The sequence below is a fragment of the Halococcus sediminicola genome, from assembly GCF_000755245.1.
GTDB lineage: Archaea > Halobacteriota > Halobacteria > Halobacteriales > Halococcaceae > Halococcus > Halococcus sediminicola.
In genome coordinates this window covers 215126-324658 of sequence record NZ_BBMP01000026.1, presented here as the reverse complement: position 1 = coordinate 324658, position 109533 = coordinate 215126, and the positions used below count along the sequence as shown (strand labels likewise).

Annotated in this window: 116 protein-coding genes, 1 tRNA gene and 1 pseudogene (2 of these 118 only partly in view); 48 read left to right on the top strand and 70 right to left on the bottom strand. The window is 65.8% G+C overall.

The features are described from left to right. Window positions 1-470, top strand: the 3' portion of a protein-coding gene (locus tag ACP97_RS18120; protein WP_049999237.1) for an NAD(P)/FAD-dependent oxidoreductase. The gene continues 790 nt to the left of window position 1, outside the view; only the last 470 of its 1260 coding nucleotides appear in the window; the start codon falls outside the window, past its left edge; the stop codon is at window positions 468-470. Between the two features lie 7 nt (window positions 471-477). Here ACP97_RS18120 and ACP97_RS18115 read toward each other — a convergent pair whose 3' ends face one another. Then, window positions 478-1137, bottom strand: coding sequence for a helix-turn-helix domain-containing protein (locus tag ACP97_RS18115; RefSeq protein ID WP_049999236.1), 660 nt, complete (start codon window positions 1135-1137; stop codon window positions 478-480). Window positions 1138-1233: 96 nt separating this feature from the next. On the opposite strand from ACP97_RS18115, the gene ACP97_RS18110 reads away from it, so the two are divergent. Further along, window positions 1234-1656 carry a hypothetical protein gene (locus tag ACP97_RS18110; RefSeq protein WP_049999235.1) on the top strand — a complete coding sequence of 141 codons (423 nt, stop codon included), beginning with the start codon at window positions 1234-1236 and terminating at the stop codon, window positions 1654-1656. 30 nt (window positions 1657-1686) lie between these two features. Beyond that, entirely contained in the window at window positions 1687-2457 is a 771-nt protein-coding gene (locus ACP97_RS18105; protein WP_049999234.1) for a DUF7839 domain-containing protein, read from the top strand. Here ACP97_RS18105 and ACP97_RS18100 read toward each other — a convergent pair. Further along, window positions 2454-3047: a J domain-containing protein gene (locus ACP97_RS18100; protein ID WP_237561236.1), complete on the bottom strand. Its 594-nt coding sequence runs from the start codon at window positions 3045-3047 to the stop codon at window positions 2454-2456. The two genes, ACP97_RS18105 and ACP97_RS18100, sit on opposite strands and share 4 nt — an antisense overlap. 102 nt (window positions 3048-3149) lie before the next feature. Here ACP97_RS18100 and ACP97_RS18095 point away from each other — a divergent pair, with 102 nt between their 5' ends. Next, complete coding sequence (locus tag ACP97_RS18095; RefSeq protein ID WP_049999233.1) at window positions 3150-3983, top strand: phosphatase PAP2 family protein; 834 nt, start codon at window positions 3150-3152, stop codon at window positions 3981-3983. A gap of 45 nt (window positions 3984-4028) precedes the next feature. Here ACP97_RS18095 and ACP97_RS18090 read toward each other — a convergent pair whose 3' ends face one another. The 6 genes from ACP97_RS18090 to ACP97_RS18065 all read right to left on the bottom strand — a co-directional run bounded on the left by ACP97_RS18090 (window position 4029) and on the right by ACP97_RS18065 (window position 10563). Beyond that, window positions 4029-4289 (bottom strand): lipoyl domain-containing protein, encoded by a 261-nt coding sequence (locus tag ACP97_RS18090; protein WP_049999232.1) that lies wholly within the window; start codon window positions 4287-4289, stop codon window positions 4029-4031. Next, window positions 4286-5344: an alpha-ketoacid dehydrogenase subunit beta gene (locus ACP97_RS18085; protein ID WP_049999231.1), complete on the bottom strand. Its 1059-nt coding sequence runs from the start codon at window positions 5342-5344 to the stop codon at window positions 4286-4288. Before ACP97_RS18085 ends, ACP97_RS18090 begins: the two co-directional genes overlap by 4 nt. After that, window positions 5344-6357: a thiamine pyrophosphate-dependent dehydrogenase E1 component subunit alpha gene (locus ACP97_RS18080; RefSeq protein ID WP_049999230.1), complete on the bottom strand. Its 1014-nt coding sequence runs from the start codon at window positions 6355-6357 to the stop codon at window positions 5344-5346. Before ACP97_RS18080 ends, ACP97_RS18085 begins: the two co-directional genes overlap by 1 nt. 247 nt (window positions 6358-6604) lie before the next feature. After that, entirely contained in the window at window positions 6605-8539 is a 1935-nt protein-coding gene (gene gatE / locus ACP97_RS18075; RefSeq protein ID WP_049999229.1) for a Glu-tRNA(Gln) amidotransferase subunit GatE, read from the bottom strand. Window positions 8540-8596: 57 nt separating this feature from the next. Then, window positions 8597-10096, bottom strand: a complete 1500-nt coding sequence (locus ACP97_RS18070; RefSeq protein ID WP_049999228.1) for a PH domain-containing protein — start codon at window positions 10094-10096, stop codon at window positions 8597-8599. Further along, complete coding sequence (locus ACP97_RS18065) at window positions 10093-10563, bottom strand: PH domain-containing protein (protein WP_049999227.1); 471 nt, start codon at window positions 10561-10563, stop codon at window positions 10093-10095. The genes ACP97_RS18070 and ACP97_RS18065 overlap by 4 nt, the downstream gene beginning before the upstream one ends. Before the next feature lie 128 nt (window positions 10564-10691). Between ACP97_RS18065 and ACP97_RS18060 the strand changes: the two genes are divergently transcribed. Continuing rightward, the gene (locus ACP97_RS18060) at window positions 10692-11324 is read left to right on the top strand and encodes a nitroreductase family protein (RefSeq protein WP_049999226.1); all 633 of its coding nucleotides are present in this window, start codon (window positions 10692-10694) and stop codon (window positions 11322-11324) included. A gap of 1 nt (window position 11325) precedes the next feature. Here the strand turns inward: ACP97_RS18060 and ACP97_RS18055 are convergent, their stop codons facing one another. From ACP97_RS18055 to ACP97_RS18040, 4 genes are all read right to left on the bottom strand, one after another. Continuing rightward, a complete protein-coding gene (locus ACP97_RS18055; protein ID WP_049999225.1) occupies window positions 11326-12735 on the bottom strand; it encodes a class II fumarate hydratase in 1410 nt (469 codons plus the stop codon). Between the two features lie 57 nt (window positions 12736-12792). Then, the gene (locus tag ACP97_RS18050; RefSeq protein WP_049999224.1) at window positions 12793-13041 is read right to left on the bottom strand and encodes a BolA family protein; all 249 of its coding nucleotides are present in this window, start codon (window positions 13039-13041) and stop codon (window positions 12793-12795) included. A gap of 31 nt (window positions 13042-13072) precedes the next feature. Next, window positions 13073-14050: a flap endonuclease-1 gene (gene fen / locus ACP97_RS18045; protein ID WP_049999223.1), complete on the bottom strand. Its 978-nt coding sequence runs from the start codon at window positions 14048-14050 to the stop codon at window positions 13073-13075. A 76-nt stretch (window positions 14051-14126) separates the two neighbouring features. Next, window positions 14127-14681, bottom strand: coding sequence for a GNAT family N-acetyltransferase (locus tag ACP97_RS18040; RefSeq protein ID WP_049999222.1), 555 nt, complete (start codon window positions 14679-14681; stop codon window positions 14127-14129). Window positions 14682-14754: 73 nt separating this feature from the next. On the opposite strand from ACP97_RS18040, the gene ACP97_RS18035 reads away from it, so the two are divergent. The 5 genes from ACP97_RS18035 (at window position 14755) to ACP97_RS18015 (ending at window position 18814) form a co-directional block, all read left to right on the top strand. Further along, window positions 14755-15327: a class I SAM-dependent methyltransferase gene (locus tag ACP97_RS18035; RefSeq protein WP_049999221.1), complete on the top strand. Its 573-nt coding sequence runs from the start codon at window positions 14755-14757 to the stop codon at window positions 15325-15327. Window positions 15328-15366: 39 nt separating this feature from the next. Then, window positions 15367-15786 carry a DUF3054 domain-containing protein gene (locus ACP97_RS18030; RefSeq protein ID WP_049999220.1) on the top strand — a complete coding sequence of 140 codons (420 nt, stop codon included), beginning with the start codon at window positions 15367-15369 and terminating at the stop codon, window positions 15784-15786. A gap of 229 nt (window positions 15787-16015) precedes the next feature. Further along, window positions 16016-16231 carry a hypothetical protein gene (locus ACP97_RS18025; RefSeq protein WP_049999219.1) on the top strand — a complete coding sequence of 72 codons (216 nt, stop codon included), beginning with the start codon at window positions 16016-16018 and terminating at the stop codon, window positions 16229-16231. A 69-nt stretch (window positions 16232-16300) separates the two neighbouring features. Further along, window positions 16301-17311, top strand: coding sequence for an ornithine cyclodeaminase family protein (locus tag ACP97_RS18020; RefSeq protein ID WP_049999218.1), 1011 nt, complete (start codon window positions 16301-16303; stop codon window positions 17309-17311). Between the two features lie 54 nt (window positions 17312-17365). After that, window positions 17366-18814, top strand: coding sequence for an amidase (locus ACP97_RS18015; RefSeq protein WP_049999217.1), 1449 nt, complete (start codon window positions 17366-17368; stop codon window positions 18812-18814). 14 nt (window positions 18815-18828) lie between these two features. Here the strand turns inward: ACP97_RS18015 and ACP97_RS18010 are convergent, their stop codons facing one another. Further along, entirely contained in the window at window positions 18829-19851 is a 1023-nt protein-coding gene (locus tag ACP97_RS18010; RefSeq protein WP_049999216.1) for a presenilin family intramembrane aspartyl protease PSH, read from the bottom strand. A gap of 93 nt (window positions 19852-19944) precedes the next feature. On the opposite strand from ACP97_RS18010, the gene ACP97_RS18005 reads away from it, so the two are divergent. Continuing rightward, on the top strand, window positions 19945-20811 hold the full coding sequence (locus ACP97_RS18005) for a YihY/virulence factor BrkB family protein (protein WP_049999215.1): 867 nt from the start codon (window positions 19945-19947) through the stop codon (window positions 20809-20811). A 7-nt stretch (window positions 20812-20818) separates the two neighbouring features. Here ACP97_RS18005 and ACP97_RS18000 read toward each other — a convergent pair whose 3' ends face one another. The 3 genes from ACP97_RS18000 to ACP97_RS17990 are packed head-to-tail and all read right to left on the bottom strand — an operon-like array spanning window position 20819 to window position 22599. Further along, window positions 20819-21040 (bottom strand): H/ACA ribonucleoprotein complex subunit GAR1, encoded by a 222-nt coding sequence (locus ACP97_RS18000; RefSeq protein WP_049999214.1) that lies wholly within the window; start codon window positions 21038-21040, stop codon window positions 20819-20821. Further along, window positions 21037-21315 (bottom strand): signal recognition particle subunit SRP19, encoded by a 279-nt coding sequence (srp19, locus tag ACP97_RS17995; protein ID WP_049999213.1) that lies wholly within the window; start codon window positions 21313-21315, stop codon window positions 21037-21039. The genes ACP97_RS18000 and srp19 overlap by 4 nt, the downstream gene beginning before the upstream one ends. A gap of 45 nt (window positions 21316-21360) precedes the next feature. Further along, a complete protein-coding gene (locus ACP97_RS17990) occupies window positions 21361-22599 on the bottom strand; it encodes a PGF-CTERM-anchored ABC transporter substrate-binding protein (protein WP_237561234.1) in 1239 nt (412 codons plus the stop codon). Window positions 22600-22656: 57 nt separating this feature from the next. Here ACP97_RS17990 and btuC point away from each other — a divergent pair, with 57 nt between their 5' ends. Further along, window positions 22657-23715: a vitamin B12 ABC transporter permease BtuC gene (btuC, locus tag ACP97_RS17985; RefSeq protein ID WP_049999212.1), complete on the top strand. Its 1059-nt coding sequence runs from the start codon at window positions 22657-22659 to the stop codon at window positions 23713-23715. After that, the gene (locus ACP97_RS17980; RefSeq protein WP_049999211.1) at window positions 23712-24917 is read left to right on the top strand and encodes a heme ABC transporter ATP-binding protein; all 1206 of its coding nucleotides are present in this window, start codon (window positions 23712-23714) and stop codon (window positions 24915-24917) included. The genes btuC and ACP97_RS17980 overlap by 4 nt, the downstream gene beginning before the upstream one ends. Window position 24918: 1 nt before the next feature. Here the strand turns inward: ACP97_RS17980 and ACP97_RS17975 are convergent, their stop codons facing one another. Then, a complete protein-coding gene (locus ACP97_RS17975) occupies window positions 24919-25161 on the bottom strand; it encodes a hypothetical protein (protein WP_049999210.1) in 243 nt (80 codons plus the stop codon). A 1-nt stretch (window position 25162) separates the two neighbouring features. Continuing rightward, window positions 25163-25702, bottom strand: a complete 540-nt coding sequence (locus ACP97_RS17970; RefSeq protein WP_049999209.1) for a PH domain-containing protein — start codon at window positions 25700-25702, stop codon at window positions 25163-25165. 132 nt (window positions 25703-25834) lie between these two features. Here ACP97_RS17970 and ACP97_RS17965 point away from each other — a divergent pair, with 132 nt between their 5' ends. Continuing rightward, the gene (locus ACP97_RS17965) at window positions 25835-26629 is read left to right on the top strand and encodes a polyprenol monophosphomannose synthase (protein ID WP_049999208.1); all 795 of its coding nucleotides are present in this window, start codon (window positions 25835-25837) and stop codon (window positions 26627-26629) included. A 105-nt stretch (window positions 26630-26734) separates the two neighbouring features. After that, window positions 26735-26917 carry a hypothetical protein gene (locus tag ACP97_RS17960; RefSeq protein ID WP_049999207.1) on the top strand — a complete coding sequence of 61 codons (183 nt, stop codon included), beginning with the start codon at window positions 26735-26737 and terminating at the stop codon, window positions 26915-26917. 305 nt (window positions 26918-27222) lie between these two features. On the opposite strand, the gene ACP97_RS17955 is transcribed toward ACP97_RS17960, so the two are convergent. Next, window positions 27223-28572: a sulfatase gene (locus ACP97_RS17955; RefSeq protein WP_049999206.1), complete on the bottom strand. Its 1350-nt coding sequence runs from the start codon at window positions 28570-28572 to the stop codon at window positions 27223-27225. A gap of 131 nt (window positions 28573-28703) precedes the next feature. On the opposite strand from ACP97_RS17955, the gene ACP97_RS17950 reads away from it, so the two are divergent. Beyond that, complete coding sequence (locus ACP97_RS17950) at window positions 28704-28898, top strand: multidrug transporter (RefSeq protein ID WP_049999205.1); 195 nt, start codon at window positions 28704-28706, stop codon at window positions 28896-28898. A gap of 86 nt (window positions 28899-28984) precedes the next feature. Here the strand turns inward: ACP97_RS17950 and ACP97_RS17945 are convergent, their stop codons facing one another. Together ACP97_RS17945 and ACP97_RS19415 are read right to left on the bottom strand one after the other, a co-directional pair. Beyond that, window positions 28985-30484, bottom strand: coding sequence for an MATE family efflux transporter (locus ACP97_RS17945; RefSeq protein WP_049999204.1), 1500 nt, complete (start codon window positions 30482-30484; stop codon window positions 28985-28987). Then, entirely contained in the window at window positions 30481-30705 is a 225-nt protein-coding gene (locus tag ACP97_RS19415; protein ID WP_079977708.1) for a hypothetical protein, read from the bottom strand. The genes ACP97_RS17945 and ACP97_RS19415 overlap by 4 nt, the downstream gene beginning before the upstream one ends. Before the next feature lie 336 nt (window positions 30706-31041). Between ACP97_RS19415 and ACP97_RS17940 the strand changes: the two genes are divergently transcribed. Genes ACP97_RS17940 through ACP97_RS17920 form a run of 5 tightly spaced genes read left to right on the top strand, consistent with a single transcriptional unit; the run spans window position 31042 to window position 38083 of the window. Then, window positions 31042-32088: a glycosyltransferase family 4 protein gene (locus ACP97_RS17940; protein ID WP_049999203.1), complete on the top strand. Its 1047-nt coding sequence runs from the start codon at window positions 31042-31044 to the stop codon at window positions 32086-32088. Further along, window positions 32085-32573, top strand: a complete 489-nt coding sequence (locus ACP97_RS17935; protein ID WP_049999202.1) for a GtrA family protein — start codon at window positions 32085-32087, stop codon at window positions 32571-32573. Before ACP97_RS17940 ends, ACP97_RS17935 begins: the two co-directional genes overlap by 4 nt. Next, on the top strand, window positions 32566-34599 hold the full coding sequence (locus tag ACP97_RS17930; protein WP_049999201.1) for a DUF2079 domain-containing protein: 2034 nt from the start codon (window positions 32566-32568) through the stop codon (window positions 34597-34599). Before ACP97_RS17935 ends, ACP97_RS17930 begins: the two co-directional genes overlap by 8 nt. Continuing rightward, window positions 34596-36659, top strand: coding sequence for a DUF2079 domain-containing protein (locus ACP97_RS17925; RefSeq protein WP_079977707.1), 2064 nt, complete (start codon window positions 34596-34598; stop codon window positions 36657-36659). Before ACP97_RS17930 ends, ACP97_RS17925 begins: the two co-directional genes overlap by 4 nt. A gap of 5 nt (window positions 36660-36664) precedes the next feature. Further along, complete coding sequence (locus ACP97_RS17920; RefSeq protein WP_049999200.1) at window positions 36665-38083, top strand: HPP family protein; 1419 nt, start codon at window positions 36665-36667, stop codon at window positions 38081-38083. Window positions 38084-38110: 27 nt separating this feature from the next. Here the strand turns inward: ACP97_RS17920 and ACP97_RS20105 are convergent, their stop codons facing one another. From ACP97_RS20105 to ACP97_RS17910, 3 genes are all read right to left on the bottom strand, one after another. Continuing rightward, the gene (locus ACP97_RS20105) at window positions 38111-38365 is read right to left on the bottom strand and encodes a hypothetical protein (RefSeq protein ID WP_161782643.1); all 255 of its coding nucleotides are present in this window, start codon (window positions 38363-38365) and stop codon (window positions 38111-38113) included. Between the two features lie 196 nt (window positions 38366-38561). Further along, complete coding sequence (locus ACP97_RS17915; protein ID WP_237561233.1) at window positions 38562-38828, bottom strand: hypothetical protein; 267 nt, start codon at window positions 38826-38828, stop codon at window positions 38562-38564. Window positions 38829-38980: 152 nt separating this feature from the next. Further along, complete coding sequence (locus ACP97_RS17910; protein WP_049999198.1) at window positions 38981-39691, bottom strand: twin-arginine translocation signal domain-containing protein; 711 nt, start codon at window positions 39689-39691, stop codon at window positions 38981-38983. A gap of 748 nt (window positions 39692-40439) precedes the next feature. On the opposite strand from ACP97_RS17910, the gene ACP97_RS17900 reads away from it, so the two are divergent. Next, window positions 40440-40766 carry a hypothetical protein gene (locus tag ACP97_RS17900; RefSeq protein ID WP_049999196.1) on the top strand — a complete coding sequence of 109 codons (327 nt, stop codon included), beginning with the start codon at window positions 40440-40442 and terminating at the stop codon, window positions 40764-40766. After that, entirely contained in the window at window positions 40763-40987 is a 225-nt protein-coding gene (locus tag ACP97_RS17895; protein WP_049999195.1) for a hypothetical protein, read from the top strand. The genes ACP97_RS17900 and ACP97_RS17895 overlap by 4 nt, the downstream gene beginning before the upstream one ends. A gap of 308 nt (window positions 40988-41295) precedes the next feature. Here the strand turns inward: ACP97_RS17895 and ACP97_RS20940 are convergent, their stop codons facing one another. The 5 genes and pseudogenes from ACP97_RS20940 to ACP97_RS17875 all read right to left on the bottom strand — a co-directional run bounded on the left by ACP97_RS20940 (window position 41296) and on the right by ACP97_RS17875 (window position 43659). Then, a complete protein-coding gene (locus ACP97_RS20940) occupies window positions 41296-41466 on the bottom strand; it encodes a hypothetical protein (RefSeq protein ID WP_237561238.1) in 171 nt (56 codons plus the stop codon). Between the two features lie 187 nt (window positions 41467-41653). Next, a pseudogene (locus tag ACP97_RS20935) lies at window positions 41654-42028 on the bottom strand (tyrosine-type recombinase/integrase); the annotation flags it as partial. A 28-nt stretch (window positions 42029-42056) separates the two neighbouring features. Beyond that, a complete protein-coding gene (locus ACP97_RS20930) occupies window positions 42057-42491 on the bottom strand; it encodes a hypothetical protein (protein WP_049999193.1) in 435 nt (144 codons plus the stop codon). Between the two features lie 42 nt (window positions 42492-42533). Continuing rightward, window positions 42534-42608 (bottom strand) — tRNA-Thr (locus ACP97_RS17880). Between the two features lie 73 nt (window positions 42609-42681). Continuing rightward, on the bottom strand, window positions 42682-43659 hold the full coding sequence (locus ACP97_RS17875) for a class I SAM-dependent methyltransferase (protein ID WP_049999192.1): 978 nt from the start codon (window positions 43657-43659) through the stop codon (window positions 42682-42684). A gap of 95 nt (window positions 43660-43754) precedes the next feature. Here ACP97_RS17875 and dph5 point away from each other — a divergent pair, with 95 nt between their 5' ends. Next, on the top strand, window positions 43755-44510 hold the full coding sequence (dph5, locus tag ACP97_RS17870; RefSeq protein ID WP_049999191.1) for a diphthine synthase: 756 nt from the start codon (window positions 43755-43757) through the stop codon (window positions 44508-44510). A 35-nt stretch (window positions 44511-44545) separates the two neighbouring features. Here the strand turns inward: dph5 and artA are convergent, their stop codons facing one another. The 4 genes from artA to ACP97_RS17850 form a co-directional block, all read right to left on the bottom strand. Next, the gene (gene artA / locus ACP97_RS17865; protein ID WP_049999190.1) at window positions 44546-45526 is read right to left on the bottom strand and encodes an archaeosortase A; all 981 of its coding nucleotides are present in this window, start codon (window positions 45524-45526) and stop codon (window positions 44546-44548) included. 45 nt (window positions 45527-45571) lie between these two features. Further along, window positions 45572-47323 carry a DUF7282 domain-containing protein gene (locus ACP97_RS17860; protein WP_237561232.1) on the bottom strand — a complete coding sequence of 584 codons (1752 nt, stop codon included), beginning with the start codon at window positions 47321-47323 and terminating at the stop codon, window positions 45572-45574. Window positions 47324-47515: 192 nt separating this feature from the next. Next, on the bottom strand, window positions 47516-48145 hold the full coding sequence (locus ACP97_RS17855; RefSeq protein WP_049999188.1) for a fibrillarin-like rRNA/tRNA 2'-O-methyltransferase: 630 nt from the start codon (window positions 48143-48145) through the stop codon (window positions 47516-47518). Continuing rightward, a complete protein-coding gene (locus ACP97_RS17850; protein WP_049999187.1) occupies window positions 48132-48968 on the bottom strand; it encodes an NOP5/NOP56 family protein in 837 nt (278 codons plus the stop codon). Before ACP97_RS17850 ends, ACP97_RS17855 begins: the two co-directional genes overlap by 14 nt. Before the next feature lie 239 nt (window positions 48969-49207). On the opposite strand from ACP97_RS17850, the gene ACP97_RS17845 reads away from it, so the two are divergent. Next, entirely contained in the window at window positions 49208-50347 is a 1140-nt protein-coding gene (locus ACP97_RS17845) for a ferritin-like domain-containing protein (RefSeq protein ID WP_049999186.1), read from the top strand. Window positions 50348-50527: 180 nt separating this feature from the next. On the opposite strand, the gene ACP97_RS17840 is transcribed toward ACP97_RS17845, so the two are convergent. The 9 genes from ACP97_RS17840 to ACP97_RS17800 all read right to left on the bottom strand — a co-directional run bounded on the left by ACP97_RS17840 (window position 50528) and on the right by ACP97_RS17800 (window position 59047). Beyond that, window positions 50528-51616: a Gfo/Idh/MocA family protein gene (locus tag ACP97_RS17840; RefSeq protein ID WP_049999185.1), complete on the bottom strand. Its 1089-nt coding sequence runs from the start codon at window positions 51614-51616 to the stop codon at window positions 50528-50530. A 51-nt stretch (window positions 51617-51667) separates the two neighbouring features. After that, window positions 51668-51871: a hypothetical protein gene (locus ACP97_RS17835; RefSeq protein WP_049999184.1), complete on the bottom strand. Its 204-nt coding sequence runs from the start codon at window positions 51869-51871 to the stop codon at window positions 51668-51670. Window position 51872: 1 nt separating this feature from the next. Then, complete coding sequence (locus tag ACP97_RS17830; RefSeq protein ID WP_049999183.1) at window positions 51873-53054, bottom strand: ABC transporter ATP-binding protein; 1182 nt, start codon at window positions 53052-53054, stop codon at window positions 51873-51875. 4 nt (window positions 53055-53058) lie between these two features. Next, complete coding sequence (locus ACP97_RS17825; protein ID WP_049999182.1) at window positions 53059-53988, bottom strand: carbohydrate ABC transporter permease; 930 nt, start codon at window positions 53986-53988, stop codon at window positions 53059-53061. 1 nt (window position 53989) lies between these two features. Continuing rightward, window positions 53990-54976 carry a carbohydrate ABC transporter permease gene (locus ACP97_RS17820; RefSeq protein WP_049999181.1) on the bottom strand — a complete coding sequence of 329 codons (987 nt, stop codon included), beginning with the start codon at window positions 54974-54976 and terminating at the stop codon, window positions 53990-53992. Then, window positions 54977-56416, bottom strand: a complete 1440-nt coding sequence (locus tag ACP97_RS17815; protein WP_049999267.1) for an extracellular solute-binding protein — start codon at window positions 56414-56416, stop codon at window positions 54977-54979. It lies immediately after the preceding gene. 88 nt (window positions 56417-56504) lie between these two features. Continuing rightward, a complete protein-coding gene (locus ACP97_RS17810; protein ID WP_049999180.1) occupies window positions 56505-56963 on the bottom strand; it encodes a universal stress protein in 459 nt (152 codons plus the stop codon). Between the two features lie 30 nt (window positions 56964-56993). Further along, entirely contained in the window at window positions 56994-58040 is a 1047-nt protein-coding gene (locus tag ACP97_RS17805) for a dipeptide epimerase (RefSeq protein ID WP_049999179.1), read from the bottom strand. Next, a complete protein-coding gene (locus ACP97_RS17800) occupies window positions 58037-59047 on the bottom strand; it encodes a DUF1611 domain-containing protein (protein ID WP_049999178.1) in 1011 nt (336 codons plus the stop codon). The genes ACP97_RS17805 and ACP97_RS17800 overlap by 4 nt, the downstream gene beginning before the upstream one ends. A 98-nt stretch (window positions 59048-59145) precedes the next feature. Between ACP97_RS17800 and ACP97_RS17795 the strand changes: the two genes are divergently transcribed. Then, window positions 59146-59694 (top strand): metal-dependent hydrolase, encoded by a 549-nt coding sequence (locus tag ACP97_RS17795; protein WP_049999177.1) that lies wholly within the window; start codon window positions 59146-59148, stop codon window positions 59692-59694. A 4-nt stretch (window positions 59695-59698) separates the two neighbouring features. On the opposite strand, the gene ACP97_RS17790 is transcribed toward ACP97_RS17795, so the two are convergent. Then, on the bottom strand, window positions 59699-60298 hold the full coding sequence (locus ACP97_RS17790; RefSeq protein WP_049999176.1) for a DUF7282 domain-containing protein: 600 nt from the start codon (window positions 60296-60298) through the stop codon (window positions 59699-59701). A gap of 105 nt (window positions 60299-60403) precedes the next feature. Between ACP97_RS17790 and ACP97_RS17785 the strand changes: the two genes are divergently transcribed. Next, entirely contained in the window at window positions 60404-61498 is a 1095-nt protein-coding gene (locus ACP97_RS17785) for a CNNM domain-containing protein (protein WP_049999175.1), read from the top strand. Between the two features lie 3 nt (window positions 61499-61501). On the opposite strand, the gene ACP97_RS17780 is transcribed toward ACP97_RS17785, so the two are convergent. After that, a complete protein-coding gene (locus ACP97_RS17780; protein WP_049999174.1) occupies window positions 61502-61975 on the bottom strand; it encodes a YbaK/EbsC family protein in 474 nt (157 codons plus the stop codon). Window positions 61976-62012: 37 nt separating this feature from the next. Next, window positions 62013-62186, bottom strand: coding sequence for a DUF7331 family protein (locus tag ACP97_RS20590; RefSeq protein ID WP_202593659.1), 174 nt, complete (start codon window positions 62184-62186; stop codon window positions 62013-62015). 151 nt (window positions 62187-62337) lie between these two features. Between ACP97_RS20590 and ACP97_RS17775 the strand changes: the two genes are divergently transcribed. Both ACP97_RS17775 and ACP97_RS17770 read left to right on the top strand, forming a co-directional pair. Beyond that, window positions 62338-62943 carry a DUF7547 family protein gene (locus ACP97_RS17775; protein ID WP_049999173.1) on the top strand — a complete coding sequence of 202 codons (606 nt, stop codon included), beginning with the start codon at window positions 62338-62340 and terminating at the stop codon, window positions 62941-62943. Between the two features lie 55 nt (window positions 62944-62998). Next, complete coding sequence (locus ACP97_RS17770; RefSeq protein ID WP_049999172.1) at window positions 62999-63502, top strand: HTH domain-containing protein; 504 nt, start codon at window positions 62999-63001, stop codon at window positions 63500-63502. Here the strand turns inward: ACP97_RS17770 and ACP97_RS17765 are convergent. From ACP97_RS17765 to ACP97_RS17745, 5 genes are read right to left on the bottom strand one after another with little or no spacing between them, the layout of a single operon-like run. Beyond that, window positions 63499-63891 (bottom strand): Zn-ribbon domain-containing OB-fold protein, encoded by a 393-nt coding sequence (locus ACP97_RS17765; RefSeq protein ID WP_049999171.1) that lies wholly within the window; start codon window positions 63889-63891, stop codon window positions 63499-63501. The genes ACP97_RS17770 and ACP97_RS17765 overlap by 4 nt on opposite strands. Then, window positions 63888-65045, bottom strand: a complete 1158-nt coding sequence (locus ACP97_RS17760) for a thiolase family protein (protein ID WP_049999170.1) — start codon at window positions 65043-65045, stop codon at window positions 63888-63890. Before ACP97_RS17760 ends, ACP97_RS17765 begins: the two co-directional genes overlap by 4 nt. A 40-nt stretch (window positions 65046-65085) precedes the next feature. Then, on the bottom strand, window positions 65086-65394 hold the full coding sequence (locus ACP97_RS17755; protein WP_049999169.1) for a hypothetical protein: 309 nt from the start codon (window positions 65392-65394) through the stop codon (window positions 65086-65088). After that, a complete protein-coding gene (locus tag ACP97_RS17750; protein ID WP_049999168.1) occupies window positions 65394-66980 on the bottom strand; it encodes an acyl-CoA carboxylase subunit beta in 1587 nt (528 codons plus the stop codon). The genes ACP97_RS17755 and ACP97_RS17750 overlap by 1 nt, the downstream gene beginning before the upstream one ends. Before the next feature lies 1 nt (window position 66981). Beyond that, window positions 66982-67725: a beta-ketoacyl-ACP reductase gene (locus ACP97_RS17745; RefSeq protein ID WP_049999167.1), complete on the bottom strand. Its 744-nt coding sequence runs from the start codon at window positions 67723-67725 to the stop codon at window positions 66982-66984. 168 nt (window positions 67726-67893) lie between these two features. Here ACP97_RS17745 and ACP97_RS17740 point away from each other — a divergent pair, with 168 nt between their 5' ends. The 6 genes from ACP97_RS17740 (at window position 67894) to ACP97_RS17715 (ending at window position 75757) form a co-directional block, all read left to right on the top strand. Then, the gene (locus ACP97_RS17740) at window positions 67894-69060 is read left to right on the top strand and encodes an alpha-1 4-glucan-protein synthase (protein ID WP_049999166.1); all 1167 of its coding nucleotides are present in this window, start codon (window positions 67894-67896) and stop codon (window positions 69058-69060) included. A gap of 69 nt (window positions 69061-69129) precedes the next feature. Beyond that, window positions 69130-69639: a cupredoxin domain-containing protein gene (locus tag ACP97_RS17735; RefSeq protein ID WP_049999165.1), complete on the top strand. Its 510-nt coding sequence runs from the start codon at window positions 69130-69132 to the stop codon at window positions 69637-69639. Window positions 69640-69690: 51 nt separating this feature from the next. Beyond that, window positions 69691-70965, top strand: a complete 1275-nt coding sequence (locus ACP97_RS17730) for an extracellular solute-binding protein (RefSeq protein WP_049999164.1) — start codon at window positions 69691-69693, stop codon at window positions 70963-70965. 1 nt (window position 70966) lies between these two features. Beyond that, the gene (locus ACP97_RS17725; protein WP_049999163.1) at window positions 70967-72568 is read left to right on the top strand and encodes an ABC transporter permease; all 1602 of its coding nucleotides are present in this window, start codon (window positions 70967-70969) and stop codon (window positions 72566-72568) included. Then, a complete protein-coding gene (locus ACP97_RS17720) occupies window positions 72558-73727 on the top strand; it encodes an ABC transporter ATP-binding protein (protein ID WP_154020065.1) in 1170 nt (389 codons plus the stop codon). Before ACP97_RS17725 ends, ACP97_RS17720 begins: the two co-directional genes overlap by 11 nt. After that, complete coding sequence (locus tag ACP97_RS17715) at window positions 73727-75757, top strand: DUF7846 domain-containing protein (protein WP_049999266.1); 2031 nt, start codon at window positions 73727-73729, stop codon at window positions 75755-75757. The genes ACP97_RS17720 and ACP97_RS17715 overlap by 1 nt, the downstream gene beginning before the upstream one ends. On the opposite strand, the gene ACP97_RS17710 is transcribed toward ACP97_RS17715, so the two are convergent. The 3 genes from ACP97_RS17710 to ACP97_RS17700 form a co-directional block, all read right to left on the bottom strand. Continuing rightward, window positions 75758-76450 carry a dolichyl-phosphate hexose transferase gene (locus ACP97_RS17710; protein WP_049999161.1) on the bottom strand — a complete coding sequence of 231 codons (693 nt, stop codon included), beginning with the start codon at window positions 76448-76450 and terminating at the stop codon, window positions 75758-75760. 48 nt (window positions 76451-76498) lie between these two features. After that, on the bottom strand, window positions 76499-77572 hold the full coding sequence (locus ACP97_RS17705; RefSeq protein WP_049999160.1) for a hypothetical protein: 1074 nt from the start codon (window positions 77570-77572) through the stop codon (window positions 76499-76501). 63 nt (window positions 77573-77635) lie between these two features. Beyond that, window positions 77636-77917: a helix-turn-helix domain-containing protein gene (locus tag ACP97_RS17700; protein WP_049999159.1), complete on the bottom strand. Its 282-nt coding sequence runs from the start codon at window positions 77915-77917 to the stop codon at window positions 77636-77638. 179 nt (window positions 77918-78096) lie between these two features. Here ACP97_RS17700 and ACP97_RS17695 point away from each other — a divergent pair, with 179 nt between their 5' ends. Both ACP97_RS17695 and ACP97_RS17690 read left to right on the top strand, forming a co-directional pair. Next, window positions 78097-79209: a DUF1616 domain-containing protein gene (locus ACP97_RS17695; RefSeq protein WP_049999158.1), complete on the top strand. Its 1113-nt coding sequence runs from the start codon at window positions 78097-78099 to the stop codon at window positions 79207-79209. Further along, window positions 79166-79807 (top strand): metal-dependent hydrolase, encoded by a 642-nt coding sequence (locus tag ACP97_RS17690; protein ID WP_237561231.1) that lies wholly within the window; start codon window positions 79166-79168, stop codon window positions 79805-79807. Before ACP97_RS17695 ends, ACP97_RS17690 begins: the two co-directional genes overlap by 44 nt. Before the next feature lie 38 nt (window positions 79808-79845). Here ACP97_RS17690 and ACP97_RS17685 read toward each other — a convergent pair whose 3' ends face one another. Beyond that, window positions 79846-80850, bottom strand: a complete 1005-nt coding sequence (locus tag ACP97_RS17685; RefSeq protein WP_049999157.1) for a GNAT family N-acetyltransferase — start codon at window positions 80848-80850, stop codon at window positions 79846-79848. Continuing rightward, entirely contained in the window at window positions 80847-82487 is a 1641-nt protein-coding gene (locus tag ACP97_RS17680; protein WP_049999156.1) for an alkaline phosphatase family protein, read from the bottom strand. The genes ACP97_RS17685 and ACP97_RS17680 overlap by 4 nt, the downstream gene beginning before the upstream one ends. A 197-nt stretch (window positions 82488-82684) precedes the next feature. Between ACP97_RS17680 and ACP97_RS17675 the strand changes: the two genes are divergently transcribed. From ACP97_RS17675 to ACP97_RS17640, 8 genes are all read left to right on the top strand, one after another. Beyond that, window positions 82685-84256, top strand: coding sequence for an oligosaccharide flippase family protein (locus ACP97_RS17675; protein ID WP_049999155.1), 1572 nt, complete (start codon window positions 82685-82687; stop codon window positions 84254-84256). 344 nt (window positions 84257-84600) lie between these two features. After that, complete coding sequence (locus tag ACP97_RS17670) at window positions 84601-85191, top strand: acyltransferase (RefSeq protein ID WP_049999154.1); 591 nt, start codon at window positions 84601-84603, stop codon at window positions 85189-85191. After that, the gene (locus ACP97_RS17665) at window positions 85188-86270 is read left to right on the top strand and encodes a DegT/DnrJ/EryC1/StrS family aminotransferase (RefSeq protein WP_049999153.1); all 1083 of its coding nucleotides are present in this window, start codon (window positions 85188-85190) and stop codon (window positions 86268-86270) included. Before ACP97_RS17670 ends, ACP97_RS17665 begins: the two co-directional genes overlap by 4 nt. Further along, a complete protein-coding gene (locus ACP97_RS17660) occupies window positions 86267-87241 on the top strand; it encodes a Gfo/Idh/MocA family protein (protein WP_049999152.1) in 975 nt (324 codons plus the stop codon). Before ACP97_RS17665 ends, ACP97_RS17660 begins: the two co-directional genes overlap by 4 nt. Next, window positions 87238-88593 (top strand): nucleotide sugar dehydrogenase, encoded by a 1356-nt coding sequence (locus ACP97_RS17655; RefSeq protein ID WP_049999151.1) that lies wholly within the window; start codon window positions 87238-87240, stop codon window positions 88591-88593. Before ACP97_RS17660 ends, ACP97_RS17655 begins: the two co-directional genes overlap by 4 nt. Beyond that, on the top strand, window positions 88586-89629 hold the full coding sequence (locus ACP97_RS17650) for a glycosyltransferase family 2 protein (RefSeq protein WP_049999150.1): 1044 nt from the start codon (window positions 88586-88588) through the stop codon (window positions 89627-89629). The genes ACP97_RS17655 and ACP97_RS17650 overlap by 8 nt, the downstream gene beginning before the upstream one ends. Then, window positions 89626-90690: a non-hydrolyzing UDP-N-acetylglucosamine 2-epimerase gene (wecB, locus tag ACP97_RS17645; RefSeq protein WP_049999149.1), complete on the top strand. Its 1065-nt coding sequence runs from the start codon at window positions 89626-89628 to the stop codon at window positions 90688-90690. Before ACP97_RS17650 ends, wecB begins: the two co-directional genes overlap by 4 nt. Beyond that, window positions 90683-91573 (top strand): polysaccharide deacetylase family protein, encoded by an 891-nt coding sequence (locus tag ACP97_RS17640; protein ID WP_049999148.1) that lies wholly within the window; start codon window positions 90683-90685, stop codon window positions 91571-91573. Before wecB ends, ACP97_RS17640 begins: the two co-directional genes overlap by 8 nt. Window positions 91574-91592: 19 nt before the next feature. Here ACP97_RS17640 and ACP97_RS17635 read toward each other — a convergent pair whose 3' ends face one another. From ACP97_RS17635 to ACP97_RS17625, 3 genes are read right to left on the bottom strand one after another with little or no spacing between them, the layout of a single operon-like run. Continuing rightward, window positions 91593-93125 carry an aldehyde dehydrogenase family protein gene (locus ACP97_RS17635; protein ID WP_049999147.1) on the bottom strand — a complete coding sequence of 511 codons (1533 nt, stop codon included), beginning with the start codon at window positions 93123-93125 and terminating at the stop codon, window positions 91593-91595. 57 nt (window positions 93126-93182) lie between these two features. Further along, window positions 93183-94751, bottom strand: coding sequence for a succinic semialdehyde dehydrogenase (locus tag ACP97_RS17630; protein WP_049999146.1), 1569 nt, complete (start codon window positions 94749-94751; stop codon window positions 93183-93185). 55 nt (window positions 94752-94806) lie between these two features. Then, the gene (locus ACP97_RS17625; protein ID WP_049999145.1) at window positions 94807-95604 is read right to left on the bottom strand and encodes an RIO1 family regulatory kinase/ATPase domain-containing protein; all 798 of its coding nucleotides are present in this window, start codon (window positions 95602-95604) and stop codon (window positions 94807-94809) included. Window positions 95605-95687: 83 nt separating this feature from the next. Between ACP97_RS17625 and ACP97_RS17620 the strand changes: the two genes are divergently transcribed. Then, window positions 95688-96827: an acyl-CoA dehydrogenase family protein gene (locus ACP97_RS17620; protein WP_049999144.1), complete on the top strand. Its 1140-nt coding sequence runs from the start codon at window positions 95688-95690 to the stop codon at window positions 96825-96827. A gap of 1 nt (window position 96828) precedes the next feature. On the opposite strand, the gene ACP97_RS17615 is transcribed toward ACP97_RS17620, so the two are convergent. From ACP97_RS17615 to ACP97_RS17605, 3 genes are all read right to left on the bottom strand, one after another. Then, window positions 96829-97350 (bottom strand): GNAT family N-acetyltransferase, encoded by a 522-nt coding sequence (locus ACP97_RS17615; RefSeq protein WP_049999143.1) that lies wholly within the window; start codon window positions 97348-97350, stop codon window positions 96829-96831. Between the two features lie 296 nt (window positions 97351-97646). Beyond that, complete coding sequence (locus ACP97_RS17610; RefSeq protein ID WP_049999142.1) at window positions 97647-98510, bottom strand: 2-oxoacid:ferredoxin oxidoreductase subunit beta; 864 nt, start codon at window positions 98508-98510, stop codon at window positions 97647-97649. Beyond that, a complete protein-coding gene (locus tag ACP97_RS17605) occupies window positions 98507-100273 on the bottom strand; it encodes a 2-oxoacid:acceptor oxidoreductase subunit alpha (protein WP_049999141.1) in 1767 nt (588 codons plus the stop codon). The genes ACP97_RS17610 and ACP97_RS17605 overlap by 4 nt, the downstream gene beginning before the upstream one ends. A gap of 87 nt (window positions 100274-100360) precedes the next feature. Between ACP97_RS17605 and ACP97_RS17600 the strand changes: the two genes are divergently transcribed. Further along, window positions 100361-101002 carry an FAD-dependent oxidoreductase gene (locus tag ACP97_RS17600; RefSeq protein ID WP_049999140.1) on the top strand — a complete coding sequence of 214 codons (642 nt, stop codon included), beginning with the start codon at window positions 100361-100363 and terminating at the stop codon, window positions 101000-101002. A 249-nt stretch (window positions 101003-101251) separates the two neighbouring features. Here the strand turns inward: ACP97_RS17600 and ACP97_RS17595 are convergent, their stop codons facing one another. Both ACP97_RS17595 and ACP97_RS17590 read right to left on the bottom strand, forming a co-directional pair. Then, a complete protein-coding gene (locus ACP97_RS17595; protein WP_079977703.1) occupies window positions 101252-102187 on the bottom strand; it encodes an alpha/beta hydrolase in 936 nt (311 codons plus the stop codon). After that, window positions 102184-102792, bottom strand: coding sequence for a DUF6517 family protein (locus ACP97_RS17590; RefSeq protein WP_049999139.1), 609 nt, complete (start codon window positions 102790-102792; stop codon window positions 102184-102186). The genes ACP97_RS17595 and ACP97_RS17590 overlap by 4 nt, the downstream gene beginning before the upstream one ends. A gap of 248 nt (window positions 102793-103040) precedes the next feature. Here ACP97_RS17590 and ACP97_RS17585 point away from each other — a divergent pair, with 248 nt between their 5' ends. Then, window positions 103041-104369, top strand: a complete 1329-nt coding sequence (locus tag ACP97_RS17585) for a cytochrome P450 (RefSeq protein WP_079977701.1) — start codon at window positions 103041-103043, stop codon at window positions 104367-104369. A gap of 22 nt (window positions 104370-104391) precedes the next feature. Here ACP97_RS17585 and ACP97_RS17580 read toward each other — a convergent pair whose 3' ends face one another. From ACP97_RS17580 to ACP97_RS17550, 7 genes are all read right to left on the bottom strand, one after another. Next, window positions 104392-105447: a methionine synthase gene (locus tag ACP97_RS17580; protein ID WP_049999138.1), complete on the bottom strand. Its 1056-nt coding sequence runs from the start codon at window positions 105445-105447 to the stop codon at window positions 104392-104394. After that, complete coding sequence (locus ACP97_RS17575; protein ID WP_049999137.1) at window positions 105444-106448, bottom strand: 5-methyltetrahydropteroyltriglutamate--homocysteine methyltransferase; 1005 nt, start codon at window positions 106446-106448, stop codon at window positions 105444-105446. Before ACP97_RS17575 ends, ACP97_RS17580 begins: the two co-directional genes overlap by 4 nt. Window positions 106449-106508: 60 nt before the next feature. After that, window positions 106509-107078, bottom strand: coding sequence for a HemK2/MTQ2 family protein methyltransferase (locus ACP97_RS17570; RefSeq protein WP_049999136.1), 570 nt, complete (start codon window positions 107076-107078; stop codon window positions 106509-106511). Between the two features lies 1 nt (window position 107079). Further along, the gene (locus ACP97_RS17565; protein ID WP_049999135.1) at window positions 107080-108207 is read right to left on the bottom strand and encodes a mechanosensitive ion channel family protein; all 1128 of its coding nucleotides are present in this window, start codon (window positions 108205-108207) and stop codon (window positions 107080-107082) included. 102 nt (window positions 108208-108309) lie between these two features. After that, window positions 108310-108471: a hypothetical protein gene (locus ACP97_RS20585; protein ID WP_202593658.1), complete on the bottom strand. Its 162-nt coding sequence runs from the start codon at window positions 108469-108471 to the stop codon at window positions 108310-108312. Between the two features lie 115 nt (window positions 108472-108586). Next, window positions 108587-109429 (bottom strand): 16S ribosomal RNA methyltransferase A, encoded by an 843-nt coding sequence (locus ACP97_RS17555; RefSeq protein ID WP_049999134.1) that lies wholly within the window; start codon window positions 109427-109429, stop codon window positions 108587-108589. A 78-nt stretch (window positions 109430-109507) separates the two neighbouring features. Further along, window positions 109508-109533 carry the final stretch of a DUF655 domain-containing protein gene (locus tag ACP97_RS17550; RefSeq protein ID WP_049999133.1) on the bottom strand. Its footprint extends 547 nt past the window's final position, so only the last 26 of its 573 coding nucleotides appear in the window; its start codon lies beyond the right edge, outside the window; its stop codon occupies window positions 109508-109510.

Sequence of the window (109533 nt, the reverse complement as noted above, 5' to 3'; positions counted from 1 at the left end):
CGATTCCGACCGACGCACGCGGCTGCGTGACACAGTACTTCTCCCTGCCGACCCACCAGCAACTCGATACCGAGAGGAAACTCATTTTGAATGCCGGCGGCACCGAGCCGAACCACGTCGCGCCGCTCTCGACGGTGGCCCCCGAGTACGCCCCTGCAGGCCGCGAACTGCTCAGCGCGACCTTCCTCGGCGAACAGGAGCGAAGCGACGAGGCGTTGGCCGAGCGCGTGCGCGAGGCGCTCGCGGCGTGGTATCCCGAGCGGCGCTTCGCCGACTGCGCGCTCCTCGCCACCGACCGCATCGACTTCGCCCAGTTCGCCCAGCCGCCGGGATTCTATCACGACCTCCCGACGACTGACGCGCCCGACGGTGAGGTCTATCTCGCAGGCGACTACACGAACTGGTCGTCGATCCACGGCGCGATGGAGAGCGGTCGCGCGGCCGCCCGCGCGGTGCTCGGCTCGCGGTAGTCGGAAATCAGCGGCCCATCCGACCGACGATGAGCGCGTTCTCGATGAGCGTCTTGTGGCCACGGTGGAGTCGTTCCGAGAGCGCCTGGTGGGTGATGCCGAGGTCGGCGGCCAGGTCGTCGAGCGTCGACTGCTGTGGGATGTCGAAGTAGCCAGCCTCGACGGCCGCGACGAGCGTCTCGTGCTGGAGTTCGGTCAGCCCGTAGCGGTCGCGGTTCTCGCCGCCGAGTTCGTAGATGCGCTCGACGGTCATCGAGAGGTTTTCTTCCCGACAGAAATCGTAGGTCGCCGACAGCGAATCGCGGTCGGGAAAGAGGATGCGCAGCTGCCACTGCTCGTCGCGGCCGTCGGCGTTCAGCACCGTACCCTCCTGGTCGAGCAGGACGTGGAGGACGATGCGGATATCCTCGACCCACTCCATCCGGTAGAGCCACTCGTCATCGAAGGCCGCGAGTTCGGTGAAGTTTTCGACGCTCGGGTCGGCCGACAGCGCCTCGTCGAGGCTCTCGCGGTCGGTCTCGCCGGTCGCCCAGACGAACGGCATGACGCGCTCGGTCTCGTGGGCGACGACGCGCTCGATTTCGAATTTCACGTGGGGAAACTCATCGAGCGTGGCAGCCAGCGCGAACTCGGGGGCCGGAATCGACAACTCCGCGACGGTGCTCATGGATGGACTATCCGGCGGGCCAGCATAAACTTCGCCGATGATCGTGTGGTCCGAGCCGACCGGACGGTTTTTGCGATTAGCGCGTGCGGACACCGCATGGAGCCATCGAAGCGACTCGCGCGCAACCTCGTCGCCGAGTCGAAGGCGTATGGCTACACGCTCACTATCTGGGGTGGTGGCGCGATCCTCGTCGCTCACTACGGGACGCCCGACATCGTGCGGGTCGCGGCTTACGTCGGCGGCGCGCTCGTCGCCATGACGCTGCTCGCGGCCGTCGCCTTCGGCGGGTTGCTCGCCGAACAGCACCAACCCGAGGGCGAGCGCCCGCCCGTCGCCTCGATGGTCCACATCGCCGCCACCGGCGGCAGCCTCCTCGCGAGCTATCTCGTCTCCGTCGGTGGGCAGGGTCGCCTGCCGCCCGCCCTCGTGTTCTCGCTGGTCGGCTTCCTCGGGACGGCGCTGTACAACACGCTGCTCGTCTTCGAGGACAGCCTCGGGCGCGTCGTCGGGTCACGGTAGGACTTTCATGGCGGCCGTCCGAGTACCCCCATGACCGACGTGCTCGACGACAAGCGCGACGCGACCCGCTTTCGCATCCTCACCGAGATCGCCGAGCGCCAGCCGGCGGTGAGTCAGGGCGAGATCGCCGACAGCGTCGGCGTCACGGCACAGGCCGTCAGCGAGTACATCCGCGACCTCAGTAGTGATGGCTTCGTCGCGAAGGAGGGTCGTTCGCGCTATCGCGTCACCGAGGAGGGCGTCGACTGGCTGCTGCGCTCGGCGGCCGACCTCCGACGGTTCGTCGACCACGTGACCGATGACGTGCTCGGTAGTGTCGGCGAGGACGCCGCCATCGCCACCGCCGAAATCGCCGAGGGCGAACAGGTGTCGCTCTCGCTCGCCGACGGACTGCTCCACGCGACGCCCGGGGATAGGGGACCGGCGACGGGCGTGGCGACGGGGGCGGCCGCTGCTCACGAGGCCGTCGGCGTCACGGGCTTCGAGGGCGTCATCGACCTCGACCCCGGTATCGTTACCGTCCAGCAGGTCCCGCCCGTGCGCTCGGGCGAGATGAGTTCGCCAGAGGCGCTCGCGGCGGCCTGTGAAGGAGCCGACCTCGTGGCGGCGGTGGGCGTCGAGGCGGTCGTGGCGCTGCGCGAGGTCGATATCGATCCCGTGAGGTTCGCGGCGGGAGCGGTCGCGGCCGACGCGGCCGGTCGCGGGTTGGACTGTGTGGTAGTCGTCACGAGCGACCGCGTGGGTGAAGTGACCGACGCGCTGCGCGACGGGGGCGTCGCCTACGAGGTCTCGACCGTCTAGCCGGCGTGCTCTCTTGCCGTGGTGTAGGCCTCGCGTACGCGCTGGAACTCCTCGTGGTCGCCGCCGTGGTCGGGGTGGACCCGTTTGATCTTCTCGCGGTAGGCGGCGGTGACCTCGCGCGCGCTCGCGCCAGAGGGGAGACCGAGCACGGCGAAGGCAGCGGTCGCAGGGTCGATCTCGCCGTCCTCCACGTCGAGATCCGGCGTCTCGAAGGGCAACCGCGAGCCGAGATGGACGCCGGGCAGTTCATGTTCGACCAGTACTGGGTGGGTCGGCGAGCGCCGGAGACGGTAGTACGCCCGCGCGTCGAACGTGATGGCGACGTCCCGTTCGGGAAGGTAGAACGCGACCGACTGGCCCTCGATGGAGTGGTTCTCGACGAACGACTCGCCGATGGTGTCGAGGTATTTCTGGATTTCCCGGTGGCGTTTCGCGTCGCTGCTTCGCTCGCCGGTCTCGCCGTCGGTGCCGGTGGGGACCGTCGGGTACAGCCGCGCGGCGAGGGCGAACACGCCGGTGATGAGCAGAAGCGAGCCGGCTCCGAGCACCATTCCGACCAGCCACACGGGCAACGACACCACCTCGGGCACGCGCCGTGCTAGCCGACGGTGGCTAATAAATCGTCCGTCGGTGGCGACGGGGATGGGGCGAAAATCACAACGGCTTTGTGCGGTCTCCGTCCATCCCCGTCGATGCTCGCGGTCTCGACGACGACGGCGTACACGCTGTCGGTCGCGCTCGCCTCATTCTTCGTGATGGGCGTCGGCGCGGTCGTCTTCTTGCCGCGGCTCGACCCCGTGGGCTTCCTCAAAGAGTTTCTCCGCACGGACTGGAAGTACCTCGGCGTCGCGTGGCTCGTCACTAACGGTGTGAACACCGTCGCCCACCGTTTTCACGCCGAGCAAACCTTCACGTGGCTCGTCTACGAGTTCGAGGGTCCCGTCGTCGCGGCCTTTCAATCCGTTGCGAACGAGCCGCTCACGCTCCTGTTTACCGCCGCGTATCTCGTGGGTTTTCCGACCATCGTACTGTTCACCTACTTCAAACTCAAGGCCCACGACGAGCGCGAGGCGCGGCGCTACGCGCTCGCATACGTCGTCCTCGTGCTCCTCGCCGTCCCCTTCTTCGTCTTCGTCCCGGTCGGAATTCCCGCGCTCTACCCGGCGGTGGCGGTCCAGCCGCTCATCTTCGACGTGAGTCCGGTCATTCGAGCCGGGATGCTCGCCACCGACACGATGGTGAAGGCCTTTCCGAGCCTCCACACTGGACTGTCGGTGCTCGCCGCGCTCTACGCCCGGAAGGCCGGTGTGAGGTACGCCGCCACCGCGGGCGCGCTCGCCGCACTCATCGTGTTTTCGACGTTCTATCTCGGGATTCACTGGCTCACCGACGCCGCCTTCGCCGTCGTACTCGTGGGTATCGCCTACTGGGTCTCCCGGAACGTCGCCCCCGAGCGCGTGCTTCCGGTGCCCGCTTTCGGCGGGTTGCGCCCGGCGTTTCTCGGTCCCGACAGGGAGAGCGAGTGACAAAGTCGAAGGAATCGAGAGCGGGGGCTACCGATTTCATCCTTCCTATCGGGGGATGATTCGAGCTAGCACGTCTCCGCGGCGAAATTCGGCCTGTTCGGCGACGAGTATCGCGGCCACCTCGCCCGTCGCCGGGGCGGGGACGTCGATACTCACCTTCTCGATTTGGATCTCGGCGATGGGGTCGCCCGCCGTCACCGCTGTCCCCTCACGGACGAACCAGTTCGCAACGATCGCCTCGTCGACGTCCTCGGAATCGGCGGGCCAGACCGTCTCGGAATCGATCGCCACGCTCTCGTCGCTCATTCGTCGGCGGTGCCTGCGAGATCACGAACCGCCTCCACGATGTCCTCGGTTCCCGGATTGACCTCCTGTTCGAGCGGCCGGGCGTACGGAATCGGCGCGTCCGGCATCGTCACGCGCCCCACCGCCGAGAGGTCATCGAGCGCACCCTCCGTGGCTCTGGCGATGATTTCGCCCGAGACACCGAACGAGTGGTAATCCTCGTCGACGACGAGCAACCGGCCGGTCTTGCGAACCGATTCGAGGACCGTCTCGGTGTCGAGCGGCACCAGCGTCCGTAGGTCGATCACCTCGGTATCGACCGCCCCGTCGAGTTCGTCGGCGGCTTCGAGCGCCCGGTGGACGTGGAGACCGAGCGTCACCACGGTCACGTCGTCGCCCTCGCGCTTGACGTCCGCCTCGCCGAACTCGATGGTGTAGTCGTCTTCGGGGACGGGGGTCTTCGGTCCCGCCGGCGCGGGCATCCAGCCGATGCCCATCAGGCGCTTGTGAAACATGTAGACCACCGGATCGTCGTCGCGAATCGCCGTGTGCATCAGCCCCTTGGCGTCGTAAGCCGTCGAAGGAACCACCACCTTCATTCCGGGGAGGTGGGCGAACGTCCCATAGAGGGTCTGTGAGTGCTGAGCGGCGTCGTTGTACGCGCCGCCGACGGCCGTCATGAGCACCATCGGGACGTTCACCGAACCCCCACTCATGTAGGTGTTCTTCGCCATCTGGTTGTAGATCTGGTCCATGCCGACGCCGAAGAAATCGACGAACATCAGTTCCGCAATCGGGCGCATGCCCGCCTGTGCGGCCCCGACGGCGGCTCCGATGAACCCCGTCTCGCTGATCGGCACGTCCATGATCTTCTCCCTGCCGAACTCATCGAGCAGGCCCTCGGTGCTGTCGAAAATTCCACCGTAGTCGGCGACGTCCTCACCCAGTACGAATACGTCGTCGTCCGTGCGCATCTCCGCCGCGATGGCGTCGACCATCGCCCGGCTCATCGTCAGTTCGCGCCCCGTGGTCGATTCGGCTCCGTCGGTCTGTTCGGTTTCGTCGGCTTCGGCCATCAGTCGTCACCTCCCACTGGTTCAGCGGGTTCCGAAGTGGGCGTCCACCCCGCCGGCGGGTTCGAAAAGACGTCCTCGTAGGCCTCCTCCGGGTCGGGTTCTGGCTGGTCTTTCGCCCACTCGATGGCTCCCTCGACCCGTTCGTGGCTCCGGTCGCGGATGTCGTCGATGGTACTCTCGTCCACGCCTTCGTTCCGCAACGTGGTCTCCATCCGTTCGATGGAGTCGCGCTGTTTCGCGCGCTCGGTGTCCGCATCGGGGCGGTAGCCCTCGGCGTCGCCCATGAAATGACCCATCCGGCGATGGACCTGCACTTCGAGCAGCGTCGGCCCGTTGCCATCGCGTGCGCGACCGACCGCCTCGCCCGCAGCGTCGTAAATCGCAACTGCATCGTCGTGGTCGACGCGAATGCCGGGCATGTCGAACCCGTCGGCACGCTGTGCGCCGTTTTTCACGTCGGTGACGCGCTCTTTGGGCATGCTGATGGCCCAGTCGTTGTCCTCGATGACGAACACCACTGGCAAATCGTGGACGGCCGCGAGGTTGAGCGATTCGAGGAACCCACCCTGACTGATGGCCCCCTCGCCGAGATAGGCGACGGCGACGCTGTCCTCGCCGCGCTTTTTCGCTGCCAGCGCCGCCCCGACCGCCGGCGGACAGCCCTCGGCGATGATGCCGCTGCCCGCGAAGTTCACGTCCGGGTCGAACAGGTGCATGTGGCCGCCCTTGCCCTTACAGAGACCCGTTCGCCGGCCGAAGATTTCGGCGGTCATCCGCTCCAGATCGACGCCCTTGGCGATGGCAACGTGATGTGGCCGGTGCGGCGCGGTCACGGTGTCGTCGTCGCGGAGGTGAGCGCAGACGCCGGCGGCCGCGGCCTCCTGGCCGGCGGCGAGATGCAACTCGCCCGGAATCGGCCCGGCCGAGATGTCGAACGCCGGCTGCTTGCCCTCCAGATACTCCTCCTGAAGGCGCTCCTCGTACCGGCGAGCAGTCACCATCCAACCGTACATTTCCTGCAATTCGGTATCACTTGGCATGTGTTGCTCGTGTGTCTATGGCACGATGTCCACATAAGGGTGAGGGTGTCAACGAAGCCATACGGCACGTTTCATTCGAAGAACGGTGCGTCCGGTCGGGGTCCGCCCACCGTTCGCCGGATACGACAGATCGTGAGATTCTCTCGGTTCGATGGATCGAGAAGGTCCGCACGGGAACAAGCACATCGTTTTGCGTCCGACTGGCCGATTTCGGCGGCCGTCAAGCCCGTTTTTGGATCTCCTCGCGCAGCAGTTCGCTCACCTCGTCACCCTCCGCGCGACCGCCGAGCGCGCCCATGCACTCGCCCATCAGCCCCGAGAACGCGCCCATGCCCTGCTGCTCGACCTGCTGTTCGTTTCGCTCGACCACTTCGACGACGGCCTCGCGCACCTCGTCGTCGCCAGCACTCCCGAGTCCCTCGCGTTCGGCGGCTTCCGCCGGCGAGAGTTCCGGGTTCTCGGCGACCGCCGCGAGTAGGTCAGGAAGCCCCTCGCTCGTCACCTCGCCCTCCCGATAGAGGTCGAAGATGGCGAGAAAGCGCTCGTCGTCAACGTCTTGGATCGGGACGCCGTCGCGTCGGAGTTCGGTCGCGGTGCTTTCCACTGTGCCCGCCGCGAGCGTGGGGTCGACGCCGCGTTCAACGGCCGTCTCGAACAGGCCCATCCGCCGGCCATAGGCGACCTGTTCGGCGAGTCCGGCATCGAGTCCGAGTTCGGACTGGTAGCGCTCGACTCGTTCGGTGAGGAGTTCCGGCGTCTCGATACCCTCGAAGTCGAGTTCGACGGGTGGAACGTCGGTCTCGGGATACATCCGTGCCGCGCCCGGGAGCGGTCTGAGATACCGGGTGGTGCCGTCGTCGTTCGCCCCGCGGGTTTCCTCGGGCACGCCGTCGATGGCCGTCCGCGCACGGTCGGCGACCGCCTCGATGGCTGCCTGCGCAGCCTCGGGGTCGGCGGCGACCATCGCCACCGCATCGCGCTCTTCTCGCGGGCTTCGCCCGCTCGAACTGTCCGAGGCGCTTCGCGCCTCGCTGTCGGCGTCGACCGCCTCGCGCAGCGCCGCGACCTCGTCCTCGGTAACGCCGTAGGCCGGCAGCTCGTCGGTGTGGAAGATGCCACCGACGCCGTGGCGTTTCGCGTGGTCGGCGAACTCGGTGCCCAAACGGCGGTCGGGCTGGAGTTCGCGGCCCACAAGCCCGTCGAACCCTTCCAGCCGGACGGCCATCGCCACTCCATCCCCGGAAAGCGCGCCGCCGACGAGACCGCTGTCGGTGTCTTCGAACACCGCCGAAACGTCCGCCGGTTCGCTCACACCCGCATTCCTGCCCGCGAGTTCCTCGCGAATGTCGAGCAGTGCGGCCTGCCTGCCGACCTCGTTTCGCACGATGTCGTCGATATCGTCCAAACTCTGGACGCCCTTGAGTTCGACGCGCGCGCCCTCGGCGATGGAGACGTTCACGTCCTGGCGGATGGTGCCGAGGCCGCGCTTGACTTTTCCCGTCGAGCGCAACAGCATGCCGATGCGCTCGGCGGCCTCCTTGGCCTGTGCCGGCGAACGAATGTCGGGCTTGGTGCCGATTTCGACCAGCGGGATGCCCAGCCTATCGAGCGCGTAGCGCACTCCCGCATCGGTCTCGGCGACGCGCCCGGCGCTCTCCTCTTCGAGTTCCATGTCCTCGATACCGACCGTGCCCTCCGAGGTGCTGATTGCGCCGTCACCCGCGACGCGTGCCGAGCGCTGAAAGCCTGAAGTATTCGAGCCATCGACGACAATTTTACGCATGACGTGCGCCTCGTCAACGGGCGTCATGTCGAGCAGGCCGGCGATTTCGAGGATAGTATGAATAGCCTCGTCGTCGATGCGATGCGGTGGTTCCTCGTCGGCCTCCACGAGACAGGTGGAATCGAAGGCCAGATACTCGAACTCACGCTCGACACTCGCCTCTTCGAGCGCCGCGACGTCGATTTCGCCGAGTTCGCTCTTCGTGGGGTGGAGATACCGCCGGAAGCGATGGGTGGATTCCTCCGGTTCGCGCCGGTCGGTCGGACAGCCACAGAACAGTTTCGACCGGGTGTCGAGTTGCTGGTGAATCTCCAGCCCGGCGACCAGCCCCAACGCCTCGTAGTCGTGGTCCGTGTCGTGCTCGGCACTCATTGTGTGGCCGTGCGGCGTGGAGCGACAAAAGTCCGTCCAGTCGTCGCTCGTCGGAGGTTACTCGTCGCTGGCGTCTGCTCGCACGCTGGTCGATTCGCCCGCGCCACGGCGCACGGCGAGATTTTCGCCGAGCCGCCGTCGCACCGTCTCGCGGAGGTCGGTCGCCTCGCTCGCGTCGAAATCGACCGCGCGTGCGCCCCGATCGGTCACCGACAGCGAGCCGGCGGTGTCGATGGCCACCGTGGCGAGGTCGCGCCAGCGCTGGAACGGCGTCGCGGTTTGGATCACCGTCTGGACGCGATAGGCGGGCACGACGGCGGTGGATCGCCGCCAGAATCCGTTGCGCGTCAGGACGTGTTCGGCTCCCGCCGCGTAGCCACGATTGCGCCACTTGTAGTGGGCGGCGAACGGCACGAACAGGAGTCCGGCGAGCGGAAGATACCAGAATCGGAGTAACGGTATCCCGATGGTGGCGTTCGCGGCGAACAGCATAGCCCCGATGAACGCGATAGCGAGCGCGTAGCGGACGGCGTAGCGCCGGCGCGCTCTGCGGGGCGGGCGCGAAAACTCCGGCTCGCCGAAGTCGAACCCGTCGAGCGAGCGCGCGAACGCGAGCACACGCCCGCGCTCGGCCAGCGGAATCGCGGCCTCCGAACCGCCAGACGGTCCCTCGCCGGGCGTGTAGCCGGCGGTCTCGACGGCGAGCGAGCCGTAGCCGAGCCGGCGCATCAGGACGTTCTCCCGGATGTCTATCTGTTGGACCTTGTCGAGCGGAATCGAGCCGTCGTAGCGCGAGAGCAGGCCCCGTTCGTAGCGGAGTTCGTCCCCGGAGCGAGTCAGCCGGAAGTCGTAGTAGCGCGCGGCGGTCACGGCGGCGGTGGCGGCCCACGAGACGAGCGCGAGCGCCGCGCCCTGCGGCCCGACGCTGACCGCACCGCTCTCGGCGAGCAGGTCGGGAATCGAGATGCCGAGGGTGGGAACGGCGAAGAAAAGCACCGGCAGGAGTGCACGGAGGTCCGGCGCGACCAGCCCCAGAATCACGAGATTTCGTGGCGTGAGTTCGAACAGAAGTTCGGCCTGTTCGTCGCGTTCGCCGGTGGCCGGTTCGTCCGTTTCACCGCGTTTGCGCCGCTGGATGCCCCGCTGCAGGCGCTTTGCCTCCTCGTAGCTCACGTAGCGGAGGCTGGCCTCGGTCTCGCCGCCGCCGGCGGTCTCGATACCAACGGCCGCGATGGCGAGTGCGCGCTGGATGATACCCCGTGAAATGTCGACGTTCTGAATCCGTCTGATGGGGATCTCGCGCTCGCGCCGCGAGAACACACCCGAGCCGATGTCGAGCGTGTCCGTCGTGAGGTCGTACGCGAAGCGGCGGTAGTAGAGCGTCTCGTAGCCCACACCCACGAGAAAGCCACCGACGGTCGCCGCGACGAGCACGGGGAAAAAGCCCGGTATCGAGACCAGCGAGGAAGCGATGGAGACGACGAAGAAGCCGAACGAACCGATCTGCACGCCCCGAGGCAGCGCCCGAAGGGCAAGCGAGAGGGGATGGAGCTTCACACCGCGTCCTCCGGGTCGCCCGGTTCGCTCTCGATGGCGAGTCGGCGAAGGTCCTGTCGGATGGCGTCGGCACGCTCGGGCGTCAGGCCGGGAATCGTCACGTCAGCGCCGCGCGAGCCGGCGGTGTAGACCACGACGCTCGACAGTCCGACGAGGCGCTCGATCGGCCCGCGCTGGGTGTCGACGTGTTGGACTCGTACAAATGGGACGACGGAGGTCACGCGGGTGAGGACGCCGCGTTCGAGCACGACGGCGTCGTCTTCGAGGGCGAAGCGCCAGACGCGATAGCGCGCGAGTTCGTAGCCCGCGCCGAGAGCGGCGAGGACGACGAATACTACTGGGGCGACCCAGAGACCGATTTCGAGCACGAAGCGGTCGGCCGCGCCCGCGAGCGCGCCGGCGACGAGCGCGGCGACGAGTGCACTCACGAGCCAGACGAGTCTGACCCGCCCATCGAGCCGTTCCATGCGTCGAACACCGACCGCACCCCACATAAACCGCCGGCCTCCGCGCCGGCACCTCGACTCCGTCCCTCAAGTTACGGATCGACATCGGTGGGTTTGTCCGTCCGAGACGGCTACACTCGGCCGATACAATGGACCGAACGAGCGACCCCACCACCGCCGGCGATGGCTCGACGAGCGACGGTCTCCGGACCGAAGTCGACGAACACCGCGACCCGAACCACGACATCGATCCGCTGTTCGTCAACCGCTGGTCGCCACGGACGATGACCGGCGCACAACTGGACGAAGACGAACTGCTCTCGCTGTTCGAGGCCGCCCGCTGGGCGCCATCCTCCTACAACAATCAACACTGGCGGTTCGTCTACGCCACGCCCGACCACGACCAGTGGGACGATTTCGAAGACCTGCTCGCCGAGGGCAATCGCGAGTGGGCGAGCGACGCCGCGGCGCTCGTGGTCGTGCTCTCGAAGACGACCTTCGACCACAACGACGAGCCTGCACCGACCCACTCGTTCGACACCGGCGCGGCCTTCGAAAACCTCGCACTCGAAGGGGCGCGCCGCGGACTCGTCGTTCACGGCATGCAGGGATTCGACTACGACGGTGCGCGCGAACTGTTCGCCCTCACCGACGAGTACGACGTCGAGGCGATGGCGGCCATCGGGGTTCACGATGAGGACGACGCACCCGACGACGAACAGCCGAATCAGCGAAAGGAACTGAACAAAATCGTCTTCGCCGGCGAGTTCACGCCGAACTGAGCTACTCCTCGCGGCCCGGAATCCCGCGTTCGGTCATCGCGCGCGCGTCGAGGACATCGTCGGCTTCGCCCTCGTCGAGATAGCCCTCCTCGACGACGATCTCGCGGACCGTCTTGTCCTGCTTCAGGGCGTCCTTGGCGATCGTGCTCGCATCGTCGTAGCCGATGTGAGCGTTCAAGGCGGTGGCGAGCGCCATGCTCCGTTCGACCTGGTCCTCGCAGCGCTCGCGGTTGGCTTCGAGGTTGTCGACGAACTTCTCGGCGAACGCCTCGCTCGCGTTCGTGAGCAGCTCGATCGATTGGAGCGTGTTGTGGGCGATGACCGGCTTGTAAAGATTGAGATCGATCTGGCCGTTCTCCGCGCCGGTCGCGACGGCGGCGTCATTGCCGACGACCTGGACGTGGACTTGATTCACGGCCTCGGCGACGACGGGGTTGATCTTGCCCGGCATGATCGACGACCCCGGCTGGTTTTCGGGTTGGTCGATCTCGCCGATGCCGTTTCTGGGGCCCGACGCGAGCAATCGGAGGTCGTTGGCGATCTTGTGCATCGACCCTGACACCGTACGGAGCGCGCCGTGGGCCTCGGCCATCGCGTCGTGGGCGGCCTGGGCCTCGAAGTGGTCGGTCGCCTCCTCGAATGGTAATCCAGTTTCGCTGGAGATGTACTCGGCGGCGAGTTCGGGGAACTCCGGATGGGTGTTCAATCCCGTGCCCACCGCCGTGCCACCGAGGGCGAGTTCCGAGAGGTTGCGAGTGGTTCGACTCACCCGCGAAATGCCCTTGTCGATCTGGGTGCGGTAGCCGCCGAACTCCTGGCCGAGTCGCACGGGCGTCGCGTCCTGGAGATGGGTCCGACCCGTCTTCACCACCGTGTCGAACTCGGCTTCCTTCTCGCCCAGCGCCGCCCGCAGGGTTTCGAGCGCGGGCACGAGGTCGCGCTGGATCGCTTCGAGCGTGGCGACGTGCATCGCGGTCGGAATCACGTCGTTCGAGGACTGGCCGAAGTTCACGTCGTCGTTCGGGTGGACAGTATCGGAACCGACCTCGCCACCCCGAATCTCGCTCGCGCGGTTGGCGATGACCTCGTTGGCGTTCATGTTCGTCGAGGTGCCCGACCCGGTTTGAAAGACGTCGACGGGGAACTGGTCGTCGTGTTCGCCGTTGATGACCTCCTCTGCGGCGTCGATGATGGCGTCGGCGGTCGCCTCCTCGATGAGGTCGAGGTCGCGGTTGGCTCGTGCGGCGGCCTTCTTGACGGTGCCGAGCGCGCGGATGAACCGCCGGTCGAAGGTGATCCCCGAGATGGGGAAGTTCTCGACGGCGCGCTGGGTCTGTGCGCCCCAGTAAGCCTCCGCCGGGACCTCCATCTCGCCGAGACTATCGGATTCGGTTCGGTAATCGTCGCTCATGCACGCCCGGTTCGGGTGGGGGTGGATAAAACCCACGGGAACCGGCGGCGTTCTCGCTTACTCTCGGGTGGTGTATTCGTCGGGCGTATACGTTTTGAGTTCGAGCGCGTGGATGTCCGTCGTCATGTGCTCGCCGAGGGCGTCGTACACCAGTTGGTGCTGGTTCACGATGGTCTCGTCCTCGAAGGCCGGGGCGACGACCACGGCGGCGAGATGGTCGTCGTCCTCGCCGCGCGGCTGGGTGACGGTCGCCTCCGCGTCCTCGATGCCGGATTCGATGAGTCGTTCGACGTCTGCGGTGTCCATACTCGATGGGGACGGGCCGGCGGTAAAACCCTCACGTCCAGCGGTCGAGACCCGACTGCACGGTCGCGTCCTCGATGCGCTCGAACCCGCGCTCGACCTCGCCTTCGGGAATCTCCCACTCATCGGTGACGTACGCGCGGGCGGCGTCGAGATCCGGCTCGATCTCGGGATCGAAATCGGCGTCGGTGACGTCCGGGTTCAAAAACAGCTCGCGGACGAGGTCGGCGTTCTCGATGTAGGCGTCCTCGGCTTCGAGCGCCGCCCAGAGGTCGCCGTGCTCGCCGATCGATTTGACCGCCGTCTTCGGCCCGATGCCCGACACGCCGTCGTTGAAGTCCGTCCCGCAGAGGATGCCCACGTCGACGAGTTGCTCCCACGTGAGACCGTGTTCGTCGAGGGTCGCCTCGAAATCCATGCACTCGGGGTCGCCCTTGCTCGTGAGGTCCCGAAGCGTGTGCGGTGCGCCGAACAACAGGGTATCGTAGTCCTCGCTGCCGGCGTAGTCCACAGTATTGGAGCGGGCCATGTGGGCGGCCTGCGCCTCGCCCTCGGCGGGCGCTTCCACCACCGGGACGTCGAGGAGGTCGAGCAGTTCGCGCGTCGTCTCGTGAATCGTGCCGGTCAGGCGCTGGGTGCGCGATTCGAGCCGAGCAGCCTCGATGGCGTCGCCCGCCGCCCGTGCCTCGGCGGCCCGTTCCTCTGCTTTCTCCTTCTGTTCGCGCCGGCGCTCGACCTCGTCGGTCTTCAGGTCGGTGACGCCGCCGTCGAAGACCATTATGGGTACGATATCGTGTTCGAAGAACTTCGGCAGGCCCTGCACGACGCCGATGAGGTTGGCGACCTCCTTACCCGCGGCGGTCGTATAGACTGCATCGCTGGTCCACTTGACTGTGGTCGTGAGATACCGATAGAGCCAGTTGTGCGCGTCGATGGCCACCGTCGCGCCGGCGAGTTCGGAAAACTCGATCGGCTCGATGGCCGCGAGCTGGCGGAGGTCTGCGTTTCCCATTGCTCTCCGTAAGCGGGAATGGCGCTTGAATCCCCCGACTACGCATGGTTGGTCGTCCTCGATCAAGAATAAACGATCATTCCGGCGCAGCGAGCACCGATGGCGGGTCGACGTCGCTTCGCATCTCCAAGAACTCGTTCTCGCCGTCGGTGAGATCGCGCTCGCGATAGATGTCGAGACCCGCCTGATAGGCCGCCCGTGAGCGCTCGTCGGGGCGTTCGAGGACGAGTTCGGCGAGACCGGTCTCTCGGCCCGTGTAGCCGAATCCAGCCTTGTAGAGGGCTTCGTAGGCGAAGGGATTGTTGACGGCGATGCGGAGGCGTTCGTAGCCACGGGCGAGCGCTTTTTCGGACGTGAACATCGCGAGGCGCGGACCGAGAGCCTCGCCGCGGCGGTCGGCGCGCACGGTGATGTAGCGAAACCAGAGGGTATCGGGGTCGGTGCGGTCCGCGTTGAACGCCAGCGCCGCGACGATCTCGTCGTCCCACTCGCCGTCGGTCGCTTCACGCGGGTCGCGGACGACGGCCTTGCCGGTCGAGGACATTACGAACTTCCCGGCGTAGGCGAAGTCGTGATAGTCGAGGCGCAGAGTCGGCTCGTCAGCCGGCCAGCCATCGAGCGCGTACTCCATACCACTCGTCGACGGCGAATCGGCATAGGCGCTGCGCCGGACGATTTAAATCCTGCCCGCCACGAGAGCGCTCATGCACGCGCCGGGGGACGTCGCGCTCTTCGAGCGGTTCGCGCGCTACTACGAGCGGTTCTCGCCCGCGACCAACGAGCGCGCGCTCCGGGCGGGACTCGCCCTCGCCGACCGCGATATCGAACGGGTTCTCGACGTCGGCGGCGGCACGGGACGCGCGGCGCGGGTTCTCGACAGTCCCGAACGGGTGGTCATCGACGCCGCGGCGGGGATGCTTGCCGAGGCACGACGGGTCGGACTCGACTGTGTTCGCGGCGACGGTGCGGCGCTGCCGGTCGCCGACGATAGCGTGGACGCGGTCGTCGTCGTCGATGCGCTCCATCACGTCGCCGACCAAGCGGGGGCGCTCGCCGAGGCCGAGCGGGTCCTTCGCCCGGGCGGCGTGTTCGTCTGCCGGGAGTTCGACCGTGCGACCGTGCGCGGGCAGGCGCTGGCCGCCGGCGAGCATCTCGTGGGGTTCGATTCAGAGTTTTTCACCCCAGAGGAACTCGCCGGAGCGGTCGAGCGCACCGGATTAGATGCGGCGATTCCGGCCCGCGGCTTTGGCTTCACCGTCGCGGGCGTCAAGCGCTGAAACGATTCGTACATACCGCTCGCGTACCGATGGGAGGCCATGAGTGCCGTCGCTTCGCTCCGGACGCACGTCGACGCCTCGCCGCGGACGCTCGCCGTCGCCCTCGGTGACGTGGCGCTGATAGTCCTCTTCGTCGCCCTCGGCGAACTCCAGCACGGCTACGATCTCCTCGCCCAACCGGGGCGGGTCGTCGGCACCGCACTCCCGTTTCTCATCGGCTGGGCGGTCGCGTCCGTGCCCGCCGGCGTGTACGCACCGGAGATCTATCGGTCGCTCCGAAACGCCGTCACCCGGACCGCGCTCGCGTGGGTCGGCGCGGTGCTCGTCGGACAGGCGCTGCGCGCCACTGCCATCTTTCACGGTGACTTCGCGGTGACGTTCATGCTCGTCTCGCTCGGCGTCGGTCTCGCCCTGCTCGTGCCGTGGCGCGCGGCCGTCGGCTATCTCGGGCGCGCCTGAGAGGCGCTCGAACGGGACGTGCGCTCCCAACGGTCGTGCGTTCCGACGCGATCGCTGTCCGATATCGTGACCGTTCTATCGGTATTTTTGGGTGTAGAGCGTCCGTAGGCGTAGTTGCCCATCCATAACTTATAGATAAGCATTCAGTGAATAGTCGCGTCGATATCCCTCGCCCACACCCCACCTATGGGAAACACTTATCAGTAGCACTCCCATACAATGGTGTATAATGGCTCACTACTACGATCTCGTGCTCGGTCTCATCCCGCTCGCCCTGGGCGGCATCACCACCGTTCTCGCCGTGCTCGGCGTCTCGCTTACTCTCGCCGTCCCGTTCGCGGCCGCGGTCGCGGTCGCGCTCATCGGTCACGGCATGTTCGTCAGGTCGCCCGGCGCGACGCCCGCGCCGTGTCCCGAACCCCAGAAATTCAACTCCGCCGACTGATTGCCTCACTCCCGTTTCTCTTCTCCCGCGAGCCACCAGTCATAAGCGCTCGCCCCACCTTCTTCGAGTATGGCCGATGCCACCGACGGAACGCTGTTTCTGACGAGTGCGGAGTGTGCCGGACTCGCAACCCCCGAAGAGTACATCGAGGCGGTCCGTGAGGGCTATCGCCAGCGCGGGCAGGGCGCACCCGCGGCCCCGCGAACGAAGCTCACGAACGAGAACCCTCCAGGAATGCTCACGGGCTACAGCGCCATCCTCCCCGAGACGGGCGCGATGGGCGGGTACACGTATGCAGCGGGTTTCGGTGCCGAAGACGCCCACTTCATACTCCCGCTGTTCGATTCGCAGTCCGGACGGCCGCTCGCGCTGCTCGACGGCGCGAGCCTGAACCCCTTCAAGACGGGTGCGACGGGTGCGGTCGGCGTCGATGCACTCGCACGCGAGGACGCGGCGACGCTCGCAGTCATCGGCAGCGGCGCGCAGGCACGGGGCCAGCTTCGGGCTGCGGCGACGGTGCGGGAGTTCGAGACCGTCAGCATCTACTCGCCGACCGCCGAGCACCGCGAGAGCTTCGCCGCGTCGATGAACAAGACCCTCGATGCGGGCGTCGCGGCCGTCGCTTCGAGCGCCGCCGCCGTCGAGGGTGCGGACGTGGTCATCACCGCCACGAATAGCTCCGAACCAGTCTTCGACGGCGAGGTGCTCGAAGACGGTACCCACGTGACCGCGATGGGCCAGTACCATCCCGAAAAGCACGAACTCGACGCGAGAACCATCGAGCGCGCGACGTACGTCCCCGACCTGCGCGAGCGCGTCATGGACGACGCCGGCTCGTTCATCAACGCCGTCGAGGAGGGTGTCGTGAGCGAAGACGACATCCACGGCGAACTCGGGAATGTCGTTGCGGGCGAGGTAGCGGGCCGCGAATCGGACGACGAAATCACGGTCTTCGACTCGGGAGGAACCGGCATCGAGACCGTCGCCGCCGCCCACATGCTCTACGAGAAGGCGCGCAAGCAGAATTTGGGGACCGAAATCGAGTTCGCGCCCGCGAGCGAGGCGCTCACCGGGGAGTGAACACCCGTCGATTCGCGGGGAAAGAGCCAACACACCCGCACGAGAGGAATCGATATGGCCGAGATTCCGTTCGCGTCGGCGGCAAGGCTCGCAGGGGAGATTCGAGATGGGGAACGGTCGCCGGTCACCGTCGTGGATGCCTATCTGGAGCGCATCGCCGCGCGCAACGACCTGACGAACGCCTACGTTACGGTCATCGAAAAGGACGCACGCGAGCGCGCACGGGAGATCGAAGCGGCGATAGACCGTGGCGAGGATCCCGGCCCGCTCGCGGGCGTACCGGTCGCGCTCAAGGATCTGTTCGGGTTCAAGGCTGGCGTCCCGGCGACGATGGGATCGGCGGCCGTCGGCGAGTTCATTCCCGAAGAAAGTGCGGTCGCCACTGAACGGCTCGAAGCGGCCGGCGCGATCGTCCTCGGAACGACCAACGCTCCTGAGTTCGGGCACAAACTCGTCACCGAGAACCCGCTGCATGGACGGACGGGGACACCGTTCGACCCCGAGCGAACCTCAGGGGGTTCGTCGGGCGGGAGCGCGGCGGCGGTCGCCGACGGGCTGGCGGCGTTCGCACAGGGCTCCGATACTGGCGGTTCGATTCGGATTCCGGCCGCCTGCTGTGGCGTCTACGGCATCAAACCATCCTTCGGGCGGGTACCGAACGCCCTTCGTCCGGATGCGTTCGGCATGGCGACACCGTTTTCGAGCACCGGCCCGCTCGCGCGCACGGTCGAGGACGCCGCGCTCGCGCTCGACGTCTTTTCCGGTCCGCACCCGAGCGACCCGCACAGCCTGCCCGCATCCGACACCAGCTACCGCGCGGCCACGGAGCGGTCGACCGACGAACTGAGTGTGGCGTACAGCCCCGACCTCGGGCTGTTCGACGTCGCCGAGCGCGTCCGCGATGTGCTCGACGACGCGACCGAGGACCTCGTGGGTGTCGTTGAAACTGTCGAACAGACTGATCCACCCTACGAGGGTTCCCTATCGGATCTCCGATATGCGTTCACCCAACAAACTACTGTCCTGTTCGCCGCGCTAGTCGACGGTCTCGAAGCCGACGGGAAAATCGACGAGGGCGATCGCGAGAAACTCATGTCCTCGACGGCGACCTTGGTCTCTATCGGCGAGGACTCCGATGCGCTCGGCTACAAACGGGCCGACCGTCCACGAACCGCCTTCTACGACGCCGTCGAGTCGGTTTTCGCCGATCACGACCTGCTCGTGAGCGCGACCGCCGCAGTCCCGCCGTTCGCGCACGGTCGGGATGGGCCCGCAGAGATCGACGGCGAATCGGTCGCCAATCCAGTAGTGGATTGGTGTCTCACGTGGCCGTTCAATCTCACCGGCCATCCGGTCGCGTCGATACCCGCAGGATTCGTCGATGGGCTGCCAGTCGGACTCCAGATCGTCGGTCGCCGACACGCCGAGGAGACGGTGCTCGCCGCGAGCGCGGCGCTCGAACGCGTCCGTCCGTGGCAGGACGCCTACCCGCCGGGCGAGTAGGCTGAGGAGCCGATTCAAAGATACGGCCCGAGTCCGAGCGCGTTCACCAACGAAATCCCCGAGGCGAGCGCGCCGAGGAGATAGCCACCGATTGCGCCACCATTGAGCAGTGGAAGACCGGCGTGGGCGCGACCCTTCATGACGAGCCACAGGAGGACAACGAGACCGCAGACGGTGCCGATCATCGCCGTGAGCGCCGGCAACGAGAGCGCGAATCCCTGAACGAGGGAGTCAGCGGGTGCGAAGACGGCGGCGCTCGCGACCAACACGGCCGGCATCACCGCGTCACCCAGTCCGACGAAGAAGACGTCCCGCTCGGCGGCGTCGGGTCGGTCGGTGCTCGTCTCGCCGTTGTCCCCCGCTCCACTACCGCCGTCGGCTTCGACCGGTTCGTCGGCCTCGCTTCCCTCGGTCGCCGGCGTATCGTCGAGAAACGAGTAGGAGAGGGTGAGCGGAATCACCAGCACCACGGGCAATTTGAGATCCATCACGCCGTCGGCGAGCGTGAGCATGTGCTCGGTGCCGTAGACGGAGATGGCGTCGTAGATGGCGAGCACGGCGAGGAGGACGATTGCGGGGAGGAGACCGAAACTGATGCCGAAAATCCCGGCCGCGCCAGCGCCCATGACGACGCCGGCGGCGTCGATGACGTACCACTCGGGATAGACCAGTAGGGCGAGCGCGAGCAGCGCGGCCGGGCCGACCGCCAGTGGGTTGAAAGCGACGCCACCGACGGTGATGAGAACGGGAGGCGCGAGCACCGAAAAGACGTACAGCGAGATGAGTCCACTCGAGAGGATGACGAACCCGCGGAGGAGCCACTCGACGCCGAACTTGATGACCGCAAGCATCCCCGCGGTCGCCACGAGGATCGCGCCCACGTAGGCGATGCTGTTGGCCGGGTTCGAGGGATTCTCGACGGCGCGATAGCCGGCGCTCTCGAAGGGACCGGCGAGCGCGACCGCGCCGAGTTGGACCAGAAGAAAGACGACGACCGTGGCCGCGCCGGCCGCGCCCACCCGCGTGCGCTGGTGCATGCGTCCTCAATTTGGGGCGCGGCCTTCGGGGTTTCGTTGTCGACGAAGGCGAAGAGTTAGGCGTTCGCGTCCCCTCGTTCGGGAAACCCCTCTATGAGTTTCCGCTCGTCGCGACCGGTCGCCATCCTCCGGGCGATGGTCGCCGAAACGACCGAAAACCACCTCACCTTCATGGCGGGCAGCCTCGCCTTCTACGCCTTCCTCTCGCTGATCCCACTCTTTATCCTCGCGTTCATCACCGCCTCGGTCGTCGGCGGCGAGGCGTTCGCCCAGCAGGTCACGAGCCTGCTCGAATCGGTACTCACCGACAGCGCGCGCGAGGTGCTCGCCGACGTGCTCACCGACCCGTCCGGCCAGACGGGAGCCTCGGCGCTCGGGCTGCTCACCCTGCTCTGGAGTGCGCTCAAGCTCTTTCGCGGCCTCGACATCGCTTTCGACGCGGTCTACGGCGTGCGTGAAGCCAAATCGTTGCCCAAACAGCTCCGGGACGCAGTCATCGTCCTCGCGGCAGTTGGTCTCGCGGTCGGCGCGATCGTGCTCACCGGCGGCGTGCTCGCACTCGTCCCGCTCTTTCCATCCGTTGAGCGCTTCAGCGCGCCCCTACTGGTCGTCGGTCTCTTCGTGGCCTTCCTCCCTCTGTATTACTTCGTGCCCGACGTCGACCTCTCGCTGCTCGAAGTCGTTCCCGGTACTGTGCTCGCCGCACTCGGCTGGACGGTCACGGAGTTCGTCTTCCAGTTCTACGTCGCCTACGCCGGCCAGTACGCCGCCTACGGCGTCGTCGGCGGGGTCCTGCTCGTGCTCATCTGGCTGTACTACAGCTGTTCGGTCCTCCTCTTCGGCGCGGTCGTCAACGTCGTCCTCGCCGGGCGCTCGGGCCATCTCGACCCCGACGGCGAACCGCTCGAGTCCCCGAACCTACTCGATTCTTCGGGCGACTCCGGGCGCTGGCGCTGGTGAGAACGAATCAGTCGCTGTACAGGCGTGCGCCGAGCAGCGCCGCCGGGCCGTTCGTGGTGTCGACGGCGAGAAACGGCCGCTCGACGGGACCGAACACGTCGACCACCTGCCCCGCGGTCGAGAGGTCCTGTTCGAGCAGTCGCGTCCCGATGGTGGGATGGCTCTCGTCGGGCGTGCGCACGATGGCCATCCCCTGTGCGACGCCGACGACCTCGCCGGCGCGTTTCATTCCCGGATCGCGCTGACGTAGGCCGCGATGGCCTGGAGGAGGTCGGATTTGCCGTCGTCGTCGGCGTCCTTGACGAGCACCCGACCCCGTGGGGAATACTCGCGCGGATACGTCTTCTCGCGTTCGATGGCGACATCGTAGCCGACCTGTCCGGCCGCGCGCGCGATCTCGTCGACGGTCGGCTCCGGGACGGCGACGGTGCGGGGCACGCGCCGGCCCTCGTTGCGGCTCAACTCGGCGTCGAGGTAGGCCGGCCAGATGACGTTCTCGACCATATCTCGAGTTCGCCGCCCGGCGGATAAACCGCTTGCTACACGCCCCTACGTCCGCCGGGCGAGCAGCGCCGCGCCGAGGAGTGCAACGACCGCCGCCCAGACCCCGAAGCCGGGACCGCTACCCGAACTCGTCTCGGTTCCGCCCGTCGCGGTGCCAGTCGTCTCGCCGGTTGCCCCGCTGCCGGCGTTATCGACGGTGTTCTCGTCGCGTTCGGTTTCGTCGGCAGTGGGTTCGTCAGCGGGCGTCCCACCGTCGGTTGCGACTGCGGTACCGGTTTCGGCGCTCGTGGCGCTCGCGTTGCTACTGTTGTCCTCCACAACTTGTTCAATGGTGGTCGTGTTGCTCAGATTCGCCCGCTGCATCGCTTCGGGATGGAGATTGCGGGCGATTTCGGTCATCGGAATCACGACTCTGGGTGCGGGCTGGCTGAGCAGCGTCGTGTTGAGCGCGATAACCTGATCCTCCCGCAGTGCCGTCGTGCTCGCGTACGGTTCGCCCGCGGGGACGAGCGAGGCGTCGGAGGCGATGATCCAGTCGGGGTCCTGCGCGGCGACGGTCTCGTTGCTGATTCGCTCGTAGCCCTCGATGCCGACGTCCGCCGCGAGATTCTCGCCGCCCGCGGCCTCGATGATCTCGTGAATGAACGTGCCATTACCGGCGACGAAGCCGCCACCCTGTGCGTAGAGCACACTGGGGCGCTCCTCGCCCTCGATGGCCTGTTCGATGGCGTTCACACGTGTCTTGGTCGCTTCGACCGTCTCGCGCGCGCCCTCACACGCGCCGACGAGTTTACCCGTCTGATTGGTCTTCTCGTAGATACCCGACAGCGAATTGCCGAACTCGAATTTATATACTGTGAGTCCCGCATCGCGCAGCGCTGCGACCGACTCGTTTGGGATGACGCTCGGTGCGAGCACGAGGTCGGGTTCGAGACCCACGACCTCCTCGGTGGCCACGGAGAACTCGTCGGCCTGATAGATGTCCGTCCGCTCGGTCGACCCGTTCAGGTACGCCGTGGTGGGATTGACCGGTATCCCGACGACCTTCTCCTTCGCACCGATGTCCCACAGCGTCTGTGCGGTGCTCGCCCCGAGCGCGACCACCTTCTGTGGTTCGTCCTCAACGGTCACTTCGGTTCCCGTGGCGTCGGTCGCCGTCACCGGGAACGAACAGTCCGCGGTCTGTGCGGGCTGGGAACCCATCTCGGCCGTCGCCGCAGCCGGCCCGACGCCGGCGACCACGACCAGCAGTACCATCGCCGCGCTCGCAGCCTTCGTGAACATACCGGCCGTGCGACCCTATGCAATAAATATTTATCTAACCCAATCGCAGTTGGTGTCATGGACAGCGAGGCGTCCACAGTTACGAGAACGGACGCCCCCAGAACCACCGGCTCGCGCACGCTCGCGTGGTCGGCCGGCCTGTCGCTCGCGCTCGTCGTGACGGTCCTCGGGAGCGCGACGCTTGGGCCGGTCGGCATCCGATACGAGGTCGTGGCGCGGGTGATTCTCGATGCCCTGCCCTCGCTTTCGTTCACGGTTCCCGCGACCGCACGTACCATCGTCATGGAGATCCGCCTGCCGCGCATCGCGCTCGCGGCGGTCGTCGGCTTTGCCCTCGGCGCTTCTGGGACGGTGATGCAGGGATTTTTCCGCAATCCGATGGCTGACCCCTCCATCATCGGCGTCTCGACGGGGGCGGCCACGGGCGCGGTCGCGTGGATCGTCCTTCCGATTACCGTGCCGTTCGCGCTCGGTCTCCAGGGCGCGGCCTTCGCCGGCGCGCTCGTCGCGGCCTTCGGGGTGTATCTCATCGCCACCGAGAGTGGGAAGACGCCAGTCGCAACCCTCCTTCTTGCAGGTGTCGCGATCCAGACGTTTCTGGGGGCCGTCATCTCCTATCTGCTCGTCAACGCCGGCGAGAGCCTCAAACGGGTGACGTTCTGGCTGATGGGCCACCTCCACAACGCGAGTTGGGGCGACGTCGTCACGACGCTGCCGGTCGCGCTGGTCGTGTTCGCCGTGCTCGCCGCCTACGCGCGCGACCTCAACGTCCTACTACTGGGTGAGAACGAGGCTCACTCGCTCGGCATCGAGGTCGAGCACAGCAAGCGCATCCTGTTGGCCCTCTCGAGTGTGCTGACCGCCGCCGCCGTCGCCGTCTCGGGCGTCATCGGCTTCGTCGGACTCGTCGTCCCCCACGTGATGCGCCTGCTCGTCGGTCCCGATCATCGTATCCTGCTCCCGACGAGCGCGCTCGCGGGCGGCGTCTTCCTCGTCGCCGCCGACACGCTCGCCCGGTCGGGACCCGCCGAACTCCCCGTGGGAATCGTGACGGCGGCGGTCGGCGCGCCCTTCTTCCTCTACCTGCTTCGCCGCCGGGAGGTGCACGCGCTGTGATCTCTATACAAGACCTCTCCGTGAACTTCGGCGGCGTGCAGGCGCTCGACGACGTGACTCTCGACGTCGAGCGGAGCGAACTCGTCGGGCTGGTCGGGCCGAACGGTGCGGGCAAGAGCACGCTCTTGGGCACCATCAACGGCGTTCTCGAACCGACCGCGGGCCACGTCACGGTCGGTGGCGACGATACGACCACCCTTTCAGCGCGCGCCCTCGCCCGCCGGGTGGCGACGGTCCCACAGGAGACGAGCCTCTCGTTTGCCTTCCCCGTCCGCGAGGTGGTGGCGATGGGCCGGACCCCCTACCGCTCGCGCTTCGAGCGCGTTTCGGAGATCGACCGCGACCACACCGAGCGCGCGATGGAACGCACCGACGTCGCGCGCTTCGCCGACCGGACCATCGACGAGGTCAGCGGCGGCGAGCGCCAGCGCGTCGTGGTGGCGCGGGCACTCTGTCAGAATCCCGACGCCCTCCTGCTCGACGAACCGACCGCCAGCCTCGACATCGACCATCAGGTACGGATTCTCTCGCTCGTTCGGGAGTTCGTCGCCGAGGGGCGGGCGGCGCTCTGTGCGATTCACGACCTCTCGCTGGCCGCGCGCTTCTGTGACCGACTCGCGCTCGTCGCCGACGGCGAACTCCTCGCAGCCGGCACGCCCGAATCGGTGCTCGCCGAAGAGCGCGTCAAGCGCGCCTTCGGGACGGAAGCGGTGGTGACGACCCATCCCGTCACCGCCACCCCCGACGTCACGGTCACGAGCAGTCCCCCGGAGCGCGACGCGCGCGTTCACGTGCTCGGCACCGGTCGTACCGCCGCCCACGCCATCGTGGTGCTCGCCGAAGCCGGGTTTTCGGTCTCGGCGGGCGTCCTGCCGGACGGTGATGCAGCACTCGACACCGCCCGCGCACATGGCGTCGAGACCGTTTCGACAGCGCCGTTCGCGCCGGTCGACGCCGCTACTCGCCGAGAAGTCGCCGAATCGGTACGGGCGGCCGACTGCACCGTGCTCGCCGGCACGGACGAGACGAATCGCGCGCTCGCCGAGAGCGCCACCCGGTTGGTCGTCGTCGAAGCGGTCGCCGACGAGTTCGGTCCGGATTTCGAGCGCACGCGCGTCGTCAGCGCCGATGGGTTGATCACGGGCGTCGAAGCGCGACTCGACGGCGAGCCGCGACGACTGGAGACGCCGGCCGACGACTGATTCACCCAAACCGGTCGTAGAGCGCGTCCGCGAGCGCGGTGGCGACGAGGAGGGGAACGAGCGCCGAGAGCAACGCGAGGAGCGCGAGCGTCAGTTCCCGACCGGAGACCCCATCGAGGAGCAGTCCCGAAAGCGTCGCAAGCGGCTCGCGGAACTGGACGAACAGCCCGAGAAAGACGACGCCGATGACGAACAGTCGTGTCGTGGTCCGTGGATGCAGACCGGGCCATCGCTCGTCCGGCATGCTACACCGTCAGCTGCTCGTCGGCCGAACGGTGCGGTCGGTCGGTACGTGCGGCCTCGCCGAGTCTGGTCGTCACGAGCGCGTTCACACGTTTCGGGTCGGGCACGTCGCGCAGCGAGAGGTTCACCCCGCCGGTGCCGGCGGTGTAGACGTCGATGTCGCCGTACGAGAGGGAGCGCTCGACGAGTGACTGTTCGAAGGCGGTGTTCTGGACGCGGTCGAAGCGGACCTGTGTGACGGTCCGCGAGAGGAGTCCCCGCTTTTCGTAGACTGTCTTCGTCGTGAACACGTAGCGCGTGCTCCAGCGTGAGAGATACGCCCACACGGCGACGAGCGCACCCACAGGGACGAGCGCGAGCGCGGCCCACGCCGGAACCAGCGGCAGGGAGACGTCGCGGTAGAGCCAGACGCCGAGGAAGCTCAGCACGAACCCGAGCGCGATCGTCGGTATCGCCGGATAGAGACTCGGCGTGCCGGCCCAGAGCACGCGCTCGTCGCCCGTCAGGTGGACCCACTCGCTCGATTCGGCGGCCGATGCCATCCCCTGAGTCGAGGGCGGGCACGGACTTACGGGTTGTGACCTCGTCGCCCGGCCGGGCACCTGACGAGTCGCGGACAACACTCGCCGGAAGTGCTAACGGTTTTTAGCCCCCGGCGTAGATGGTTGGCCGTCGTGACCGAGCGCCCCAGTCACCGCGGCCGCGGTATCACAGCCGACAGTCAGCCGGGAACGGAGCACAGCCGCCGCGAGGACCGCTCGACGGCGAGTCGCGGGCGCTCGGTCTCCATCATCATCCCGACGTACAACGAACGCGAGAACATCGAGCGCGTCGTCGAGCGCTGTCGCGACGCCCTCGCCGACTTCCGCTTCGAGATCGTCGTCGTCGACGACGATTCGCCGGACAAGACCTGGCAGCTCGTCGCGGACTCCTACGCGGACGCCGAGACGGTCCGCATCGTGCGCCGCACCGAGGAATCCGGGCTCGCGACCGCCGTCTCACGGGGATTCGACGAGGCCAGCTACCAGAACTGTGCAGTCATCGACGCCGACCTCCAGCACCCACCCGAGAAACTGCCCGCACTCGTCACGGCGCTCGCGAACGGGGCCGACATCGCCATCGGCAGTCGCCACGTCGCCGGCGGCGGCGTCGAGAACTGGTCGCGCTTCCGGCGAATCGTCAGCCGCGGCGCGATGGCCATCACCAAACTCGCCCTGACGCCGACCCGGGGCATCGCCGACCCGATGAGCGGCTTCTTCGCCATCCGACACGAACTCATCGACGACGTCGCGCTCGCGCCGACAGGGTACAAAATCCTGCTCGAAGTGCTGATGAAATGTGACTACGACCGCGTCGTCGAAGTGCCCTACGTGTTCACCGAGCGCGAACGCGGCGAGTCGAAGCTCACGCCCGACGAATACTTCGAGTTCCTCGAACACGTCTGGCGACTCCGGCGCTCGACGGCCTGAGAGCCGACCCATCGCCCGCGACGAACAGCCGAACAGCCACCCGGGCATATACGGCGAGCATACGCAGGCCTCGACGTCTTTTTCGAGTGGCCCCGTTCGATAGGTATGGCAAGCACCGTCTACCCGACCACGGATGGAAAACCAATCTGTGCCCGCCCCACCGGCGACGGGCCGTGTCTGCGCGAGGTGTCGGTTCCGGGCGCACCCTGTCGGGACCATCGTGGCCTCAGCCCCGTCGAGACCGGTCCCGTCTCGTGGGAACCCGCCGACCCGCAGTGGAGTCTGTAACACCCACTTTTTTAGACGGGGGTAGTTCGAGAGAGCGAAGCTCTCTCGTCATTACGAAAGGCGCTCCGCGCCTTTCGAACAACATCGCGCGCTCGTTTCACTCGCGCGCTCAACCCCCGACCAAAAACCTGGACTGAAAACTCCCGCTCGCAAACCGCGCGAGCGGCGAATCGCACTCACTCCGTTCGCGCGGACGATTCTGCAGACCGCACCGCATAGCGACCGCACCGACCGCAGAAGCCCTCGCACCCGTAGGGTGCTCGCCCTTCATCCGCCAGGCACCGCCGCATCGCAGCCGCAACCACTCAGTCGATATAGCCGAGGTTCCGGAGTCGTTCCTGGACTTCCTTGTCACGCTCGACGCCTTCGCTCTCACCGATGTCGATGGTCGCCAGCCGGTCATCGAGCGCCGTTCGGAGATTCCCCCAATCGTCGCCGACCGGGTCGGGAATCGGCTCGCGTTCGTCGGGGTCGTCGTGAAGGTCGAACGCCACCACCTCGCCGTCGGCGTGGATGAGCTTCCGATCCGGCGTGCGGGCCGCGACCTGTAACTCGTCGGGCGCGAGCCGACCGGGTTCAGTCGCCGAGGAGGCCACCTCCGAAATCGCTACCCGACTCTCGATACCGTCGCCCTCGACGGCCGGCCGGAGCGAGCGCCCACGATACGAGGCCGGCGGCTCGACGCCCGCATAATCGAGGATCGTCGGCGCGATGTCGAGGTGTTGTGCCTGCGTCTCGACCAGCTCCGCCGCCGCGCCGCCCGGTGGACGAACCAAGAGTGGGACGTGGGTGAGTTCGTCGTACAGCGCCGGCTCGTGGCCCACCTGTCCGTGTTCGAACAGCGCCTCGCCGTGGTCGGCCGTCACGACCACGAGGGTATCGTCGTCCACCGCGTCGAGCAGTTTTCCCGCCTTCTCGTCGGCGTGGCGCACCGACGCGGCGTAGAGTCCGCGGACGACCTCGCGCTCGTGTTCGGTGAATTCCTCGGGACTGTGCTGGGCGCGTGTGACGAGTTGGGAGGGCGTCGCGTCCGTTTCAGGAACACCCACCGCATCGCGGTGGCGCTTCGGCGGCGTATATGGTGCATGCGGTTCGAGCAGATGCGTCCAGACGAACGTCTCGTCGCTCGACTTTTCGAGCGCCTTGCGTGCGACCTCGATTTCGGCCGCATCGCCGCCACCGAGCATCCGCAGTGGTCCCTGCACAGTTCGATAGAGCGTCTGTGCCGCACGATAGACGGAACTGTCGAGCGAGAAGTTGTCGAGCAGGAACTGTCGGCCCCGTTCGAGTCCGGGCAGCCCGAACTCGCCGACGTCGCGGTAGATGTCGTAGCCACGGCCGTAGCCGTATTTTTCGCCGAGCCACGGGTTCGCGTGGACGCCCGCGGCGCTCCAGCCTCCCCCTTGGAGGGCTTCACTCACCAGCGTCCGCTCATCGCTCAGGCTCTCGTAGCCCCCATAGTCGAGCGGGAGCGTCGAGGTGAAAACGGAGGGAAAGGCATAGGGCGTCGCCGGGCCGTGGCTTACGGCCTGCGAGAAGGCGGTCCCGTCCTCGGCGAGCGCCGCGAGGTTCGGCGTGTGGTCGCCGACCGCGTCGGGCATGAACGAGGCGTGCGAGGCGCGCCACGCGTCGATGGTCAGCAGTAGCGTCTTCATTGGTCGCCACCACTGCGCGCCCGGGCATTTGTTTTGCCATTCGTCGCGATAGCCCGCGGCGACCGAATCATCGATAGAAGAATCACTTCACTTGGCGAATAATTATGTTCCTGCAACCGGTAGCGCCGGATATGGCGTCCATCTTCGAGCGCGACACGTCAGCCATCGGCACCGTCGTCGGACTGCTCGCGGTGGCAGTTGCGCTGTTCGGGTCAACGGTACTGAGCTGGGAGTGGAGTGCGTCCGGCCAACCCGTCGCGTTCGTCGTCGGAGCGGTCTGCGCGATCGCCGCCGGCTGGATCGCACTGCGGAACTATCGCGGCTGAGACGGTCGAAAAGCTGATTTGAACCACGACAGGTGTGCACTATCGACGTGATTTTTAGATTTCGTCCCGCAGGCGGACCGCCGAGATCAATCGTCCATCACTGACGTCTCCGCTCCCGCGACGTCCGCGCCGACGTTCGATTCGGTGAGGTTCTGATCGCGCCAGGTATCCCGCTTGAACCAGAGATACGCCACGATCCCGCCCGCGAGATTCGAGATCGGGAACGCGATCCAGAGACCGACGGTGCCCAGTGCTGCCGCCCCGAGCCACGCGATCGGCAACCGGACGAGTCCGAGCGAGACGAGCGAGATCACCGCCGCGACCATCGTCTTTCCCGCACCGCGGAATCCACCAGTGTACGCCCGCATGACGCCGATGAATCCGAACGAGAGAGCGGAGTACCGGAGAAAGGTCGCGCTCTGGGCGACGACCGCGGGGTCGTCGGTGAAGACGGCCGCGATCGGTTCCGGGGCGATCAGAACGAGCGCGCCGAGGAGGGTCAGGCCGACGAGCATGGCGCGAGCACCGAAGTGGTTGGTCTCCGCGGCGCGATCGAGTTTGCGAGCGCCGATGTTCTGGCCGGTCATCGTCTCGATACCCTGCGAGACCGCGAGCGCCGGCAGGAAGATCACCGAGAAGACGCGCGTCCCGATCCCGTAGGCGGCGACGACCGATTCGGGGAACGCGGCGATGACGACCAACAGCAGGTTGATCGACAGCGAGCGCGCCGTCCCCTCGACCGAGGCGGGAACACCGATATCGACGACCTTGCGGGCGAACGAGAGGCTGGGAACCATCTGTCGGAGGCGGATCTTGACGCCGCGATTCCCGCGAAACATGACGACGAGGCCGACCCCGAACGCGAGCGCCCGGGCGAACACCGTCGCGATCGCGGCCCCGGCGATCCCGGAACCGGTGTAGCCCGTGAGGCCGAACAGCCACGTTTCGATCCCACGAGCGCCGAGCAGCCCGAACAGTGGGTTGTCTTGAAAACCGAAGATGAGGATCGGGTCGAGAACGATGTTGATGACGACCGATCCGGCCATCACGTACATCGGCGTGAGCGTGTCGCCGTAGCCGCGCATCAGCGACATGAAGACGGCGAATCCGAAGACGGCCACGAGGCCGACCGAGTACACCTGCATGTACTCCTTCACCAGCGGCGCGATCTCGGGGCTGGCACCGAGCAGTGCGAGCAGTTCGTCGACGAAGAAGTAGCCGACGGCACCGAGAACGAGCGAGGCGACCACCGCGTAGATGATCGTCTGTGAGGCGGCGTACTCGGCTCTCCGTTCCTCCCCGGCACCGGTATACTGGGCGACGAGCACGCTGCCCGCGACCGAGAGCCCGAGCGCGAGCGAGATCAGCAGGAAGACCATCGGGAACGCGAAACTGATCGCGGCCAGCGCGGTCGTATCGAACTGCCCGAGCCAGAACGTATCGCCCAGGTTGTAGGCGGTCTGAAAGAGGTTCTGGACGATGATCGGCAAGGAGAGATAGAACAGCGGTTTGCCGATGCTGCCCGACGTGAGATCGAACTCCTCGCGGGATTTGAACAATCCGCCGAGGCGACTCCGGAGACTCACTCCGTGACGGCCCCCCGATCGACGGAGACGCTACTAGTGGGGCCGGGACAGCCGCATGTCGTGGCTCCATGGTCGTCGCAGTAGACGGCCGCCGGTCGAATCGCCGTGATGGTCGTGTCGTTCGTGGACGTCGTGATTCGGGTCCACAGCGCGCCAAAACCGCACCCATACAGCGTGCGAGAGATGGCATCCGTGATATTAGTAATCGTCTCGTCAGTCATAGTCGGCGAATGCTGACTGGATAGTCAGCCGTTACCGACACTACTAACCAGTTAGTTAAAAAGGTTTGGTTTCACCTCCAAGTGCCACCTCTCCCTGCGAATTCGACGGTTGGAGCGGACGGCCGCAGACAACGTTGCAACACGATCACGGCAACCGGTCTCGAAGAAGGGCGAGCACGTGGCGTTCCGAATGTGGACGTGACACATGCATCGAGACCGATAGGTAATGCTTAATTGGTCGGGGTCGGTTCGTTCTCGTAATGAATCACCGCTCGCGCGAACGGTCCCCTCTCGGTCGCTCGCTCCGAACCGAACCGGCGATCGGACACCGCTGAGATGTCGGGAACACGCATCGCTCTCTGCCCACATCTCTCGGTCGAGCACTACCGCGGCGGCGAGAAGTGGGTCTGTGCGCTCGCCAACCGACTGGCCGCCGACGGCATCGACGTCTCGGTGCGCGCGCTGCCGTACGCTCCGGGAGGTGAGCGCCGCGTCGACGTGCGCGAGGTGCTCGATTCCCAGGTTCCCTACCGCGAGTCGTGGCACCACGACCTCTCGGAGTTCGATACGGCCTACGTCTTCTACAACCCCTTCTCGGAGGTGTTCTTTTCGGGTGGTGGCACCCGCATCGCGGGCATCCACTCGTGGGTCTACGTCTCGAAGAAGCTCTACGAGGCCCATTATGGACTAGTGCCCACGACCACGAAACTGCTCTACCGACTGCTCGGCAAACACGACCTCTCGCGCTTCGACGTCGTCCACTCGGTGACGCCGGCCTACGAGTCGCCACATCCCAACACGGTGCACATCCCGAACTTCGTCGACGCCGAGCAGTTCACCCCCGACCGGAGAGACCTTGACGATGAGTTTACCGTGCTCACGACCGCCGCACACATCCGCGAGAAGGGCTGGGACACGATTCAGGACGTGGCCGCACGCCTCCCGCCGGAGATCCGCGTCGTGACGACCGGCGATGGCGCGGGCGACGTTGAGGGGCTGGGCTTCCTCACCGAAGAAGAACTCGCCGACGCCTACGCACGCGCTCACGTCGTGCTCCACCCGGCGCGCGTCGACACCGACAGCATGGTCATCAACGAAGCCTGTGCATCGGGTACCCCGGTGGTGACGACGCCGCTTTCGACACACGTCCGCGAGAACGAGGCCGTGTTGCAAGCGGAGACCGCCCGCGGAATGGCCCACGCGATCGCCCGCCTCCACGGCGAGTGGCTCCACGACGACGGCTACGAAGCGCGCTGTCGGCGTGCGCGCGCCGAGGGCGAATCGCACAGCTTCGAGGCGATCTATCCCAGACTGAAATCGCTGCTCGTCTCGCCGCCGGTCAGAGACGAGAACGGCCCGACCCGGACGGAGGTGCGCGCGTGAGCGTCCTCGACACCGTCCGCGAGCGCTCGCTGTTCGACCCGCAGAACAAGCGGCTCGTGATGTACATCATGGTCGGGGTCGTGGGGTTGGTCATCAATCAGGGACTGACCGTCGGACTGCCGCGACTCGGCATCTCGTACGTGATCGCCGGACTGGCTGGCCGCATCGTCAGCACGCTCTCGAACTACGTGCTGAACGATAGCTGGACGTGGCGCGGGCGCGGCGCGGCGGGCTTTGGCCAGTGGTGCTGGCGCGGCGTCAAATACGTCGCCACTCGCCTCGTCGGCATCGCCATCGGCACCGCCGGTCTCGTCGTCTTCTACGACTTCGTGGGCGTGCCCCTGTTCTGGGCGAACCTCTTCTCGATGGGGCTCGGTCTCCTCTGGGGCTTCGGCGCGAGCGAGAAGTGGGTCTGGGCGACCGAGGACTCCTCGCTGTCGCTCGATTCGGTCAAACGCTACGTCGGCGAGGACAAGCGTGAGTAAACTCACGGAAACGCTCACCCCCGGTTCGACCGGCTCCGCGACCGAGCGACTATTCGACGCCCTCCCCGAGCGGGGCAGCCCGACGTGGTACGTGCTCGGACTCGCGCTCGCGCTGTTCGTCGGCTTTTCGATCTACACGTCGCTGATGCACGCCCGCTTTCAGACCACGGGCGCGGACCTCGGGGCCTACACGCACATGTTTTCGAGCACGCTGCAGGGCGAGGGGTGGCTCCAGCACGGCAAATACCGTGCGAGCCAGCCCTACGGCTCGTACTGGGGGGCACACTTCTCGCTGACCCTGCTCCTCTTTCTCCCGCTGTTCGCGCTCGTTCCCTCGGTCTACACGCTGCTGGTCGCCAAATCGTTCGTGCTCGCGGCGTCGGTGGTGGTCCTCTGGCTGGTCGCGCGCGACCGCCTCGACAGCGACCGCCTCGCAGGGATCGTAACTGTCTCGTACGCGTTCAACCCGTTCCTCTGGTCGGCGTGGTCGTTCGACTTCCAAGAGCAGGTGTTGATTCCACCGCTCCTGTTCGCCGCCTACTACTTCTACCAGCGCGACCGCTCGGTGCTCTTTCTGGCCTTCCTCGCGCTCGTCCTCTTCACCAACGAGTTCGTCATCTTCCCGGTCGCGGGCTTCGTCGGTGGGCTGTTCGTCGCCGCAGCCGTAGCGGGCCGACTCAAAAAACGCAGCCCGGCCATCCTCGGTGCGGGCGTGCTCGTGGTCGTCGCACGCGTCGTTTCGAGCGCCGTCATCGACCGGTATAGCGTGTTCGGCGGCCTTCCCACGTACGTGGTCGCCGAACCGCTACAGCCGTTCATTCAGGGGATGGGACGGGTGTCACTCGTCGACCTCGCCGCGACCGTCCTCGCGAACCCGCTTCTCCTGGTCGATTCGGCCACCTTCGCCGTCGCGGACAAACTGCTCTTCTTCGCGGCGTTCATGCTCCCAGTCATGTTTCTCGCGCTGTTCGACGAACTTTCGCTGGCTGCGCTCGTTCCCTATCTCGGCTTCGCGTGGGTGTTCACCGGCGAGGCCAAGGCGGTGTACTTCGAGTTCGGTGCCCACTACCCGCTGTACCTACTTCCGTTCATCTACATCGGCACGATACACGCCCTCCACAGGCTCTCGAAACGATTCGACGGGCTGGCGCGGCCCTCGCGTGCGACGTTTTCGGGACTGCTCTCGGCGGTGTTGGTGCTCTGTCTCGTGAGCGGGGCGGCCTCCGGCGGTGGCCATCTCTCCGTCCCGCCGCCGGCCGACGACGACCACCGCGAAACCCTGGAGACGGCCATCGACTCCATCCCCGAGAACGCCTCGCTCATCGCCCAGAACGACATCTACCCCCACGTGGCGACGCGACCGAACGCCTCGTTCATCGTGAGTCCAGGCACGTTCGGGGCCTACGAGAAGCGCTGGCACCCCGTCATGCCGGACTACCTCCTCGTCGACACACAACTCAACCCGAACGCGCCGTGGTCGAGAGCCGTCCAGGGAACCTACGCCGACCGCCTCGGCGACGAATACGGGTTGTATCGCTATCAGGACGGCATTCAGGTATTCAAGCGCGGCTACGACGGGCCGGTGCGGGGAATCAAGCAAACCGAGCCCGGCGCACGCCGCTACGACGCCGCGAGCATGGCGACGGGCACCGGCGAGCGAAAAGAGGGGACCATCGTGAGTACCAACGGCTCGGAGGGAGATTACATCTGGTTCGGTCCCTACGACACGCTCACGCCCGGCACCTACACCGCGACCTTCCGGGTCGACGTCTCGGGCAGCGGCTCCGACCCCGTCGTGACGGTCGACGTCGGTGGCGGCGACGACCACGGCCGCATCGCCAGCGAGCAGGTCGCGCCCGCGAGCGGCTGGCAGAACGTCTCCGTTCGGTTCACGCTGAACGAGACCACCTCCGACGTCGAGTTCCGTGGGATCCGTGAGGATGATGGTCGGGTCGCGTTCGATGGCGTCCGCGTGAGCTACGAATCGAAAAACGCTACTACGAACGCCTCCGGGGGGAGTTCATGAGCACCGCAGAACGGGTCGCCGCGACCGCCGGCGACTTCCTCCCCGAGCGGGGCAGTCCGACGTGGTACGTCCTCGCGCTCTCGCTCGCGCTGTTCGTGGGGTTCTCGGTCTATCTCTCCGTGCTCTACCGGAGTTTCTGGTTGACGGGTGCGGACTTCGGCAGCTACATCCACATGTTCGAGACCACCCTGCACGGGCAGGGGTTCCTTGAACAGGGCAAGTACACCGTTCGCGGTCCCGATAGTTCCTACTGGGGCGGCCACTTCACCGCAACCTTGCTGGCTTTCCTGCCCATCTACGCGCTCGTCCCGTCGCCCTATACCTTGCTAGTCATCAAATCCGGCCTGCTCGCGGCGAGCGTGCCGATGCTCTGGGTGGTCGCGCGCAGCCACATCGACAGCGACCGGCTCGCGGGGCTGGTGACGGCCTCCTACGCGCTCAACCCGTTCCTCTGGTCGGCGTGGCTGTTCGACTTCCAAGAGCAGATACTGCTTCCCCTGCTGATCTTCGCGGCCTACTACACCTACTCGGAACGGCGCTACATCGCCTTCCTCGCCTTCCTCACGCTCGCCCTCTTCACCAACGAGTTCACGACCATCCTCATTGGAGGCTTTCTTGTCGGGCTAGTCGTAGTCGCCTATCGCGGTGGCCGGCTCCGGCGTGAGATTCCGTACATCGGCGTCGCGTTCGGCATCCTCGTCGTGGCGCGGGCGGTCGCCGGCTGGGCCATCAGTCAATATAGCAACACTTCGGGGTTGCCGACGGACGTCATCGCGGCCCCGATACAGCCGTTCGTCGAGGGCTCGCGCGTCGGCATCGGCCAACTGGTCACGATAGTGCTCGCCAACCCGGAGCTCATCGTCGATTCGCTCTCGGTTGCCATCTTCGACAAGGTGGTCTATCTCGTGCTCTTGCTCCTTCCGGTACTCTTCCTCGCGGTCGCCGACGAACTCTCACTTGGATCGCTCATCCCGTTCATGGGCTTCGCGTGGGTCTTTGCCGGGCGGGACGTCTACTACACGTTCGGCGCACACTACCCGCTCTACTTGCTGCCGTTCGTCTACATCGGCGCGGTGCGCGTGCTCTCACACGTCGACACCAGCGAACTCGTCGAGACCGAGAGCGCGCGGGCGTCGGCGCGCACGGTGTTGTCGGGACTGCTCGCGCTCGTACTGGTGGTCAATCTGGCCGTTGGGGTCGCCATCGGCGCGGAGAAAGACGCCGTGCCGCGGACCACCGAACACACCGAGACGCTGGAGGAGGGTATCGACACCATCCCAGACAACGCCTCGCTGCTTACCCAAAACGATATTTATCCGCACGTCGCCGAGCGGCCGAACGCCAATTTCACCGCGAATCGCACGCTGTTCTATCGCTATCAGCGTAATAATCAGAAGCCGACACCGGAGTACATCCTCATCGACACGAAACTCGAAACGCAGGGCGTCGAGTGGGCACAGCCGGTCAGGACGACCTACACCGACCAGCTCGGCAAGGAGTACGGACTCGCGCGCTACGACGACGAGGTGTGGGTGTTCAAGCGTGGGTTCAACGGCTCGCCGGAGGGAATCGGCGGCAATTATACCGTGGAGCCGCGCACGTACGAACTGTCGGACGTCATCCCGAACGACGCGCTCCGCATCGACGGCCAGCTCGTCGGCTCGGGCGGCGGTGAGGGCACCTACTATTGGTACGGCCCGAGCGCGATGCTCCCGCCCGGCGAGTACGTGGCGACCTTCCGGGTGAACGCGACGAGCGCCGGCGAGCGGCCGGTCGCGAACCTCGAAGTCGCCGCGGGCACCACACCCCGGCCGGTCGCGGCCGAGAACGTCACGGACACCGACGGTCTCGAAACCGTCACCGTCCCGTTCACGCTCGATCGAATGCACTCGAACGTCGAGTTCCGCGCCTCGCAGGCCGGCGGCGCGGGGCGGTTCGCGTTCGAAAACGTCACCGTGCAGTCGGCCGGCCGGACGAACGAATCGTCCCCGACCGACCGTCGGGCCGCGGTCGGGGACGGCTCGAATGCAGAAACGGTTTTCCATCCGAACAGCGAGTAGTACGTATGCGAGAGGACGTGCGGGCGTATTGTCGGGCCGTCGCGGCGCGCTCGCGGCGGTTCGAGCGGCGCGAGCTACACGAGTTCCGTCGCTGGCTCGAAAGCACGCGCAACCTCGTCCATCTGTCGGTCGTGCTGTTCGTCCCCCTGCTGGTCGGTCTGGTGACGCTCGTCTCGAACGCGACGAACCTCTCCTTTCTGCTCTTTCCGCCGTTGGCCTCCGGGGCGTATCTCCTGTTCGCCCACCCCGAAGAACGCTACTCGTCGCCGCTGCGGTTCGTCGCGGGGCTGACCGTCGGCGCGCTGTGTGGCTGGCTCGCCGTCGAGGCGACCGGCTGGCTGTTCTACACGGGCGGCTCCCAGCCGGTTCACGCCTCCAGTGCGGCGCTCGCGATGCTGCTCACCGGCGGGGCGACGTGGGCGTTCGGCGTCGAGGAACCGGCGGCGTTCTCGACGGCGCTGCTCGCGGTCGTCGACGACGCGCCCGGGTTCAGTTACGTGCTCAGCATCGCCGTGTCGAGCCTGCTCGTCGCCGGCGTGTTCGTCCTCTGGCACCGGCGGGTCTACCGCCACCGGGCGCGCTATCTCTACCAGTCGACCAAGGGCGACGACCACGTCCTCGTGCCGATGCGCGGCGCACACGCCGACGCGACGGCCACCTTCGGCGCACGTCTCGCCGCCGCCCACGACGCCGGCAAAGTGGTGCTCCTCGATATCGTTGCGCCACCGGAAAACGTCGCCACCGACGGCGGGACGGACACCGAAGTCTCGATGGCGACGAAGACCCACGCGAGCCACCTCGAAGCGTGTGCCGAGCGCATCGAGGAGACGATGGACGTCCCCTGCGAGGTGGTCGTCATCGAGCGCGGAGCGGAATCGCCAGCGACGACGGCGCTCGGAGCCGCTCGCGAGGCGAACTGTGACCTCATCGTGACGCCCTACGAGCGCTCCGATGGGCAGACTTCGACGTTCGTCACGTCGCTCTTTCGGACCGATATGGACGTCATCGCCCACCGTTCGGCCGACGGCCGCACCGAGTGGTCGCGGGTGCTCGTCTCGGTCCGGCGCGCGAGCGACGTCGCCCACAGCATGCTCGATTTCGCCTGCCGGCTCACCGGGCGCTCGGGCAAGGTGAGCATCTGTCACTGTGTCGATGGCGAATACGAACGCCGGGACGCCGAGAGCATGCTCGCGGGGCTGGTCGAGACGTTCGACGCCCACATCGAGACCCGCGTCGCACACGGCCCGATCGAGGAGTTCCTCGCCGACGCCTCGACGCGACAGAATCTCCTCATGCTCGGGGCGAGCGCCGACCGGAGCGCCGTCTCGCGACTGCTCTCGCCGGCGACCTTCCAGCGCCTCCACGACATCGAGTGTGACGTCGCCATCGTCGACCGGCGCTACCGGCCGCTCGAACGAGATTGAGAGTGTAAAACAGAGAAATCAATAGAATCATCCCGATGACGATTCCTCTATCTTTTCGGCTAGCTCTTCTGCTTTCTCAGACGAGATTTCAAACAAATTGAGGTCGCCTTCAATGTTCCCGATATACGTTCCACCAGCCTCTTCGACAGTAGTTTCGCTGATTTCGTCTGCGTAGATATGGTGGCCGTTTTCGACCTTCATAATTCCCACCGCAGAATCATCGCGTTCGTTCAAATATCGATACGTCTGTATCAGAAGAGAGGCGCTGCTCACACCGAGCACGGGCGAAAGCTCTCCGGTAAGGAATGCCTCGCCACGTTCAGTGATCTGGTAGACACCTCTCTGAGTTCGTGTCAAAAGTCCGTGGTCGGCGAGATCGCGGCAGCGGTTCCCGACGTGCTTTCGGCTATATGGAAGATCGAGTGCGATGGATTTCGGGGGCGGGCTTCGAGCAGATATCCTCGATTCACATTTCGCGTCAGCCTCGCCCTCGACGGATAAACGTGACCGCGACAGCGAGCGCAGCGAGCGTGTGGAAGGCGTAGCCGACAACGACCAGTAGGCCCGCCGGGCTGCCTGCACCAACGATGGTCCCAAGGTAAATCCCGATTGGAATACCCCACTGACCGCCGAGCGCGGCGATCGTCAAGAGATCAACCCATCCGGCGAACACGTCATCCAGTACAGTGCCATAGAACAGCACGGCGAGTGACCCACCGAGTAAAGGGAGGACGAGACGGCTCATCCATCCCGGAACTGTTTGTGCGCCCTCGAGGAGGATTGGATCTTGGAGCACTGCGATAACGAGTTGGACGGCGAAGCCAGCGACTAACCCAACAAACCCAGAGGCTCTCAGAACGTATGCGAATCGGCTCATAATAGTGGGAAACCGCGGAGTTAGTTGACGGTCGTGGTCGTCTCGTCCGCCGTATCCGCACCAGTCGCGGTGGCGTTCGAGGAGTCGATGGTCGCGGTCACAGTTCCATCAGGGTTCTCGATGATGACATCGAAGGTGAGATTAGCCGTTGAAGCCGAGACGTTCGACCCTCCCATCGATGTGACACCGCTCGCGTCAAGCGAGAGGCTCACTGTCGCCGAGGCGGATTGGCCCTCACCCACCGAGGTCGGGAACGTGGAGCTCGAAATTGTGTTGCCGATGATACTAGTTTGGGGGAAAGTAACGGTAGTCGAACCCTGATAGTTTCCAGGGCCGTCCCCCTGAATTGACTCAACACCCGGAGAACTGAACGAACCGCTGTCGGTCGTGATGCTGACATCGAGAGGCGTGCTGGTGCCTTGATTGACATCTGCACCAACGGTAAGATTGAGCGAGTCGACACCGCCACCGAAGTTACTCCAGTCGAGACTAACTACTGGTGCAATGCTGACGTCCATAACCTCACCGGCGTTCGTAGTGACGGTCACGTCGCCGCCCTCGGCGGCTTCGTACTGCGTCGCCGCGAGCGAGGGTTGAGTACCGTACCAGAGACCCATGCCGGCGAGAGCGCCTGCGCCGACGAGGCCGGCAGCCCCTTTCATGACGCCACGACGGCTGAAGAAGGTGGTCGGTTCGGTGCTGCTAGATTGGGTGTCTTCGTTGTCTGTCATTGTTGTATTCTTTTCACATAGACCCGTTCCTATGCGAAACCAAGATGGGTGTAGGTAGTTTCAACCCCCAACTGGTTAGAATAGTAATTGTTGCATGGGTATAAGTAATTTCCGCTACTATTTTGATAATATATTGGCCCATACCTACAATATAAATTGTCTAGAATAGGGGCAGATGTTGATCTCCATAGAGTAGACTTTTCTGGAAAGGTGAAAAGGCCCGCCCGAGATTCAAGAGTAGGCGCTCTGTGGGTTAGGGTGCAATGGGCGAACAGGAACGGTCACTCGTCGGGCGAGACTGTCGAGGCGTCGAACTCCTCGTCGAGGTAGGCATGGCCGTGTTCGGAGAGGCGATAGAGACCATTGTCGACCGTCTCGATGAGGCCAGCACGAGTGAGTGCGCGCGGCCGGACGCCGGCATATTTCCGAGAGATATCAACACGGAAGACATCGCCTTCTTTCGAGATCGCCAGCGGCGTCAGGTCCCCTCATCATGGAGCGCTTCGAGCAACGAATCGTCAGGGGGTTTCATCCAGTCGGCCCGCTGTCGCATTTCGTCCCGTTCTGCGCCCATTACACTCAAACCCATGTCGGTATAGTGACGAGTAATACCTGAAGGAGTTTATCTCTGTCCCATCAACCTACGTTCCGAACCCGATGGGTATGGGAAAGTATCAGTGAGTGCGACCCTCATGCATTAGACAGCAAGCGCTGGTGACAGATTCCCGCGAAAACGGGAGTCCGAGAGGTGCCTGGCGTCGGTCGGGCCGCTGCGTCGCGGCTCACCGATCGTGCGGTCGACATTACGGGAACCGAGCGGAACGGCATCGGCGGCGACGTCCTCGACAGCGAGCGCGTCGAGACGGCCCTAGAGTCGGTCGGCGTGCCGGCCGCTGTCTCGGCGGCCGATTTCATCGACGCGATCGACGAGAGCAGACAGACCTTCGGCGCTGCGCAGGATCTCGACATCGCGCGCGGCGACGTCGCGGATCTCGTGACTTGCCTCGATCTCAAAGAGGAACTGAAGGCTGGCAGTGGCCGCGCCGCCGAGCACTTCGAAGGAGGGTCGGCATGAGCGCTGATGGACGAGCGGACGAACCGGAACTACAACAGTCCGCGCACGCACGGGCGGCCACGCAGTTGCGCGTCACCAGCGACTCGATGGAACTCGGCGACGTCGAGGAATCGATCGAGCGCGTCGGGCGGGCGCTCGCCCTGATCAACGAGATCGATGACGAGCGCCGGACGTTCGGCTACCCATCGAAAGATGACGACTGGGAGCGTGGTCGGCGATGAGCGCGCTCACGCTGCTGGCCGGGCTAGTTGCGATTGTCGTTTTCACGTGGGCAGTCTACGTGTTTGCGCGGTTCATCACCGGCTATCCGAGCCACAGAGCCGATGCGTGGGAGCGTCGCGAACTGCGAGGTGAAAAAACGGTGAGCCAGACTGTCGAACGCGAGAGCGTGGCCGACATCGTCGACGAACACCGCGACGTGTTGAGACCGTCGCCGACGGCGACGACGGCGCGGCCGAACTGGCACAGAACATCCTCGCCGAAGCGGAGGCCGACAATAGTTGATAAAACAAATACCGCGATACAGAACTCAGTCCCTGGCCGCCTCGCGGAGGAATGGATACTCTTCGAGGAGTGCACCGATTTTGGCGACGGCATCGGCCCGCTCTCCGGACGCACTCGCCGCCGACGAGACTACGGTACTGTTCTGTTCGGCCACCACGTCCGCACCTTCGGGCGAGAGCGCTTGCCCGCACCACACAGGTGTCTTTCTCGCGCGGCGTCTTCTTCAAGCAGCGCAGGCATTCGAGCGGTCCGATCGGGTCCGGTTTGGATTCCGAAACGTCCAGCCCGTGGGCCGCAGCGAGAGCGCGGTCGGCGTCCTCACTGAAGACGGCGACGTAACGGGCGGCGACCGACGACCCGCGCGTCCAGCCGTGGTGATCCTCGATGTGTGCCTGCGGAAGGCCCTGCGAGGCCAGAAACGACGCGCTTGATTTACGGAAGTTCGTGAGCGTCACCGGCCGACTGATACCGGCGCGGTCGGCGGCGTCCTTGAAGATGCGCTTGAAGCCGTTGTAGGACAAACCTATAGCGTTATCCGATTCACGCGGCCAGAGCGGGGCGTCCGGGTCGTCAGCATGGGAGTGCGCCGACAGCCAGCGATTCAGGTAGGGAACGCTCGGGATGAGTGTTACCGTGCGCTGGCCGGTCTTGCCGTCGACGGTGACCTGCAGGCCATTCGAATGATCGGTGACGTCGCCGACTTCGAGATCGCGGAACTCGCCCGAACGCGCGCCCACATCCCACGCGACGGCGACCATCGCGGCGTCGCGGACGTTCTCGCAAGCCTCAATGAGCGGCTGGATATGATCGTTCCAGTGGAGGATATCGCCTGATCGAACACCAGGGTCGTAGTTGCGCGAGGTCTGGCCCGACACCCACGCGATTGGATTCAGGCGGGTGCTCGCTATCGTGCGTGGTTTCGGGCGCGACGCGGTAGTCACGGTTGGTCTCTTCGTTGTCGTAGGTCCGGTTGATCCAGCGGACGATGTCCTCGGCTGCGTTGCGCTCGTCGAGTGCGTCGGCCAGCCCGCCGACCTCTTCAGCCATGCGCGTACAGTGACAGAGGAGCTTCTCGTGGCGGTGGTCGGAGTATTCGGTGGCGAGCAGGAACAACTGGTGGGAGAACTTGATGAGCACCTCGATGTCATCGTCAGTAATGTCCTCGGAGGTGCGAATCCGGTCGCGGAGAACGTCGATGTTCTCGGCGGGGGTGCGGGCCATACTACCGCCGAGAAGCCCCGAGGCTTTGAATCTAGGCGAGAGAGCCGGTGGGGGGATTTGAACCCTCGGCCTAATCCTTACGAAGGATTCGCTCTAGCCAGTCTGAGCTACACCGGCCCACTCGGTACTGGACTCACGAACGGTATAATCGTTGCGAATCGATGCCGCTGGACCATCATCGGTCGTCGATTCACGCCCGCAGTCGCACGTCGAGGCGGACGTTCAGTTCGTGGGGTGCGTACGAGCGCACCGACTGGCGGGCTTCGACCGTGACCTCGTAATTCTCGGCGGCCGCGCGGACGGCGCGCTCGCCCGGACCGTACGGGTCAGACTCGTGCTGGATGTCGTAGTAGTGTATCAGACAGTCCTCACCCGCGAGGCACACCGCTGCCTCCAGAAACTCGTCGGCGCTGTGGGGCAGGTTCATGACGAGCCGGTCGGCCCAGTTCTCGTACTCTTCGGCGACCGTGCGCACATCGCTCTCGATAGCCGTGATCCGTTCGGGGACATCGTTGCGCCGTGCGTTCTCGCGGAGGTAGTCGACGGCCGCAGGGTTCAGATCGACGGCGACAACCTCTGCACCGCGCTTGGCCGCCGGAATCGCAAAGGGGCCGACGCCGGCGAACATGTCGACCACCCGCTCGCCGGCTGCGATCGTCTCGGTGACGCGGTGGCGCTCGGTCGCCAGTCGAGGCGAGAAGTACACCGCGGCGACGTCGAGGGCGAACTCGCAGCCGTATTCGCGGTGGACTGTTTCGGTGCTGTCACCGGCAAGGTGGTCCCACTCGCGGGTGCGGAACTCGCCGGTGACCTTCGAGGCGCGATTCAGGACGGTTTTGACTGGGAGCGCCGAGTCCATCACCGCCGCGGCGATCCGCTCTGCGCACTCGGGATCGTCCTCGTCGACGAGCACGACGTCGCCGAGGCGCTCGTAGGTCGGCTCGAATCCGAGAATATCGGCGGGCATGACCTGCGTCTCGCGTGCCGGTGCGTCGTGCGTGACGATCGTGTACTGGTCGGGAACCGCCTCGCTGTCGGTGACGGGGATGAAAATCCACCCGTCGACGACGGTGATTTCGTGCCCGCGGTCGACGAGTTCGCGCTCGGCGAGTGCCGCCCGCACGGTTTCGCCGTTCTCGCGCGCGGCGCGGACGCACGGCAGTTCCATGCCCGCAATCGCCGCCGGGCCGGCCTAAGCGTGGCGTTTCGCGCCGGTGATCGACGGTGCGAGTCGTTTAATCCGCCCGCCGCCCGAGGCGGGCCATGCTCACCTTCGTTGGCCTCGGTCTCTACGACGAGCGCTCGATCACGGTCGAGGGTCGAGAAGCACTTCGGGACGCTGAGCAGGTCTTCGCCGAGTTTTACACCAGCAAACTGGCGGGAACCACGGTCGAAGACCTCGAAACCTCCCACGATATCTCCATCGAGGTCCGCGACCGCGCTGGCGTCGAGCAGGACCCGGACCCGATCCTCGATAGCGCCGAAACACGTCCAACGGTATTTCTCGTCGCCGGCGATCCGATGGTTTCGACGACACATACGGACCTCAGGCTCCGCGCCCACGAGCGCGGCATCGAAACCCGAATAGTCCACGGAACGACCGCTCAGGCCGCCGCGGGCTCGCTCACCGGCCTCCAGAACTACCGCTTCGGCAAGGCCACAACTGTGCCGTTCGCCTACCGGGATCGACCAGTGCCGAAAAGCGTCGTCGAAACCATCGAAGCGAACCGCGAGCGCGGCCTGCACACGCTCTGCTATCTCGATATCAAGGCCGCGGAGGATCGGTACATGAGCGCCGACATCGCTGCCGAGCGACTCGCGCCGGAATTCGATGGGTTGGGAGTGGTCGTCGCCCGTGCCGGCAGCCCCGACCCGCTCGTGGTCGCCGATCGACTGTCGGCGCTCGCGGAGGGTGAGTTCGGCGACCCGCTCCACCTGCTCGTGCTTCCGGGCGACCTGCATCACCTCGAACGCGAGGCGCTCGAAGCGCTCGCCGACGCGCCGCCAGAACTACTTTAGCCGTCGTTCGTCACGGGGCCGCCGTCGGCACACACTCACGGGCGATGCCCGCTCGTGCTATCCGAGGCGCGTTGCGCCTCGCGCACCCCGACGCCGAGCGCACCCCGGAGGTCGTATTCCGTACCCGTGGCCATGAACAGCACGTCCTCGATGACGACCATGATCTCGGGCAGTTCGCGGACGACGACCCACGTCACCCCCACGAGCGCCAGCACGGAGAGGCTCTGGGCGAGCACGCGATCGACGATGAAATACGAGACCTTGTAGGGATCGCTCGCGCCGAACAGCCCCATCACGAGGTCGGGAAAGAAGTGGAACTTCTGCAGCCCGAACCCCAGCCCGATGAAGACGTTGCGAACGAGGTTCAGCGCGTAGATCACCGGAATCGAGACGGCGAGTGCACGGAGTTTCCGGGAGAGCGGGGCCGCAACCGCCGCGATGAGACCCCCGAAGATGGCCATGCTGCCGATGCCGGTGCAGGCGATGAGGATGGTGTAGGTGATAGTGTGGCCGCCGTCGACGAACCAGAACGTGCTCTGGTAATCGGGATAGCTCCCCCCGGGAACCGCCGTGCCCGAGACGATCGTGGGGTTCGCCCCTATCAGTTCCATCAGGAAGGCGGTCTGACTCGTCACACTCTCGATGAGGAACTCTTGGAGCGCGGGAATCGTCTCGAACGGAAAGAAGATCAGCCCCATCGCGGCGATTGCCCGCGAGAGCACGAACAGCGAGTCGCGCCCGCGAGCGAGCAGGAATCCGGCATACGCACTCGTCGGCACGGCCACGAGCACCCCGATCCCCTCGATGAAGCTCTTCTGGACGAACGCGAAGTGATGGAAGACCGACAGCCAGAAGACGGCGAAGACGCCCCATGCGGCGACCGTCACCGGCCGGGCGAGACGGCTATCGCGCCACGAGAGCAACCCACCGGCACCGAAGGCGAGCACCGAGAGCCACGCCAGCGGGTCCGAGAACCGACCGAACCACGCGAGCGCACCCAACAAGCCGTCGAGCATTCGCCTGCTCTACGGCGATGTGGAGTATAGGTTTTGCCGTTCCCGTCAGTCCCGTCGCCACGCCAGTCCGGCCAGCGAGAGCGCGAGCAGTGCAGCGACGACGCCGAAGCCGGGACCGCTTCCGTCGGTCGTCCCGGTCGTCCCGGCCGCGGTGGTCGCGGCCGTGGTGTTCGTCGTTTCGACGGTCGTCGTGTCGACGACCGTCAATCGGGCACGCGCGGTGACGGGGCTGCCGTTCGTGGTGTACGGCTCGTCCTCGCTCCCGTTGGAACTGCTGAAATCGTACACCTGATTGTCGTTGCTGTCGGTGTGGGCCATCACGACCACCCGCGTGTCCTCCCGGAGTGGTTCGGCAAGCGAGACGGTGACGTTCTCGGCGGTGCCGTTTTCGAGATAGCTCGACGCCCCGAGGACGCTTCCCACGGGATCGGTCGAGACGTTCGGCGCGTGAACGACGACGAACCCACCGTCGGGGAGCGTCGCGTTCCGCACCGTCACCGTCTCCCCGTCGGTCGTCCCGTCGGCGACGGCGAGCGCTGCGGTGCCGTTGGTCGATTCGTTCGTCCGGTCGGGTCGGACGGTGACGTTCGTCCGGTCGCCGGTTCCCAGGGGCCCGTCGGCCCGCACGGAGACGGTGGTTCGGGGCGTCACCGCCGAGAGGTTGAACGAGGCGACGAACGAGCCGTTCGGCTTCACGCGGGTCGTGTTGGTCTTGACGAACGGGCTGGTGCCGTTTCGCTGGAGGCGGACCGTCACCTCGCTACCGGGCGCGACGCTCGTCGTGCCGGTGACGGTCTGGTTCGAGTCGGCGGCCAGCGAGGGGTCGCCGAGACCGAGTTCGGTACCGACGAGCGTGACGTTCGCGCCGACGGACTCGTCGCTTTCGGCGAGCGCGCTCTCGCCGTCGAGGGTGAGCGTGTTCTCGAAGGTGTCGCCGGCGGCCACCGTGCCGTTTTCGAACACCGCCGCTCCCGTGTCGACGTTGACGTAGAGCACGTCGTTGCGCGGGTCGGGAACGACGCGAATCGAGTCGTTCGCGAGGCTGCGACTCAGATCGAGGCGTTTGGGCGGGCGGTTCGTGGCCGGGTTCGTCTGAACCATGCTGAAATCGAGCGTACCGTTGCCGAGCAGTTCCGTGACGTTCGCGACCGCGAGCGCGCCGTAGACGCCCGAGAGCTTGAACTGGTTGACCGAGACGTCGCCGATGGCCACGCTGTCGGTCGCTGTAATGCGGCCGCTCTCGACGGCGGTGGCGACCTCGCTCGCGTTCGTCGCGTTGTCGAAACTCGCCGCCGGCGCGGTCCACGTGATGAGTTCGCCGGTCGTGCGCTCGGTGAGCGCGAGCGTGGCCGTGTCGGTCCGCCGGTCCTCGACTCGTACCGAGAGGTTGTAGCGACTCGTTTCGAGGGGGCTGTCGAGCGGGTCGGTCGTCCGGTTCGTCTCGACGACCGCGTCGCCCTCGGCGGTCTCGTACACCCGGTCTTCGGTTCCCTGGCCGGCGATGTACGTGTTCATCAACAGCGTCACGTGCCCGTCGCCATCGCTGTCGTTGACGGTGACGTTCGTCTCGTAGTTGACCGCCTCGCTGCCGACCGTGACGGTCGCACTCGTCGTTCCCGAGAGGTTCAGCCCTATCGCGGCGATGTCGCCACGCTCCTCGCTCACGGTCGAGCGCTCGAACGACGCCGTCGGCCGGTCGGTCGCTCGACCGGAGTCCTGTGCCGTCGCCGGTATTGCGCCGACGACCGCCGCGAGCACGACGACCGTCGCGAGCGCGACCCCGTACCGGGCGCTCACGGTCGCCACACGGACGAGTGAGGTTCCGAACTCGGGGGCGATACGGGAGGGGCTATCGAGGGGTCCCGGCGCATCGACCGGGAGCGAATGGGCTGGCCTGGCATCGTTCCTCGGCGTATGGCTGAAAGGATAGACTCCCCTTATAAGTGTTTTGTGGTGGAAGGTCCATCGGTGACGAATCCCCGAAGACACTCAGCGCGGTTCGGCGACGACCGCGAGGTGGTCGGCGTGGAACGGGTCGAGCCGACGGCTGTCGAGAACCGTGTATGTCTCGCGCAGTTCGTCGAGCGCGTCGGCGAAGACCGCCTCGGGGTCGCACGTGGCGTCCTCGCTTCTGGCCTTGATGGACAGACAGAGGCGTCCGTCGTCGGCCAGAAACCGTCGGTTCGCCCGCGCGACCCGTGCCTGTCCACGCGTCGCCACGTCCTGAACGAGGAGGTCGAGACCGCTCTCGACGACGTGGGCGTAGGTCTCGGGGCGGCGGGCGTCCTTGAGCAGCGGCAGGAGGTTCGTGCGCGTCTCGGCGACCGAGAGCAGATCGCGCAACGGCCGTGCGGCGAACTCGACGGCGTAGGTTGGACCAGAGACGTCCGCGACGTGGCTGACGGTCGTGCCGTTGGCCGCCCCGAGATAGAGGACTTCACTCCCGCTTTCGAGCCCCGGCTCCATCCCGAGTTCGTACATCGCGCCGACCTTCGATCGGTGGGCGTCCCACGCGCGCCAGCCGTCGGCGACCGGTTCGCCGTAGACCGCTTCGCCCCGCGTGGCGAGACGCTCCTCGCCGTCGAAGGCCCGGTACTGAATCCCGTCAGGCAGCGCCATCGTCCCCTCCGTCGTCGCGGATCTGGGCCATGCGCTCTTCGAGGTCGGCATCGAGGGTCGGTCGCCGGTCGCCGGAGTAGTGGTCGATACGTGCGGCGATGGTGAGTTTGCCCGCGAGCGCGCGCGCCGCCGATCCGCGTTTGTCGGGGCGCGTGCCACGGACGTACTCGTGGACGTAGATGACGCCGTGTTTCGGCGAGGGGGCCTGCCCCCGGAGGTGGGCGAACAGCGCCTCCTCCGCGCCGAGGACCTGCACCGTGCTGCTCGACGTCTTGGCGAGCGACTCCAATCCGCCGCCGAGCGCGAGCAGCCGCGCCGCGAGCGTCGGCCCGGCGAGCGCTGCGAGGTTCGGTGCAGCGTCTCTCACTACTCGCTCGACGAACCGTTCGAGCGATTCGCGTTCGTCGTCGAGTTCGACCGCCCGTTCGGCGAGCGCGACCAACCGCTCGTCGGCGGGTTCTTCGGGTAGGGTGTCGGCGAGTTCGCGGCAGTAGTCGAGTCCGGTCCCTGATTCGGAGTAGCGACTCGCGGCCCACTCGGCGACGCGTTCGGCGAGTTCGTTCGCCGTCCGTCCGGCGTCGTCCATCGCGCGCACCGCGTGGATGACCTGCCGGTCGTCGGCGCGCTCGCGTGTTTCCATCCCCTCTCGCGCCGCCGCCATCGCCGCCTCGTGCAGGCGGGCGTAATATGCCTCCTCGTCGGCGGCAAAGCCCGATTCGATGGCGCTGGCGGGCCAGTTTTCGGGGGTTTCGGCGCTGCCCTCGCGGATGCGCGTCGCGCCCGTCGCGTCGCCCGCGAGACCGGCGAACCATCCCTCGCTCATGCCCGCCGTAGCCGACCGGCGGCGAAAAGCGACCCGGTACGTGCGTGGCGACGACCTCACACGAAACCCCTCGTTCACGTTCCCAGAAAGAGCCGGCTTCGGCGAATCATCCATCCGCCGTCTCGACCGCCGAGACGTGCTCTTTCGAACGGTTCCAATCGAATTTGGGCCTGTTTTGGGGATACTTTCATATGCGATACCGGCGAAGTGATCCTCGTGCAGCGGTGCACGGAACAACAATGACAGACGAAGAAACCATTCGTGAGAACTCGGACGGCGTTCTCGATTTCGTTGGACAGGTAAGCGATCAACTGCGCTCGCGGCGGGCGTTCATGGGCGACGCGGCGAAAGTCGGGGCCGGCGCGGCCGCGCTCTCGGCGGTCGGAGCCGGCACCGTCGCCGCGAACGACGGCAACGGCGACAGCAGCGATGGCGGCAACGGCGACGGCAGCGACGACGTGAGCGACATCGACATTCTGAACTACGCGCTCACGCTCGAACACCTCGAAGCGGCCTACTACAACGACTTCCTCGACAACTACTCCGAGAGCGACGTCGAGCGCTCGGAGGTGGCCAAGTACTTCGCGCGGCCGACCCTTCGCTACTCGGTCTATCAGCAGATCGAGGACGTCCGTGACCACGAGGAGGCCCACGTCGACGCGCTCACCAAGACCATCAATGACCTCGGCGGCACGCCCGTCGAACCGGCGAACTACGAGTTCCCGTACTCGTCGATTCAGGAGTTCATCGCGGTCGCCGACCGCCTCGAAGCCGTCGGCGTCTCCGCCTACGCGGGTGCCGCACCACTGATCTCGAACCCCGACATTATCCCGCCGGCGCTCTCGATTCACTCCGTCGAGGCCAACCACCAGACCTACTTCCAGCTGCTGAACCTCCAGCGGCCCGCACCGAACGCGTTCAACCCCGCGCGCTCGATGGACGAAGTGCTCGGCATCGCCAAGCAGTTCATCGTGAGCGAGGAGGACGCCCCGGAGATGGCGTCGGCGACGTTCGAGGATCAGAGCTCCGACGGGTCGAGCGTGACGGTCGCCTCGGCGGCACTACCGGACGGCGGGTTCGTCGCCATCCACGACAGCAGCCTGCTCGACGGCAACGTCGCCGGCAGCGTCATCGGCGTCTCGGAGGCCTACGACGCCGGTACGCAGATGGACGTCGAGATTCCGCTCTACTCGGGCGTGCCCGGTGGAGACTTCGACCAGTCGAGTCTCGACGGAGACCAGACGCTCATCGCCATGCCGCACCTCGACACCAACGGCAACGGGAGCTACGACTTCATCACCTCGGGCGGCGAAGAGGATGGAGCCTACACCGCCGACGGCGAGGCGGTCGTCGACGACGCCGAGATCACCGTCGAGTAGACACCTCACTACACCGTTCGAGAGATCGCTTCCCGACGAAATCGCAACCGCAACCGAAGCCGACCGACGATCACGTCGTGGAGTCGTGTGGAATTTTTCGATTCGGAGGTCGTGACCGGGCAAGTAGAGAGTCGGTTGACGGTCCGGAGATCGATCGACGGAACGGTCGCCGTGTCCGGTTCAGTCGAGTTCAGCCGTGGCGTCCGGCGTGCCGTCGAGGCGCACCGCGCGCTCGGCATCCGCCGACCGATAGATGGCGTCGATGACGCGCTGGACGGTCAACCCCTCCGCGATCGTATTTCGCTCCGGGGGCGTGCCGCTCTCGATACCCTCCAGGAACGCCGCCTGTTCGGCCAGCATGGCGTCGTTGGGGCGCGTCGTCACCGTCGTATCCGTCAGGTGGTCCGCACCGGCAGTGCTGCTCTCGTAGATGGTGAGGCTGTTCTCGTTGCGGTCGAACAGCGCTCCGGCGTCGGTTCCCCGGAGCAGGAACTCGTGATTGGTCGGGCGGTTGGTCGCCCACGCGGCTTCGAGGCTCACCGTCGCGCCGTTCGCACACCGGATGAACGCGCTCACCGAGTCGTCGACGTCGAAATCCGACGGTCCGAGGTCCTCACCGAGCATTTCGAGATAGGCGTAGTCCTCGCGCGAACCGAACGCCGAGCGCGTCGTCGCCGACACTTCGACGACTTCGGGGAAATCGAGGAAGAAGAGGGCGAGATCGATGGCGTGGACGCCGATGTCGATGAGCGATCCACCACCCGAAGCCGATTGACTGGTGAACCACGATCCCCGTCCGGGGATGCCGCGTCGCCGGATGTAGTTGGCCTCGACGTGGCGTGGGGTACCGAAGCGCCCCTCGTTCTGGAACCCTTTCAGCACCTCGACGGGGTTCGCAAAGCGGTTTTTGAACCCGGTCATGACGAACCCGCTGCTCTCGTCGGCCGCCGCGGCGATCGCCTCGGCGCTTTCGAGCGAGTGGGCGACCGGTTTTTCGAGGAGCACGTCGAGTCCGGCGTCGAGCGCCGCGACGGCGTACTCCTCGTGATAGCGGTTCGGCGTCGCGACGAGCACGCCGTCAGCGTCGGCGAAGAGATCGGCCACGTCCTCGTACGCGCTGGTCGCGTACGATTCGGCGAAGCGGGTGCGGGCGTCGGGGTCGATGTCGCTGCCGACGACCGTGGCCCCGTTGTCGATGAGACGGTCGGCGTGAAAGCGGCCGACGTTTCCGAGACCGATGATACCGATGGTCGGAGAAGAGGAGGGCATATCGAGCGGCTAAGCGACCATCGGTTGTAAGAATACCGTTCTCCGTATCTTTCAATACAACTGCTCTTCGCGCTCCTCGCGCTCGCTCTCGCGTTTGGCCTCCTCCTTCTCGCGCCGTCGACCACGGAGATACTGCCGGGTCAGTGGGATGAACTTGTTCTTCACGTCGAGGACGAACGACACCAGTCCGTAGGCCCAGAAGACGAACAGCAGCGTCATCCCGCCGACGTAGAGCAATCCGATGTCCGTAACCATATCAGTCGTCCGTCTCGGCCTCCGTACCGGTCGTTCCCTCGGTCCGTGTCGGCTGGATTAGCCCGTGTTCGAGCGCCGCGCCGGAATCGGTATCGAACAGATGGACTTTCTCGCGGTCGAGGACCACCGTCACGGTGTCGCCGGCCTCGATATCGGAGGCGGGATCGACACTCATCTGCAACTGGTCGCCGGCCTCAGGGTCTTCGAGGTCCGTCTCGGCGTCTTCGGTGAGCAGGAGATAGACGAATATCTCGTCGCCCATCGGTTCGAGCACGTCGACGGTCGTCTCGATCTCGGCCGTCGGATGCGAGACCGACCCGGCCTCGTCGGTGGGATAGATGTCCTCCGGCCTGATGCCGAGCGTGACCGCATCGCCCTCGCCGAGGTCCATCGGTCCGGCGTCGAACTCGACGTCGACGTGTTCCGATCCGAAACCGTTGGCACCCACTGTGCCCTCGACGAAGTTCATGCTCGGCGAGCCGATGAACCCCGCGACGAACAGGTTGTCCGGTTCGTTGTAGCAGACGAGAGGGGGATCGATCTGCTGGAGCTGTCCCCCGTCGATGACCGCGATGCGGTCGGACATTGTCATCGCCTCCGCCTGGTCGTGGGTGACGTAGATGATGGTCGTGTCGAGTTCGCGGTGGATGCGCTGGAGTTCCGTGCGCATATGCACCCTGAGCTTGGCGTCGAGGTTCGCCAGCGGCTCGTCCATCAAGAAGACGTCCGGTTCGCGTACCAGCGCCCGCGCGATGGCGACGCGCTGGCGCTGGCCGCCCGACATCTCGCTGGGCATTCGGTCTAACATCCCCTGCATCTGGACGATCTCGGCGGCGTTCTCGACCCGCCGATCCATCTCGTCCTCGTCGAAGCTCCTGAGTCGAAGCCCGAACGAGATGTTGTCGTAGACGTCCATGTGCGGGAACAGCGCGATGTTCTGGAAGACCATCGCGATTCCCCTGTCTTTCGGTGGGAGGTTCGTCACCTCCCGCTCGCCGATGTGTACCGTTCCCTCGGTGGGCATCGTGAGACCGGCGACGGTCTCCATCGTCGTCGATTTCCCACAGCCCGAGGGTCCGACGAGGGTGACGAACTCGCCGTCGGGAATTTCGAGATTCATGTCGTCGACCGCGACGACGTCGTCGTAGCGTTTCGTGACTCCTTCGAGGGTGACTTTTGCCATGTTCTTACTCCTTGAGTGCGCCGCTGGTGAGACCGCTGACGATCCGTTCCTGGGCGATGACCACGAGGATGGCCACCGGCAACACGCCGATGATGCTCGCGGCCGCCATCAGGTTGTACGATGCGGTGTACTGGGTCTGATAGCCCAGAATGCCCCAGACGAGCGGGGCCCAGTTCTGTGCCTGTCCGTCGGTCATCAGGAACGAAAAGAAGAACTCGTTGTAGACGTTGATGAAGGTGAGTACGCCCGCGGTCGCCACGCCGGGTGCCGACAGCGGGATGATCACTCTGAACAGTGCGCCCAGTCGGGTAGTGCCCTCGACGCGCGCGGCGTCTTCGAGTCCGTCGGGGATCTGCCCGTAGAAGGTGGTGAGGATAAATATCGACAGCGGCATGAACAGCGCGCTGAGTGGGAGTCCGATGCCCACTGGCGTGTTGAACAGCATCGGGCTGCTGAGACCAAGTATCTCGACGTTGCCCGTAAAGAGCCGGAACAGGGGCAGGAGAAACGCCGCCGGCGGGAAATACGAGATGGCGAGCACCACCAGCATCAGGACGCCCCGGCCGGGGAAATCGAGTCGGCCAAAGACGTAGCCCGCGAGACTCGCCAGGACGAGCACGAATACGGTGGTCCCGAGCGCGATAACGAAGCTGTTGAACAGGTAGATGTGAAAGGGCAGGCGCTCGAAGACGGTGATGAACGCGCCGGGATTGAATCCCTTCGGCAACAACCCCATGTCGATGATGGCGCTCTCGGGCGTGAGCGCGAGCACCAGCAGCCAGTAGAACGGAAACAGCGTCGTGATGAGGAAGAAGATCGTCACCACGTAGAACATCGCACGGTAGGTTCGGTCCGGGTTCTGAATCGACCCCTTTACCCACCGGGTGAACGGCCCACCCTCGGTTTCGCTCTCGTCGGCCTGTGCGCTCGCCATCTCAGGCCACCCCCTGGGAGCCCTGCCAGTATCTGACGATGTAGATCGACACCACGACGGCGATGATGGCCGCGGTCACGAACGCCACCGCCGCCGCGGTCCCGTACCGTCGCGTGCTGAACGTCGTCACGACCAGACAGGACAGCGACGGCACGGTCGTACAGCTACTCGCCGTCTCGATGAGCCCGTAGATGCGCATCGAGGAGATGGTCCGAAAGAGCATGGCGACCAGCACCGTCGGCAGGATGAGCGGGAAGGTGATCATCCGGAACTGCTGCCACTTCGTCGCGCCCGCGACCTTCGCCACGTCGTAGAGACTCCTGTCGACGCTCTGGAGGCCGGCGAGGATCAGGAGCGCCATGAACGCGGTGGTCTTCCAGACGTCGGCCAAAATGACGATCGGCAGCGCCTCGGCGCTGTTCACGAGGGGAGTTCCCGACCCGCCGAGCGCCGTGACGACGTCGACGCCGAAACCGATGCCGGGCTGGAACATGAGGAAGAAGATCATCCCCTGGATCACGATGGGGACCGCCCACGGGATGATGATCGCGACGCGAACCCAGCGCCGGCCGCGGAAGTCCTGATCGAGCACGAGCGCCTGCCCGAACCCGATGAGCGTCTCGAAAAAGACCGCGACGATCGTGAAGATGATAGTCACGATGAGCGCGCTCTGGAACGGCGCGCTCGGGTCGAAAAACGGCTGTGGCAGCGCGACGGTATCGAGCTGGCCGGTGAGCAGTGCGACGTAGTTCCTGAGGCCGACGAACTCGCCGAGCTGTGCCGCGCCCGTGATACTGTCTGCGTGCAGCGACATCTCGAAGGTGCTCGCGAGCGGCCAGAGCGAGATCACCAGCAGTACCAACATCGCGGGTATCAAGAGGAGATAGGCAAAGGCCGTCTCGCTCAGGTTTTCGAGCCAGCGCACCGCGCCGGCGTAGATTCCCGAACCGCCCTGTGCACCCGTTTCGGTCGATTGTTCTGTGGACATCTATTGTGCGTTGAAGTCTTCGATGGCGACGAGCTGGTCTTTGAGCGTGTTCATCGCCTGTTTCGGGGGACTGGCACCCGAGAAGCCGGCGTGAACCTGCTGGGCGATCTTGGTCGCCTGCTGGGGCCAGACGACGGTGACGGGCCGGGGAATCGCGTTCTCACCGGCGACCCGCAACTGGTCGATGTAGTCCCCGGTGTACGGAATCTGTCGCACCTTCTTCGAGGAGAACACCTCCCGGTTGGGCGGCAGCCAGCCCGTGATCTCGACCAGCGTGCGCTGGAAGGACGGTTTCGTCATCGTCTGGAGCACCTGCAGCGCCTTTTCCTTCTGGTCGGAGTTCGGATTCACAGCATTATGCCAGCCGCCGAGGGCGGCCGTCGGACCGCCGATGTTCTTGTACTTCGATTTCTTCTGTGGCGTGGCGTACGGGATCGGCATCACGCCGAGTTGGTCCTTCGATTCGAACGCCTCGCCGGCCGAGGGGATCGCGTACGGCCAGTTGCGCAGCGCGACCGCGTTGCCCGCCGTGAACGCGCTCAGCGAGGGGTCTTCGGTCCAGCTGAGCACCGCGTTCGGCGATATCTGCTCGTAGCCGTCGAGCGTGTTCGGGGCGTCCGAGCCGGAGATGAACGTCTTGACCATCTTGACCGCGTTGACGACCGGCTCCTCGGCGACCGTCACCGGGCGTTTGCCGATGGGTCCAAAGAGGGAGTCACGACCACCGAAGTACGCCCCGCCCCAACTCGTCATGAACTCGTTGAAGTCACAGCACGAGAGGCCCTCGTAGATGTTTCCCTGAAAGGCGAAGCCGTAGGGGACGTTCGCCTGTTTCTTCGCGTCGGCGACGACCTTCGAGAACTTCTTCCAGCGCATCGACTCGGTCGCCCAGTTCTCCTTTTCGGGGTTGTAACCGGCCTTCTTCACCAGATCCTTCCGGTAGAGCATCGTCGGGAAATCCGGAAACAGGGGGACCGCATAAAGGTCGCCGTCGCCGCCTCTGGCCGTCTCGACTGCCGCTTGGAAGTACTTGTTCTCGATGAGTTTGACCGTCGACTGGGGGAGGTTCTCGGTGAGATTGAGCACCTGCGCCCGGTTGATGAAGTTGAGCGCCCAGCCGCTGTCCATCATCAGCAAGTCCGGATCCGCAAGGTCCGCCGACAGCCAGCGAGTGTACTGTGATTGGCGGGCACCCGTCTGGGAGGGACCGGCGATGACGTCGACGTAGATGTCCTTCGACAGTCCCGCCTTCCAGAGCGCCTTCCGTATCGCTCCCGCGCTGTCGGCGGCCGTCGAGTCGGTCACCCAGCGGACGGCGTTCGGGCCGGCCTCCGTGCCGCCGGCGGTACAGCCCGCGAGCGCGACCGCCGCTCCCGACGCGCCGGCCGCCCGCAGGAAGTTTCGACGGGAGACACTCCCGTGTGTGTTGGAACCGTTCATCATTGTTTGGTGGAATCTACACACTTACTTATATCTATGGGCGACCATCGCAGGCAACCGCCCGCCGGCGGTCGCATCGACGGGACCATCACGTCGTGTCCGCTCGGACGAACGTCACCGGACACGGTGCCGAGAGCATCACCGTCTGGGCCGTGGAGCCGAAGACGGCCTTGCCCGTCGGCGAGCGCCGCCGCCCGCCGACGATGACCATGTCGGCTCCCGACTCCTCGGCCAGTCCGATGATGCTGTCGCCGTGGTCGCCGACCGCGCCGCCGACGGCGAACTCGACGCCCGCCTCGTCGAGTCTGTCGCCGAGTTCGCGGACCGTCGCGTGGCGGTGTGCCACCTCGTTCGGCGAGACCTCGCCGGCCGTGACGTCGAAACCGAGCCTGTCGATGGCGCGCTCGTACTCGGCCTCGGTGAAGACGTGGCCCAGGATGACTGTGGCCTCGGACGGCCCGGCGATGTCGATGGTCTCCTCGGCAAGCCTGTCGGTGCGCTCGGCGTCACCCGGCCCGAGCGCCAGAAGAACGGTTTCGAGTGCCATATACCCTCTTTCGAGGGCCCTTATATAATTCTACGGGCGATCGTCCGAGCGTGCGCCCGTACCGCTCCCCTCGACGCCAGCGAGGTCGATGTCGCCGCCTCGGATCGCCACTCCCTCGTAGGGGTCGTCGGCGAGCAACAGCGAGCCGTCGAGGTCGGCGTAATCGAGTAGCGGCGCGAGCTGGCAGGCGGCCGCGATGGCGGCGTTCGACTCGATCATACAGCCCAGCATCACTTCGAGTCCGTGCGCGCGCGCCGCGTGAACCATCCGTTTGGCTTCGCGCAACCCACCACACTTCATGAGTTTGATGTTGGCGATGTCGGCGCGCTCGGCCATATGGGAGATGTCCGAAAGCGTCACGCAGGACTCGTCGGCGGCGATGGGAAGCGACGAGCGCTCGTGGACGTATTCGAGTCCTCGTGAATTTTCGGCAGGCACGGGCTGTTCGACGAACTCGACGTCGAAGTCGGCGAGCACGTCGATGTTCGAGAGTGCCTCGTGGGGCGTCCACGCCTCGTTGGCGTCGACGCGCAGGCGCACGTCGGGGGCTTCCGCCCGAATCGCCTCGATGATCTCGCGGTCGCGCTCGGTGCCGAGTTTTACCTTCAGTACCGTGTGACCGGCTTCGACCGCGCTCTCGGTCTTCTCGCGCATCCGTTCGATGGTATCGAGACCGATGGTGAACGAGGTCTTCGGGGTGTTCCGGGGGTCGAGACCCCAGTAGCGATAGAGAGGAACACCGAGACGTTTCGCGGCGAGGTCGTGCAGCGCGATCGAGACCGCCGTGCGCGCGGCGGGGTTGTCACGAACTGCCTCGCGCATTCGTCGTTCGATACGCCCGAGCGCGTGCGGGTCGCCCACTTCCTCGACGACCGCGAGCAGGTCGGGGAGGACGGCTTCCACAGTCCGAGAGGTTTCGCCGTAGTGCTCGGAGGGTGCGGCCGCACCGATTCCCTCGTGGTCGCCGTCCGAGACGCGCACGATGACGTTCTCGGCGGTCTCCTGCGTGCCGCGCGCGATGGTGAACGGGTCTTCGAGGGCGAGTGTCAACCGCTCGAAGTCGGTGTCGAGGCTCACAGCAGTGCCTCCAGCAGTTCGTCGTTGCCGAATCGAATCGGGTCGCTCGCTGGCACCGAGAGCGTCCGCGAGTACGCATCGACCGCCGAGCGCGCACCCTCGTCGGTCTCCAGCGAGCGGGTGTTCAGCGCGCCAGCGACCACGTCGGCGTCGTGAACCGGGCCAGCGAGGTTCTCGTAGAGGTCGATGTAGTCGGGCAGCGCCGGCAGCGAGAAGTCCTCGTAGCCGTGAATCGCCTCGCGGCCCGCCTCGTGACAGAGCACGAGTTTGTCGGGCATCGACCCGTGCAGAATGCCGCAGGTCACCGCCGAATAGGCCGGATGGACGATCGAGCCTTGCCCCTCGACGAAGAGATAGTCGTGGTCAGCTTTTTCCAGGATCATCTCCTCGACCGCCCCGGCAGTGAAGTCGCTCACCACGCGGTCGATGGGGTTGCCCCAGCCCTCGATCATGATGCCCGTCTGTCCTGTCGGGATGAACGCGGCGTCCACGCCCCGCTCGCGCGCGGCCTCGCAGAGTTCGAGCGTTGCGGTCATCTTCCCGACCGAGCAGTCCGTGCCCACAGTCAGAATCACCTCGGCATCGACGTCGCCGGCGACGCCCTCGCTCACCGTCAGATCGGGCGACGGCTTGCGCACGTCGTGGAGTTCACAGTTATGTTCGGCAGCGAGTTCCGCGAACTCCTCGTCGTCTTCGAGGAAGTAGTGCAGGCCAGCGGTGACGTCACAGCCGCGTTCCAGTGCAGCTCGGACATCCGGCCGCCACGACTCCTCGAACCCGCCGCCGATGGGCGCGATGCCGATGAGCAGTTCGTCGCAGTCCTCTACGTCGTCCATCCCGGCGACGATCGGCGCGTCCTGCACTCCTCCAAGATGGTCGGCAACGCGCGTGCCGGCGCGGTCGCGGTCGAGCACCGCGACCACCTCGTCGTCGGCGTAGCGAAGGATGCTGACGGCGGTCTTTGCCTCCTCGGGGAACTTCTCGTGGGCGAGCAGCGCGACGGTCATGTCCGTCCGGAGGGCGAGCGGGGGCTTAAACTCCGACCATCCGGGCGAGCGCGTGCGTCTCCGAAGCGGGTAAGTCGGTCACGGTGATAGGGAGACCAATGTGGCCGTGGGGACACCTCGCCGTCGGCTATCTCGCCTACGCCGCGCTCTCGCGCTGGCGCTACGGCGAACCGCCCTCGGCGGCAGCGACGCTCGCCGTCGCCGTCGGGACGCAGTTTCCCGACCTCGTGGACAAGCCGCTCGCGTGGACCTTTCACGTCCTCCCGAGCGGGCGCTCGCTCGCACACTCGCTGCTCACCACCGCCATCGTCTGTGCGCTGGTCTACGTGTATGCCCGCCGGCACGGGTGGACGCGACCGGCCATCGCCTTCGCCGTCGGCTACATCACTCACCCGTTCGCCGACGCGCTCTCGCCGCTGCTCGCCGGCGAGTACGCCTACGTGCGCTATCTCGGCTGGCCGGTGCTCGACCAACCGCCCTACGACACGAGCAGGGGCTTCGGCGCGCATTTCGCCGACCTCGAACCGTCCTCGCTCGTGCTCGCCGGAGCCTTCCTCGTCGGCTTCGCGCTGCTGATATGGCTGCGCGACGGTCGTCCCGGTCTCGCGGCGCTGCGCGAGTGGCTCCGTGCGCGACGAGTCGTTTGAAAAGCTATCGACGACGGACCACGGCGGCCGCGAGCACCACCAGGACGACCAACACCAGTCCGGCGGCGACGATGGGCACGAGACCGATATCGAGTCCACCGTCGGAAGCCGTCTCCTCGCGCTCGACGGAGACCCCGGCGCTCTCGACGATGGTCCCCGTGCCCGCGACGTACGGGCCGTCGACGCTGCCGTTCGTCTGCACGAAGTCGAACTCGCCGTTGTCGTTCGAGTCGAAGTGGGCCATCGCGGTCAGCGAGCCGTTCGTGCGCAGGCGCGACTGGTTGAACTCGCGGCCATCGATGGCGTAGAGTCGCACCTGCACGTCCTGATGCGGCCCGGGACTGAGCCGCTTCGAGACGCCGATGACGCTGCCCACGGTGTCGTTCTCGGCGGTGAGGTTCCGATCGTGGATGGCGACGAACCCACCCTCCGAGAGGTTCACCGAATTGAGCTGGACGGTGGTGCCGTTCGTGGTCTGGTCGGTGAAGACCATCGTCGCGTTGGGGGTGTGTGCCTGCTGGGACTGAACTGTCGGGACCGCCCCGACCCCGGCCACACAGAGGAGGGCGAGAGACGCGGCGATGAGGGCTTTCGTCGTGTGCACACATCGGCCGAGACAGGCGGCGGGGAAAAACGCTCGGCTCGCGGCGACCGAGCGCCGCGGCGTTCGATGGGAAGCGTTTAGGAACGGACCCGGAAATCCGGAGTGATGGTCGACGCTGCGACGGTTGCCCAGTTCGTCGGTGGTCTCGCGCTGTTGTTCTCGAACGGCTTCTTCGTCGTGACCGAGTTCGCCATGACTCGCGTCCGCCAGTTCCCCGAAGAGGAGTTTCGGGGCCAGCGCGGCCTCGAACGCGCGTGGGAGATGACCGAACAGCTCGAAATCTACCTCTCTGGCTGTCAGCTCGGCATCACGATTTCGAGCGTCGGGCTGGGCGTCGTCGCCGAACCGGCGCTCGCGTCGCTGCTCGACCCGGCCGTGCGGGCGGCCGGACTCGCGGGGCTGCTCGGCGGCGGTTCGGACGGTCACACCGCTCTGTCAGTCTTGCTCGCGCTCGCCGTCGTCAACCTCCTCCACGTCATCGTCGGCGAGCAGGCCCCCACCTACTTCGGCATCGAGCGGACGAAACTCGCCGCGCGCTACGGCGCACCAGTGTTGTACTGGTGGACGACGGCGCTCGGGCCGATCATCCGCTTTGCCGACTGGGTGGCCAAGGGGCTGCTCTCGCTGTTCGGGGTCGAGATCACTCGCTCGTGGGCCGACGAGGAGGTCGAGGAGGGCGACGAGTCGCCGCCGACCTCGCGCGGCGAACTCCGGAGTCGGATGGGGACGGTGTTGGGGCAGGGGTCGCTGTCCGAGGAGCGCGAGCGGGAGGTCATCAACGCCCTCGCCATCGGCGAGACGGCCATCGACGAGGTGATGGTCGAGCGCAGCGGCATCGTCGCGCTCTCGACGGCCGAACCGGTCGCGGCGAACCTCGAACTCATGGCCAAGCGCCAGCACACCCGGTTCCCGCTCGTGAACACCGACCTGGAGGAGTTCGTCGGCGTCGTCTACACCCCCGAGGTGCTCTCGCACGTCGATGCCCTCCGGAACGGCGAGCGCGACCTCGCATCGCTCGCCACCCCGCCGCTGACCGTTCCGTCAGACGTGCCAGTCAGCGACCTCATCGACCGGTTTCAAGAGGAACACCAGGAACTCGCGCTCGTCGCCGACGCGACCGACGAACGGGTTGTCGGTCTCGTGACCGCGACCGACGCCTTCGAGGCCATCGCCGGCGATATCGAGGACCCGCTCGACTGACCTCTACTCCGCTACGTCGACGGGCTGTGCGTCGGCGAGTGTCCGGAGGCGTTCGGGCGCAATCGGAAACACCGCCTCCGGCGTGCCCGCGGCGGCCCAGACGGTCGCGAACTCCCGGAGAGTGTCGTCCATGTAGACCGGGAGGGATGAATCGTGACAAAAGGGCGGAACGCCGCCGATCGACCAGCCGACGGTCTCACGTACCACGTCGGCGTCGGCCATCCCGACCGCGCTCTCGTCGACCGCACATACCTCAGCGAGTTTCGCCTCGCTGACGCGGTTGGCCCCGCTCGTGACCACCACGACCGGGTCGGGGACCACGAACACGAGCGAACTCGCTATCTGGGCGACGTCACAGCCGATGGCCGCGGCCGCGTCGCTCGCCGTCTTGGTTCCCGCGGGAAACTCGTGGACGTCGACGGCGAAGTCGTGTTCTTCGTCGGCACGCTCGGCGAAGGCTGCTGCCCGTCGGTGCATGCCGCCCGTGGGGACGAGTCGAACAAAACTGTGGTGGCTATCGGGCGTCGGCGAGCGACGTCGCGCCGCTCGATTGCAGCCACGCCGTGTGCTGGCGCTCGTCGTAGATAACGACCGCGCCGTCCTCGCGCTCGAAGGCGACGAGGCGTTCTTCGCGTGCCGGTACGCTCGCGGAGGTGTCGGAGGGCGACTCCTGTGGGGACGTGCTCATTGGTTTGGGTTGGTCGGCCGTTTTGGTCTACCGCTAGTTGCATCGAGGTGCCACTCTGTGATAAGCGTTATCACTACACCCTAAGCGTCGATCATCTGAAATGGCGTCGACCACGGACCGACCTTTTCACGCTACGGCCCGAGAGGTCGTTATGAGCGACACGCCGCGCGACCCGGAACTCGAACGTCTCGCCGAGGATCTCTCGACGACGCTGGCGGAGCTGCGCGACGAACTCGACGCGCGCGAGCCGCCGCGCGGACCGCTGGGGCTGCCGCGCCCGCCGACGCCGCGCGAACTGCTCACGTTCACCGACGAGTTCACGATTCCGGCCGTGATCGCGGTTCTCGAAGCCACCATCCGCGCGCTCGAAGCGTTCCGGGCGGCCCTCCGGCTGGCACGCACCGGCGAGGAGGTCGGCGCACGCGGGCGCGAGACACGGCGGCGCGGCGAGCGCCTCGGTCGCGACGCGCTCGACCGCCTCGACGACGTCCTCGTCGATCTGCAGGACGCGCTCGACGGGCGACCGCAGGACCCGGCGGCGCGCACGCTCGCCGACGAGGCCCGTGCGCTGCGGGACGAGATCGACGACCGCCTCGCCGAGAGCCACCACGAAGACGGTTCGGCCGTCCGTGACTCCTCGAACGACATCGAGCGCGTCGAGACGACGGAATCGCCGGAGGACGTCGCCATCGACGTCGACGCCGAACTCGATTCCATCCGCGATTCGGTCGAGAACGACGACGGCGACGCGGAGTAAACGTTCGACGCTGGCCACAAGAGTTTATAGCCTCGGTTACATCTCTTCGTGTGTGATGGAGGGGGTCAACTCGCTGCCGGAGAGGAACGCGCAACTCGAACTGTTCGTGCGCTCGTCGGTTCCGGCGGCCGCACGCGATTCGCAGTCGACGGTCCGGGAGCGACTGCGCGCGCTCGAAGCAACCGAGGGAATCGACGGGACGACGGTACGAACGTGGGAGAAACGGATTCCGGTCGACGCGGGAGCCGCCGAACGCGACACTCACCGCACCTACGCGGCGTTCGATCAGTGGGCACGCAGGCGTGGCGTCAGCCTCGCCCCGTTTTTCGGCACGCGCGAGTGCCACTCGTCGATAACGGGCGAGTCACACACCGCGCTCGTGCTGCCGATGATGAGTCTCGCGGTCTACGACGGTGACCGACTCAGCGCCGTCTTTCCGCACGCCGACGAGGACCGCTCGTACACCGTCGGCGAGGCGCTCGACGCACTGGAGGAGGACGACGAAGAGCAAGACGAAGAAGACGACACGCGCCGACGGGTTCTGGCGGGCGCACACTAATCGGTCGGTTCGAAGCGGTAGCCGTCCCAATCCTGACTCGCGGGTTCTCTGATGCCGGCGTCGGGGTCCCGAAGTTCTTCGGTATACACGGGAGCTACGTCGTCGCCGATTTCGACCTCGTTCGTCGTGAGTTGGCCGAGCGCGCGCACCGGTTGGCCATCGACGTCGAACTCGACGATGGCGAGGTGGTTCGGCTCGCGGACGCCGGGCGGCGGTGCGGTGCTCGTCGTCCACGTCACGACCGTCGCCGTGTGTTCACTCAGGTCCACGACATCGACAGGTTCGCTCCCGTCGGAACCGAGCGGATGGGGAGGGTAGGTGATCGAGCCGTCGGCGTAGCGGGCCGCTTCCATCCGTGGCTCCGCGTCAGCAACGTTCTCGTGACTCATGCGCCCGCCTCCATGATAGTGGTGATGACACAATTACCAAAGCCACCCACGTTGCACGCGAGTCCCACGTCGGCGTCGACCTGTCGCGGACCGGCCTCACCCAGTAGTTGTTTGTAGATCTCGTAGCCCTGTGCAACGCCGCTCGCCCCGAGGGGATGCCCCTTCGATTTCAGTCCTCCGGACGTGTTGATCGGCAGTTCGCCGTCGCGTTCGGTTGTCCCCTCTTCGATCGCTTTCCAGGCTTCGCCCTGCTCGGCGAATTCCAGCCCCTCCATCTGGAGGAATTCGAGAATCGTGAACATGTCGTGGAGTTCGGCCACGTCGACGTCCTCGGGACCGTAGCCACTCATGGCGTAGGCTTCCGTTCCAGATTCGACTACGCCGCCCATCACCGTCGGTTCCGCGCGCTCGTGGACCACGTGGGTGTCGGTCGCGCCGCCCACACCCGACATGAGGGCGTACTCGTCGGTGTACTCCCGTGCGACCGATTCCGGACAGAACATGAGCGCGGCGCTCCCGTCGGTGATCGGACAGAAGTCGTACAATCTGAGTGGGTCAGCGACGATCGGGCTCTCCAGCACCGTGTCGAGGCCGACCTCCTTTCGAAACTGGGCGTGCGGGTTGTCGACGCCGTTTTTGTGGTTTTTCACGGCGACTTTGCCCAAACTCTCCCGGGGTGCATCGTAGCGATCGAGATAACGCCGTGCGGTCAGTCCCGCGAAACTCGGCAGCGTCACGCCGTGTTTGTACTCGACGGGATGAGTCAACGAAGCAATGACGTCGGTGGCTTCACCCGTCGAGCGATGGGTCATCTTCTCGCCACCGACCAAGAGGGTCATCTCGCTCGCGCCAGAGGCGACCGACTGCCATGCCGCGTACATTCCCGCGCCTCCACTCGAAGAAGTCTGGTCCACACGCTGAGTGTAGGCCGGCAGACAGTCGAGGTCGTGGGCGAGCGCGTTCGGCACGCCAGTCATCCCCTCGAACTCGCCGGATGCCATGTTCGAGACATAGAGATGCTCGACATCGTGAGGTTCGACGCCCGTGTCGTCGAGACACGCCTTGCCGGCTTCGGCGAGCAACTCCCGGATCCACGCCTCGCGCTTGCCGAACTGCGTCATCGACGCGCCGACGACCGCCACGTTCTCGCTCATATCGCCCGCCTCTCCCGCCGCGGTTATGGCTGTTTCGGCGTCACCGACGCGCCCGTCCCGCCGCCTTCCACTCCTCGCCACGGCGAACTTCGCGGGGCGGCGTTCGTCCACCGAACCGGCCACAGAGCGTCCAGCGGTCGCAGTGTTCGGGACCGTCCGCCGCCGCGGCGGCCGTGCGGTCCCGGAGGTAGGCCCCGACGGCGGCGGCGATGGCCGCGGCCTCGTCCCGATCGGCGCTCGCCGGTAGCGACAAACGGAGGTTCTCCGGAAACACGTCGTTCGCGTTCGATTGGTCGCTGGTCGTGTTCGATTCACCCGTCTCGGCCGTCGAGGATGTGGATGAGGCCATCAGAGTTGGATGTTACCGTGGTCTTTCGGCGGACTCTCCGTTCGCTTGCGGTCGAGGACGGCGAGGTCGCGGACGAGCCGCCGGCGGGTCTCAGTCGGTTCGATGACGTCATCGACGTAGCCGCGCTCGGCCGCCGAGTAGGGGTTTGCGAACTCCTCGCGGTACTCCTCCATCAGCGCCTGTCGCGTCGCCTCGGGGTCGTCGGCGTTCTCGATCTCGTCGCTATACAGAACGTTCACCGCACCGCGCGGACCCAGCACCGCGGTCTCCGCGCCGGGCCACGCGTAGTTCGTGTCCGCCCCGAGCAGTTTCGACCCCATCACGATGTAGGCTCCCCCGTAGGCCTTCCGGAGAATTACGGTGAGAAGGGGAACCGTGGCCTCGGCGTAGGCGTAGATGAGTTTCGCGCCGTGGCGGATGATGCCGTTGTGCTCTTGGTCGGTGCCGGGCATGAATCCCGGCACGTCGACGAACGTCAATACTGGAAGGTTGAACGAATCACAGAAGCGGACGAACCGCGCGCCCTTCTGGCTCGCCTCGATGTCCAACGTGCCGGCGTTGGCCGAGGGCTGGTTGGCGACCACACCGACGGGCCGGCCGTCCATGCGCGCGAGACCGGTCACGAGCGTGCGCGCGAACCCACCGTGGGTCTCGAAGAAGGAGTCCTCGTCGACGATACCCCCGATTACGCTCGTCACGTCGTAGGGTTTGCGCGGCGCGTCGGGAACCATCGACCCCACCTCACAGCGCCGGTCGGGGTCGTCCCACGAGTCGACGCGCGGCGGGTCCTCGACGTTGTTCTGCGGGAGATAGGATAGCAACCGTTTGATGTCGTCGAGAACGTCCGCTTCGGACTCGGCGGTCATGTGCGCGACGCCGCTCTCGCTCGCGTGCGTGGTCGCCCCGCCGAGTTCCTCCATCGTGATCCGTTCGCCGGTGACCGTCTCGATGACGTTCGGGCCGGTGATCATCATGTGGGAAGTGTCCTCGACCATGAGCGTGAAGTCGGTCAGCGCCGGCGAGTAGGTCGCCCCGCCCGCGCAAGGACCCATGACCGCCGAGATCTGGGGCACGAGACCGCTCGCCTTCGTGTTCCGTCGGAATATCTTGGCAAAGCCCGCGAGCGAGGCGATGCCCTCCTGGATGCGTGCGCCGGCAGAATCGTTGAGTCCGACGATGGGCACGCCGTTTTCGATGGCCTTGTCCATCACTTTGCAGATCTTGTCGGCGACCGCCTCGCCGACCGACCCGCCTAATACTGTGAAATCGTGGGCGAAGACGAACACCGTGCGGCCATCGACGTCGCCGTAGCCCGTGACCACGCCGTCGCCGGCGTATTTCTTTTCGTCCATGTCGAAGTTCGTCGACTGGTGTTCGACGAACCGGTCGAACTCCTCGAAACTTCCCTCGTCGAGCAGGTAGTCGATGCGCTCGCGGGCGGTCAGTTTCCCGCGGTCGTGCTGGGCCGCGATGCGGTCTTCGCCGCCACCAAGTTCGACCTCGGCGCGCCGCCGCCGAAGTTCCTCGACGGGCGACTCCTCCCCTGTGGGACTCTCGCCGGCGTCGGCGTCGTCCTCGGCGGCCACGCTACCACTCCATGCCGCCGTTGACCGCGAGTATCTGGCCGGTCATGTAGCTCGATTCGGGACCCGCGACGAAACGGACGATGCCGGTGATGTCGTCGACCTCGGCGAACCGTTCGAGGGGGATGCGTTCCAGGATCTGCTCTTGAACGTGGTCGGAGACGTCGTCGAGCATATCCGTCTGAACGAATCCCGGTGCGACGCAGTTGGCGGTCGAGCCGGTTCTGGCGAGTTCGAGCGCGATGGTGCGGGTGAATCCGAAGAGACCGCTTTTCGTGGTGGCGTAGTTCGACTGTCCGTAGTTGCCCTGCTGGCCGACGACGCTCGAAATGTTGATGAGACGGCCACACTCGGCCTCGACGATGTCGTCGAAAAACGAGTGCGTACAGTTGTAGACCCCGCCCAGATTCACGTCCATGACGCGCTGCCAGTCCTCGTGGCTCATGTTCTTGAACGTGCGGTCGATGGTGAGACCGGCGTTGTTCACGAGCACGTCGATGGGACCGAACACGTCTCTGACCTCCTCGGCCATCGCCTGGACCGCGTCGTAGTCGGCGACGTCGGCCTGTACGGGAATCGCTCGCCCGCCGGCGTCCTCGATCGCATCGACGACATCGTGGGCGGCCGCTTCCGAGGAGCGGTAGTTCACCACGACGTCCGCGCCGCACTCGCCGAACTCCTCGGCGATGCCGCGCCCGATGCCCCGCGACGCGCCGGTGACCACGCAGGTCTGTGTGTCGAGCGTCATGTATCCACTGCGAACCTCTACGTGTAGCTACGTAAATCTGTGCCACGCCCGGCCGCCCGCCGTCGGTATCGAGTACATCGACCCCATCAGATACCATCGAACGGTACTGGCGTCCGCGCCCGACAGCGACAGATTCTTTAGGCCGCCCTAAAAACACGCGACATCACAATGACCGCCGACATCTGTGTCGTCGTCCCCACGATACGCGAGTTCGAGTGCGTCCGCGCCTACGCCGCAAACGCCCGCAAACACGACTTCGATACCGACCGTCTCCACGCCGTGCTCGTGACCGAGGACTTCTGTGATACCGACGCGATGGAAACGATGCTCGACGATCTCGCTCTCTCGGGGACGGTCTTCGATGGTGCCGCCCGCGAGGAGTGGTATCGCACGCAAGGCATCGCGGAGTTCTCCCACCTCGTGCCCGCCGCGAGCCACGCCCAGACGAGTTTCGGGCTGCTCTACTGCTGGGCGAACGAGTTTCAGTATGGGATTTTCATCGACGACGACACCCGCCCACACACCGACGAGGACTTCTTCGGCACGCATCTCTCGAATCTGGAGTACGAAGGCGACGTCGAGCGCGTCCGCTCGGACGAGCAGTGGGTGAACGTTCTCCACGAGAACGCCGACGAACACGGTCTCTATCCGCGTGGCTACCCCTATTCGGCGATGGACGAGCAAGTCGAGACCGACCGCACGCGCGCCACGAACGTCGTCGCCTCCCAAGGTTTGTGGACCAACGTCCCCGATCTCGATGCCGCCCGGATTCTCGCCGACGGTGATCTCCGGGGACAGGCCGAGACCCGCCTCTCGAAGGCGGATTTCGGGGGGAAATTCGTCGCCGCAGAGGGTCAGTATCTCACGCTCTGCTCGATGAACCTCGCCTTCCGGCGCGAGGTGATCCCCGCGTTCTATCAGCTTCCGATGGACGACAACCCCTGGGACGTGGGCCGGTTCGACGACATCTGGAGCGGCGTCTTCCTCAAGCGCGCCTGTGACGTCGTGGGTACGGAAATCGTCACTGGCGGGCCGCTCTGCCAACACAACAAGGCCAAGCGCTCGACGTTCGACGACCTCCGTTCGGAACTCCCCGCGCTCGAAATCAACGAGGACCTCTGGCGTGTCGTCGACGATGCAGCGGCGGATGCGGATTCCTATGCCGAGGCGTACGCCGCGATGGCCGACGCGCTCGTCGCCCACGACTGGAGCGACTGCGAGAACGGCGAGTTCCTCCCGTACGTCGGCAAGTACATGCACGACTGGCTGTCCTGTCTCGACGCCCTCGAACCCGGTTCGGTCGCCGTGCCGACCGCCGCCAGCGCCGACGACTGAATCGGCAGGTATAACACTCGCGCTCCATCACCTCGTTTTAGGCCAGCCTAAAAAGGCCGGCGACCGACAATGAAAGGACACGATTTCGACCGACGGACGGTGCTGAAGGGTGGTGTAGCAAGCCTCGTCGCGGCGGCCGGACTCGCCGGCTGTACCGGCGGCGCACAGACCGGTGGAAACGACAGCGGTGCGAACGGAAGCAGCACCGACGGGAGTGGGAGCAACGGAAGTGCCAATGGGAGTGGTTCCGGCGACCGGAAGGTGCGCGTCGTTCTGAAGGAGTGGCGGGTCAAGCCCGACGCGAAGTCGGTGCCGGCAGGGAACGTGACGTTCGACGCCGTCAACGAGGGCCACGAGGTCCACGAACTGGTCGTCAGGCAGCGCAACGACGACGGTGCCTACGAGAAACTCGACGAGGTGGACGACATCGCCAAGGGAACGAGCAAGAAACTGCGGACGAAACTCGATCCCGGCACGTACGAACTCGCCTGTCTCATCGTCGAAGAGGAGGAGGGTGAGACCGAAGACCACTACAAACTGGGCATGCACGAGACCATCGAAGCGACGAAACAGGGGTAGGCCGGCTTCGGAGCGACAGAGTTTTTAGGCTGTCCTAAATCATAGTATCCAATGACGCGACGCGCTGGCGACGACGCCACGGTGGATGGGCGCGAGAGTGCGAACGGCTCCCCGCTGGGACGCAGACGATTTCTCCGCTCGTCGGCCGCCGTGGCCGGGGGCGCGCTGGTCGCCGGCTGTTCGTCCGGCGGTGGCGGCTCCAACGCGAGCGGGGCGAACGGCACCGGAAACGCAACCGGCAACGCCTCTGGGAGGACGAACGGCTCGGCCGGTACCGGCAACGTAAGCGCGAACGAATCGGTCGGCATCAACTCGTTCAGGGGATCGGGGCCGCTCGTCGAGAGCCGCCCACCCCTCAAGGGACCACGCATCGACGACCTGCCCGACCTCTCGGGCCAACTCAGCATCTACCTCGGCGGCGGCGAGGGCGGCCTCTACACCCAGTTTCTGGATCTGCTCCAGCGGATGTACCCGAACTTCGACGTGAAACTCCGGACGGCCTCCTCCTCACAGCTCGCGAACACCCTCATCACCGAGGTCCAGAGTGGCTCGTCGAAGGCCGATGTCTTCTGGGCGGTGGACCTCGGCGCGCTCGGCGTCGTCGCCGACAATGATGCGACCGTGAAGCTCCCGAAGAAGGTCGTCAAGCCGGTCCCCAAGGAATTCCATCCGAACGACCAGTGGGTTGGTGTCGCCGGGCGCGCGCGCAGCGTGCCCTACAACACGAACAAGCTCTCGGCGAAGCAAGTACCGCAGAAGGTACAGAAGTTCACCGATTCCAAGCAGTTGCAGGGATCGATGGGCTGGGCACCCACTTATGGAGCCTTCCAGTCGTTCGTCACGGCGATGCGGCTGCTCCGTGGAAAGAAGCAGACGAAGAACTGGCTCACGGGGATGCAGGAGCAGGGAATCTCCGAGTATCCCGACGAATTCCTCGTCTCGAACGCCGTCGCCGACGGCGAACTCGCCGCGGGCTTCGCCAACCACTACTACGCGCTGCGCGTCAAGGCCGCCCGCCCGAAGGCCCCCATCGAACTCGCCTTCACGAAGGGCGACGCGGGCGCGCTCATCAACGCCGCTGGCGTCGAGGTTATCAAGGGAACGGACAACCGCCAGCTCGCCACGAACTTCGTCCAACACCTCCTGACCGCCGAGGCCCAGGAGTTCTTCGCCACCCGGACGTTCGCCTACCCGATGATCCCGGGCGTGCCGCCGGTGGGTGGGTTGCCGACCATCGACGAACTCAATCCCCCTCAGATAAAGCTCGCCAAGCTCTCGAACCTCGAACCTACCCTGAAACTCATGCGCGAGACCGGAGTGCTCTGAGATGAGCACTCTCCAGAGTCGTATCGATATCGACCGTGCAACCGTCCTCAGAGGGGGACTGCTGGCGCTCGCCGGGGTGATCGCACTCGCGGTCGTCGCACCGATCGCGTGGCTCGTCGTCCGCGCGTTCGACATGGGCATCGGGAGCGCGCTCTCACTCCTTTCATCGCCATCCACGGTGCAGATCACGGTCAACAGCGCGCTGCTGGTGGCGGCGGTCACCGCCGGCTCGGTACTGCTCGGCGTGCCGCTCGCGGTGCTGACCGCGCGCACCGATCTTCCGTTTCGGCGCTTCTGGACCGTCGTGCTGGCACTTCCTCTCGTGGTACCGAGCTACATCGGTGCGTTCGCGTTCGTCTCGGCGTTCGGTCCGCGGGGCACCCTCGCCGACCTGCTCGCGCCGCTCGGAATCGAGTCGATTCCGACCATCTACGGACTGCAGGGAACGGTGTTGGTCCTCACGTTGTTCGTCTATCCCTACGTCTTCCTCACCACGCGCGCGGCGCTGCTCTCGTTCGACGCCTCGCAAGTCGAGGCTGCCCGAACCCTGAACCACTCCTATCTCGGCGCGTTTCGCCGTATCGTCCTGCCCCAGATCGCGCCGGGCATCGCCGCCGGCGCGCTCCTCGTGGGTCTCTATACCCTCTCGGATTTCGGCACTCCTTCTATCATGCATTATGATGTCTTCACGCGCATGATATTCGTCGAGTACAACGCCTTCGGCCAGGACCGGGCGGCGCTCCTGTCGGTGCTTTTACTGGGTCTCACCGTCGCCATCCTCGCTGTCGAGTCGCACCTCTCGACCGACGACGGGAACGCCTACGCGGGCGGGCGGCGCGGCACCACCATCTCGCTGGGCGGCTGGAAGTGGCCGGCGCTCGCGTTCTGTGCGCTGGTCGTCGCGCTGTGTCTGCTCGTCCCGCTCGGCGTGCTGGCGATGTGGCTGTTCCGCGGCGGACCGGGCTATTCGGCCGGTGGCTTCACCTTCCAGTGGTCCTATGGGCTCAATTCCGTGGCCGTCGCGGCGCTCGCGGCGCTCGTGGCGACGCTTGCGGCGCTGCCGGTCGGCTACCTCTCGGCGCGGACCGACGGCCCCCTCACCGACCTGTTCGACCGGATGACCTATCTCGGCTACGCCGCACCTGGTATCGTCATCGGCTTCGCGCTCGTCTACTTCGGCGTGCGTTACCTGCCCGGACTCTACCAGACCCTTCCCCTGCTGGTCTTCGCCTACGTCGTGCGATTCCTCCCGCAGGCGGTCGGCACCACACAGTCGTCGGTACTGCACGTCGATGGCTCGCTGCTCGAAGCCGCGCGCACGCTCGGCCACTCGCCGCTTTCGACCTTTCGGCGCGTGACGCTCCCGCTGATCGCGCCGGGCGTCGTCGCGGGCGCGGCGCTGGTCTTTCTCACCACGATGAAGGAGTTACCCGCGACGCTCCTCTTGCACCCCACGGAGTTCAAGACGCTCGTGACGTACATCTGGCAGGTCCAAGGCGCAGGGTATTACGGGGCGGCGGCCGTACCGGCGCTCGTGCTCGTCGCCGTCTCCGGACTCTCGATGCTCGTCATCCTCACGCAGGAGGGCGATGATGTCCGGTAAAACCACACACGAACCGTATCCCGAGGCCGCGACCGACCGCTCGCGCGGGTCCGCCGCGACCGACACGGGCGATACGGCGGCAGCGACCGGCGAAACCGGCGATGCGGTCCTCGAACTCACTGGCGCGTGCAAGGAGTACGGGGCCGAGACCGCCGTGAGAGACCTCTCGCTGTCGGTCCGCGAGGGCGAACTGCTGACGCTGCTCGGTCCCTCCGGTTGCGGGAAGACGACGACCCTGCGGATGATCGCCGGTCTCGAAACACCCAGTGCGGGAACGATCACCCTCGATGGCGAGCGCGTCGCCGACGAGCGTCGTTCAGTTGACCCCGAAGACCGTGACGTCGGCATCGTCTTCCAGGACTTCGCGCTCTTTCCGCACATGACCGTCACGGAGAACGTCGCGTTCGGTCTCACCGACGCCGACGCCGGGGAGAAAGACGACCGTGTGGCCGAACTGCTCGACCTCGTGGGTCTCGAATCGTTCGGCGACCGAACGCCCGACCAGCTTTCGGGCGGGCAACAACAGCGCGTCGCGCTCGCCCGCGCGCTCGCGCCCGAACCGGATATCCTGCTGCTCGACGAACCCTTCTCGAATCTGGACGTGCGCCTGCGCGTGCGGATGCGTGAGGAGGTCCGCCGAATCCTGGACGCGGCGGGCGTCACGGCGGTGTCGGTAACTCACGACCAGGAGGAGGCGTTGTCGATCTCAGATCGGGTCGCCGTCCTGAACGACGGCCGCCTCGAACAGGTCGGCCGGCCCGAGGTCGTCTTCGAACAGCCAGAGTCCCGGTTCGTCGCCGAGTTCCTCGGACGGGCGGGCTTCCTCTCGGGCCACGTCGAGACGACGGGCGTCGAGACGGCCATCGACACCTTCGAGACCGCGCGCATGCAGGGACTCACCGACGATTATGCGGGGACGGACATCGACGTACTCGTGCGACCGGACGACCTCCGGGCGAACCCGGTCGAGGGTGAGGGCGGCAACGGTCGCGTCGTCCACCGTCAGTACACCGGCTCGTCGTTCGTCTATCGCGTCGAACTCGACACCGGTGACGTCGTTCACTGTGAACACAACCACACGACCGACATCCATCTCGACCAGCGCGTGACCGTCGCGTTCGTCGCCGACCACACGCTCGCGTGGTATCCCGCCGAGTGATGGGACGGCTCGGCCAGCGACTCCACAGGCACCGATTCGGTCTCGCGGCGCTCGCCCTCGCGCTGGCCGGCGCGCTCGTGGTCTGGACCCTCTCGACGACCGTCTTTCCGTATCTCTCGCTGAACCACGACGAAGGCGTCTATCTCCAGCAAGCCGGCATGCTGCTCGACGGGCAACTCTTCCTCGAACCACCGGCCCCCGAAGCGTTCCGGCCGTGGTTTTTCGTCGAGAGCGAGCGGGGCCTCTATCCCAAATACGCCCCCGTGTCGGCGGCGATGTTCGCCGTCGGCCGCTTTTTGGGCGAGTATCGCCTCGCGCTCGTCACCATCGCGGCGGCAAACGTCTCCCTCCTCTCCCTCGTCGTCGCCGAAACGTTCCGCCACGAGGGTCGGCGGTTCGCGCGCGCCACGGGTCTCCTCGCGGGCGCGTTGCTCTTTCTCTCGCCGCTGTTCGTCATCAACTCCTCGACGTTTCTCTCGTACGCGCCGACGACGCTGTGGAACCTGCTGTTCGCAGCGGCGTATCTCCGCGCCGACCGCACTGGAAGCCGGTCACTGGCGGCGTTCGCCGGGCTTTCCATTGGCGTCGCCTTCTTTTCCCGGCCCTACACGGCCGTGCTGTTCGCCACACCGTTCATCGTCCACGCGCTCTGGACGCTCCGGGAGGGACGGCCCACGGTTTTCCGAAACGGCCTGACCGCCGCCGGTGGTCTCGTCGGCGTGCTCGTCGCGCTCGGGTACAACGCCGTCGTCACCGGCGACCCGCTCACGTTCCCGTACGCCGCGTTCGCACCGCTCGACGGCATCGGCTTCGGTCATCGGAAGATCTTCGGGCACGGCGTCGAGTACACACCGGACCTCGCGCTGCGGGCGAACGCCCGCGTCCTCGCGACGTTTTTCGGCCGCTGGGGCGTCGCCGGTGCGCTCGGAACGCTGCTCGCGGCCTGCGGGACCGTGCTGGCGCTCGTTCCTCGAAAGCGGCGAAACGCCCGAACCGCGGCGCTCGCCGGCCTGTTCGTGACGATTCCCGTCGGTAACGTCCTCTTCTGGGGCAATCTCAATATCCTCGGCGACCTCGAGAGTTCGGGAACGGGTCTCGTCGCGTTTCTGGGTCCGTACTACCACTTCGACCTGCTCGTTCCCGTGTCCGGGTTCGCGGCGTACGCCGGTCTCCGGGGCGCGCTTCGGTTCCGACGGCTGGCACGGCAGCGGTTCACTCCGCGACACGCGCGCGTCGCGCTCGTGATCTGTCTCCTCGTCGCGGGGGCAGCGCTCGCGGGCGTGACGGCGACCGCGATGGACGACCCGCTCGAACGGAATCGCAACGTCACCGCCGAGTACGAGGCAGCCTACCAGCCCTTCGAGAATCGGTCTCTGGAGAACGCGCTCGTCTTCCTCCCGACCCCGTTCGGCGACTGGCTCAACCACCCGTTTCAGGCGCTGCGCAACGACCCCGATTTCGCCGGCGATACCGTCTACGCGCTCGCCGAGCACCAGTTCGCGGTCGTCGACGCCTACCCCAACAGGGCGTACTACCGCTACACGTACGGCGGAACGTGGAACCCGACGGACGGCGACGCTTCCGAGGGCCGCCTTCGCCGGATCGAGGTTCGTGCCGGCGAACGACTCGCGCTCGATAGCCGGTTCGGAATCCCGAACTCGCCCGAGAGCGTCACGGTCAGACTCGCCAGCGGAAACAATCAGACCTACTACACCGCCGTGCCCGAAAACGGGCGTTTGGATCTCCGGCTCGTCGCCGACGAGCGCGCCCGACTGAAGGGAGCGGTCACGCCCGTAAATGGAAGTTCGATACCCCTATCGAACTCGCTCACGCTCTCGGTGTTCGTCGACCGGGGACCGACCGGCGGGTTCGGCTATCGTGTCGTCCTCCCTGTCGACGAACGGAAAAGCGGTCTCCGCGCGCTGCCGCCGACGGCGGAGGTCTGTCCGGCCTATCGCTGCGGCGACGGCCGCGGCACGACCACGACCCGGAAGGGCGTGTTCGTCGCGACGAACCTCACAGTCCAATAACTACCGACGGCGCTCTTCGAGACAAACCGTGAGTATCGAGCGCGCGATGGCCGCTCCACCTGAGAGCGGGTCAAGGGTGGTCTCGCCGAGGCGCTCGCCGTAGTCGATGGGATGCTCGCGGACGGCGTAGCCGCGCGCGAGCGGACGGACGAGCAGTTCGGCCGACAATCCTGTGTTCTCGGTCCAGTCGATGTTCTCGATGACTTCTCGCCGATAGGCGCGCATCCCGGTCGTGGTATCGTGGACGCGCTCGCCCAACAGGACGCTCGCAAGCGCGGCGAAGGCGTGGTTGCCGAAGCGGTTGAACGCCGGCATCGTCGCCGCCCCGTGGTAGAGTCGGTCGCCGCTCACCACGTCGTAGCCCCGATTGATGGCGTCGAGAAACTCGGGGAGCGCGTCCATCGGATAGGTCCCGTCGCAGTCGGTCGTGACTATGACTGGGCGGCTGGCCGCGCGGAGCGCGCGGGCGACGGCGACGCCGTATCCCCGTGGCTCTTGTTCGATGACGTGCGCGCCGTGCTCGCGGGCGATCTCCGGTGTGCAGTCGCTCGACCCGTCGACACAGACGATCTCGGCCGCGCCGTCGGTAGCTTCGTCGATGGAGTCGAGCACGGTCCCGACGGCGGCCGCCTCGTTGTAGGTGCCCATCACGACGCTCACGTCCTCGAAATCGTAGGGTTTGGATGTACTCATCGGCGCGGGTTCGCCCCACCCCCACTTGAGTTTTTAGGCTCGCCGAAATCAGCGGCGGCGCGCGAGCGCGATGGCCGCGAGCGCGAGGACCGCCGCGACCGCCGCTCCGGTCCCGAATCCGGGACCGAACGCGCCGCTGCTGTCGGTTTCGGTCGATTCGCCTGTCCCGACCAGTCCTCCACCATCGGTCGTGGTTTCCTCACCATCGCTCTCGTCGGCGGCCGTATCACCGCTTTCGCCCTCGGTGGGCGTCGCCGTCGGCGTGTCGGTCGGCGTCGGACTGTCGGTCGCGGACGTGTCGGCCGTGGCCGACTGCCCGGTCGTTGAGCCGTCGGTCGCGGACGTGTCGGTCGCGCTGGTGTTCGTGCCGTTGGTCGCCGTGAACGTGCTCACGCCGCCGCTGCAGGTGCCCGGACTGATCTTCACGGGGCTACTCATGTCGAGTTCGGTCGTCTCGCCGCCGGCCGATCGGACGACCCAACGTTCGATTTCGTTGTCGCTCGGCGACCCGCTCCACTCGTCGAAGGGGTAGCGTTCGACCACGTCGTTGAACTTCATGTCCACGGTGACCGTACTGTAGTCCCCACTCCCCAGCCCCCGGAAGGCTGCGCCGTCGGTGCGCTCGCCGTTCGAGTTCCACTCGATGTGTGCGCCCGTGTCGGTGTATTCGAAGGTGTCGTCGCGGTCGGTGTAGTTGTCGTCCTCGACGGCCCACTCGCCGTCGGACGGCAGTCCCGAGATGTCGGCCGTGGCGACGAACCCGCCCGGGTCGTCGATCTTGTCGTGGAGGAAGACGAGGCTCAGCCCGTCGCTGCCGCGATAGACGAACAGTTGACTCACCTGGTTCTCTTGAATGTCGGTGGTGCCGAGCGAACTGTAGTTCGCCGTGTCGTTCAGGACCTCGTACCCGTAGAACGATTCGACCGATTGGGTCCCGTCGCCGAGCGGCGTGACCTCCGTGCACGTATCGCCCTGCTGGACGATGAACGTCGCGTTCTCTTGGGCTGCCACCGTTCCCGGTCCGCCCGCGAGCGCTCCGGCCACCACGACGACTGCGAGCACAATACCGGCGAGGCGCGACGGCCCGTGCCCGTTCGTGTCTCCTCCCGTCTCGTCGCTCATTGCACCGGGATGTTCCGCCCATCGACATATAGATACCGCTTCGGTGTGATTCGGTCGACGGCCTCAGAGCATGTTCTCGGCTTCGAGGCGCTGCCAGACGGCTTCGCCCTTCTCAGTGATGCCGTAGACGCGCCCCTTCTTCTGCTCTTCGGAGACGAGCAGTTCGACCATCCCTCGGTCGTCCTCGCGCAGTCCTGACAGCGCCCGCGAGACGTGCGCGATGGCGATGTCCTCGTCGGTGGCGATGCGCGAGGGAGTCGCCGGTCCCTCGGCCAGCCGCGAGAGCACGTCCACGCGGTACTGCGAGCGAATCACGAAACTGATCGTATCCCAGTCCTCTGTCATGGCTCTTCCCCCGTTCACGGCACATATACGCCGGAGAACCATAACAAGTCCGTGTCGGATACGTCGTTTTACTTGCGATTTACGTCAGTGGGTGGCATCGATTCGTCTTCGTCGGCGCGCTCGGGACCGATGGCGAACGAACACACTCAAGAACCCGCTCGTCCGAGGAGGTGCATACAGTGTCCCGTGACTCGCTTTCGGAGAACACGACGACCGACCGCTACGCCGAGAGCGCCTCGGCCCTCGGCGGGCTGCCGGGCGACCTCCTCGTCGTCGTCGCCTACGCGCTCGTCGCCGGCGGTCTCGTCGTCGTCGGGCTGCCCTCGACGCTCCAGTTCCTCGTCGGGATTCCGCTCGCGCTGTTCGTTCCGGGCTACACGGTACTGGCGGCGCTCTTTCCCGGTCGCCCCTCGCGCAACGCGGGACAGGTGAGTTCGCTGTCGGGGATGGCTCGGTCGTTTTCGAGCCTGCGCTCGATCCAACAGCGTGGCGTCCGCTGGGGCGAGCGCGTGGCGCTATCCTTTGGTCTCAGCCTGTTCGTCGTGCCGCTGCTCGCGCTCGTGCTCGACTTCGCCACGCTCGTCTTCGGGACGGACTCGCTCTATCACACGGCACCCATCGTCACGATCCTCGTCGGCTTCTCGCTCATCTGTGCGGCCGTCGGTCTCGTCCGTCGCCTCAGACTGCCGCGCGCACAGCGCTTCGGCGTCCCGGTCGGCTACTGGATCAGTGATTTCGTCGGCGGCCTCACCGGCTCGCCGGTCGATGCACTGCTGAACGTCGTGTTGATCCTCAGTGTGCTCGTCGGGGCGGCGAGCATGACCTACGCGCTCGCGGTGCCACAGGACGGCTCGTCGGCGACGAATTTCTACGTCGGCACGCAGAACGGCTCCGGGGACGTCACGCTCGACTACCCGCGCAACCTGACGGCGAACCAGCCCCAACAGTTCACCGTCGGCGTCCAAAATCAGGAGGGTGAACCGGCGAACTACTCGGTGATCGTCCAGCTCCAGCGCTACGACGGCGAGGAGGTGCTCACACGCCAAGAGCTGAAGCAGTTCTCGACGTCGACCGTCCCGGAAAACCGGACGTGGCAGCGCCAACACACCGTCACGCCGACCCTCGCCGAAGACGACCTCCGATTGGTATATCTCCTCTATCAGGGTGACCCGCCACAGAACCCCACCGAGGAGAACGCCTATCGGTCGGTCCACCTCTCGGTGAACGTCACGAGTGGCGGCGCGGGCGGTGCCAACGGAACCGGTGGCGGCGGTCCCAACGGGAGCGCCTGAGGTGTTCCCGTGGGGCCACGTCGCGGTCGGCTATCTCTGTTATTCCCTCCTGACCCATCTCCGCGGACGCACGCCGACCGGCGCGGCGACGATCGCGCTCGTCGTCGGCACGCAGTTCGCCGATCTCGTCGACAAGCCGCTCTCGTGGTCGTTCGACCTCCTGCCGGCGGGCGTGCTGGCCCACTCGCTCTTTTTCGCCATCCCGTTCTCGGTGCTCGTGCTCGTCGTCGCCCGCCGCCTCTCGCACACCGAACTCGCGGGCGCGTTCGTCGTGGGCTACTTCTCGCATCTCCCGGCCGACGTGCTGCCCTCGCTCGCGACCGGTGACCCCTCCTACTGGCCGCTGTTCTGGCCCGCGATGGCCCGCCCGGGCGTCGACGTCTCGGACCCGATCGTCGGTCCCGGTGCGGGTGCGGGCCTGCTGGAGAACGCCGCCTACTACATGAGCGACTTCCTGCCGATGCTGTTCAGTCCCGTCGGCGTAGCGTACGTACTGTTCATGGTGGGTGTCGTCACACTTTGGCTCCACGACGGGCGTCCTGGCATCGGAATCGTCGGGCGCGCCCTCGGCCGGGTGACCGGCCGGAGTTCGCACTGAGAGCCGGCGATGGGGCGTAATCGACGGACGGAACGTACTCAGCGAAGGTACAGGTAGGCTGCCCGCACGAGGCGCATGGCCGGGCCGGCGCGCTCGGCCTCGTGATACGTTCTGAGGTCGGGATCGAACTTCGCCTTGTACTCGTTGAGGCGGCGTGAGTCCGCTCCCACGAGATCGTACGAATCGATGTCGCGTTCTATCGCGTCGCGCATGATCTGCCAGTCCACGTGGTCGTTGACGGGAATCTCGGCGTCGTGTTTCGCGCCGCCTTGCCAGCGGTGGATCGTCCCCTCGTCCTCGAGGGTTATCATCCCGCCAGCGAAACGGCCGTCGACGCGGCAGACGTACGCGCGCAGGCAGCCCTCCGGCAGGCGCTCGCGCAGGTCGAGGACGAACCCCGGCGTGACGCCGTAGGACTTGTTCTGTGCCTCGTACCGGCGATAGACCTGGGTGACGATGCGCCGGATCGCCCGCTCGCCGCCCTCTTCGATGGTGCAGTTTTCAGGAACCCCGTCACGGACGTTGCTCCGCGCGTCGCTACTGAAGCGTCCCAACAGCTCGTCCGCACCGACCGAGAGATCCACGGTGTACGTGTGGCCAAGCGACGCCGCCAGCCCGTTCCATTCGAGCGGGCGGAGGTCCGTGTACCGATAGTCGCTGCGGACGTGAGTGTAGCGTGGGGCGAGCTGCTCGTCGATCCATTCGATGCAGCCGTCGACGAACCGCTGGTGGCGGCGCTCGCGCTTTCGCTGCTTCAGTTTCCCCATGTTCAGCAGCGCCGGCCCGAGATAGGAGACTAGGAGATCGGGCGGCGGCGAGAAGGCCATCGAAATCCCCAGTCGCTCGACGGCGAAGATGGGGAAGATCCCCACCGGTTCCTGGCCCTTGAACCCGATCAGAGGATGTAAATCGGCGTCGGCGTGTGCCGCGAGCGCCGCGAGACTTCCCCGCAGATGGAACGGGTTCGACTGCGGCGAGCGCTCTACATAACTGTTCCACTTGTCCAGATCGTCGTCGGTCGCGCTGCGTATCTCGATGCTCATTCCATGTACCCCAGATCCGAGAGTCGCTCTTCGACTGCCTGCTCGTCGGTCGTCTCGCGTGCCCGCCCGTCGTAGTCGGGATAGGCCCGCTCGCCGGCCGAGTCGACGATATCCAGTACCTCACCGTCCATGTGCTCGCCGTGCGGCAACCCGAGCGACGCCAGCACCGTCGGCGCGACGTCGAACAGATGTGCGTCCGCGAGCGACCCGTCGCTATCGATACCCGCGCCCGTCGCGGCGACCATGCCGTCGCGTTTGTGGTTGTAGGGTTCGGTCGGCGGACCAAAGGTTTCCCCGCGCAACTGCGTCGAGAGGAACTGGTCGAACGCGCGCGGGACGAGCACGATATCGACCGCGCGATCCGCCTCCGGCCCGTGGAAGTAGTCCTCGCGCGGGGCCACGTCGTCGAACGCCGGCTTTCCGTCGGGCGTTTCGAGGGCGGCGAGGAGATCGATGAGCGTCTCTCGAACCTCCTCGTATTCGTCGGCCGGGACAACACCCTCTGGATCGCGTCCGGCCACGTTCAGCCGAACGCCACACTCGATGTGCGAGCGGGCGTAGGCCGTCGAGGCGGGGAAATCGACTCGTTCAGTACCGGCACGGACCATCGCCTTCGGGGCGTGGGCGACGACGAACTCGGCGAGTCCGAGACGTTCGAGGGCGCCGTTGAGCCGCTGGCTCGTGATGCCCACGCGCGCCAGACCACCCATCGCCCGTTCGAGCAGCGCGTCAGTGCCGCTCTCGCTCCCTTCGTCGTCGAAGAACTGCTCGTCACGGAGCACGTCCCACGACGGCATCCCGCCGCCGCGGGCCGTCTCGACGTAGCCCTCGTCGCGCAAGAGGGAGTTCACTCGCACGTCGTAGCCGCTGTACTTCCCGATACCGTGGTCGCTGGCGACCACGATCGTATCGGGATCACAGACGTCGATGATTTCACCGATCTGCTCGTCGACGGCCTCGTAGACCGCCTGGAGGGCGGCGAAATCGCCGGGACACTCGTGGAAGACGGTGTCCGTCGTCTGGAACTGGACGAAACCGAACTCCGGCGAGAAGCGCTCGGCGAGATAGCGAAACGCCTCGCCACGCATCCGTGTCACCGTTCGGTACTCGTCGATCTTTGCCTCGATGCTCGTCTCCTCGCCGCCGGTGTGGCGCGGATAGACCCGGTACGCGCCGAGTTCCTCGCGGACGTCGGCGAGCAGTCCGTCGGGATGGCAGGTCGGGGAATCGGGCGCGACGTAGCCCGGGATCAGCGCGCCGTCGAACTCCCCTGGAGGGGCGGTGACTGGCACGTTGACGACGACGGACGATTTTCCCTCCTCGTCGAGCAGTTCCCAGAGCGCGTGCTCGCGCACGTCGGTCGCGTTCACTACGTCCCAGTCGTAGCCATCGTAGTCGAGAAAGCCGAAGACGCCGTGGTTGCCGGGGTTCGTCCCCGTGTAGAGCGAGGGCCACGCGCTCGCGGTCCACGGCGGGACCTGCGATTCGAGCGGGCCGCTCGTGCCGTTGGCGAGGATTCCTTCGAGCGCCGGCAGCTCGGCCCCGCGTTTTTCGAGGCGGTCGAACACCGGCCCGCAGGCCGCATCCAGCCCGACGAGCAGCGTCTCCATTCCCGTGTCGGGACGTTCGTCGTCCATTCGTTGTCGGTGGTTGTCGGTGCGGCGGCCGTGAATCTACCGATGCGTGATGAGCGCTCGACGGGACAGTCGGAGAACGAAAGGCTGTTGCCCGGTGCTGGAGTCGAACGAACGTGATGAGTTCTTCCGCACAGCCCGCGCGTCGCGCCAGGAACGGTCGCCACGACCGTCATCGACGACCACCGACCGAATCCTGAATGGCGGGTGAGCAGTCGTCGGCGACCGAGGAATCGGACCTCTCGTCGCTGGTGTCGAGTGCGAGCCTCGTGCTCGTCGGCAGCCTGTTCGGCTCGTTCTCGAAGCTGTTCGAGCAGGTGCTGCTCGGTCGCGTGCTCTCCCAACCGGCGTTCGACGCCTTCAGCAAGGGGTTTTCGATACTGATGCTCAGCACGACCATCGCGCTCGTCGGCTTCAACGAGGGGATTCCCCGCTTCATGTCGCGTTTCGACGACGAGCGCGACGTCCGCGGCGTCTGGGTGACGGGCATCACCATCGCCGGCGTCGTGGGGATCGGGTTCGCCGGAGCGCTCGTCGCCGGTCGGGGCTGGGTCATGCGGGTGTTCTTCGGTACCGACGCGCCGCCGCTGTTGGTCACGCTCTTTGCGGTGGCGATCCCGTTCGTCGTCGGGCTACGCATCGCCGTCGGAGCGATCCGCGGTCACGAGAACACCATCTACCGGACCTACGCCTACGACTTGCTCTACAACGGCCTTCGCGTCGGTATCCTGCTCGTCCTGCTGTTCGGCGCAGGGATGGGTGTGCTCGCGGCGGGCTACGCCTATATCGTTGCTGGCGTGGTCGCCTTCGCCGTCGCGCACGTCCTTCTCGACCGATTGCTCTCGCTCCGGGGGCCCATCCGGACGCACGCGGGCGCGATGGTCCGGTTTTCCTTCCCGCTCGTGGTCGCCTCGGCGGTCTCGTCGATCCTCTCGCAGGTCGACAAGCTGATGCTCGGCGCGCTCGCGGCAGATCCGAACGCCGCCGGCATCTACAACTACGGCTACCCGCTCGCGGCCGGCCTGCCCGTGATCCTCTCGGTGTTCGGTTTCCTCTACCTTCCACTGGCCTCGCGCCTCGACGACGACAGCAACCGGTCGGAGGTCGACCGCATCTACAAGATAACCACGAAATGGATATATATCGCTGCCTTCCCGCTGTTTCTGACGTTCGTCGCCTTCTCGGGCGACGTCGTCGGGATCGTCTTCGGCGTCGGCGACCCACGCTCGGCGGCGGCACTGGCGATTCTCTCGGTCGGCTTCTTTTCGAGCGCGGCCAACGGCCGGTGTCAGGACACGCTCTCGGCCTTTGGCTATACTGGCTACATCCTCGCCGTGAACACCGCCGCCGCCGTCCTCAACATCGCGCTCAACGTCGTGTTGGTGCCAACCTACGGTGTCATCGGCGCGGCGGCGGCCTCGGCGCTGTCCTTTTTCTCGCTCAACGCCATCGCAATGGTGGTGCTCTGGCGGCTCTCGGGCATCTCGCCGTTCTCACGGCTGACCGCCCGGACCTTCCTGTTGCTCCCGGTCGCGCTGTTCCCGCCGGCACTCGCGCTGTCGCGCGTCGTGACGCTTTCGGTACTCACGCTGCCGGTGTTCGCCGTCATCACGGGCCTCGTCTCGGTGGCGCTGGTCGCTGTCACCGGTTGTCTCCAACCCGAAGACGAGATCCCGCTCGAACTCGTCGAGGACCGCCTCGGCGTTCGGGTGCCGCTTATCCGTCGCTACATTCCTTCGCGTCGCCGTGACCCGTCGGGCGGACGGTCGTGACCAACGAGCGCCACTCCCCTCACTTCACTCGCCCTCGAACGCAGCCGAAGATTGCTCGTCTCGCGCGCGTCCCACGCTATCGAAAACAGCGGGTTCGTCGCCGGAACCGCTCCTTCGCTTTCGTCGGATGGGAAAACACATATGTGAGAACGGAGTGTACCTCAACGAGACCGAACACGACCAGTCATTCAAGCGCCCTGATACACCCACCTCCACCGAATGACCGAACACACCACCCAACCAATACAGCCATCGAAGAGGACGTCACCGAGACAGCCGTCCAGTCCCGAGTTCCGGTGGCAGATACCGGGGCGACCCGTCGACGGACACCAGAGGGTCGCCCGATGAGCACCGAGACACGCGCTCGCGTCGGCGCGAGTAATCGTATCGACGACGACGCGACCGTCGGCTACATCCACGACGCCGACGCCCCGCCCGCCGACATCGGTGACGACGCGACGATTCGGGCCGGCACCATCGTCTATGCCGACACCACGATCGGCGACGGCTTCACCACCGGTCACAACGCCCTGGTCCGTGAGGACACGACCATCGGCGACGACGTTCTCGTCGGAACCGATACCACCATCGACGGTTCATCGACCATCGGCTCGCACGTGAGCCTCCAGACGGGGGTGTACATCCCCACACAGACGACGATCGGCGATCAGGTGTTCGTCGGGCCGCGGGCGGTACTCACGAACGACCCCTATCCCGTCCGGCGCGAGGCCCCTCTCACTGGGCCGACGCTCGACGACGGCGTCTCGGTCGGTGCGAACGCGACGCTGCTGCCGGACGTCACGGTCGGAACGGGTGCGTTCGTCGCCGCCGGCGCGGTCGTCACCGAGGACGTACCTCCGGAGACGCTGGCGGTCGGCGTCCCCGCCAGTCACGAACCGCTGCCCGAGGACCTCACGGGGGAAAACGAGCTATGATACCGATAGCCGACCCCGAACTCGGCGCGCGCGAGAAAGAGCGCGTCGAGGCGGTCCTCGACAGCGGCCAACTCGCCGACGGCCCCGAGGTGCGCGCCTTCGAGGAGGAGTTCGCCGACTTCTGTGGGGCCACCCACGGGGTGGCGACCACGAACGGAACGACCGCCCTCCACACGGCGTGCGAGGCGCTCGGTCTCGGGCCGGGCGACACAGTCGTGACGACGCCGTTTTCGATGATCGCCAGCGCGAACGCCGTCCGTCTGGCTGGCGCAGAGGTCGTCTTCGCCGACATCGACCCTCGAACCTACAATATCGACCCACATGCCGTCGAGGACATCGTCCGCGAACGAGATGTCGACGCCGTCATGCCCGTCCATCTCTACGGACTGCCGGCCGCGATGGACCAGTTGAGAGAGATCGCCGACAAACACGATCTCCTCGTGATCGAGGACGCCGCACAGGCCCACGGCGCGGCGTTCGACGGCGAGCACGTCGGCACGTTCGGCGACGCGGCCTGTTTTTCGTTCTACCCCACGAAGAACATGACCACCGGCGAGGGCGGGATGGTCGTGACCGATAGTGACGAAGTCGCCGAGCGCGCGGCGAGTTTCGCGAACCACGGCCGCAGCGCAGACGGACCGGCCTACGAACACCGTGGAGTGGGTCAGAACTACCGGATGACGAGCGTGCTCGCGGCCATCGGGCGCGTCCAACTCGACCGCCTACCTAGTTATAACGAGGCCCGGCGCGCGAACGCCGAGCGACTCACGGCCGAACTGCCCGACGCGCTGGCGACGCCCGTCGAACCCGACGGTCGAAAACACGTCTATCACCAGTATACCGTGCGCACCGAGAACCGTGACGCGCTCGAAGCGCACCTCGACACGGCGGAGATCGGCACGGGGGTGTACTACCCGATCCCGATACACGAGCAGCCCGCCTACAGCGGCGTCGATCGGTCGCTGCCGGTCGCCGAGCGCGCGAGCCGTGAAGTGCTCTCGCTACCGGTACATCCAAACCTCTCGCCGTCGGACGTCGGGGATATCGTGAACGCTATCGCCCCGGAGGTGGTTGGATGAGTCGTACGGAGCCGATACGGGCCGGCGTCGTCGGCGTCGGTAGTATGGGCCAGAACCACGCGCGTGTCTACGCCGAACTGCCCGGCGTCGAACTCGTCGGGGTCGCCGACGTCGACGCCGAGCGCGCGTCCGAGGTCGCCGCGAGCCACGACACGGCGGCGCTCGCAAAGGGAGAGCTGCTCGACCGCGCCGAGGCGGTCTCGATCGCCGTGCCGACCGCCCATCACGCGAGCCTCGCACGCGAGTGTATCGAAGCCGACGTGGATGTGCTCGTCGAGAAACCGTTCGTCAGCGAGCCGAGCGAGGGGCGCGCGCTCGAAGCGCTGGCCGACGAGCAGGGTGTCATCGTCCAAGTGGGCCACGTCGAGCGGTTCAACCCGGCCGTACAGGCCGTCTCGGAGATCCTCTCCGATCAGGAGATACTCGCCGTCGACGCCCAACGGCTCGGTTCGCCGCGCGAGCGCACCATCGCGGACAACGCCGTGATGGACCTGATGATCCACGACATCGATGTCCTCCTCTCGCTCATCGACGAGGACGTTACAACGGTGAACGCCCTCGGTGCGGAGGAGAACCGCTACATCGACGCCCAACTGCGTTTCGAGAGCGGCATCGTCGCCAGCCTGACCGCGAGCCGCGTCACCCAGAAGAAGATCCGCCAGCTCTCGATTACGACCCGCGAGTGCTGGATCGCCGTCGACTACATCGACCGCTCGGTCGCCATCCACCGTCACTCGCTGCCCGAGTACGTCGAGCGGAAAAGCGGCATGCACTACCGCCACGAGGGCGTCGTCGAGCAGCCGATGGTCGACAGCGGCGAACCGTTGAAGGAAGAACTCGCCTCGTTCGTCGACTGCGTCCGCGAGCGAAAAACACCGCTCGTGACCGCAGCGGACGGCCTGCGCGCGCTGTCGGTCGCCCACAAGATCGACCGGCTGGCCGACGACCGCATGGAGGCCGAGGCGCGATGAGCCGGGCCGAGTCCGTCGCCCCCTATGGCAGGGAGAGCGAGCGCACGCGCGAGGCGTTTCTCGATGGGGAGATCCCCGTGGGCGTGTACGGACTCGGCAAGATGGGGCTGCCGCTGGCGGCGGCCTATGCCGAGGTCTGTGGCAACGTCGTCGGTGCGGACGCGAACGAAGCCGTCGTCGAGGACATCAACCGTGGCGACTCCCACGTACGTGGCGAGCCCGGTCTCGACACGCTCGTCGAGCAGTTGGTCGCCGAGGATGCGCTGCGGGCGACCGGCAACCGTGCGGCGGCCGACGCGGCGGCGGTCCACGTCGTCATCGTGCCGACGCGACTCGCCGCGGGGAACGCTCCCGACATCTCGATTCTCGAATCCGTGATCGAAGACGTCGCCGCCGGACTTTCGGCGGGCGACCTCGTGGTCGTCGAGTGTACGGTGCCGCCGAAGACCTGTCGGGAGGTCGTGTTACCGCTGCTCGAAGCCGAAAGCGACGTTTCGGGCGGCGAGTTCGGCGTCGCGTTCTGTCCCGAGCGCACGTCGAGCGGGCGCGCGCTCGAAGACATCCGGGGAGCCTACCCGAAGGTGGTGGGTGGCGTCGACGAGAAAAGTACGAAAGCGGCACGGACCATCTACGAGGAGATCAATTCGGAGGGCGTGCTCACTGTCAGAGACGCGACGACGGCCGAAGCAGTCAAATTGTTTGAAGGAGTCTACCGCGACGTGAACATCGCCCTCGCCAACGAACTGGCGCGGTTCACCGACGACCTCGCTATCGACGTGCGCGAGGCCATCGCCACCGCGAACACCCAGCCCTTCTGCGAGATCCACGACCCCGGCGCGGGCGTCGGCGGCCACTGCATCCCCTACTATCCCTACTTCCTCGCCCACGACCGCACCGAGGACGCGCCGCTGTTGCACACCGCACGCGACGTCAACGACGGCATGCCCGCGTTCACGGTGCGCAAACTCCGCGAGGAGTTCGAAGCCGAAGGACGGGAGTTGGGGGAGACGACGGTGCTCGTGCTGGGAATCGCCTATCGGCCCGGCGTCGCCGAGACTGCCGCGACGCCCGCCCGCCCCATCATCGACGGACTTGACGCGGCGGGGACGGAGGTCCTCTGTACGGACCCACTCATCGACGATTTCAGTGAATTCGCTGCGACACCGGTCTCGGTCGACGAGATCACCGACCGGGAGATAGACGGTGTCGTCATGGTGACGCCACACGAGGCCTTCGAGCGCATCGACTGGACGGCATTCCCCGCGCCGCTGGTCGTCGTCGACGGGCGCGGAACGCTCGATTTATCGGACACCACCCACAGGGTGTACACGATAGGGAGCGGCCATGTATAACGGGAAAAGCGTCGGGGTCGTCATCCCCGCTCACAACGAGGAGGCGTTCGTCGGACGGGTCATCGAGACCCTTCCGAAGTACGTCGACCGCGTCTATGCCGTCGATGACTGCTCGACCGACGGGACGTGGGCGGAAATAGAGCGCCACGCCGAGCGCGCAAACCGGACTCGGGGCGAGAGCACGACGCTGGCCGACGGCGGCGCGGCCTTCGGGGGCGTGGTCGAGCCAATTCGCCACGAGACCAACCACGGTCGCGGCGGCGCGGTCAAGACCGGGTATCGGCGCGCGCTCGACGACGGTATCGACGTCGTGGCGGTGATGGACGCCGACGGACAGATGAACCCCGACATGCTCGCTCGCATCGTCGAACCGGTCGCCGAGGGCTGGGCCGACTACGCGAAAGGGACCCGTCTCCTCCACCGCGACCGCAAACAAATGTCGAACTGGCGATTTTTCGGTAATTCACTGCTGACCTATCTCACCAAGATCTCCAGTGGCTACTGGAAGATGAGCGACCCGCAGAACGGCTTCACGGCGATTGCCGGCGACGCGCTCGCACGTATCGACGTTGACAGGCTATACGACGACTACGGCTTTTTGAACGACATGCTCACGACGCTCAACGTCCACCAGTGTCGGGTGGTCGACGTCTCCCATCCGGCGGTCTACGGCGACGAACAGAGTGGGATTCGCTACTCGACGTTCGTTCCCCGGCTGTCGGTGTTGCTCGCGCGCAACTTCGTCCGCCGGCTGACGATGCGCTACGTGGTCCACGACTTCCACCCGCTCGTGTTGCTCTATTTCGTCGGTATCAGTAGCACTGTCGCGGGCGTCCTCGGTGCGCTGTTCACCCTCGTTACCCTGCTCGGGTCGGGATTCGGGTTCGTCAGGGGGGCGCTATCGTTGCTGTTGGTCGTCGTCGGCGTCATCGCGCTCGCGGTCGGGATGGCCTACGACTTGCAGACGAACGAGCGACTGCGCGTCGGACAGTACGACGGTCTCGAACCCGAGAGTGTGGGTCGGGAGGGACGATGAAGGTCGTCTCGGTCGTCGGCGCGCGCCCGCAGTTCATCAAAGCCTTCCCCGTCTCGCGCGCGCTCACCGGCCGCCACGAGGAGGTACTCGTCCACACCGGCCAGCACTACAGCGAGGCGATGTCCGAGGTGTTCTTCGAGGAACTCGCCATCCCGACCCCCGAGTACGATTTGGGGGTGGGATCGGGCACCCACGGCGAGCAGACCGGCGAGATGGTGACACGCTTCGGCGAATTGGTCGCACACGAAGACCCCGACGTGGTCGTCGTCTACGGCGACACGAACTCGACGCTCGCGGGGGCGGTCGTGACCGCAAAGACCGACGCCCGCCTCGCCCACGTCGAGGCCGGCCTGCGCAGCTACAACCGTTCGATGCCCGAGGAGAGAAATCGCGTGCTCACCGATCACGTCTCGGACCTGCTCTTCGCGCCGACCGAGCGCGGCGTCACGAACCTCGAAACGGAGGGCGTCGAGAACGTCCACCTCACGGGCGACGTCATGTACGACGCCATCCTCTGGGCGCGCACCCGCGCCGCCGACCACTCGACGGTGTTAGAGGAGTACAACCTCACCGCGGGCGAGTACGTCCTCGCAACCGTCCACCGAGCGGGCAACACCGACGACCGCGAGCGGCTGGCGACCATCATGCGCGCGCTCGGCGAGACCGACCGCGAGGTAGTCTTTCCCATCCATCCGCGGACGACCGAACGCCTCGAAACGTACGGATTCTACGAGGACGTCGAGCGGCAGTTGACACTCATCGAGCCACAGGGCTATCTCGATTTCGTCCGCCTCCTCGACGAGGCCGAACGCGTCGCCACCGATTCGGGGGGCGTCCAGAAGGAGGCGTTCTTCCTCGATACGCCCTGTGTGACGCTTCGTGACGAAACCGAGTGGGTCGAGACCGTCGACGCCGGCTGGAACACGCTGGTCGGAGCCGACGAAGACGCCATCGAGCGCGAACTCGGCAGGGAGGTCTCGTTACCTGAAAAGCCCGAACTCTACGGCGACGGCGACGCCGCCGAACGGATGGTCGCGCTGCTCGAAGAGCACGATGGCTGAGTTCGCGCTCTGTCTCACCCACGACGTGGATCGCCCGTACAAGACGTATCAGGCCATTTCCGACACGCTGGTCGAACGCGACCCCGCCCGTCTCAGGGCGCTCTCGCCCCACGTCAATCCCTACTGGCAGTTCGACACGCTGATGCAACTAGAAGAAGATTTCGGCGTGCGCTCGGCGCTGTATTTCCTCTCCGAGCGCGGGTTGTGGAATCGCTCCCCGCGAGAGTGGCTGCGCCCGCGCTACTGGCTCGAACACCTCGGGCGCTACGACGTCTCGGCTCCCCGGATGGCGAAGGTCATCCGGAACCTCGATGCGGGCGGCTGGGAGGTGGGCCTGCACGGCTCCTACGACTCCTACGACGACCGCGAACGCCTCGCCACAGAGAAGGGGATGGTCGAACGGGTGCTCGGCCACCGACTGAGAGGGGGTCGCCAGCACTTCCTCAATCGTGCACCGGCAACGTGGGACCACCACCGTGCCATCGGTCTCGAATACGACAGTTCGCTCGGATCGAGCATCGACTACGGGTTCACCCACGGCTACGACCTCGTCCATCCGTTCGACGACGAGTTTACCGTCTTTCCGCTCACGCTGATGGAAGTCGCGCTGTTCGAACAGCACGAGAATATCGAGACGGCGTGGAACGCCTGCGAGGAACTCCTCGCGGAGGCCGCCGCGAACGACGCCGTGATGACGGTGCTTTGGCATCCACGCTACCTGAGTGGCGACTTCCCGGGTTATCGAACGCTCTACCGGCGACTCATCGAGCGCGCGCTCGAACTGGGCGCGTGGGTCGGCCCGCCGGCCGACTGTTACGACCGACTCGTGGGAGAGGGTCGCACGGTGGCGGAACTAAACAGGGCGGCGAACGCCGCCGACTGAGCAAAAAGGAACTGCCGACTCAGTCGTCTTTGGTCGTGATGTCGGCCGAGAGACCCTGTGCCATCTGGATGCCCTCGGCGTTATTGAGCGTCCACGCGGTGCGCTCGGTGACGGCCTCGATGATCTCGCGCGCGCTCGGGTAGCCGTTGCCCGATTTCTTCACGCCGCCGAAGGGCAACTGGATCTCCGCGCCGATGCACGGGAGATTGCCGTAGGCGAGTCCGATCTCGGCGTTGTCGCGGAAGTAGTTGATCTCGTGGTAGTTCTCCGAGATAATGGCTCCCGCCAGCCCGTACTCGGTATCGTTGTGGATCTCGACTGCCTCCTCGATATCGCCCGAGTACGGCATGAGCGCGACGTGCGGGCCGAAGACCTCCTCGTGGGTGACCCGCAGGTCCGCGTCGTGGTCGGCCTCGTAGACGAACGGCCCGACCCAGTGGCCATCCTCGTGGCCCTCGGGAATCTCGCTCTCGTCGAGTTCCGTGCGGTCGACGAGCACCTCGACGTCCTCCTCGCGTGCGAGATCGTTGTAGCCGGTGACCTTCTCCTTGTGGTCGGGTTCGATGAGCGGCCCCATGAACGTATTCTCCTCCAGCGGGTCGCCGACGGCAACGTCCTCGGCGATGTCGACGAAGCGCTCCTTGAACTCGTCGTAGAGGTCCTCGTGGACGATGAGGCGCTCGGAGGAGACGCAGCGCTGGCCCGTCGTCTTGAACGAACTCATCACGGCCGAGTGGACGGCCGTCTCCATGTCGGCCTCGCTCGTCACGACGATCCCGTTCTTGCCGCCCATCTCACAGGCCGCGAGCTTGCCCGGTTCGCCACCGACCTTGCCGGCGATCTCGTGACCGACCTCGGCCGATCCGGTGAAGAGCACGGTCTCGACGCGGTCATCGTCGACGATGGCCTCGCCGGCGTCGCCATAGCCCTGTACCATGTTGAAGACGCCGTCGGGGATGCCCGTCTGCTCGAACATCTCGGCGATGACCTGTCCGCACCACGGCGTCTGCTCGGCGGGTTTCCACACCACAGTATTCCCTTCCACCAGCGTGACGGCCATGTGCCAGAACGGAATCGCGACTGGGAAGTTCCACGGCGAGATGCAGCCGACGACGCCGCGGGGTTTGCGGCGCATGTAGGCGTCCTTGCCGGCGATTTCGGAGGGGACGACGTCGCCGTGGGGATGGCGCGCGTCGGCGGCGGCCCACTCGACCATGTGGGCGGCCTCAACCACGTCGGCCCGACCTTCGGAGACCTCCTTGCCACATTCCTTGGTGACGATCTCGCCGAGTTCGTCGGTGCGGTCGCGGAGTTCATGGTAGATCTCCCAGAGGTACTCCGCGCGGTCGATGTACGACAGCGACGACCACTCCTCGAAGGCGTCGTCGGCGGCCGCGAGCGCGCGGTCGACGTCGGCGTCGGTCCCCCGATGGAACTCGCCGAGCGTCTCGCCCGTCGCCGGGTTCGTACTCTCGAACGTTTCCGTACTCTGGCCGTCGGTCCACTCGCCGCCGATGTAGTGTTGGGACGGTTCGCTGAGTTGCTGGCTCATCTCGGCAAATGTTGCGTGTGCCGAGTACAAAAACGTCGCGCTGTTCGCGCGGATGACCTATCGAAGCCCGGGAATCCGCTTCAGCGCGCGCAACGCGGCCGTCATCCCCGTCGTGTAGAGTTCCTCAGGAACGCCGGGCGGGGCGGCGATAGGTGCGAGGCGCTGCTCGGCCACCGTTTGGGAATCGGTGTACTTCAGGATGCCCTCGCGACCGTGTCGCCGGCCCAGTCCGGATTCCTTCATCCCGCCCATCGGCGCGTCGGTCGAGGCCCACGTCGCCACGTAGCCCTCGTTGATGTTGACAGTACCACACTCGATGCGCTTGGCGACGGCCTGGCCCAGTTCCGAGTTCTCGGTCCAGACGCTCGCGTTCAGGCCGCGCTCGGAATCGTTCGCCAGCGCGATGGCTTCGCTCGTCTCGTCGAACTCGTAGATCGACACCACCGGTCCGAAGGTCTCCTCGCTCGCTACGGTCATCTCGTCGGTCACGCCGGTCAAAACCGTCGGCTCGTAGAAGTACGGGCCGACATCGGGCCGCGCCTTCCCACCCGTGAGCACCCTCGCGCCCTTCTCGCGGGCGTCTTCGACGTGCGACTCGACCTTTTCCAACTGGTCGGCCGAGGCCAGCGAACCGACGTCGGGTCCGTAATCGAGGCTCGTGCCAAGCGTGAGGGCTTCGACGGCTTCGACGAATCGCCGCTCGAACTCCGTGCGAATACCCGACTGGATGTAGAATCGTTCGAGCGAGATACAGAGTTGGCCGGCGTTGGTGAACGCACCGCGAACCGCACCCTCGGTAGTTTTGGCGAGGTCGGCGTCGTCGAACACCAGCAAGGGATTCTTCCCGCCGAGTTCCATCGAGCAGTCGATCAGGTTCGCGCCGGCCTGTTCGGCCACCGTCTTCCCAATCTCGGTGCTGCCGGTGAACATCAGGTAGTCGACGTTCTCGATGAGCGGCGTGCCGATCGCCGAGCCACGCCCGGTGAGGACCTGCAAAACGCCCTCTGGAAGACCGGCTTCGCGGAGCAGCGAGACGGCGCGCAGCGCGGTGAACGGAGTTTCTTTTGCGGGCTTGAGGACGACGGTATTGCCCGCGAGCAGCGCCGGAATCGCGTCCGACACCGAGAGGGTGAGGGGGTAGTTCCACGGTGAGATGATGCCGACGACTCCCTTCGGATGGTGGTGTTCGACGGTCTTCGTCAAGAACGGAATCGCGCCCGCGCGCCGGCGCGATCCGATGTGCTCGTCGCCGTGGTAGGCGTAGTACCGGCTCGTGATGGCGATATCGAGCACCTCCTCGTAGGCGGCCCGTCGGCTCTTGCCGCTCTCGCGCTGGACGAGATCCAGTAATTCGTCCTGTTCGTCGAGGACGAGATCGTGATACCGCTTTATCACTTCGGCGCGCTCGTCGAACGACCGGTCGGCCCACGACTGCTGTGCATCGGCAGCGCGCTCGGTGGCCGCACGCACGTCCGCGACGGTGTGGGCGGGTACCGTACCGAGTTCCGCACCGGTGTAGGGTGCCTCGACGGTGATCACCTCGCGGTCTTCCGTGTCCCGCGGAAGGTGGGAGAGGAGGTCCGTGAACTCCGTCGCCGGCCGTCGCCGTGTGGTCGTCTCTGCCATACCGTCTTGACGGGGTGCGTTCGGGTATAGCTGTTCCCGGTCATGACCGGCCAGGCTACGCCGCGCGCTTTTCGATCTCGCCACGGAGCACGGCGGCGTCGAAGTCGTGGTCGGGGCGCATGCCGACGAACCCGACGAACTCGCGGGCGGCGAGTAGTTCTTCGATGGCATACTGTTCATTGGCGGCATCGACCGCCGCTCGCGCGCCGATGGCGGGTTCGAGCGCCGCGAGCGCACAGGCCAGATCGTACGAGCGCGCGTCGGCGATGGCGTCGGCGCGCACGCTCGTCGCGTCGATGAAATACAGCTCGTCGTCGGCAACGAGGACGTTCTCGGCCCGGAGGTCGCCGTGGCCGAAGCCCGCATCGTGCATCCGCGCGAGCGACGCGAACAGGGCCGGCGCGAACGTCCGTATCTCTGCCGGCGAGAGGGCCGCGAGCGTGCGGAAGTCGGGCAGGTATTCGAGCACGACCACCCCGAGTTCCTCGTGGGCGAACGCCTCGATGGGTTCGGGCGCGTTGACGCCGACCGCGCGGATGCGCCGGGTAGCATCGAGTTCGTGCTCGGCCATCGCGAGGGGGCCTTCGAAGCGCTCGAAGAACCCCTCCCGACCGCTCGAAAACACGCCGAGGTTCCGTCCGGCGGTGAAGAGCGCGTGGACCAGCGCGTTCTGCGGGGTGATGATCTTCACGAACCAGCGCTCGTCGATCACGCAGGGCGTCGAGAGCCAGTTGTCGCCGTCGAGAAAGGTCACACGAACGGCCGACTCGCCGTAGCGCGCCGCGAACTCCCGACAGACGGCTTCGAGGCGCGGCCACTCGATGCGACCGCGGACGAATCGACGGACTGCCACGCCCGAAATCGGGTGCGAGCGGGTAAAACTCCCGCGCCCGGAGAGTGCCGGGAGTTTTATCCTCCCGAACCCGTAGAACGAGTATGAATTTCGACCTGCCCGACGAGCATCGGATGATGCGCGATACGGTCCGTGAGTTCTGCGAGGCCGAAATCGAACCGCTCGCCCAGGAGATCGAGGACGAACACCGCTTTCCCGAGGAGGTGTTCGCGGAGTTGGGAAGCCTCGACGTGATGGGCGTCCCCATCAGCGAGGAGTACGGGGGATTGGGTGGCGACCAGCTCATGTACGCCTTGGTGACCGAGGAACTCGGGCGCGTCTCCGGCTCGATCGGGCTCTCCTATGCCGCCCACGTCTCGCTGGCCTCCAAGCCGCTCGAACTCTTTGGGACACACGAACAAAAGGAGGAGTGGCTCCGTCCGCTCGCCGAGGGCGAACACATGGGTGGCTGGGCGCTCACCGAACCCAGCAGCGGGTCGGACGCCAGCGACATGGACACCCACGCCGAAAAAGAGGGCGACGAATACGTGCTCAACGGCACCAAGCAGTTCATCACGAACGCCAGCGAGGCGGGTTCGGTGCTGGTGAAGGCGGTCACGGACCCCGAGGCGGGTTACGACGGGATTTCGACGTTCATCGTCGACCCCGACGACGACGGGTTCGAGGTCACGACGATCTGGGACAAGATGGGACTCAACGCCTCGCCGACGTGTGAAATCCAACTCGACGACGTGCGCCTCTCCGAGGATCGCCTGCTCGGCGCGGAGGGTGAAGGGTGGAATCAGACCAAGAAGACGCTGGATGGCGGGCGCATCTCGATCGCGGCGCTCTCGGTGGGACTGGCACAGGGAGCCTACGAGGCGGCGAAATCCTATGCGACCGAGCGCGAGCAGTTCGGCCAGCCCATCGCCGAGTTCGACGCCGTACGGAACAAGATCGTCGACATGGACCGAAAGATCGAGCGCGCGCGCCTGCTAACCCACAAAGCCGCGACGACCTACGACGCCGGCAAGGACGTCACTCGACTCAGCGCGCTGGCGAAACTCGACGCGAGCGAGATCAGCCGCGAAGTCGCCGAGGACGCCGTGCAGGTTTTGGGAGGGTATGGCTACACCACCGACTTCGCGCCACAGCGGTTCTACCGTGATGCGAAGCTCATGGAAATCGGCGAGGGAACCTCCGAAATCCAGCACCTCGTCATCGGCAGGGAACTGGGTCTCTGAGTCACTCGTACTCGTCGGCCAGCAGGCCGTAACTGTGGATATCGACGTATTCGCCGTCGATAAATGCCTCCTTGCGGTGGACGCCCTCCTCGACGAAGCCGACCTTTTCGAGCACGCGGCGCGAAGCGGCGTTGAACGCGAAGGCGTGGGCGACGACTTTGTTGAATCGGCGCTGATCGAAGCCGTACGCGACGAGCAATTCAGTCGCCTCGGTCGCGTAGCCCTCGCCCCACGCATCAGGGGCGAGCCAGTAGCCGATCTCCGCACGGCCCCATAGCTCGTTGACGTCCGAGAGACCGATGGTTCCCACGGGGTCGTCGCCGACGCAGATGAGCAGTGACACACCCTCCTCGTTGGCTCCCTCGACCCATTCGGCTTCGTCGTCCGTACTCAGCGGCCCGACCGAGGCGATCGGGCGGCGCACCCGCGGGTCGTTCATGTTCCGTGCGAGGAATTCGACGTCCTCCTTTTCGGGCGGTCTGAGCGTAATTTGCTCGCCTTCGAGGAATGCGGGACCAGGCATACTCGATGGATTTCGCCCGGCGTCATCAGTGTTTTGTGCCACCCGTTACCGGCGGCTGCGGTGCGGCCGCTGGGGCGGTAGCAGTCGCGGTTCCTCGGCGGATGAAGGGCGAGCGAACGAGCGGAGCGAGTGAGCGAGGGCTTCGGCGGTGCTTTGCGGAGAGTGTTGTATCCGCACGAACGAAGTGAGCGCGGTTCACCGCGAGTGAGTCGAAGACGAACGAGCGGAAGTTTTTCATGAACCTTTTTGCGAGGGGTTGAACGAGCGAAGCGAGTGATTCCCCGAAGTAAAAAGGTTCAGTAGAACTCGCGGACGAGGTCGGTCGCGTCCTCGGGTGCGCCGTCCGGAATGTCGGCCATGTTCTCGGTGAGACCGTGGCGCTCGTTGTAGGGAACGGAGTCCTCGTCCTGGTAGAGGACGCCCTGATACTCGGTCTCGTCGTCGGTAATCATCTCGCGGGCGGCGTCGCGGTCGGTCGGGTCGTGGTCCTCGTCCTCGACGTCGACGATAGTGTCGCGGAAGTAGTCGTAGGTGTCAACATCGTTGAACGTCACGCAGGGACTGTAGACGTTGACGAAGCCGAAGCCGTCGTGTTCGACCGCCTGCTGGACGATCTCCTCGTGGCGCTGGGCGTCCGAGGAAAAGGACTGGGCGATGAAGGTGCCGTCGGCCGCGAGCGCGAGCGCGAGCGGGTTGACGGGAGCCTGCTTCGGGCCGTCCGGCGAGGTCGCCGTCTCAAAGTCCTCGCGGGAAGTCGGCGAGAACTGACCCTTGGTGAGACCGTAGATCCGGTTGTCCATCACGACGTAGGTCATGTCCATGTTGCGCCGCACGGCGTGGACGAAGTGGCCCGCGCCGATGGAGTAGCCGTCGCCGTCGCCACCCGAGACCATCACTTCGAGGTTGGGGTTGGCGCTCTTGACCCCAATGCCGACGGGGAGCGCGCGGCCGTGGACGCCGTGGAGCGCGTAGCTGTGCATGTACGTGCCGATCTTGCCCGAACAGCCGATGCCCGCCACCACGAACGTGTTGTCGGGGTCGTTGCCCGTGTTGGCGAGCGCTTTCATCATACCGTTCATGGTGCCGAAGTCGCCGCAGCCGGGACACCATGTGGGTTGCTTGTCCGACTTGAAGTCGGTGAATCGAATCTCTGAACTCATGTGGGGACCTCCTGTGGCGTGTCGAGTTCTTCGGTGATCCGCTCGGCCAGTTCGTCGGCCTTGAACCGCACGCCGTTGTACTTGTTTACCCGTTTCAGTCGTGTAAGGCTGTCGTGTTCGATCACGTCCGCGAACTGGCCAGTCGCATTGCACTCGACGACGATGACCTCCTCGGCTGCCTCGATCTCCTCAGTCAGATCGGGCCGCGGGAACAGATACGGCACCGAGATGAATCGCACTGAGACGTCCGCCTCGTCAAGGAAATCCATCGCCTCGCGCATCGCGCCCTCGTTCGACCCCCACGAGAGCACGAGCGTCTCCGAATCGCTATCCCCGAACTCGCGGTAGTCCCAGTCTTCCTCGCTCTTCGCGGTGTCGACCTTCTGGTTTCGCTTGTCGACCTGCTCGATGCGCACCTCCTGCTCTTCGGTTCGCCGGCCGAGTTCGTCGTGTTCGAGTCCGGTCGTCATGTGTGCGCCGCCCGACGTCCCGGGCAGCGTGCGCGGGCTGATGCCGTCCGCGGCGGGGAAGTGCGGCTGGAACTGGTCCTTGTCGTTCAACCACGTGTCGATGTCGCTCTCGCCGACGAGTTTGCCACGGTCGATCTCCACGCTATCCATGTCGAACTCCTCGGGCGAGAACGTCTGTTCGGTGACCGCGAGCGCGAGGTCGGCGACCAGATACACAGGGGTTTGATACTTCTCGGCGAGGTTGAACGCCTCGATGGTCTTGTGGAAACACTCCGAGATCGAGGTCGGTGCGACGACCAGTCGCGGAATCTCGCCGTGACCGCCGAACAGCGTCATGTTGAGGTCACCCTGTTCTTGCTTGGTCGGCATCCCGGTCGACGGGCCCGAGCGCATCACGTCACAGATCACGAGCGGTGTCTCGCTCGTCGCCACCAACCCGAAGGTCTCGGCCATCAGGTCGATGCCCGGTCCCGAGGTGGCGGTCATCGCCCGCGCGCCGGCCCGTGCCGCGCCGAGCGCCATATTGATGGCCGAAAGCTCGTCCTCGGCCTGCATCACGTGGCCGCCGTACCGTTCGAGTCGTCCCTTGAGATACTCCATCACGTCCGTCGCAGGGGTAATGGGGTAGCCCGAGTAGAACCGGCAGCCGGCAGCGATCGCGCCCATACCGATGGCCTCGTCGCCGTTGAGGAGGACGTAATCGTTGTCGGTGGTCTCGATGTCGTAGCCGAAGTCCTCGCGGTCGTACTCCTCTTGGACGTACTCCTCGCCGAGGCGAGCGGCTTGCTGGTTGTTCTCGATGATGGACTGGCCCTTGTCGCCGAAGCGCTTTTCGAGCGCCTCGTCCAGGTTCTCGATGGGGAAGTTCGCCGCCTCGCAGGCCGCGCCGAGTGCGACGATGTTCTGCATGATGGCCCCGCCGGCGTCCTGTGCGAGCCGTTTCAAGGGGACGGGCATGTCGATCATCCCCTCGGGCGCTTCGAAGTCCTCCATCATCGTGCGCTCGCCGTCGTAGATGATGACCGATCCCTCGTGGAGTTCGTCCATGTTCTCCTCGACCGTGCGCTGTGTCAGCGCGATGAGGACGTCGAGCCTGTCGACGACCGACTCGACGCGCTCGGTCGAGCTGCGGACTTTGTAGGCGGTGTAGCCGCCGCGGATGCGCGAGGCGAAATCCTTCGAGGTGAAGACCTGTCGACCCGCCCGCGAGAGCGCTTGGGCGAAGATCTTCCCCGTCGAATTGATGCCGTCGCCGGCCTCGCCGCCGATGGCCCAGTTCAAATCGTCTGGCATGTGCTAGCCGCGCTACTCGGCGTGCGAACGAAAAGGCTTCGGAACCGTGACCGAAGTCCATATGTCCGAAACGGGTCGAGAAATCGCATGGACCCAACGGAAACGCCGGTCGAGTCCGTCCACAGCGTCGGCCCGGACGCCATCGCGCTCGACATCCACACCCCCGCAGGATTCGACGCCCGTCCCGGTCAGTTCGTCAAACTCTCGCTCGCCGTCGATGGCGAGCGCGTCTCGCGCTTCTACACCCTCTCCTCGCCCGGCGTCAAGGATACCTTCGAGATAACCGTCGGCATCGATCCCGACGGCGACGTCGGCCCACGACTCGCCGCGCTCGAACCGGGTGCCACGGTGACGGTGGCCGGTCCCTTCGGCAACGCCTACTACGAGGACGAACCTCGTACTACCGTGCTCGCCGGCGGGCCGGGCGTCGGTCCCGCGATCGGCATCGCCGAGCGCACGCTGGCCGACGGCGGCGAGAGCGCCATCGTCTACCGCGACGACGACCCCATCCACGACGAACGCCTCGCAGCTCTCGACGAGGCAGGGGTGGCCGTTACGGTCCTCGACGAGCAGGAGTCAATGACCGACGCGGTCGAGAACGCACTCGCCGGCACACCCGACGAGCAGGTGTTCGTCTACGGCTTCGCCGACTTCCTCGACGTCGCCACCGACGCGCTCCAAGCCGCCGGCGGCGACCCCGACCGCGCGAAGGTCGAGAACTTCGGCTAAAGAACCTTTTTACCTCGGGGAATCGCGCTCGCTCACTTCGTTCGCTCACGCTCAACCCCTCGCAAAAATGTTCCTCAAAAACCCCCGCTCGCTCCCTTCGGTCACTCACGGTGAACCGCGCTCGCTCCGCTCGCGCGGACGCTGCTTGCCGCCGTGCAGCACCGCAGAAGCCCTCGCTCACTCGCGCCGCTCGTTCGCTCGCCCTTCATCCACCGAGGAACCGCACCGCTGCCGCGCGGTCGCCACACCTCACTCGCCGAGTTCGTCGTGTAGATACGCTGCGATCTCGTCGATGCCGTCGTGTGTGCGGTCGACGATGCCCTCCATGTTGAGGAAACCGTGAATCATCGACTCGTAGTTGGTGTGCTCGACTGCGATGCCGGCTTCCCGGAGACGGTCAGCGTAGGCGACCCCCTCGTCGCGCAGCGGGTCGAACCCACAGGTCATGACGAACGCCGGCGGTAGCTCGGACAGGTCGCGCGCCGCGAGCGGGAAGGCCAGCGGGTTGTGCGCGTCGAGTTCGTTCTCAATGTACTGGGAGACGAACCACAGCAGGTCCTCGGCAGTGAGGAAGTAGCCCGACGCGTTCTCCGCACGCGACTCCATCGGCTCCAGATACGCCGTCGCCGGGTACAGCAGGATCTGCCGGTCGATGTCGGGCATGCCGCGCTCGCGGGCCAGCAGCGAGACCGTCGCCGCGAGGTTGCCGCCCGCGCTGTCGCCGGCGACCGCCAATCGACTGCCGTCGCCGGAAAACCGCTCGGCGTTGCTTGCGAGCCAGTTCGTCGCCGTGTAGACGTCTTCGAGCGCCGCCGGCCACGGGTGCTCGGGCGCGAGCCGGTAGTCAACCGACACCACGAGACACCCGGACCGACGCGCCAACAGCCGACAGAGGTTGTCGTACCCCTCCAGACTGCCGAGGACGAACCCGCCGCCGTGGAAAAACGCGACAGTTGGAAACGGTCCCTCGCCATCGGGCACGTACGCCCGTGCCGGCAGGTCGTGGTCCTCGGCCGGAATGGTAGTATCCGAAACTGCACCGACCTCCACTGGGTCGTCGCCCGCGAGATCCATCATCGTATCGAGTTGCTGTCGTGATCCGGTCACGTCGCCCGACAGCGAGATGTCGTAGTCGTTCAGCAGATCGAGCAGCATCTGTACCTGCGGGTCGAGATCGCCCCTCACGCCGACTCACCGTGTTCGACGCCCTCGACCAGCCGTTTCGTGCTCCCTTCCGCGTCGACCGACTGCGGATGGACGCCGACGGCGACCACTGCATCACCGGCATTCTGCGCGACGGCGACGTGGACGAAGACCGGTGTGGTCGTCTCACCCGATCGATTGGTCGTCGCGTAGGTCACGAGTTCCGTCCGCTGGCCGGCCATCGTCACGTTCTGCCTGTTCTCGACTACGAGCGCGCTCGTGTTGTTCACCTCGCCGAGCATTCGTCCGACGTCGCGGCGCTCGGAGCGCTTTGCGAACGGGTTCACCGGCCCATCATCGGTATCGGGACTCGGCGTGCTGAAGACGACGAACCGTCCCGACTCCCCGTTTCGCGCGTACGTCTCGATGTGGTTTTTCACACCCACCTCGCGGTCCTCGCCCTCGATGCCGACGGTCTCGTTGAGCGCGATGGTGGCGCTCTCGTCGACGGCGTACCCAGTCGCATCGAGTGCGCCCTCGTCGACCGAGGCGGGATTCGCCTCGGCGGTGAGTGACCCACCAGGGATCGTACACCCGCTCACCACGACGAGAGCGGCGAGCGCGAGCGCGACGTGAAAACGGCTCATAGATGGAAAAAGCAAGCGGGGGTTAAGATGGTTGCCCACCGTATTCCCGGTGTACTATACCGTCACTGCCTCCGGACGAATCCGGCTGAGGTATTCATACGATTTCTGATGGATGGTCCGATTCCAACACTCATTGTTGCGCTTCGAAACACTGCTCGTCGCTCGTCATCGAGTTCGAGACGACGAGGAAACGTGAATCGATTCTGTCGATTCCGACCGTTCAAGTGGCGTTAGCCCCTGGTATCGGTATGAGCACCACCCCTCCCGGACCGAAGGGTTTGCCGGTGGTCGGCAACTCCTATCACTACGCACAGGACCCGCTGCGATTCATGACGGCGGTCCGGGACGCCTACGGTGACATCGCCCAGTTCACGCTCGGTCCCGAGCAGACGTACATGGTGACGAATCCCGAGGACATCGAGCGGGTGCTCGTGAGCGACGAAGGGACCTACAGCAAACCGCAGTTCCAGGAGGACACGCTCGGCGCGCTGCTCGGTGATGGATTGCTGCTCAGCGACGGCGAGACGTGGAAGCGACAGCGCCAGCGGATGCAGCCAGCGTTTCTCAGGAGCCGGCTTGACGACTGTGCGGACCTGATGGCCGACTATGCCGCGGAGATGGCCGGGCGATGGAACGCGGGCGAGACCATCGAGGTCGACATCGAGATGGCGAAAGTCACCCTCAAGATCATCACCAGCGCGATGATGGGCGTCGAACTCGACGACCACACCGTCGAGCGCGTCCAGGAGAGTCTGCAACCTGTTGGCGATCAGTTCAGCCCGACGATCCGCGGCTTCCTGATGCCCGAGTGGGTCCCGACGCGCGAGCAGCGCGACTACCGGCAGTCGATAGCCGTCCTCGAAGACGTCCTGCAAGACGTGCTCCGCGACCGACAGGGACCGCAGGCCGGCGGCCCGGACATGCTCTCACTGTTGTTCGACGCCCAGTCCGGGACGAGCGAGGTCGGCCGCAAGCAGATCCGTGACGAGATGATGACGATGTTGCTGGCGGGCCACGACACGACGGCACTCACGCTGACGTACACCTGGCATCTCCTCGCGCGCCACCCCGAGATCGAGGCGCGACTCCACGACGAACTCGACGACGTGCTGGGCGGCGAACCGCCGACGGCCGAAAGCGTCAGGGAACTCGACTACACCGACCGCGTGCTCAACGAGGCGATGCGGCTCTACCCGCCGGTCTACACCCTCTTTCGAACCGCGAAACAACCAGTTACTCTCGGCGGCTATCGACTGCCGGAGGGGTCGTTGCTCATGCTCCCCCAGTGGGCCGTCCACCGCGACCCACGGTGGTACGACGACCCCGACACCTTCGACCCCGACCGCTGGAAACCAGCCCGCCGGAACGAGCGCCCGAGCTATGCCTATTTCCCGTTCGGGGCCGGTCCACGGTCGTGCATCGGCAAACAGCTCTCGCTGCTCGAAGCGAAGTTCATCATCGCCACCGTCGCCCAGGACTACCATCTGGATCTCGAATCGAGCGCCTCGTTCGACTTCCTGCCGACGCTGACGCTCCACCCCGCCGATCCCGTCGAGATGTCGGTCCGCGAGCGCTGAGCGCTACGAGAGATATTACACGTCAGTCGTCGGCGGTCGCCGCACCGATCTCGATCTCGCCGGCGTCGAGTTCACGTTCGACCTCGCGAGCGGCTTCGACCATGTTTTCCATCTTGCCGTAGGCCACGTCCCGCGGGAGGAGTTTGACGCCGCAGTCGGGACTCACCGTCAGCCGTTCGGGCGGAACGATTTCGAGACCCTTCTGGATGTTCGCCTTGATCTCGGCGACCGATTCGACCTCGGCGACGTGGACGTCCGTAACACCGAGCGCGAGGTCGAGGTCGAATCCCGGCTCCTTGAACACGTCCAACTGCTCGAAGTCGCCGTTGGCGAGTTCGACGTCGAACTCGTCGATCGGGAACTCCAGAATCTCGGGGTAGATCCGCGAGTAATCGCCGTAGCAGACGTGCAGGCCGATCCGTACCTCCTCGGGGAGCCCAGTCACAATGCGATCGAGCGCCTCGCCGACGATGGCGTGGTCGTCGGGCGTCGTGGCGAGGGCGGGCTCGTCGATCTGGATGTAGCGCGCGCCAGCGTCGACCAGTTTCCGGATCTCCTCGTTAACGAGGTCGGCGAGCGCGAGCGCGAGGTCACGGTCGTCGTCGTAGGCTTCGTTGAAACTCCAGCTGGCGAGCGTGTACGGGCCCGTGATCGGGACTTTCACCGGGCGATCGGCCACGCCGTCGGTGAACTCGAACTCCGAGACGAGCCACGAGTCGTCGTACTCGACATCGCTCACGACCGAGGGTTTGTCGAAGTAGTTGTGGCCCCAGACCTTGACTGGTCCATTAAATTCGTAGCCTTCGATGCGCTCGGCGAAGAACTCGACCATTTCATTCCTTCTCATCTCGCCGTCGACGACGGCGTCGAGACCCGCGCGCTCGTGCTCGTGGGTGATGAGGCGGGCGGCGTCGTCGGTCGCCTCCTCCCACTCGCCATCGTCGAACTCACCCTCGGGATCGTCGTGGAGTTCGCGCACGCGATCGAGCCACTTCGGTTTCGGGTAGCTCCCCACGACGGTGGTAAGGATGAAGTGCTCGTTCGGGTGGTCGGCCGGCCGGAACTGTTCGCGGCTCATCGGGCCACCTCCGCGGCGCGGGCAGCGCCTGCAGCCAGCGCTTCGAGCTTCTCGACACAGCGACTCACCGGCAGGTAGAACAGTTCCGTGTTGGTGGTGACGTACATGGTTTCGAACTCCGCACCGGGCGTCTGCTCGTCGACCCACGCGACGCGCTCGGCGATCTTTGCGGGCTCTTCGACCAGCGTGTTCTGGCCGTCGGCCAGCCCGAGCGCGATCCCCTCCTTCGTTCCGTACTCGTTGATGTTATACAAATTGTCCTCGTGATTCGTGACGAAGTCGTAGCCCACGGCATCGATGTCCGCGTCGAGCAGGTGGGCGTGGACCTTCTCGGTGAGCGCGCCCCAGTAGGTCTGGACCACAACGTCGGCGTCGGTCGCGTCGGCCACGCGGTCGATGGCTTCGCTCGCGCGTTCGTCCTCGCCGTCGCCGGGCGGGCTCGTCACGAGCGACGGTTCGAGGACGAAGACGGTCTCGACGTCCGCAAACGCTCGCACCTCGCCCGCCAGGAAGTTCGCGATGGCATCGAGGAACTCCCCACTATCGCCGTAGAACTCGTTGGTCGCGAGCTCCGAGAGCGTGTACGGACCGGGAACGACAGCCTGCGTCGGCGCGTCGGGACCGATCTCGTCGAGCGCGTCGAGATCGTCGGCGAGGTCGCCGTCGAAGGTGAGTTCGCCAGTGACGACCGGCTCCCTGTAAAAATTGTTGTTGTCGTAGTAACGCACGATGCCGCGCGTCTCGACGGCGTCGTGGACGCAGAGCGGGTGGGCGAGCATGTCGTCCCACCGGAGCTGGCCCTCGACTATTCTGTCGAGACCGGCGGTCGCCTGCCAGTCGGCGACGGACGCCCGCGCCTCACCGTAGACGTCCGTAATCTCGGTCCCCTCGCTCCCGTCGACGAGGTCCTCCTTCTGGTGGCCCTTCAGGCTCCCCAACCGGTCCTTCGCCCAGTCGGGCAGCGGAAACACGCCGGGCGTCGTCGCGACGAATTCCGTCATACGAGGGATGAGGAATGACGGCGCTTAATATTTGCTACTCGCGATTATGCACTCCAGTAATCACTCGCGATCGAGACGGAGGATCGAGAGCGTCTCGAACGGGAACGAGTCCTCGGCGACGGTCGCCGCGACGAAGCCGGCCTCGTTCGCCAGATCGACGACGGTGTCGAAATCACTCAGGCTGCTCACGAGCATGAGTACTCGACCGCTCGGCGCGATCACGCGCCCGACGCCGGCGAGGAACGGCTCGATCACCGCGCGCCCGCTCTCGCCACCCGCGAGCGCCACCTCCATCCAGTCGCCCACCGCTTCGTCGGGCGTGGTCGGCAGATACGGCGGGTTGAACGTCACGAGGTCGAACACGCCGTCTCCGAAGGGGTCGGTGAGGTTTCCCTGCACGACCCGGATACCGCTCTCGCGGGCCTGCCGGCAGGCGTGTGGGTTCGGGTCGACGCCGTAGACCGTCGCACCGGTCTCGGCCATCGCGGTCGCGACGTAGCCCGATCCAGTCCCGACGTCGAGCGCGCGGTCGGCGGGGGCGACCTCGTCGCGGGCGGCCGTCGCCAACAGGTGCGAGTCCTCGGCGGGCTGATAGACCTTCTCGCGCTCGCGGCGCTCGTCAAGCCCCACGCTACTCGCCCCCGTCGGTCGCGGGGCTGAGGCTGCCGCGCTCTGCGTGCGGGCCGACCTCGCCGACCTCCTCGCGGGCGGCGAGCACGCGCTGCGGGTAGGCGATGGAGATACTCTCGCGATCGAACGCCGCTTTCAGGGCCTGGATGAGGGCGGTCTTGGCCTCCCAGACGCGCCGCGAACTCGGGTCGTCGACCCAAAAGCGCGCTTCGAGGACGATGCACGAATCGTCGAATTCCTTCAGGACGGCCTGTGGCGACGGCACCGAGCGCGGTTCGTCCATCTCCCCCATCGTCTCCTCGACGAGCGCCGTCACCTCGTCGAGGTCGGTCGCGTAATCGATGCCGATCTCGGTGTCAACCCGCAGGCGGTTGTTCTCCGAGAGATTGACGAGCGGCTCGCTCGTTATCTGGTCGTTCGGGATCAGCACGTGCTCGTCGTTGAACGTCCGGATCTCCGTGTTGACGATGGTGACGTCCCTGACGATGCCCTCGTACTCGTCGACGGCGATCCAATCGCCGACGTGGAACGGCCGCGAGAAGAGGAGCACGAACCCGGCCGTCACCGAGCCGATGGTTTCGCGTGCGGCCAGTCCGACGACCGCCCCGAGGACGCCCGCACCGACGAACAGCCGGCTGAGTTGAATCCCCCAGACCGCGAGCGAGACGAACACCGCCACCCCCGCCACGCCGACGTCGGCGACGTGGTAGGCGACCTCGCTCTGGTGGTCGGTGATCGCGCCGTGCTCTTCGGCCAACCGGTCGATCGAGCGGTTGATGAGACGGATCAGCAGGTAGGCGATGACGATCACCGCACCGATGAGCAACAGTCGAGCGCCGGTCCAACGGTTCACCGTGAGCGCGTCGACGACCAGCCCGACGGCCGGCACGACCCGCCAGACCACGGTGAGCCAGAGCACGGTGACGACGACCCAGACGGCGACGGCACCGGCCTGCAGCGCCTCCGTGAGTCGGGTGCTGTACCGTCGTTTGAGCGGTCTGCCGGCGCGGTCGACGAACACGACGACCCCACCGAGGGCGACCAGCGCGGCGACGCTGCCGAGCAACTGCCCCCCGATCGAGGAGAGGTGGTCCATCTGTAAGCGTCTGAGGAACTCGGGCAGTATCATCCGTCACCGCTCCCGCCGTTGGGATTCGTCGCTGCCCTCGCCGCCCGTCTCGTGGGTCGGCGAGTGGGGCGAATCGACCGAGCGGACCATCCGGTTGCGGCCTCAGGCGCGCTTGAACTGCTCGCCGCCACACTTCGGACAGAGCTGTTTTCGGTCGTCGAACTCGGCGTGGCAGTCGATACACCGGTACGTTCTCTCGTCGGCGGTCCCCGCTTCGGCGGCGTCCGCGCCGAACGCTTCCCGGAGACCTTCGATGAGCGCCATGACTGCTCGTACGGACCTGAAACCTTTCGACCCGTTGCTTGTGTGTGCCGTGTTCGATAAATCAACACAAACCGCGAGGCGTCCGTGCTGCGTGCCAGTGTCGTCCGCGAACCCATCACTCGCCCCGAGGGACGCCACCGTGTTCAAGTGCCAGTTCCGTGAGCGCGGCGAATCCCTCGGGAGCGAGTTCGCCCGCCCGCTTGCCGAGCAGCGCCTCGTCGGCCGCTTCGACGACCGCCTCGGGCCGCTCGATGCCCGTGATGTGTGTCGTGTTCCGGATCGCGTTGCGCAGCGTCTTGCGTCGCTGGGTGAACACACCCCTGACGAGCGCGAGAAACGCCTCTTCAGGCACGGTGTACGCGGGGTCACGCGGCGTGGCCCGCACGACCGCACTCTCGACGGCCGGCGGCGGCGCAAACGCCGCCGGAGGAACGGTCTCGACGATCTCACAGTCGGCGTAGTGACCCGTCGTCACCGACAGCCGACCGTACTCGGAAGTGTCGGGGGCGGCGACCATCCGCTCGGCGAACTCCTTTTGTACTGTGGCGACCAGCGGCCGCTTTCGAGGCAGCAACCGGAACAGGATCTCGCTCGATATTCCATAGGGGAGATTCGATACCGAGACCGAGAACTCCGGGAGGTCGACCGCGAGCGCGTCGCCCTCGATGATGTCCAGCCGTCCCGCTTCGATGGCGTCGGCGAACTCCTCGCGGAGGAAGTCGGCGAGTCGGCTGTCGCGCTCGACGGCCGTCACACGCTCGGCACGACCGAGCAGACGGTCGGTCAGCGCGCCGGTGCCGGCCCCGATTTCGAGGACGTGACTCGTGTCGAATTCGGTTCCATAGGTCGGCAGGCGGTCGAGCACGCGATCGTCGACGAGGAAGTGCTGGTCCTGTTGGGGGTCGCCGCGCACGCCCGCCCGCCCGAGCAGCGCGTCGGGGTCGCGCCTGTCGCTCATCGCTGCCCGCCCGCCGACCGTGCTCTCCGCGCTCTTTCGTTCATGGCGGCGGTAGCGACGCGGCCGACAAAACCCTACTTACTCCGCGTCGCGCCCGACGAAGA

What these genes read in the sequence shown, in the direction of transcription:
- ACP97_RS18115 (WP_049999236.1), bottom strand. Translation starts at nt 1,137, where the DNA reads ATGAGCACCGTCGCGGAGTTGTCGATTCCGGCCCCCGAGTTCGCGCTG.
- ACP97_RS18110 (WP_049999235.1), top strand. Translation starts at nt 1,234, where the DNA reads ATGGAGCCATCGAAGCGACTCGCGCGCAACCTCGTCGCCGAGTCGAAG.
- ACP97_RS18105 (WP_049999234.1), top strand. Translation starts at nt 1,687, where the DNA reads ATGACCGACGTGCTCGACGACAAGCGCGACGCGACCCGCTTTCGCATC.
- ACP97_RS18095 (WP_049999233.1), top strand. Translation starts at nt 3,150, where the DNA reads ATGCTCGCGGTCTCGACGACGACGGCGTACACGCTGTCGGTCGCGCTC.
- ACP97_RS18090 (WP_049999232.1), bottom strand. Translation starts at nt 4,289, where the DNA reads ATGAGCGACGAGAGCGTGGCGATCGATTCCGAGACGGTCTGGCCCGCC.
- ACP97_RS18085 (WP_049999231.1), bottom strand. Translation starts at nt 5,344, where the DNA reads ATGGCCGAAGCCGACGAAACCGAACAGACCGACGGAGCCGAATCGACC.
- ACP97_RS18080 (WP_049999230.1), bottom strand. Translation starts at nt 6,357, where the DNA reads ATGTACGGTTGGATGGTGACTGCTCGCCGGTACGAGGAGCGCCTTCAG.
- gatE (WP_049999229.1), bottom strand. Translation starts at nt 8,539, where the DNA reads ATGAGTGCCGAGCACGACACGGACCACGACTACGAGGCGTTGGGGCTG.
- ACP97_RS18065 (WP_049999227.1), bottom strand. Translation starts at nt 10,563, where the DNA reads ATGGAACGGCTCGATGGGCGGGTCAGACTCGTCTGGCTCGTGAGTGCA.
- ACP97_RS18060 (WP_049999226.1), top strand. Translation starts at nt 10,692, where the DNA reads ATGGACCGAACGAGCGACCCCACCACCGCCGGCGATGGCTCGACGAGC.
- ACP97_RS18055 (WP_049999225.1), bottom strand. Translation starts at nt 12,735, where the DNA reads ATGAGCGACGATTACCGAACCGAATCCGATAGTCTCGGCGAGATGGAG.
- ACP97_RS18050 (WP_049999224.1), bottom strand. Translation starts at nt 13,041, where the DNA reads ATGGACACCGCAGACGTCGAACGACTCATCGAATCCGGCATCGAGGAC.
- fen (WP_049999223.1), bottom strand. Translation starts at nt 14,050, where the DNA reads ATGGGAAACGCAGACCTCCGCCAGCTCGCGGCCATCGAGCCGATCGAG.
- ACP97_RS18040 (WP_049999222.1), bottom strand. Translation starts at nt 14,681, where the DNA reads ATGGAGTACGCGCTCGATGGCTGGCCGGCTGACGAGCCGACTCTGCGC.
- ACP97_RS18035 (WP_049999221.1), top strand. Translation starts at nt 14,755, where the DNA reads ATGCACGCGCCGGGGGACGTCGCGCTCTTCGAGCGGTTCGCGCGCTAC.
- ACP97_RS18030 (WP_049999220.1), top strand. Translation starts at nt 15,367, where the DNA reads ATGAGTGCCGTCGCTTCGCTCCGGACGCACGTCGACGCCTCGCCGCGG.
- ACP97_RS18025 (WP_049999219.1), top strand. Translation starts at nt 16,016, where the DNA reads ATGGCTCACTACTACGATCTCGTGCTCGGTCTCATCCCGCTCGCCCTG.
- ACP97_RS18020 (WP_049999218.1), top strand. Translation starts at nt 16,301, where the DNA reads ATGGCCGATGCCACCGACGGAACGCTGTTTCTGACGAGTGCGGAGTGT.
- ACP97_RS18015 (WP_049999217.1), top strand. Translation starts at nt 17,366, where the DNA reads ATGGCCGAGATTCCGTTCGCGTCGGCGGCAAGGCTCGCAGGGGAGATT.
- ACP97_RS18010 (WP_049999216.1), bottom strand. Translation starts at nt 19,851, where the DNA reads ATGCACCAGCGCACGCGGGTGGGCGCGGCCGGCGCGGCCACGGTCGTC.
- ACP97_RS18005 (WP_049999215.1), top strand. Translation starts at nt 19,945, where the DNA reads ATGAGTTTCCGCTCGTCGCGACCGGTCGCCATCCTCCGGGCGATGGTC.
- ACP97_RS18000 (WP_049999214.1), bottom strand. Translation starts at nt 21,040, where the DNA reads ATGAAACGCGCCGGCGAGGTCGTCGGCGTCGCACAGGGGATGGCCATC.
- srp19 (WP_049999213.1), bottom strand. Translation starts at nt 21,315, where the DNA reads ATGGTCGAGAACGTCATCTGGCCGGCCTACCTCGACGCCGAGTTGAGC.
- ACP97_RS17990 (WP_237561234.1), bottom strand. Translation starts at nt 22,599, where the DNA reads ATGTTCACGAAGGCTGCGAGCGCGGCGATGGTACTGCTGGTCGTGGTC.
- btuC (WP_049999212.1), top strand. Translation starts at nt 22,657, where the DNA reads ATGGACAGCGAGGCGTCCACAGTTACGAGAACGGACGCCCCCAGAACC.
- ACP97_RS17975 (WP_049999210.1), bottom strand. Translation starts at nt 25,161, where the DNA reads ATGCCGGACGAGCGATGGCCCGGTCTGCATCCACGGACCACGACACGA.
- ACP97_RS17970 (WP_049999209.1), bottom strand. Translation starts at nt 25,702, where the DNA reads ATGGCATCGGCCGCCGAATCGAGCGAGTGGGTCCACCTGACGGGCGAC.
- ACP97_RS17960 (WP_049999207.1), top strand. Translation starts at nt 26,735, where the DNA reads ATGGCAAGCACCGTCTACCCGACCACGGATGGAAAACCAATCTGTGCC.
- ACP97_RS17955 (WP_049999206.1), bottom strand. Translation starts at nt 28,572, where the DNA reads ATGAAGACGCTACTGCTGACCATCGACGCGTGGCGCGCCTCGCACGCC.
- ACP97_RS17950 (WP_049999205.1), top strand. Translation starts at nt 28,704, where the DNA reads ATGGCGTCCATCTTCGAGCGCGACACGTCAGCCATCGGCACCGTCGTC.
- ACP97_RS19415 (WP_079977708.1), bottom strand. Translation starts at nt 30,705, where the DNA reads ATGACTGACGAGACGATTACTAATATCACGGATGCCATCTCTCGCACG.
- ACP97_RS17940 (WP_049999203.1), top strand. Translation starts at nt 31,042, where the DNA reads ATGTCGGGAACACGCATCGCTCTCTGCCCACATCTCTCGGTCGAGCAC.
- ACP97_RS17925 (WP_079977707.1), top strand. Translation starts at nt 34,596, where the DNA reads ATGAGCACCGCAGAACGGGTCGCCGCGACCGCCGGCGACTTCCTCCCC.
- ACP97_RS17920 (WP_049999200.1), top strand. Translation starts at nt 36,665, where the DNA reads ATGCGAGAGGACGTGCGGGCGTATTGTCGGGCCGTCGCGGCGCGCTCG.
- ACP97_RS17915 (WP_237561233.1), bottom strand. Translation starts at nt 38,828, where the DNA reads ATGAGCCGTCTCGTCCTCCCTTTACTCGGTGGGTCACTCGCCGTGCTG.
- ACP97_RS17910 (WP_049999198.1), bottom strand. Translation starts at nt 39,691, where the DNA reads ATGACAGACAACGAAGACACCCAATCTAGCAGCACCGAACCGACCACC.
- ACP97_RS17895 (WP_049999195.1), top strand. Translation starts at nt 40,763, where the DNA reads ATGAGCGCTGATGGACGAGCGGACGAACCGGAACTACAACAGTCCGCG.
- ACP97_RS20930 (WP_049999193.1), bottom strand. Translation starts at nt 42,491, where the DNA reads ATGGCCCGCACCCCCGCCGAGAACATCGACGTTCTCCGCGACCGGATT.
- ACP97_RS17875 (WP_049999192.1), bottom strand. Translation starts at nt 43,659, where the DNA reads ATGGAACTGCCGTGCGTCCGCGCCGCGCGCGAGAACGGCGAAACCGTG.
- dph5 (WP_049999191.1), top strand. Translation starts at nt 43,755, where the DNA reads ATGCTCACCTTCGTTGGCCTCGGTCTCTACGACGAGCGCTCGATCACG.
- artA (WP_049999190.1), bottom strand. Translation starts at nt 45,526, where the DNA reads ATGCTCGACGGCTTGTTGGGTGCGCTCGCGTGGTTCGGTCGGTTCTCG.
- ACP97_RS17855 (WP_049999188.1), bottom strand. Translation starts at nt 48,145, where the DNA reads ATGGCGCTGCCTGACGGGATTCAGTACCGGGCCTTCGACGGCGAGGAG.
- ACP97_RS17850 (WP_049999187.1), bottom strand. Translation starts at nt 48,968, where the DNA reads ATGAGCGAGGGATGGTTCGCCGGTCTCGCGGGCGACGCGACGGGCGCG.
- ACP97_RS17845 (WP_049999186.1), top strand. Translation starts at nt 49,208, where the DNA reads ATGACAGACGAAGAAACCATTCGTGAGAACTCGGACGGCGTTCTCGAT.
- ACP97_RS17840 (WP_049999185.1), bottom strand. Translation starts at nt 51,616, where the DNA reads ATGCCCTCCTCTTCTCCGACCATCGGTATCATCGGTCTCGGAAACGTC.
- ACP97_RS17835 (WP_049999184.1), bottom strand. Translation starts at nt 51,871, where the DNA reads ATGGTTACGGACATCGGATTGCTCTACGTCGGCGGGATGACGCTGCTG.
- ACP97_RS17830 (WP_049999183.1), bottom strand. Translation starts at nt 53,054, where the DNA reads ATGGCAAAAGTCACCCTCGAAGGAGTCACGAAACGCTACGACGACGTC.
- ACP97_RS17825 (WP_049999182.1), bottom strand. Translation starts at nt 53,988, where the DNA reads ATGGCGAGCGCACAGGCCGACGAGAGCGAAACCGAGGGTGGGCCGTTC.
- ACP97_RS17820 (WP_049999181.1), bottom strand. Translation starts at nt 54,976, where the DNA reads ATGTCCACAGAACAATCGACCGAAACGGGTGCACAGGGCGGTTCGGGA.
- ACP97_RS17815 (WP_049999267.1), bottom strand. Translation starts at nt 56,416, where the DNA reads ATGAACGGTTCCAACACACACGGGAGTGTCTCCCGTCGAAACTTCCTG.
- ACP97_RS17810 (WP_049999180.1), bottom strand. Translation starts at nt 56,963, where the DNA reads ATGGCACTCGAAACCGTTCTTCTGGCGCTCGGGCCGGGTGACGCCGAG.
- ACP97_RS17800 (WP_049999178.1), bottom strand. Translation starts at nt 59,047, where the DNA reads ATGACCGTCGCGCTGCTCGCCCACGAGAAGTTCCCCGAGGAGGCAAAG.
- ACP97_RS17795 (WP_049999177.1), top strand. Translation starts at nt 59,146, where the DNA reads ATGTGGCCGTGGGGACACCTCGCCGTCGGCTATCTCGCCTACGCCGCG.
- ACP97_RS17785 (WP_049999175.1), top strand. Translation starts at nt 60,404, where the DNA reads ATGGTCGACGCTGCGACGGTTGCCCAGTTCGTCGGTGGTCTCGCGCTG.
- ACP97_RS17780 (WP_049999174.1), bottom strand. Translation starts at nt 61,975, where the DNA reads ATGCACCGACGGGCAGCAGCCTTCGCCGAGCGTGCCGACGAAGAACAC.
- ACP97_RS20590 (WP_202593659.1), bottom strand. Translation starts at nt 62,186, where the DNA reads ATGAGCACGTCCCCACAGGAGTCGCCCTCCGACACCTCCGCGAGCGTA.
- ACP97_RS17775 (WP_049999173.1), top strand. Translation starts at nt 62,338, where the DNA reads ATGAGCGACACGCCGCGCGACCCGGAACTCGAACGTCTCGCCGAGGAT.
- ACP97_RS17770 (WP_049999172.1), top strand. Translation starts at nt 62,999, where the DNA reads ATGGAGGGGGTCAACTCGCTGCCGGAGAGGAACGCGCAACTCGAACTG.
- ACP97_RS17765 (WP_049999171.1), bottom strand. Translation starts at nt 63,891, where the DNA reads ATGAGTCACGAGAACGTTGCTGACGCGGAGCCACGGATGGAAGCGGCC.
- ACP97_RS17760 (WP_049999170.1), bottom strand. Translation starts at nt 65,045, where the DNA reads ATGAGCGAGAACGTGGCGGTCGTCGGCGCGTCGATGACGCAGTTCGGC.
- ACP97_RS17755 (WP_049999169.1), bottom strand. Translation starts at nt 65,394, where the DNA reads ATGGCCTCATCCACATCCTCGACGGCCGAGACGGGTGAATCGAACACG.
- ACP97_RS17745 (WP_049999167.1), bottom strand. Translation starts at nt 67,725, where the DNA reads ATGACGCTCGACACACAGACCTGCGTGGTCACCGGCGCGTCGCGGGGC.
- ACP97_RS17740 (WP_049999166.1), top strand. Translation starts at nt 67,894, where the DNA reads ATGACCGCCGACATCTGTGTCGTCGTCCCCACGATACGCGAGTTCGAG.
- ACP97_RS17735 (WP_049999165.1), top strand. Translation starts at nt 69,130, where the DNA reads ATGAAAGGACACGATTTCGACCGACGGACGGTGCTGAAGGGTGGTGTA.
- ACP97_RS17730 (WP_049999164.1), top strand. Translation starts at nt 69,691, where the DNA reads ATGACGCGACGCGCTGGCGACGACGCCACGGTGGATGGGCGCGAGAGT.
- ACP97_RS17725 (WP_049999163.1), top strand. Translation starts at nt 70,967, where the DNA reads ATGAGCACTCTCCAGAGTCGTATCGATATCGACCGTGCAACCGTCCTC.
- ACP97_RS17720 (WP_154020065.1), top strand. Translation starts at nt 72,558, where the DNA reads ATGTCCGGTAAAACCACACACGAACCGTATCCCGAGGCCGCGACCGAC.
- ACP97_RS17715 (WP_049999266.1), top strand. Translation starts at nt 73,727, where the DNA reads ATGGGACGGCTCGGCCAGCGACTCCACAGGCACCGATTCGGTCTCGCG.
- ACP97_RS17710 (WP_049999161.1), bottom strand. Translation starts at nt 76,450, where the DNA reads ATGAGTACATCCAAACCCTACGATTTCGAGGACGTGAGCGTCGTGATG.
- ACP97_RS17705 (WP_049999160.1), bottom strand. Translation starts at nt 77,572, where the DNA reads ATGAGCGACGAGACGGGAGGAGACACGAACGGGCACGGGCCGTCGCGC.
- ACP97_RS17700 (WP_049999159.1), bottom strand. Translation starts at nt 77,917, where the DNA reads ATGACAGAGGACTGGGATACGATCAGTTTCGTGATTCGCTCGCAGTAC.
- ACP97_RS17685 (WP_049999157.1), bottom strand. Translation starts at nt 80,850, where the DNA reads ATGAGCATCGAGATACGCAGCGCGACCGACGACGATCTGGACAAGTGG.
- ACP97_RS17680 (WP_049999156.1), bottom strand. Translation starts at nt 82,487, where the DNA reads ATGGACGACGAACGTCCCGACACGGGAATGGAGACGCTGCTCGTCGGG.
- ACP97_RS17675 (WP_049999155.1), top strand. Translation starts at nt 82,685, where the DNA reads ATGGCGGGTGAGCAGTCGTCGGCGACCGAGGAATCGGACCTCTCGTCG.
- ACP97_RS17670 (WP_049999154.1), top strand. Translation starts at nt 84,601, where the DNA reads ATGAGCACCGAGACACGCGCTCGCGTCGGCGCGAGTAATCGTATCGAC.
- ACP97_RS17665 (WP_049999153.1), top strand. Translation starts at nt 85,188, where the DNA reads ATGATACCGATAGCCGACCCCGAACTCGGCGCGCGCGAGAAAGAGCGC.
- ACP97_RS17660 (WP_049999152.1), top strand. Translation starts at nt 86,267, where the DNA reads ATGAGTCGTACGGAGCCGATACGGGCCGGCGTCGTCGGCGTCGGTAGT.
- ACP97_RS17655 (WP_049999151.1), top strand. Translation starts at nt 87,238, where the DNA reads ATGAGCCGGGCCGAGTCCGTCGCCCCCTATGGCAGGGAGAGCGAGCGC.
- ACP97_RS17650 (WP_049999150.1), top strand. Translation starts at nt 88,586, where the DNA reads ATGTATAACGGGAAAAGCGTCGGGGTCGTCATCCCCGCTCACAACGAG.
- wecB (WP_049999149.1), top strand. Translation starts at nt 89,626, where the DNA reads ATGAAGGTCGTCTCGGTCGTCGGCGCGCGCCCGCAGTTCATCAAAGCC.
- ACP97_RS17640 (WP_049999148.1), top strand. Translation starts at nt 90,683, where the DNA reads ATGGCTGAGTTCGCGCTCTGTCTCACCCACGACGTGGATCGCCCGTAC.
- ACP97_RS17635 (WP_049999147.1), bottom strand. Translation starts at nt 93,125, where the DNA reads ATGAGCCAGCAACTCAGCGAACCGTCCCAACACTACATCGGCGGCGAG.
- ACP97_RS17630 (WP_049999146.1), bottom strand. Translation starts at nt 94,751, where the DNA reads ATGGCAGAGACGACCACACGGCGACGGCCGGCGACGGAGTTCACGGAC.
- ACP97_RS17620 (WP_049999144.1), top strand. Translation starts at nt 95,688, where the DNA reads ATGAATTTCGACCTGCCCGACGAGCATCGGATGATGCGCGATACGGTC.
- ACP97_RS17615 (WP_049999143.1), bottom strand. Translation starts at nt 97,350, where the DNA reads ATGCCTGGTCCCGCATTCCTCGAAGGCGAGCAAATTACGCTCAGACCG.
- ACP97_RS17610 (WP_049999142.1), bottom strand. Translation starts at nt 98,510, where the DNA reads ATGAGTTCAGAGATTCGATTCACCGACTTCAAGTCGGACAAGCAACCC.
- ACP97_RS17605 (WP_049999141.1), bottom strand. Translation starts at nt 100,273, where the DNA reads ATGCCAGACGATTTGAACTGGGCCATCGGCGGCGAGGCCGGCGACGGC.
- ACP97_RS17600 (WP_049999140.1), top strand. Translation starts at nt 100,361, where the DNA reads ATGGACCCAACGGAAACGCCGGTCGAGTCCGTCCACAGCGTCGGCCCG.
- ACP97_RS17590 (WP_049999139.1), bottom strand. Translation starts at nt 102,792, where the DNA reads ATGAGCCGTTTTCACGTCGCGCTCGCGCTCGCCGCTCTCGTCGTGGTG.
- ACP97_RS17585 (WP_079977701.1), top strand. Translation starts at nt 103,041, where the DNA reads ATGAGCACCACCCCTCCCGGACCGAAGGGTTTGCCGGTGGTCGGCAAC.
- ACP97_RS17580 (WP_049999138.1), bottom strand. Translation starts at nt 105,447, where the DNA reads ATGAGCCGCGAACAGTTCCGGCCGGCCGACCACCCGAACGAGCACTTC.
- ACP97_RS17575 (WP_049999137.1), bottom strand. Translation starts at nt 106,448, where the DNA reads ATGACGGAATTCGTCGCGACGACGCCCGGCGTGTTTCCGCTGCCCGAC.
- ACP97_RS17565 (WP_049999135.1), bottom strand. Translation starts at nt 108,207, where the DNA reads ATGATACTGCCCGAGTTCCTCAGACGCTTACAGATGGACCACCTCTCC.
- ACP97_RS20585 (WP_202593658.1), bottom strand. Translation starts at nt 108,471, where the DNA reads ATGGCGCTCATCGAAGGTCTCCGGGAAGCGTTCGGCGCGGACGCCGCC.
- ACP97_RS17555 (WP_049999134.1), bottom strand. Translation starts at nt 109,429, where the DNA reads ATGAGCGACAGGCGCGACCCCGACGCGCTGCTCGGGCGGGCGGGCGTG.